This window comes from Streptomyces sp. NPDC048383, assembly GCF_040651775.1.
Lineage (GTDB): Bacteria > Actinomycetota > Actinomycetes > Streptomycetales > Streptomycetaceae > Streptomyces.
The window spans coordinates 55,610-167,259 of sequence record NZ_JBEZKS010000008.1 but is presented as its reverse complement, the minus strand read 5'-3'; the positions used below and the strand labels follow the sequence as shown (position 1 = coordinate 167,259).

Here is a 111,650-nt window from a genome sequence, read left to right as displayed (position 1 = left end):
GTTCCTCGACGACGCGCTCGTACTGACCGAACAGCTCGAAGGAGACCAGTCCGACGAGCTGCGCCCAGGCGGCGACCAGGGCGGCCGTCACCTCGGGCGGCAGGCCCTCGGCGAAGTCCGAGGTCATCCGGCCGGCTTCGCGGCGCAGGCCGGCGGGCAGCGGCGGCAGGGCGAGCCCCTGGCCCGCGTACGCGGAACGGAGGATCCCGATGAGGGAGTTGGCGACGCGGGAGGCGGGGCCGATGGTGTCCTGCGGGGCGCTGTAGCCGGGGACCGGGGAGCCGTACACGAGGGCGTACTCGTGCGGGTGCGCGAGCGCCCAGGCGCGGACCGCCTCGCAGACGGCGATCCAGCGGGCGCGGGGCGGGGCTCCGGCGGCGAGGGCGGTCCGGTCGGCGTCCTCGGCGGCGGCGCCCAGACTGTCGTAGGCGTCGATGATCAGCGCGGTGAGGAGGTCGTCGCGGCTGGGGAAGTAGCGGTAGAGCGCGGAGGAGACCATGCCGAGTTCGCGGGCGACGGCGCGCAGCGAGAGTTTGGCGGCGCCCTCGGCCGCGAGACTGCGGCGCGCCTCGTCCTTGATGGCGGCGGTGACCTCGACGCGGGCCCGTTCCCGGGCTCCTCGAACGGTACTCATGCGGTTCAGTGTGCCATGCGACCGGAGCAGTGCCCACAAAACAGAGCACCGCACCTTTTCAAGAGCAGTGCTCTTGCTTTGGTGCACCGCTCCGGCGCAGACTGGTGGCGAGCGAGAGCACCGCTCTCTCCAACTCCGCCGGAGGCCATCGTGAACGCGCCCGCCCCCTACTACGCCCAAGGCAGCCCGTTCGCCATCCGCGTCAACGCCCTCTTCGGAAAGCTCGCCCGACTCGGCATCAGCCTCGCCGGCACGGCCGAACTCTCGGTCCGCGGCCGCACCTCGGGCAAGATGCAGCGCATCCCGGTCAACCCGCACCGCTACGAGGGCTCCCAGTACCTGGTCTCCGCCCGGGGCCACTCCCAGTGGGTCCGCAACATGCGCGTCGCGGGCGGCGGGGAACTCCGCGTCGGCCGCAAGGTGCGCCCGTTCACGGTCACGGAGCTCACGGACCCCGCGGAGAAGGCGGCGGTACTGCGCGCGTACCTGGAGAAGTGGGGCTGGGAGGTCAACCGGTTCTTCCAGGGCGTCACCGCCAAGTCCTCGGACGCCACCCTCCAGGCCGCCGCCGCCGACCACCCGGTCTTCCGCATCACCGTCACGAGGTGACGAACCGCCCGCCCCGCCCTCCCTTCCAGCGGTCGTCACAACACCCCAGCTCAGGGATGCGATGGGGGTCGAAGCTCGGAAGAACCGCAGGCCGCGGGGGCGAAAGAGGCTCCGTGCTGAGCGGGAGGAATATTTCCGGCTCGTGCAACAGGGCTACGGCAGCGCAGATGCGGCCAAGCATGTAGGTGTCCACGTGCGGACCGCTCGTGGGTGGCGTAACGGCCGCCTGCTCAATGGCGGCAGGGTCGAGCCGCCCGTTCGTTCGCAGCGGGCGGCCGTCCCCGTTTCGTCCGGCCGCTACCTCGGTGCAGATGAGCGCATCCACATCGCTGACCGGCTGCGGGAGAAGATGTCCATCCGCACGATTGCCGCAGAGCTTGGCCGCAGCCCGTCGACCATCAGCCGAGAGATACGCCGCAACGGCACTCTCTGGCGCGGCACCGAGTGGGCCTACCGGCCCTACGTCGCCCAGGCCCGTCCCGATGCCCGCCGACCTCGCCCCAAGGCCGGGAACATCGGCCGGGGTCCGCAGCCGCGTGACTACATTCAAGAGCGTCTGGAACGGCGCTGGAGGGAACGGATGGCCCACCAGCTCCGCCGGGACTTCCCCGACCCGCCGGAGATGTGCGTGACGCACGAGACGATCTACCAGGCCCTCCACATCCAAGGCCGTGGAGAACTCCACCCCGAACTCACCAAGGCCTGCGGAGCGGGCGGGCCCGTCGGCGCCCCCACCGCCAGGCGAACAAGCGGCAACCCCGGTTCACCGCCCCCTGGTGATGATTGGCGACCGGCCCGCTGAAGCGGCTGACCGCGCGCCATACCTGGCCACTGGGAAGGCGACTGCATCGTCGGCGCCGGCCGCCGCTCCGCCATCGGCACACTCGTCGAGCGCACGACCCGCGTGACCAGGCTGGTGCACCTGCCCAACGGGCACCGGGCAGAGCACTTCCACCAGGAGTTCACCGCCACCATCAGCCGGCTTCCGCCCCATCTGCGACGGTCACTGACCTGGAACCAGGTCAACGCGATGGCAGGCCATCAGCTCTTCTCCGCCGCCGCGAACATGCCGGTCCACTTCTGCAAGCCGGGCAGTCCCTGGCAGCGCGGCTCGAACGAGAATACGAACGGCCTTCTCCGGCAGTACTTTGCCAAGGGAACCGGCCTGTTCCGGCATACCCGCGAGCACCTGGACGCGGTGGCTGCCGAACTCAACAACCGCGCACGTAAAACGCCCGGCTGGGAAACTCCGGCCGAGCGCCCGCAAAATCTGATGGGTACGGGATTCCTGACGACACAGGGGCCCTCCGCGCGGCGCCTTTGGCCCCAGGCCAAGCCGAGGCCGACCTCCTAGTGGCGGTGCCAGACCAGCGTGTAGCGCCAAAACAGTCGTCGGTGCAGCCGTGCACCGGGTAGCGCCTGGTGGGCGTCGCGAACGATGTCTGCAAAGGTCATGGTTGCCGGTCGGGTCGGGGCGGTCATTGAGGATGGTCGCGGCGCCTTGCGGCCCTTGTTCTTGATCCAGGCCATGGCCACGTTCGCCGGAATGGCCACGGCGTCGATCAGGTAATCGCTCCGAGACTGCGGGCGATACACGCCGACGACGACCAGCGTTCCGCCGGGCGCCAGCTCCCGCCGGAAGCAGGTGAGGGCGTCGCTGAACGGCATGTGGTGGATGCTGGCGACACAGGTGATGACGTCGTAGGGACCAGGCGGCACCTCCTTCAAGGCGTCTCCGACAGTGAAGGTCACCGGGGCGGCGGGTTGCGTGAGCTCCCGCGCGCGATCGACGATCGTGGGATCGACGTCGATACCGTGCACCGCTCCGGCCCGTGAGCACAGGAGTCTGGCGAGGTCACCGCTCCCTGATCCGACGTCCAAAGCCCCATTGAAACGGCTGGCGAGCCGGCGCAGGATCCACCGGTGGTAATGGGCGTTGTGGTCCCAGGGATGGGCGGCATGGAACTGCTCAAGTGCTCGAAGGATGCGCGGCATCAAAGTCGTCATGGCGTGAGTCCATCAGCCCCTCGGCCGCCTGCGAAACCACAACCGAGATGAACGTGAGGTGGCCGGGGCGCCCGGCCTGGAACGACCGACAGCCGCTCGGCCGGGTGGCCCGGCGGAGCGGCTGCTCGCCATCACACAACGGCGATCACGTGTTGCGACGATCCTTGCAATCCGCCCGCCCCGCCCGGGCGGGACGGGGCGGGGCATCGGCGGCCGGTGCGTCAGGTGCGGTTGCTTCGGGCCTGGCGGGCGTCCACGAGGTGCAGGGCCCTGCGGGCCAAGGGGTACGTACGCACCATGTCGGCCAGCGTCATCGAACCACGGGTGATGCGGGCGAAGGCGAGCCACGCGGGCCGCAGCCCCGTGATCGCCGCGTGGAGGAAACCCGGTCGGGTCTCGAACACGTTCAGCATGCGCTTGCCGACGCCCATCTCGACACCGAGGCCGGCCTTGATCGCGAAGGCGTAGTTCAGCGCCTGGCGCCGCGCGTCCACCGCGTCCTGGGCCTCGGAGATCTTGACGGCCCACTCCCCCGCGAGCCGGCCCGAGCGCAGGGCGAACGAGATGCCCTCCCGGGTCCACGGCTCCAGCAGTCCGGCGGCGTCTCCCGCGACGAGCACCCGACCCCGCGACAGCGGGGAGTCGGGCTTGCGGCAGCGCGTCAGGTGCCCCGAGGAAATGGTCGGCTCGAAGCCCGCCAGGCCCAGCCGGGCGATGAAGTCGTCCAGGTAGCGCTTGGTGGCGGCGCCCTCGCCCTTAGCCGAGATCACGCCCACGGTGAGGGTGTCGCCCTTGGGGAAGACCCAGCCGTAACTGCCGGGCAGCGGGCCCCAGTCGATGAGCACCCGCCCCTTCCAGTCCTCGGCCACCGTCTCCGGAACCGGGATCTCCGCCTCCAGGCCGAGGTCGACCTGGTCCATCTCCACCCCGACGTGCGCGCCGATCCGGCTCGCGCTGCCGTCGGCGCCGACCACGGCGCGGGCCAGCACGGTCTCGCCGTCGGCCAGCACCACGGCGACGGTGCGCCGGTCGGGAACCGCCGCGCCGTGCTGCTCGACCCGGGTCACGGCCGTACCCGTACGGAGGGTCGCGCCGGCCTTCTCGGCCTCCGCGACCAGGGCGGCGTCGAACTCGGGCCGGTTGATGAGTCCGAAGAGCATCCTCTTCGAGCGGCGGGTCCGCGTCAGCTTCCCGTTCATCGAGAAGGTGACCGCGTGGATCCGGTCCTTGAACGGCAGTACGAAGCCCGGCGGCAGGGCGTCGCGCGAGGGGCCGATGATGCCGCCGCCGCAGGTCTTGTACCGGGGGAGTTCGGCCTTCTCCAGCAGGAGGACGCTGCGACCGGCGGTCGCCGCGGCGTACGCCGCCGAGGCCCCGGCGGGGCCGGCGCCGACCACGATGACGTCCCAGACCTCGCCCGTCCCGGCCGCCGCGGCAGCGGGCTCCCGCACCGCCACCGCCTCGGACGCGCCGTCGGACGCGGTGTCGGACGCGGTGTCCGCGTAGACTCCCGCCTCGACGCCCGGCTCCACGCCCTCCTCCGCCCGCTCGGCGCCCCGACCCGCGTCGGCGGCCTTCGCCGCCGCGCCCGCCGCGTTCGCCCCGCCCGTCACGCCCTCCGCCCGCCCGCCGGTCGGCTCGTCCGCCGACCCGCCTGTCGGCTCGTGCGTCGTTCCTTCGCCCGCCCCCTGAGCGGCGGCCTGCCCTGCGCTTGCGCCGTGTACGTCGTCGTCGCTGCTCACGATGTGCTGCTGCTCCTGATCACGCTGTTGCTCGGATGCCGTGGAAATCCTACGGCGCGAGTCCGCCCGGCCCTTTGTGCGAGGATCGGAACTGTCTTTCGCCTTGCGTTCGCCGTACCCCGGCACTTGTCCAACGTCGCACCCACGAGGAGCGTGCCCATGTCCCAGAATCCGATCGCCGAGACCATCGCCTCGCTGATGCCCCGCGCCAAGACGGAGCTCACGGAGTTGGTGGCCTTCCAGTCGGTGGCGGACTGGGCGCAGTTCCCCCGGAGCGAGAGCGAGGCCGCCGCGAACTGGGTGGCCGACGCCCTGCGCGTCGAGGGCTTCCAGGACGTGGCCCTCCTCGACACCCCCGACGGCACCCAGTCGGTGTACGGGTACCTGCCCGGCCCCGAGGGCGCCCCGACCGTCCTGCTCTACGCGCACTACGACGTGCAGCCGCCGCTGGACGAGGCGGCCTGGGTCTCCCCCGCCTTCGAGCTCACCGAGCGCGACGGCCGCTGGTACGGGCGCGGCGCCGCGGACTGCAAGGGCGGGTTCATCATGCACCTGCTCGCGCTGCGGGCGCTGAAGGCGAACGGCGGGGTGCCGGTCGGCGTCAAGGTCATCGTCGAGGGTTCCGAGGAGCAGGGCACCGGCGGCCTCCAGCAGTACGCCGAGGCGAACCCGGAGCTGCTGGCCGCCGACACGATCGTGATCGGTGACGCGGGCAACTTCCGTACGGGCCTGCCGACGGTGACCGCCACCCTGCGCGGGATGACCCTCCTCAAGGTCAGGATCGACACCCTGGGCGGCAACCTGCACTCCGGGATGTTCGGCGGCGTCGCCCCCGACGCCCTGGCCGCACTCATCCAGACGCTGGCCTCGCTGCGCGCGGCGGACGGTTCGACGACCGTGGACGGGCTCGCCTCCGACGCGGTGTGGGAGGGCCTGCAGTACCCGGAGGCCGACTTCCGTTCCGACGCGAAGGTGCTGGACGGGGTCGAGCTGATCGGCGAGGGCACGATCGCGGACCGCCTGTGGGCCCGCCCGGCCGTCACCGTGCTCGGCATCGACTGCCCGCCGGTGATCGGCGCGACCCCCTCGGTGCACGCGAGCGCGGGCGCCCTGATCAGCCTGCGCGTGCCGCCGGGTGTGGACACCACCGAGGCCATCAAGCTGCTGGAGGCGCACCTGGTGGCGCACACGCCGTGGAGCGCCCGCCTGGAGATCGAGGTCGTCGGCCAGGGGCAGCCCTTCCAGGCCGACCCGAGCAGCCCGGCGTACGCGTCGATGGCGGCGGCCATGCGGGTGGCGTACCCCGGCCAGGAGATGCAGATCAGCGGCATGGGCGGGTCCATCCCGCTGTGCAACACGCTGACCTCCCTGTACCCGCGGGCGGAGATGCTCCTGATCGGCCTGAGCGAGCCGGAGGCGCAGATCCACGCCGTGAACGAGAGCGTCTCGCCGGAGGAGTTGGAACGCCTCTCGGTGGCGGAGGCACTGTTCCTGGTGAACTACGCCGAGTCGAAGCGCGGCTGAGCACCGGGGCGCGGGCGGGGCGTCGGGGCCGTGAGGCCGCCCGCCGACCCCGACTCCAGTACGCCCGGAGCGCAGTGCGCTGCGGGCGTACTGCGCTGCGGGCGAATTCGCGTGCCGGACGCGGCGTCCGGTCCTTACGTTCGACGCATGGATCTCGTAGAAGTGCTCCCGGCCCGGCTCCACATGCTCCGCTTCCCGATCGGCCAGGCCTACCTCTGGCAGGACGGTGAAGCCCTCACCCTGATCGACGCCGGTCACGTCGATTCGGCCTCCGCGCTCGAGGGGGCGATACGGGCCCTGGGCCTGCGGCCCGAGGGTCTGGAGCGGATCGTGCTGACCCACTGTCACCGGGACCACGTCGGCGCGGCCGGTGAACTCGCCGCCCGCTGGGGGGCTGAGGTACTGGCGCACCGGCTGGACGCCCCCGTGGTCCGCGGCGAGCAGCCGGTCCCGGAACCGGTCCTGCTGGACTGGGAGTTGCCGCTGTACGCGCACGGACTGACCGTTCCCGAGGCCCCGCCGACCCCGGTGGACCGGGAGTTGGAGGACGGCGAGGTCCTGCCCTTCGGCGGCGGGGCGGTCGTCGTCCACTCCCCCGGCCACACGCCGGGCAGCATCGGCGTCCACCTGCCCGAGTACGGGGTGCTGTTCACGGGTGATTGCGTCGCGGGGGTGGGCCAGGTGATGCTCGGCGTCTTCAACGTCGACCGGGAGCAGGCCGTCTCCTCGTTCCGGCGGTTGGCCGCGCTGGACCCGGCCGTGGCCTGCTTCGGTCACGGCGACCCCTGGCTGACGGACACGGCGGCGACGCTGCGGAGCGCCGCCGAAGCCGTGCCCGTCGCGGGCTGAAAGCCGGCGGGACACCTCTCACGGCGTCGGGCGGCCCGCCTCCAGGTACAGGGGGCGGGCGCCTTCGCGGGCCCGCAGCGCCCACCGCAGCCGCTCGTAGCGCTGCGGCGGCAGCAGCCCGGCGGCCTCCGCCTCGGTGACGAAGCGCCAGGCCCGCAGTTCGGGGCCGGGCAGGCGCAACGCCTTGATCTGCGGCGGGGTCAGCGCTCCGCCGTCGAACAGCAGCCGCATTCCCCCGTACGCCGGCCGCTGCGGCGGTTCCCAGTCGACGATTAGCAGGGGCGGGACTTCGTGGAGTTCCAGGCCGAGTTCCTCGGCGACCTCCCGGACGCCCGCGCGGCCGGGCGCCTCGCCGGCTTCGACGACTCCGCCGGGGAACTCCCAGCCCGGCTTGTACGTCGGGTCGACCAGGAGGACCCGGTCCTGGTCGTCGAAGAGCAGGACCCCGGCCGCCACGGTCTCGCGCGTCGGCTCCGGCGTCTGCACGATGTCGCAGAGACCGGCCCTGTCCGTCCGCACGGCCTCGGCGATCCGCTCGGCCGTCTCCCGTACGGTCAGCCGCCCGTTGTCGATGACGTGGGCGTCGGCCGTCAGCCAGCCCAGCGCTTCCTGGTAGGCGGGGATGTGGTCGTACGCCCACTGCCGGACCCGGACGTCCACCACCTCGGGGTCGCCCGGTTCCCGACGGGTCGCGATGCGCTCGCGCAGGATCGTTTCCTCTGGGGCGAGCAGGATGTGCCGTACCGGAATGCGCCGGGCCGCCAGGGCCCCGAAGATCTCGTCGCGGTAGTCCTGCCGGAGCAGGGTCATCGGCACCACCAGCACGCCCCCGAGCTCCGCGAGCATCGCGGCGGCCGTGTCGACGACCAGCCGCCGCCAACTGGGTAGGTCCTGGTAATCGGTCACCTCCGCGAGGCGTTCGCGCGGCAGCAGCAGCCGCAGCGCGTCACCGATGAGCTCCGGGTCGAACAGGGCGCTGTCCGGCAGCAGTCCGGCCAGTTCGCGGGCCGTGCTGGTCTTCCCGGCACTGAACGTGCCGTTGATCCAGACAATCACGTCTACCCCTCTCCCGATGGCTCGCCTCCGTAGCCCCCAGTGGCTTGCCCGCCCCACCCTGCCATGGAAACCCGCTCGTCGCCGGAGTGCTTATCCTCAAGGTCAGAGCCCTGTCAGACCGCCCCGCAACCGGAGGTTCCCCCACCGTGCCCCACACCCGTCAACCGTCCGACCTCCGCTACGGCAACCGGCCGACCATGAAGGACGTGGCGGCCCGGGCGGGCGTGGGCCTGAAGACGGTCTCACGGGTCGTCAACGGTGAGCCCGGGGTGACGCCCGACACCGAGAGGCGGGTCCAGGAGGCCATCGAGGCGCTGGGCTTTCGCCGCAACGACAGTGCGCGCGTGCTCCGCAAGGGCCGTACGGCGACCGTGGGTCTGGTTCTCGAAGACCTCGCGGACCCGTTCTACGGCCCCCTCAACCGGGCAGTCGAAGAGGTGGCCCGCACGCACGGCGCGCTGCTCATCAACGGTTCCAGTGCCGAGGACCCGGACCGGGAACGGGAGTTGGCGCTCGCGTTGTGCGCCCGCCGGGTCGACGGCCTGATCGTGATCCCGGCCGGGGACGACCACCGGTACCTGGAGCCGGAGATCCGGGCGGGCGTCGCGACCGTGTTCGTGGACCGGCCGGCCGGCCGGATCGACGCCGACGTCGTGCTGTCGGACAGCTTCGGCGGCGCCCGCGACGGCGTGGCCCACCTGATCGCGGGCGGGCACCGCCGGATCGGCTTCATCGGCGACCACCCCCGCATCCACACGGCCACGGAGCGGTTGCGCGGCTACCACGAGGCCATGGACCGGGCCGGTCTGCCGGTGCCGGCGTCCTGGGTCTCCCTGGGTTCCACCTCCCCGGAGCGGGTGTCGGCGGCGGCCGGGGCGATGCTGAGCGGCCCCGACGCGGTGACCGCCCTGTTCGCCGGGAACAACCGGGTGACCGTCACCCTGGTACGGGTCCTCGCGGCGCGGCCCGGCAAGGTGGCGCTGGTCGGCTTCGACGACTTCGAGCTGGCCGACCTGCTGGATCCCGGCGTCACGGTCGTCGCCCAGGACGCCGCCGCTCTGGGCCGGGTGGCGACGGACCGGCTGTTCCAGCGGCTTGCCGGCGCGGGCCTGGCGCCGGCCCGCATCGAGCTGCCGACCCGCCTGATCCCCCGCGGCTCGGGCGAGCTGCCCCCCGCGACCGGCTGACGCCCGGCACGCGCGGGTACGGCCCGCTCGGGGATCGCCGAGCGGGCCGTACGTCGTCGCGGGTGCGGATCAGGCGGTCGCCGTGAGCGTCGCCGATCGGCGCGGGATGGCGAAGGCGTCCAGTTCGGCGCGGGTCAGGCCGGTCAGGGCCGTGACCTCCTCGGCGCCGACGGCGCCGCAGTCGAGACCGCGGACGAGGTAGCCGGCCAGGGCCTTGGCGGTGGCGGGCTCGTCCATGACGTCGCCCTCGATCTTGGCGACGTACGCCTTCAGGCGGGCCGCGGCGGTCTCCAGGCCCTCCCGGTAGAAGGTGAACACGGCCGCGTAGCGGGTCGGCAGGTGCGCCGGGTGCATGTCCCAGCCCTGGTAGTAGGCGCGGGCCAGGGCGCGGCGGGTGAGGCCGTAGTGCAGCTTCCAGGCCTCGTGGACGTGCTCGGTGGTGCCGATGGGCAGGACGTTCGTCGAGCCGTCCGAGACGCGTACGCCGGTACCGGCGGCCGCGACCTGCATGATCGCCTTGGCGTGGTCGGCGGCCGGGTGGTCGCTGGACTGGTACGCGGCGGAGACGCCGACGCAGGCGCTGTAGTCGAAGGTGCCGTAGTGCAGGCCGGTGGCGCGGCCCTTGGCGGCCTCGATCATCCGGGCGACGGTGGCGGTGCCGTCGGAGGCGACGATCGACTGGCTGGTCTCGATCTGGATCTCGAAGCCGATCCGGCCCGGGCGCAGGCCGCGGGTGATCTCGAAGGCCTCCAGCAGCTTGACGAAGGCGCTGACCTGCTCGGCGTAGGTGACCTTGGGCAGGGTCAGGACGAGGCCCTCGGGCAGGCCGCCGTGCGCGAGCAGCCCGGACAGGAAGATGTCCGTGGTGCGGATGCCGCGGTCGCGGACGTTGGACTCCATGCACTTCATGCGGACGCCCATGTACGGGGCGTTCGTGCCGTTGGCGAAGGCTTCGGAGACGAGGCGGGCGGCGCGGGCCGCGGCCTGGTCCTCCTCCTCGTCGGAGCGGACGCCGAAGCCGTCCTCGAAGTCGACGCGGAGGTCCTCGATGGGCTCGCTCGCCAGCTTGGCGCGGACGCGGTCGTAGACCGGTACGGCCAGCTCGTCGGAGATGCCGAGCACCTTGGCGAAGGTCGCGGCGTCCGGGGCGTGCTCGTCGAGGGCGGCGAGGGCCTGGTCGCCCCAGGAGCGGATGGTGTCGGCGGCGAAGACGTCACCGGGTACGTAGACGGTGTGGATGGGCTGACGGGTGCCGGGGTCGCCCGGGTAGTGCCGCGCGAGTTCCGCGTCCACCGGCGCGAGGGAAGCGCTGATGCCCTCGCTGACCGCGCCTGCGAGGCTCGTCGCCACCTTCTCCTGCTGACCCATCGTGCACTCTCCTCTTTTCCGCTTCACGGAATCTTAGATCCGCATAGCAGAATTTAATCACGGGGTTCCGCTCCGTCAATGGTCCCTCCGCCCGGAGCGGGAAACGACTCGGGGCCGTGCGGTGACAAACACCACACGGCCCCGGAGACGACTTGCCCCGCAGGTCAGCCCTTACGGGCCTGGATCTGCTCGGTCAGCTGGGGGACGACCGCGAAGAGGTCGCCGACGACGCCGTAGTCGACGAGGTCGAAGATCGGGGCCTCGGCGTCCTTGTTGATGGCGACGATGGTCTTCGAGGTCTGCATGCCCGCGCGGTGCTGGATCGCGCCGGAGATTCCGGAGGCGATGTACAGCTGCGGCGAGACCGACTTGCCGGTCTGGCCGACCTGGTTGGTGTGCGGGTACCAGCCCGCGTCCACGGCGGCGCGCGAGGCACCGACGGCCGCACCGAGGGAGTCCGCGAGGGCCTCGATGATGCCGAAGTTCTCGGCGCCGTTGACGCCGCGACCGCCGGAGACGACGATCGCGGCCTCGGTCAGCTCGGGGCGACCGGTGGACTCGCGCGGGGTGCGCGAGGTGATCTTGGTGCCGGTGGCCAGGGCGCCGAAGGTGACGGCGAGCGCCTCGACGGCGCCGGCGGCCGGGGCGGCCTCGACCGGGGCCGAGTTCGGCTTCACGGTGATGACCGGGGTGCCCTTGGACACGCGGGACTTGGTGGTGAACGACGCGGCGAAGGCGGCCTGCGTCGCGACCGGACCCTCGTCACCGGCCTCAAGGTCGACGGCGTCGGTGATGATGCCGGAGCCGATGCGCACGGCGAGGCGCGCGGCGATCTCCTTGCCCTCGGCGGAGGACGGGATGAGCACGGCGGCCAGGGAGCCCGCGGCGGACACCGACTCGTAGGCGGCCTGCAGCGCGTCCACCTTCGGCACCACGAGGTACTCGGTGAACTCGGGGGCGTCGGCGGTGAGGACCTTGACGGCGCCGTGCTCGGCGAGCACCGCGGCGGTGTCGGCGGCGCCGGCACCCAGCGCGACGGCGACGGGCTCGCCGATGCGGCGGGCCAGCGTCAGCAGCTCGAGGGTGGGCTTGCGGACGGCACCGTCCGCGTGGTCGACGAAGACGAGAACTTCAGCCATGGGACTGCTCTCCTGCGATTGCGAAGTGTCTGGGGGCTAAGAGGGGATGGCCGGAGTTCTTAGATGAACTTCTGGCCGGCCAGGAACTCGGCCAGCTGCTTGCCGCCCTCGCCCTCGTCCTTGACGACCGTGCCGGCGGTGCGGGCGGGACGCTGGGTCGCGGAGTCGACCGCGGTCCAGGCGCCTTCCAGACCGACCTCTTCGGCCTCCAGGTCCAGGTCCGACAGGTCCCAGGACTCCACCGGCTTCTTCTTGGCGGCCATGATGCCCTTGAAGGACGGGTAGCGGGCCTCGCCCGACTGGTCCGTCACCGAGACGAGCGCGGGGAGGGAGGCCTCCAGCTGCTCGCTCGCGGAGTCACCGTCGCGACGGCCGGTCACGACACCGTCCGCGACCTTGACCTCGGAGAGCAGGGTGACCTGCGGGATGCCCAGGCGCTCGGCCAGGATGGCCGGCAGGACACCCATGACGCCGTCGGTCGAGGCCATGCCCGTGATGACCAGGTCGTAGCCGGCCTTCTCGACGGCCTTGGCCAGCACGAGCGAGGTGCCCATGATGTCGGAGCCGTGCAGGTCGTCGTCCTCGACGTGGATCGCCTTGTCGGCGCCCATCGACAGCGCCTTGCGCAGCGCGTCCTTGGCGTCCTCGGGACCCACGGTCAGAACGGTGATCTCCGCGTCGTCCGCCTCGTCGGCGATCTGCAGCGCCTGCTCGACGGCGTACTCGTCGAGCTCCGACAGCAGGCCGTCGACGTCGTCACGGTTGACGGTCAGGTCCTCGGTGAACTGCCGGTCGCCGGTGGCGTCGGGCACGTACTTCACACAGACAACGATCCTCAGGCTCACGCCGGCTCTCCTACCGCATCGTCATTTTTGGTACCGCCTTGTGCAGGCAGCATAGGCGCCATGTCGGGCGGATCCCGGTCGGGGCGGCCCGCGCTCCGATGGGGATGTTACTCGTCAGTACACCCCGGGTCCCGGCCAGGTGCAAGGCCACCGAACTGTGACCTTGACAACGCCGTCCCGACCCGCCCCAACAGGGACGATTCAGTCCCGCAACGCGTTGAAGCTTCCCTGGTGGTAAAGCAGTGGACGGCCCTCCCCGGCCGGATCCCCGGCCACCGCTTCCGCGATGATCACACGGTGGGCGCCCGCGGGCACCCTCGCCACCACCCGGCACACCAGCCAGGCCAGCACCCCGTCCAGCAACGGGACCCCGTGCGGGCCCTCGACCCAGCCGGTGCCCAGGCCGAAGCGGTCGGCGCCGCTCGTCGCGAAGAGGCCGGCCAACTCCCGCTGGTGCTCGCCGAGTATGTGCACACCGAGGTGGTCGGAGTCCCGTACGGCGGGCCAGCTGGAGGAGCCGGTGCCGATCGTGAAGGAGAGCAGCGGCGGATCGGCGGACACCGAGTTGAGGGAGGTGGCGGTGAATCCGGCGGGCCGGCCGTCGAGGTCCGCGGTGATCACCGCGACACCGGCGGCATGGCGGCGGAAGACGGAACGCAGCAGTTCGGGCGAGCCGGGCAGGCCGGAGCGGTCGGGGCCGAGGGGCGCGGACGAGGACACGTGAGCCGTCGGGGCGGTCGGGGCCGTCATCGGAATACTTCCTTCTGCCGCGGGAATCGCGGGCGCAGTCGGGGATCGGGGGGCCGGAGTCGTCAGTGATCCCAACAGCGCGCGCTCGCGTGGCGGACGAGGTCCACGTGGACCCGCCCGTAAAGCAGGAGTTCATACCGCATGTCGTCAGCCTGACGATCTCACGTGTACACAGTCAAGCCGGATCGGTCAGATGTCAGGCGCGTCACGCTCCGTACGGGCGCACGCACCGGCGCACCCGTCAGACCGCCGCACCGAGGGCGGCGATCACGTCGGCCTTGCGGGGCATCCCCTCGGCGCGGCGGACCACGCGCCCGGATGCGTCCAGCACGAGTACGGTCGGGGTCTTCACGATGCCGAGGGCGCGGACCAGGTCCAGGTTCCGCTCGGCGTCGATCTCGATGTGGGCGACCCCCGGAACCAGGGCGGCGACCTCGGCGAGGATCCGCCGGGTGGCCCGGCAGGGCTGGCAGAACGCGGTGGAGAACTGGACCAGGCTGGCCCGCTCCCCCGGTTGCCGGCCCAGTTCGGCCACGCCCAGGGGTCCTCCCGGCCCCCGACCGGCGGGCGGCCGTCCGTCGCCGTCCCGGTCGTCCACTCCGTGCCCGTGCACGCGTACTCCTGTCCACCCTGTCCGTATGTTCGTACCGCCCGGCCGGAGCCGGGCGAATCCCTTGTCCCAGCACCCGGCCCGCATGCGGCATTCCCCGCGTGACGAGAATCTCTCCGGGCGGGGCCGTCTGGGCTGGCCAGCGGGCCGCGTTTCGGGCACGATCCCCCCAAGGTCGCGTACCTACGCTTCCGTAACTTCCGGCCGGGAGCACCTCCCCAGGCAGAAAGCGGGGTCTCCCCACCATGGCTGAGCTCGTCTATCCCCCAGTGATCGGCGCCGCGCACACCCTCTTCCGTGCGCTGGACATCCGCATCGACATGAAGGGCACCGAGAACATCCCGCGCCAGGGCGGGGCGGTCCTGGTGTCGAACCACATCGGCTACCTCGACTTCATCTTCGCGGGCCTCACGGCGCGGCCGCAGAAGCGCCTGGTGCGGTTCATGGCCAAGGAGTCGGTGTTCCGGCACAAGGTGTCCGGTCCGCTGATGCGCGCCATGAAGCACATCCCGGTGGACCGCTCCCAGGGTGAGTCCGCGTACCAGCACGCCCTGGACTCCCTGCGGGCCGGCGAGATCATCGGGGTGTTCCCGGAGGCGACGATCTCCCAGTCGTTCACGCTCAAGAGCTTCAAGTCGGGTGCGGCGCGGATGGCCCAGGAGGCCGGCGTCCCGCTGATCCCGGTGGCGCTGTGGGGCACGCAGCGGCTGTGGACCAAGGGCCGCCCGAAGAACCTCAAGCGCAGCCACATCCCGGTGACGATGCGGATCGGCGAGCCCATCGAGGCCCCGGCCGACCAGTACGCCGGGGCGATCACGCGCCGGGTGCGCGAGCGGGTGCAGGAGCTGCTGGACGCCGCGCAGCGCGCCTACCCGGCCAAGCCGGCCGGTACCGAGGACTCCTGGTGGCTGCCGGCCCACCTGGGCGGCACCGCCCCGACGGCGGCGCAGGTGAAGGAAGCCGGCTGAGCCTGTCCCCGCTCGGGAGGTCGGACCCGCCCCGAGGTTCTCGGGCGTGGCCCTCCCCGGCCGCGTGCCGCCCTTGATCGCCGATGAGCGGGCAGATATTTGACCTCAAGGTCAACAACCCTGCTACGGTCATGCCATGGGCAGGCCGAAGCAGTTCGATCCGGACGTGGCGGTGGAGCGCGCGATGGACGTGTTCTGGCGCAAGGGGTACGCGGCGACGACGCCGCAGGACCTCGTGGACGAGATCGGCATCGGCAAGGGCAGTCTCTACCACGCCTTCGGAAGCAAGCAGGCCCTGTTCGAGCGGGCCCTGACCCGCTACCGGGACGCGCAGGCCGCGTGGCTGACGGAGCTCCTCGACCACCCGGGTCCGGCGAAGGACCGCCTGCGGGGCGCGCTGGAGGCGTTGGTCGCGCTCGATCTGGGCGACCCCGACCGGCGCGGCTGCATGGCGGTCAACACCGCTGCCGAGTCGACCCCCTCGGACCCCTGGACGACCGACACGGTGCGCGGGATGTTCGCCCGCACCGAGGGCGCCTTCCGGGCGACCGTCGAGGAGGGTCAGCGCGCGGGCGAGATCGACGCCGGTCGCGACGCCGCCGCGGTGGCCTCCTGGCTGCTCGCGACGGTGATCGGCATGCGCGTGCTGGCGAAGACCGCGCAGGACGCCTCGCAGCTGACCCGGGTCGTGGACGCGGCGGTGGCCGCCCTGTAGGACGCTCGGCAAGGGGCTGCCCCCGGGAGCCCCGTTTTTTATGACCTTGTTCTGTACCTGTAGTTCAAGAATCCTGAAGGAGTCCGTCGTGGAACTCGCTCTCGCGGGGAAGACCGCCGTCGTCACCGGGGCCGGCCGGGGCGTCGGCCTCGCCATTACTCGGCGACTGGTCGCCGAAGGGGTCCGGGTGGTCGGCGCGGCCCGTACCATCACCGCCGAGCTGAAGGAGACCGGCACCCATCCCGTCTCGGTCGACCTGAGCACGCCGGACGGCGCGCGGGAGTTGGGAGCGCGGGCCCTCACGGAGCTCGGCGGCGTGGACATCCTGATCAACAATCTGGGTGGCGGTGACCGCTTCAACCTCGACGGGTTCCTCGCGACCGACGACGCCCTGTGGGCGCACAGCTTCGAGGTCAACCTGTTCGGCACGGTCCGGGTCACCCGGGAGCTGCTGCCGAGCCTCCTTGAGCGGCGCGGGTCGATCGTGAACATCTCGTCGATGTGCGCGCGCCTGCCCGCCACCGGACCGATCGAGTACGGCGCGGCGAAGGCCGGCCTCAACGCGTTCACGAAGTCGCTGTCCGAGGAGTTCGGCCCCCGGGGCGTCCGCGTGAACACCGTCTCCCCCGGTCCGACGCGCACCGCCATCTGGGAGGGCGCGGACGGCTTCGGCGCCCTCCTCGCCGAGTCGAACGGGGTCGAGCACGGCGCGTTCCTGAGGGGGGTGCCCGCCGCGATGGGCATGACCACCGGCCGCATGGTCGAGCCCGACGAGGTCGCGTCCGTCGTCGTCTTCCTCGCCTCGGACCGCGCGGGCAGCGTGACGGGCGCCGACTACGTCGTCGAGGGCGGCGGCATCAAGACGGTGTGAGGCGCGCACGGCGGGGTGCGCCGGGCTCCCTCAGCCCGCGCTCTCCGCCCGCCTGCGGCGCCGGTGCGCCGCGACCCGGGCGCGGGTGGAGCAGGTGGTGGAGCAGTAGCGGCGGACGCTGCCGGGGCCGGCGCCGAGGAAGAGCCGCCCGCAGCCCGTGGCGGCGCAGGCGCCCCAGACGACGCGGCCGTGTTCGGTGAGCAGTTGGGCGAGGGCGAGGGCTCCGGAGGCCAGGAACCAGTCGCCCCAGTGGGCCCCGGCGCCCCGATCGACGTGGAGGTGCCACGGGTGGCCGTCGTGCCGGATCAGCCGGGGCCGGGTGCCGCACTCGTCCAGCAGGGCGTTGATCGCCTCCGCGGCACGGTCCTCGTCGGTCTCGGCGAGGACGGCGGCCATCCGGTGCGCGGCGGCCCGCAGTTCGGCCGCGTCCGCCGCGCCGAAGGCCTCCGGAGTGAGGTCGGCCGGGTGCTCCCCGTGCCGGGCGAGCAGGGCGGCGAGGTCGTCGCGCGACAGGGCGGGGGCCGCGCGGACCGCTTCGGCGCAGTCGATCAGCCGTCGGGCCGCCGAGAAGCCCTCGCCCGCCGGACCGCCCCCGTTCCGTGCGCCCGCCATCGCCGGATCCTTTCGCCGTACACCCACGTGACGTAACGTCTTGCTGCGGCAACACGTTACACGCGGCGCGGTTCGGTACGGGGGGGGTCCGGGATCATGGGCGGGTTCGGCAGGTACCTGGGGGCGGCGCTGGCTGCGCGGTTCGCCTCGGAGGGCATGGGCATGGCGGTGGTGCTGCTGGCCCTGGAACGTACGGGGAGCGCGGCGCACGGGGCGTTCGTCCTGACCGCCTGGTTGGCCCCGCACGTACTGGCGGCTCCCCTCGCGGGCGCCGCCGCCGCGCGGACCCGGCGGCCTCGGCTGTTCCACGCGGGCGCGCTGGCCGGGTTCACCGTCGCGACGGCCGCGCTCGCCGCGCTGCTGGGGCGGGCCCCCTGGCCGGCGGTGCTGGCCGTCGCGGTGCTCGGGGGAACCTGCGGGCCGATGGTGACGGGCGGGCTCTCCAGCCTGGTCGCGGGGCTGGTGGCGGAGGGGCCGGGGCGCGATCGGGCGTACGCCTGGGACGCGTCCACGTACAACGCGGCGGCGGTCACGGCCCCCGCCGCCGTCGGCACGATCACGGCGCTGGCCTCGGCCGGGCCCGCGATGGCCCTGTTGACCACCTCCGGCGCCCTCGCGGTGGTGCTGGCCGCGACCCTGCCGTACGAGGACTCCGGCGCGGCCCGGCCGCAGGCCGGCCCCCGGGCCGGGCTCGGCGCGGGCCTCTCCGCACTGTGGCGGGTCCGGGAGCTGCGCGCCGTCACCTCGGCGACGACCCTGGCCTTCGTCGGCATCGGCGCGCTGACCACGGGCTCGGTGCTGCTGGCCACCGAACTCGGCAGCCCGGGCGCGGGCGGGGTCCTGATGACGGCCTTCGCGGTGGGGGCGCTGACCGGTTCGCTGACGCTGGGCCGGATCACCTCCGTGGCGCCGGGCCGGTTGGCCCGCTGGGCGATGGCGGGGACCGGGGCGGCCCTGACGGCGGCCGCGTTCAGCCCGTCGGTGGCGGTGACGGCCGCCCTGTTCGCGGTGGCCGGGGTGTGCGACGGACCGCTGCTGACGGCGACGCTGCGGATCCGTGCGCGGTACGCCCCGGACGGGGTGCGGGCGCAGGTGTTCACCCTGGGTGCGGGGTTGAAGCTGACGGCGGCCTCGGCGGGCGCCGCCCTCGTGGGGCTCGCGGCCGCCGCGCCGGCCTGGACGCTGCTACTGGGGATCGCGGCGCTCCAGCTCGTGGCCGCCGCCCTCCACCTGCTGGTGGCGGCTCGGGGACCCGTACCGGAATGCGCTACAGGGCAGTGGGCAGGTTCCGCCACAGCTGCGTCCGGTCGGCGGACTCCCGGAGCGCCTTGAGGGCGGCGGGGTGGGGGGCGGCGTACAGCTCGGGGTGGTCGATCTCGCCGAGTTCGGGGCGCACGGGGAAGGCGAGCCGCTCCCGCTCCAGGTCGAAGCGGGCGTCGACGCCGGGCTTGTTGCCGCGGGCGTCGAGCCGGGACCACCGGGCGCTGCCGGGCAGCCGCAGGGCGATCAGGCCGTGGACCACGTGCGCGGAGCCGTCGTCGGTGAGGAGGCACTGGTAGCACAGGGCGGCCGGGATGCCCCGGGCGCGCAGGAGCGCGGCGAGGGCGTGGGACTTGGCCAGGCAGATGCCGTTGCGCGTGCGCAAGGTGTCGGAGGCCCGCCAGGTGACGCGCTGGTCACCGGTGTCGGCGGAATGCCCGACGGTGTCGCGGACGAACCCGAAGGCCACTTCGGCATAGGTCCGGTCGTCACCGGTGGCCGTCCAGAGGGCGTCGGCGGTCTCCCGGACGAAGGGGTGGTCGTGGTCTACGGCCTCGTCGGCCGCCAGGTAGGCGTCGAGGTCGGAGTGCTCCTGGATCATTTCCATGATCCAGGAGCATACCTATGCGCTTTTTCGCATGCCTATCGATTTATCGGCCGGGGCCGGTTCAGCGCGCGAGCTCTTCCTTCAGCGCCTGGAGGAAGCCGTCCACGTCCTCTTCCTGGGTGTCGAAACCGCACATCCAGCGGACGTCGCCGGCGGCCTCGTCCCAGAAGTAGAAGCGGTAGCGCTCCTGGAGCCGCCGGGTGACCTCGTGCGGAAGCCGGGCGAACACCGCGTTCGCCTGCACCGGGTAGAGGATCTCCACCCCGTCGGTCTCCCGCACACCGGCCGCGAGCCGCTGCGCCATGGCGTTGCCGTGGCGGGCGTTGCGCAGCCACAGGTCCTTGGCCAGCAACGCCTCCAGCTGAACGGAGACGAAGCGCATCTTCGACGCCAGCTGCATCGACATCTTGCGGATGTGCTTCATCTTGCGGACGGAGTCCGGGTTCAGCACGACCACGGCCTCGCCGAACATCATGCCGTTCTTGGTGCCGCCGTACGACAGCACGTCCACGCCGACCGTGTTCGTGAAGGTGCGCATCGGGACGTCGAGCGAGGCCGCGGCGTTGGCTATCCGGGCGCCGTCGAGGTGCACCTTCATGCCCAGGCCGTGGGCGTGGTCGCAGATCGCCTTGATCTCGTCCGGCGTGTAGACCGTGCCGAGCTCGGTGTTCTGGGTGATCGAGACGACCTGGGGCATGGCCCGGTGCTCGTCGTCGAAGCCCCAGGCCTCCTGGTCGATCAGCTCGGGGGTGAGCTTGCCGTCGGGCGTGGGGACGGCCAGCAGCTTGAGGCCGGCCATGCGCTCCGGGGCGCCGCCCTCGTCCACGTTGATGTGGGCGGACTTGGCGCAGATCACGGCGCCCCACCGGTCGGTCATGGCCTGGAGGGCGACGACGTTGGCGCCCGTGCCGTTGAAGACCGGGAAGGTCTCCGCGTACGGCCCGAAGTGGCTGCGGAAGATCTTCTGCAGGTTCTCGGTGTACTCGTCCTCGCCGTACGAGACCTGGTGGCCGCCGTTGGCGAGGGCGAGGGCCGCGAGGACCTCCGGGTGCACCCCGGCGTAGTTGTCGCTCGCGAACCCGCGCACCGCGGGGTCGTGGTGGCGCCGCGCATCGGTCTTCACGCCGTCGGTCCTCACGGCATCGGTCCTCACGGTTGCGGAGTGAGCCACAGACGCTGTCCGTTCACCTCGGAGGCGGGCCGTTCCCACACGCCGGCGATGGCCTCGGCCAGCTCCGCGACGTCGGTGAAGCCCGCGAACTTCGCATTGGGGCGCTCCGCGCGCATCGCGTCGTGCACCAGTGCCTTGATGACCAGGATCGCAGCCGCGGCCTGCGGGCCGTCCTCGCCCCCCGCCTTGCGGAAGGAGTCCGCCATGGCGAGGGTCCAGGCCTCGGCGGCCGCCTTGCCGGCGTTGTAGGCGGCGTTGTTGGCGACCGGCTTGTGCGCGCCGGACTGGCTGATCAGCACGTAGCGCCCGAGGGCGCTGCGCAGCAGGCCGTCGTGGAAGGCGAGCGAGGTGTGCTGGACGGTGCGGATGAGGAGCTTCTCCAGGAAGTCCCAGTCGGCGAGGTCCACATCGGTGAACGTCTTGCTGCCGCGCCAGCCGCCGACCAGGTGGACGACGCCGTCGAGGCGGCCGAACTCCTTCTCGGTGTGCTCGGCCCACGCCTTGGTGGCGGCCAGGTCCAGCAGGTCGACGGTGTCACCGGTGATGGTGGCGCCGCCGTGGGCGTAGCGGGCCGCGTCGACGGCCTCGGCGAGGCGCGCCGGGTCGGCGTCGGAGGCGACGACCACGGCGCCGGCCTCGGCCAGGCGCATCAGCGTGGCGCGTCCGGCGGGGCCGCCGGCTCCCGCCACCGCGATCACCGCTCCGTGGAGCGTGCCGTTGCCGTTCACGGAGCCGTTCATCTGTGCAGCCTCCTGCGGGGCGGTGCTCATGCGGCGGCCCGGTCGGCCGTCTCGGCGTTCAGGGCGGTGATGCCCTTGGTCGAGGCGATCACGCCCTTGAGCTTCTTGGCGAGGGCCTCGTAGAACATGCTGAGCGGAAACTCGTCCGGCAGCACGTCGTCCACGAGCTTGCGCGGCGGCTGCGTCGTGTCCAGGGCGTCGGGGCCCTTGGCCCACTTGGATCCCGGGTGCGGGGCCAGGTAGGTGGAGACGAGCTCGTACGCCTTGAACCAGTGGACGAGCTTCGGGCGGTCGATGCCGGCCCGGTAGAGGTCCTCGATCTCGGCGCACAGCTGGTTGGTGACCTGCGGGGCGCGCATCCAGTCGATCTTCAGCTTGTTGTCCGTCCAGCGCACGACGTCGTGCTTGTGGAGGTACGCGAAGAGCAGCTGGCCGCCGAGACCGTCGTAGTTGCGGTTGCGGTCGCCGGACACCGGGAAGCGGAACATCCGGTCGAAGAGGACGGCGTACTGCACGTCACGGCCGTGCTCGTTGCCCTCGGACTCCAGCTTCACGGCCTCCTTGAAGGCGGTGAGGTCGCAGCGCAGCTCTTCCAGGCCGTACATCCAGAACGGCTGGCGCTGCTTGATCATGAAGGGGTCGAACGGCAGGTCGCCATGGCTGTGGGTGCGGTCGTGGACCATGTCCCACAGCACGAAGGCCTTCTCGCAGCGCTCCTGGTCCTCGACCATCGCGGCGATGTCCTCGGGCAGCTCGATGCCGAGGATGTCCACGGCGGCGGCGGTCACCTTGCGGTAGCGCGCGGCCTCGCGGTCACAGAAGATGCCGCCCCAGGTGAAGCGCTCGGGGGCCTCGCGGACGGCGATGGTCTCCGGGAAGAGGACGGCGGAGTTGGTGTCGTAACCCGGGGTGAAGTCCTCGAAGGTGATGCCGAGGAAGAGCGGGTTGTCGTAGCGCGTGCGCTCCAGCTCGGCGAGCCACTCGGGCCACACCATCTTGAGCGCGACGGCCTCCAGGTTGCGGTCCGGGTTGCCGTTCTGCGTGTACATCGGGAAGACGACGAGGTGCTGGAGCCCGTCGGCGCGCTCGGCGGCCGGCTGGAAGGCCAGCAGGGAGTCGAGGAAGTCCGGCACGCGGAAGTCGTCGGCGGCCCACTTGCGCAGGTCGGCCACGAGGGCCTCGTGGTACGCGGTGGCGTGCGGGAGCAGCGGCGACAGCGTCTCGACGGCGGTGATCACGCGCTCGACGGCGGCCAGGACGGTGGCGCGGGCGTGCGCGCCCTCCGCCTCGAAGTCGATGGAGCCGTCCGCGCTCTGCCACGGGCGGATCTCCTCCACGGCGGCCTTGAGCTCGGGCCACGCCGGGTGGTCGACCACCCGCGCGCCAGCGGTTATCACGGCACCGCCGGCACCCGGCACAAGAGTTTCCGTCATGTCACTTCCTCCACAGGAGAACCTCACGTCGGCACAGGGTAGGCATGGGAGGCTCTCTCGCTCAAGAGGAATCTCAGGAAATTATCCTGCGCCACCCCCTTACCTACCGGAAGTCTTCCCGTCTCTGGCCATGGAGGCCATCACTCCGCATCCTCCGAACCCGATTCGGTCAGCGGTGCGTGCACCTCCGTTCGCGCTCCGCGACCGGAGAAGTGCGGAATAACCCTTTCGCCCCACTATCGGAGGGTTCACAGGCAGGCTTCCTTCGGCACGGCGCCCATCCGGATGAGACACATCACCTCGTCGGCGCCGGCCACCACCGCCTCGTCCGGGACGCGGGCGCCGCCGGGTCGAGTCGACCGCCGGACGGCTGGTCGAGCATGGCCGCCCGTTCGGCGACCCGGACCGGGTGGTTGAAGTTGAACGGCATGCACACGACACCGTGCCCGATGCGTATGGTGTGCGTCCGGGCCGCGACCCACGTCAATGAAGATGTTTGGTGCGCCTATGTGCGCGTACCACTTCAAGGAGTGGTGCTCGACGGCCCGGATCCGGTCGAACCCCATGCGTTCGGCCAGTACTGCCTGCTCGACGCAGTCGCGGATGACCTGGCGCTCCCGCTCCACGGTCGGGTCGGCCAGTTGAGCTTCGAAGATCACGGAGAATTTCACGATGCCTCCAGGGTTGCGTCCCGTGCCCGGTCTCACTTCGATTCGGAATATGACTAGTAGTCAAGAACCGAGGAAGCAAGACCTTCCGCCCACCGCCTGGGCCGTGCTCGGCCTCCTGTCGTTCCCCGGCGAGCGCACCGGGTACGAACTGAAGAAGTGGGCCGACTCCTCCCTCCGCTTCTTCTACTGGTCGCCCGCGATCAGCCAGATCTACGCGGAACTGCGGCGGCTGGAGGAACTGGGGTACGCGGTCTCCGTCCGCTCGGGGCCCGAGGAGGCGCGCGCCAAGCGCCGGTACGCGATCACCGACACGGGCCGCGAGGCGCTCACCGGATGGGCCGGCGACGCCGCGCAGGCCGGCCCCCCGGTCCTCAAGCACGGACTGCTGCTGCGGATCTGGCTGGGACACCTGGCCGACCCCGAGCGGCTGCGCGCCATGGTGACCGAGCACATGGACCGGACCCGGGCCGAGCTGGCCGCCGTACGGGAGGCCATGGAGCACGCGGCGGAGGTGCGGGAGTGGGCCTTCCCCACGCTGGTGCTGCGCTGGAGCGAACGGCAGCACCTGGCCGAGCTGGAGCTGGCCGCGGCCCTGCTCGCCGACCTCGCGCGGGCGGCGCCGCAGGAAGCACCGGCGGCGCGGGAAGCGCAGGATCCGCAGGACACGCCCTAGGCACCCCGGGGCGACGGCGAGGCGCGTGGCCCCCGTACGGCGTCCGTCAAGCCGGTGGGGACGCGCCCACGCCCGGGTGACGCGGTGGCCGCCCGGCCGTCCGCCCCGGCGCGCACGACCCCGGCGGGAAGCGGCCGGACGGCCGATCCGGGCCCCCGCACGCCCGGTCCCTTCGCGGGCGCGGCGCACTAGCATGCGCCTCACCGCGCGCGGCCGGTCGGGACACCGCGACCGCGCGGGGAGCCGCCGTCGACGGAAGCGAGAGAACCTTGACTTTCCTCACCATCGGTCACCGCGGGGTCATGGGTGTCGAACCGGAGAACACCCTTCGGTCGTTCGTCCGCGCGGAACGCTGCGGGATGGACGTCATCGCGCTGGACCTGCGCCTCAGCAAGGACGGCGCCCTCGTCGTCCTGCACGACGCCGAAGTGGACCGCACCACCGACGGCTCGGGCGCCGCCGCCGACCTGACCCTGGCCGAGCTGCGCGCCCTGGACGCCGGTCGGGGCGAGCGCCCGCCCCTGCCCGAGGAGGTGCTGGACGCCGTCGCCGTCCCGCTACGGGTGTCGGTGCCCGACCAGCGGACCGGGGCCGCGCTCGCGGAACTCCTCGTGCGCCGGGACCTGACCGCGCGGGTGGAGGTGGCCTCGCGCGACGGCGCCGTGCTCACCACCGTGGCCCATCTCGCGCCGGGCGTGCGGACGGTGCTGCACGCGGAGCGGCACGGGGCGGACATCGTCGAGCGGGCCAGGGCCGCGGGGGCGCGCACGCTCGACCTCGACCTCCGCCGCATCACCTTGGAGACGGTCGACGCGGCGCACGCGGCCGGACTGCGGGTGACGGGCTGGACGGTCGACACGCTGGACCAACTCCGTTTGGCCCGGGCCCTCCAGCTCGACGGCGCCGTCACCGGCCTCCCGGAGATCCGCAGCACGGGCCGTTTCACCGCCTGAGCGAACGGCCTTGACGACGGGGCGAGTTGTCCCGTGAGCGTACCGCCTCGGGGCGCAGCGGCCCCGGGGCGGCTTGCCTCAGAGCGACTTGACGAGCAGCTCGAAGGCCAGGTCGTCGCGGCGCGGCTCGCCGAAGCGCGCGTCGCCGTAGGGGAAGGGGCTCAGCTCGCCGGTGCGCGCGTACCCGCGGCGCACGTAGTAGGCGATGAGATCCTCCCGCACGTTGATCACCGCCATCCGCATCTCCTTGGCCCCCCACGTCTCGCGGGCGCGGCGCTCCGCCTCGGCCAGGATCTCCTTGCCGAGGCCGGCGCCCTGGAGACCCGGGCGGACCGCGAACATGCCGAAGTAGACGTAGTCACCGCGGTGTTCGAGCTGGCAGCAGGCGACGATCGCGCCCGCGCGCTCGACGACGAGCAACACGCCGTCCTCGTTCGTGATGACCGAGCGGACCCCGTCCGGGTCGGTGCGCTGTCCGTCCAGGTAGTCGGCCTCGGTGGTCCAGCCCGCCCGGCTGGCGTCCCCGCGGTAGGCGGATTCGACGAGTACCACCAATTCCGGTACGTCCGTCTCCACGGCGGCACGGAAGCTGAGGGCGGCGGGCTGGGCGGTGGACATCGGGCGCTCCGTTCGATGCGGTGGCATATGACATGCCTGGTGCGGCAGGGAGAGCGTAACGCGGGGCGGCGTGAGCGCGGTGGCGGGCGGGCATTCCTTCCCGTGACGCCGACGAACCGGGAGGTTCCGCCGTGCACGGTCCCGCCATGCCGTTCTCCTCCGCCTCCGCCGTGCCCGCCTGGCTGCTCGTGCTGCTGTGCGCGGTGAGCGGTGCGTACTGTCTGGCGCGGGCGCGCAGAGCGGGCCGCCCCGAGCGGGGGGCGGCGGCGGGCGAGGCCGTGATGGGCTTCGGGATGGCGGCGATGGCCGTGCCCTCGGGGACCGGCCCGTGGGGGCCGGGGATCCTCCTGGCGGTGTTCTGCGGGGCGGCGGTGCACGCGCTGTGGCTGCTGCGCGGCGGAGCCCACCACGCGCACCACCTGGTCGGCTCGCTGGCGATGGCGTACATGGCGCTGTCGATGACCGCCGGGCACGGGCACGGTCGGGCCGGGCTGCCGGTGGTGACGGGCGCGCTGCTCCTCTACTACGCGGGCTACGTGCTGCTCGGCGGGGCCCGGCTGCTGACGACGGCCGGCGGGGGCGCCGTCGGGGGGCTGGGGCTGCGGGCCGCCGGGCCGGTGGGCGGCGGCCCCGGGGACCTGATCCGCGCGTGCCGACTCGCCATGGGGACGGGGATGTTGGCGATGCTGCTGACGATGTGAGGGCCGCGCCGCGGCGGGGCCGGGGGCGGCGGGGTCCGGCCGGGTCGCGGGACGTGTCCTGCGTCACCAATGCCCCAGGACCGTACCGGTGGGCCGGGGTGCGCTCATAGGCTGGCGACCATGATGGTCCCCGCCGTTCTCCTCCTGCTCGGCGCACTGACCGCGGTGCTCGCCCCCCGTCTCCTGGCCCGGGCCCAGTGGCCCGATCGCGAACCCGTCGTCGCCCTGTGGGCGTGGCAGTGCGTGGTGGGCGCGACGCTCCTGTGCCTGGCGCTGTCGATGCTGCTGAGCGCGGCCGCCGCCTGGCAGGCGGTCCGGGGCGGGCTCTTCGCGGCGGCCCCGCACGGCGTGGTCGACGCGTACGCGCTGGGGGCGGCGGGCGGCCCGTGGGCCACCGGTACCGCGCTGGCGCTGGCCGGCGGCGGTCTGTGGACCGGCGCGATGCTGACGCGGGAGGTGCTGCGGGCGCGGGCCCGGCGGCGCACCCGGGACGCCGAACTGCTGGTCCGCGCGCCGCTGCTGCCCGGCGAGGAGCCCCAGGCCGGACGGCTCGTCGTACTGGAGGGGCCGCGGCCGGAAGCCTGGTGGCAGCCGGGGGCGGTCCCGCAACTGGTGGTGACCACGGCGGCGCTCGGCCGGCTCAAGGGCAGCCAGCTGGACGCGGTACTCGCGCACGAGCAGGGGCACGCGGCCGCCCGGCACGACTGGCTGCTGCACTGCTCGCGGGCGCTGTCGCGGGGATTCCCGCAGGTGCCGGTGTTCGCCGCGTTCGAGGCGGAGATGCACCGGCTGGTCGAGCTGGCCGCCGACGACGTGGCCTCCCGCCGCTACGGGCGCCTGACGATCGCCCTGGCCCTGGTCGGGCTGAACGAGGACCGCGGGGTCTTCGGCCCCTCCCCCACCGCGCAGGCCCACGTGCCGCAGCGGGTGCGGCGGCTGCTGTCGGCCTCGCCCCGGCTCTCCCCGAGCCGCCGGCTGCGGCTGACGGCGCTGGCCACCCTGGTGCCGGCGGTGCCGCTGCTGGTCGCCTTCGTACCGGGACTCAGCGCGCTGCGATGACGGACGCGTTCCGCTTGCTGCGAGGATCGGGGCATGCGGAACAACCAGCTGATGACAGCGGGGTCGGCCTGCGCGGCCGCCGCGGCCGCACTGACCGTCCTGGTGGTGGTCCGGTGGCAGCCGCTCATCGGCTTCGACGAACGGGTCGCGGGGACGCTGCACCCGTACGCCGTCTCCCACCCCGCGGTCACCCACCTGATGCGGGTGCTGAGCGACTGGGTCTGGGACCCCTGGACGATGCGCGCGCTGGCCGCGGCGGCCTGCGGCCTGCTCTGGTGGCGCGGGGACCGCGTCCGCGCCGCCTGGGTGGCGGCGGCGACGCTGACGGCCTCGGCGGTGCAGCAGGGGTTGAAGGCCGCCGTCGGTCGGGAGCGCCCGCAGTGGCCGGATCCCGTCGACTCCGCGCACTACGCGGCCTATCCGTCGGGGCACGCGATGACGGCCACGGTGGTGTGCGGACTGCTGCTGTGGTTGATGCCGCCGACGGTGCCGCGGCGCCTGGCGTACGGCGCGTGGACGGTGGCCGCGGTGTCGGTGCTCGGGGTCGGCTTCACCCGGCTCCACCTCGGCGTCCATTGGTTCTCGGACGTTCTCGCGGGCTGGCTCCTGGGGGCCGGCCTGGTGTCCTTGGTGGCGCTCGCGGCGTGCCGGTGTGCCTGCCCGGGGCGATCCCCCGCGTCGCCCCGAACAGACGACACCGTGCGCTGAGTATATTGGCCCGGAGCCAGTCAACGCAGGAGTAAGCATGTCCCCGCGCAGCGCATCGGTCAATGAAGAATTGCGCAGACGTTCCCGGGAGCGGCTGCTGGAGGCCACGGTCGAGCTGGTGTCCGAACGCGGCTTCGAGGCCACGACCCTGGGCGACATCGCCGACCGGGCGGGCGCGGCCCGCGGCCTGGTGTCGTACTACTTCCCCGGCAAGCGCCAGCTCCTGCAGTCCGCCGTGCACCGGCTGATGCACCTGACCCTGGAAGCGGCGCTGGAACGGGAGCCGCGGAGCGCGGACGGCCGCGAGCGGCTGGCCCGGGCGATCGACGCGGTCCTCGGGCTGGCCCGGGACCGGCCGCGGCTGATGCGCACGCACATGGCGGGCATCCTCGCGAACGAGGGCTTCATCCAGTGCCCGGAGCAGCAGCGCCTGGCGGAGCTACTCCGGGACACCGTCGTCCGGTACGGCTCGGCCGACCCGGACACCGACTATCCGCTGCTGCGCGCCCTGCTGATGGGCGCGGTGGTGGCGGTCCTGCTGCCGGGGGCCCCGATGCCCGGACCCCGGCTGCGCGCCGAGCTCTTCCAGCGGTACGGGCTGGACTGGGCGCTCGGTGTCCCGCCGGACGGCGGACCGCCCGGCGGGAGCTTCGCGTGACGGGGCCCCGCCCGGGGCCCGCGCGCCGGCGTCAGCGGTAGTCGGGCTGGGTCTGCACGTTGAGCCGGTCCATCCGCACCCACTTGGCGCTGTCGGTGCGCCAGTCGTCGAGCCGCAGCACGTCGAGGCCCTTGACGATGTCGTTCGAGTAGATGTGCCCGTTGTAGTAGTACGCCGACCAGGAGCCGCCGAGGCCGAGCGCGTCGGTGGTCAGCGGGCCGCGTTCGAAGTAGCCGATCTCCTTGGGACGGGTGGAGTCGGTGAAGTCCCAGACGGAGACGCCGCCCTGGTACCAGGCCTGGACCATGATGTCGCGGCCGCCGCCGACCGGGACGAGCGAGCCGTTGTGGGCGACGCAGTTCTCGGTGTCGGCCTGGTGGCGCGGGATCTTGAAGTAGCTCTTGAAGACGAGCTTGCGCTGGTCGCCGCGGCCGGTGATGTCGTAGATGCCGTCGGCGCCGCGGTTCGGGCCGGTCGCCTCGTTGCAGGTGGCGCCGCCCCCGCCGCCGAGCTCGTCGGTGAACACCACCTTGTTCGCGCGCTCGTTGAAGGTGGCCGAGTGCCAGAACGCGAAGTTCACGTTGTCCTGGACCCGATCGATGACCCTCGGCTGTTCGGGCCTGGTGATGTCGAAGAGGATGCCGTCGCCCATGCAGGCGCCGGCGGCCAGGTTCTTGGAGGGCAGCACCGTGATGTCGTGGCAGCCGGTGGTCTTGGAGACACCGGGATTGGCGGGTGCGCCCGGGTTGCCGCCGTCCGGGAAGAGGACGGGGAAGCCGACGACGGCGGCCTTGGTCGGGGCCTTCTTGGGCACCTTCACCACGGAGATGCCGTCGTGCGGCGGCTTGCAGTCCGGGAAGGCCTCGTTCGGGGAGTACGAGGCGACGTAGAGGTAGAGGTCACGGCCGCCCGGCACCAGCGTGTGGGTGTGGGAGCCGCAGGCCGTCTCGACGGACTTGATGTACTTCGGGTTCTTCTTGTCCTTGATGTCGAAGATCTTGATGCCCTCCCAGGAGGACTTCTCCGTCGCCGGCTGCGAGACGCTGTTGCAGGAGTCGTCGCTGCGCGAGGAGTCCGTGGACAGGAAGAGCAGGTCGCCGGAGACCGAGATGTCGTTCTGGCCGCCCGGGCACAGGACCTGGCTGACCACCTTCGGGGACTTGGGATTGCCGATGTCGTAGACGGTGAAGCCGTCGTAGTTGCCCGCGTAGGCGTACCGACCCTCGAAGGCCAGGTCGGTGTTGATGCCGTTGGGGTTGGCACTGGGGATGTTGGCCAGCGGCTTGATGTTGCGGCTGTGGACGATCTCGTCCCGGCCGGGTATCTCGCCCGGGGCGAGTTCGCGGTCCGGGACGGAGGCGGCGCTCCCTCCGGAGCCGACGCCCGGCCGTAAGTCGCCGGGGTCGGGGGTGGCGGCCGCCGGTCCGGCGGTGGCCAGGAGCGTGGTGAGGAGTCCGGCGGCGGCCAAGGCCACCCCCAGGCTCCGGTGGCGCGCTCTGACGGTGTGCAGCGAGGTCACTGTGCCTCCTGTGGGGGCCCGAACGTCCCGTTTCCTCGGGGGAACGGAACCTGGACCCCGGCAGTATCGTCGTTTCCATGGACATGGCAAATGCATCGGTCGGCCGATTCCTGGGGACGGCGCTGGCCGCCGCGCTCCTCCTCCTTCTCACCGGTTGCGAGGACGACGGCGCCGCGGACGCGGCCGAGGGCGGGGCGACGGTGGTGGTCGCGCCCGGCAGACCGGGCGAGAAGGCCCGCACCCTCACCCCCGAACAGGCGGCGAGGGAACGACCCGACGACAGTCCCAACGCGGCGGACCACGCCTACGTGCGGAACATGACCGAACACCACCGCCAGGCCCTCGCGATGAGCGCGCTGGCCCCGGACCGGGCCGCCGCCGACGGGGTGAAGCGGGTCGCCGAGCGGATCGCCGCCGCGCAGGCCCCCGAGATCGGCGCCATGGACAAGTGGCTCACCCGCCATCCGGCGCCCGCGCCCGCCCCCGGCAGTCACGACCACGCGGCCATGCCCGGGATGGCGACGCCCCAGCAGTTGGAGGAGTTGCGCGGCGCCGAGGGCGTCGACTTCGACCGGCTGTTCCTGAAGCTGATGACCGCCCACCACGAGGGTGCGCTGAAGATGGCGGGCGAGGCCCTCGCGCAGGGCAACAACGTGGCCGTCGAGGAAATGGCGACCGAGGTGGTGGCCACCCAGAGCGCCGAGATCCACCGGATGCGCGCGATGGGCTGACGGGTCCGGGCGTCGGTGCCATGCTGGGAGCACTTGCGGGAGGAGCTCCGCCGTGCTTCGTGTCGCCGTCGTCGGTTCGGGCCCGAGCGGGGTCTACGCCGCCCAGGCACTGGTCCAACAGCGTGAGGTGCCCGGCGTGCGGGTCGACGTGTTGGACCGGCTGCCGGCCCCGTACGGCCTCGTGCGGTACGGGGTGGCCCCCGACCACGAGAAGATCAAATCGCTGACCGGAAGCCTGCGCACCGTCCTCGAAGAGGACCGGGTCCGCTTCCTCGGGAACGTGGAGGTCGGCTCCGGCCCGCTCTCCACGGCCCGGCTGCTGGAGCTCTACCACGCCGTCGTCTACTGCGTCGGCGCCGCCCGCGACCGGCTCCTGGGCATCCCCGGCGAGGAGCTGCCCGGCGTGCGCTCCGCGACGGCCTTCGTGTCCTGGTACAGCGGCCATCCGGACGCCGGGGCCTTCGACCTGAGCGGGGTCCGCTCGGCCGTGGTCGTGGGTGCCGGGAACGTCGCGGTGGACGTGGCCCGGATCCTGGCCCGGGGCGCGGCGGACCTGACGCCGACCGACATGCCCCAGCCGGCGCTCGGCGCGCTCGCCGGCAGCGGCGTCCGCGAGGTGTCCATGGTGGCCCGGCGCGGACCCTCGCAGGGCCGGTTCACCACCAAGGAACTCCGCGAACTGGGCACGCTGGCGGGCGTCGGGGTCCGGGTGGACGCCGCGGAGGCTGCTCTGGACCCGGCGTACGCGGACCCCGACGCGGCGGCGGCCCTGCCCGCGGTCGCCCGGCGCAACGTCGAGGTGCTGCGCGGTTGGTCCGGGCCGGGTGCGGGCGCCGGGCAGCCGCGCCTGCTGACCCTGCGCTTCCACCTGCGGCCCGTGGAGGTACTGGGCGGCCCGGACGGCCGGGTACGGGCACTGCGCTGCGAGCGGACCGCCCCCGACGGCCGGGGCGGCGTCACGGGCACCGGCGCGTACGAGGACCTCCCCGCCGAACTGGTGCTGCGTTCGGTGGGGTACCTGGGGGTGCCGCTGCCCGGGCTGCCGTTCGACGCCGCGCGGGGCACCGTGCCGCACGCGGCGGGTCGGGTGCTGCGCGCGGGGCGTGCCTCGGTCGGCGAGTACGTGGCGGGCTGGATCAAGCGCGGGCCGACCGGGGTGATCGGCACGAACCGGCCGTGCGCCAAGGAGACGGTGTCCTCACTCCTCCAGGACGCGGGGGCACTCGCCCGTCGCGCACTGCCCCGCGATCCGCTGGACGCGTTGCGCGCGGCGGGGCTGCGGCCGGTCGAGTGGCCGGGCTGGCTGGCCATCGAGACGGCCGAGGCGGAACTCGGCCGCTCCCTGGGACGCCGCTCGGTGAAGATCCCCGACTGGGCCGGCCTCCGGGGCGCGGCGGGCCTCACGTAGGGTCGCCGAAACCTTTACCGATCAGGGGAGTTGGCGATGGGGCGCGTCCTACGGCGGAGTACGTACGCGGCACTGACGGCGCTGGCGGGAGCCGCGCTGCTGGCGGGCTGCACGGAGGAGCCCCGAGGACAGGCCATGCCCGGCCCGACGTCCACGACGACGGCCGTTCCCCAGGAGGCGGCGGCCCTGGCCGAGCGCTACCGGGCGGCCGGCGGTGACCCGGACGTGTACGGGATCCAGATCGAGGACGGTTCGCAGGGCGTGCCCCGGGTGGTCGTGCGGACGCGCAACAGCGACAACAGCGACACCCTCTTCGACCTGCAGTCGGCCTCCGTCACCCGCCACCTGACGACGAAGGAGGGAGCCACCTTCGAGAACGGCTACTTCATGGACGTCTTCGGCCCCGACGGCGAGATCATGCACCGCATGGACGCCCGGCCCTAGGTCGTCCGGAGGCCCGCCCCGGCCAGGCGGGAGGCCTCGGCGGCGGCCGCCGCGAGGACGCTGTCCAACAGCCCCGGGAAGAGGGTCTGGAGTTCGGCGCGGCGCAGGCCGTTCATCTTTGCGGTGCCGCGGTAGGTCTGGCGCACGACCCCGCTCTCGCGCAGGACGCGGAAGTGGTGGGTGGTCGTCGACTTGGTGACGGGCAGGTCGAAGTACGAGCAGGCCAATTCGGCGTCCGAGGACGCGAGGTCCCGGACGATGGACAGGCGCAGCGGGTCGGAGAGCGCGTGCAGGACCCCGTCGAGCCGGATCGCGGCCGGCTCGGGGTGGGCGAGGACACGGGCCGCGTCACGTTCCGTCATGTCCTGCTCCGCTCGTTCGGTCGGTGGGGTGGGCCGGGGGCACCGGACCCTCCGCGGGCCCATCGTACGAGAACCTTCGGAGGACGGGTCGGGGTGCGGCGCGGGGCGCGGGGCCGCCGCGCCGCACCGGCTCACCAGGCGCGGTGGTACGGATCCGGCGTGGGGATCTCCGCGCCGAGTTCGGCGGCGGCCCGACGGGCCCAGTACGGGTCACGGAGCAGTTCCCGGCCGAGCAGCACGGCGTCCGCCTCTCCGTTGGCCAGGATCTTCTCGGCGTGCTCGGGTTCGGTGATCAGGCCGACCGCGGCGACCGGCAGGCTCGTCTCCGCCTTGACCCGGGCGGCGAACGGCACCTGGTAGCCGGGGCCGAGCGGGATCGTCACGCCGGGGGCGAGGCCGCCGGTGGACACGTCGAGCAGGTCGACTCCGCGTTCCTGGAGGAGTCCGGCCAGTCGGACGGTGTCGTCGGCGGTCCAGCCGTCGCGCTCCAGCCAGTCGGTGGCGGAGATGCGGAAGAACAGCGGGAGTTCCTCGGGCCATTCGGCGCGGACGGCCTCGACGACTTCGAGGGCGAAGCGGGTGCGGTTCTCGAAGGAGCCGCCGTAGGAGTCGGTGCGGCGGTTGCTGTGCGGGGAGAGGAACTCCCCGATGAGGTAGCCGTGGGCGCCGTGGATCTCGACGACCTCGTAGCCCGCGGCGAGGGCGCGGCGGGTGGCGGCCACGAACTCGCCGGTGATCGCCCGGATCTCGTCGGGGGTGAGTTCGTGCGGCACCGGGTGGCCCTCGGCGAAGGGGACCGCGCTGGGTGCGTCGGGCTGCCAGCCGTGCCCCTCGGGGCCCAGGGGTCGGCCGCCCTTCCAGGGGCGTTCGGTGGAGGCCTTTCGCCCGGCGTGCGCGATCTGGATGCCGGGGACCGTCCCGCGGGCCTTGAGGAAGGTGGTGATCCGGCGCAGCGCCTCGACCTGGGTGTCGTTCCAGATGCCGAGGTCCCAGGGGCTGATCCGACCCTCGGGGGAGACGGCCGTGGCCTCCTGGATGATCAGGCCGGTTCCGCCGGTGGCGCGGGCCGCGTAGTGCGTGAAGTGCCAGTCGTCGGCGACGCCCGCGTCCGGGCCCGTGGGCTCGGCGCTGTACTGGCACATCGCCGCCATCCAGACCCGGTTCGGGACGGTCACCGAACGGATCTTGTAGGGCTGGAACAGGGCGGTGAAGGCGGCGGGTGCAGCACTCATGGGGCTCTCCAGATGTCACCGGACGCGCACCGGGGATCGGCGCTAAGTACGAGAACCACCGTACTACGAAATCTCTCGTAGTACGAGATCCCCCGTACAACCGGGTCCGGCCGGCGCGCGTGCCGCGCGGCCACTGTCGGTGGGCGGGTGCAGACTGGCTTGAATGCTGCCGTGAAGGACAAGGACGTCCGGAGGTGTCGGCCATGACCGACGTGCTACTGCTCGCGGGTACCCGCAAGGGGCTCTTCATCGGACGGCGCGCGGGCGCCGGGGCCTGGGAGTTCGACGGGCCCCATTTCAACGCCCAGGCCGTGTCCGCCGTCGCCATCGACCGCCGGGGTCCCACCCCTCGGCTGCTGGTCGGCGGCGACAGCTCCCACTGGGGTCCGTCCGTCTTCAGTTCCGACGACCTCGGGGCGACCTGGCGCGAACCCGCCGCCCCCGCCGTGAAGTTCCCGCAGGACACGGGCGCCTCCCTGGAGCGCGTGTGGCAACTGCACCCGGCCGGTCCGGAGGCCCCGGACGTGGTCTACGCGGGGACCGAACCGGCCGCCCTGTTCCGTTCCGCCGACCGCGGCGAGTCCTTCGAGCTGGTGCGGCCCCTGTGGGAGCACCCCAGCCGTTCGGCCTGGGAGCCGGGGGGCGGCGGCGAGGGGCTGCACACCGTGATCACCGACCCCGCTGATCCCCAGGCGGTGACCGTCGCCGTGTCCACCGCCGGGGTGTTCCGCACCCTCGACGGCGGGGCGAGCTGGTTCCCGTCCAACCAGGGGGTCTCCGCGGTGTTCCTGCCCGACCCCGATCCCGAGTTCGGCCAGTGCGTCCACAAGATCGCCCAGGACGCCGGGAACACGGACCGGTTGTACCTCCAGAACCACTGGGGCGTGTACCGCAGCGACGACGCGGGCACGCGGTGGACCGACATCGGCGCCGGGCTGCCCTCCGACTTCGGCTTCGCCGTGGCCGCGCACCCGCACCACCCGGACACCGCCTACGTCTTCCCGTTGAACGCCGACTCCGACCGGGTCCCGGCCGAGCACCGCTGCCGGGTCTTCCGCACCCGGGACGCGGGCGCCACGTGGGAGCCGCTCTCCAAGGGCCTGCCGACCGGCGACCACTACGGCACGGTGCTGCGCGACGCGCTGTGCACGGACGACGCCGACCCGGCGGGCATCTACTTCGGCAACCGCAACGGCGAGCTGTACGCCGGCCACGACGACGGCGACAGCTGGCAGTTGCTCGCCCAACACCTGCCGGACGTGCTGTGCGTGCGGGCCGCCGCGCTCGGTTGAGGCGGAGTCGCGTTGAGCCACTAGAGTGATCGACCGTGGCAGCGAGACCCTTGAACGAGATCGTCGAGCCGGGCTGGGCCCGGGCTCTGGAGCCGGTGGCGGCGCAGGTCGCCGCGATGGGCGACTTCCTGCGCGCCGAGATCGCGGCGGGCAGAACCTACCTGCCCTCCGGGGCGAACGTGCTGCGCGCGTTCCAGCAGCCCTTCGACGAGGTGCGGGTGCTCATCGTCGGCCAGGACCCGTACCCCACCCCGGGGCACGCGATGGGTCTGTCCTTCTCGGTGGCGCCCGACGTCCAGCCGGTTCCGCCCAGCCTGGACAACATCTTCCGGGAACTACACACGGACCTCGGCGTGCCCCGCCCGGCCAACGGCGACCTGACGCCGTGGACCCGGCAGGGCGTGCTGCTCCTGAACCGCGCCCTCACCACGGCCCCGCGCAAGACCGGCGGACACCGCGGCAAGGGCTGGGAGGCGGTCACCGAACAGGCGATCCGGGCCCTCGCCGCGCGCGGCAAGCCCCTGGTGTCGGTGCTGTGGGGGCGCGACGCCCGCAACCTGCGGCCACTGCTGGGCGAACTGCCGGCCGTGGAATCCGTCCACCCCTCCCCCATGTCCGCGACCAACGGGTTCTTCGGCTCGCGGCCCTTCAGCAGGACCAATGACCTGCTGGTTCGTCAGGGGGCACAGTCCGTCGACTGGCGCTTGCCCACAGTCAGTTGAACCTTATATGACATTCAACGGATAAATACGGACAGATGCCGCCCGCCCGGCCCCTGCCCGAACACCCCGTTCCGATAAACCAGTAGCATGCGGCGCCATGAGCTCCCCCACTGGGCCCGCAAATGGCCTGCCCGTACGAATGCCGCGACCCCGCCAGACCGGACGGCACCGCCGGCCCGAGCCCGCGGTGGCGCCCGAGGGCGCGCCCGCGCTGGTGCTCGCCGTGCCCGGTGCCCCCTCGGCCGCCTCGCGGGGCCTCGCGGAAGAGATCATCAGCATCGGCCGCTCCGAGCTGCCCGGTCTGGACGCCCGGATCGGCTACCTGGAGGGCATCGACGGCGAGGACGCCGCCCGTGTGGAGTTCCCCTCGCTGTCCGGTGTGCTGACCGCCGTCGCGAACGAGCGTGCCGCGCGCGCCGAGTTCGCCCGCGCCGCAGGTCACGACGTGCCCGCGCCGACCGGCCCGGACGCCGTGGTCGTGCCCCTGTTGGCCGGTCCCGACGGCGGTCTGCTGCGCCGGGTGCGCCAGGCGCTGATGGACTCCTCGGCCGCCGCCGAGCTGGCCGACGTACTCGGTCCGCACCCGCTGCTCGCCGAAGCCCTGCACGTGCGCCTCTCGGAGGCCGGCCTCGCCCGCGCCGACCGGGCGCGACTGTTCACCGTGGCCACCGCCGCGGACGGCATCATCCTGGCCACCACCGGCGGCGAGGAGGCCGTCCAGGCCGCCGGGATCACCGGAATGCTGCTGGCCGCCCGACTCGCGGTGCCCGTCATGGCCGCGGCCCTGGACCAGGAGGGTTCGGTGGGGGCCGTCGCTGCCGAGCTGCGCGGCTCCGGTTCGGCGCAGCTCGCGCTGGCCCCGTACCTGATCGGCCCCGAGGCCGCCGAGGGCCTGCTCGACTCGGCCTGCAAGGAGGCCGACTGCGCGACCGCCGAGGTGCTCGGCGCCTACCCGGCCCTCGGCAAGCTCGCCGTCGCCCAGTACAGCGCCGCGCTCGGGATCAGCCTGGGCGCCGTTTCCCAGTAGGCGCCGCACACACGAAGGGCCCGTCTCCGGGAAGGCTCCGGGGCGGGCCCTCGCGCGTGCCCCGGAGTCTTTCCGGAGCGGCCCCGGCGTCAGTCGAAGGCCACGCAGGTGGCAGCCGGGACCGGGAGGGAGCCGGCCCGGCGGGGCCGGCCGGTCAGCGGGTCCACGTCGAACCAGGTGACGTCCCCGGACCGCTCGTTGGCCGCGTACAGGCGACGTCCCGAGGGGTCCGCGGCCAGGTCGCGCGGCCAGTGGCCGCCGCATCCGACGGTACCCGTGAGCTGCGGCTTCTCGGGGCCGTCGGCCAGCGAGAACGTGACGATGACGTCGGCGCCCCGCACCGCCGCCCACAGGAAACGTCCGTCCGGGGAGGCGACGACCGCCGACGGGTAGGGCCGCACGGCCCCTGAGGCGCCCCTGGAGGCCACCGGAACCTCGGAGACCGGTTCCAGCCGCCCGGACGCGGGGTTCCATCGGCAGATGGTCAGCTGTGGCTCCAGCTCGTGCAGGACGTAGACCACCGGCTCGGTCGGGTGCGGGACGAGGTGCCGCGGCCCGCTCCCGGCGCGCAGCACGGTCTCGGAGTGCACGCGGAGCGCGCCGGTGGCCGCGTCGAGCGCGCAGATGCGCACCGAGTCGGTGCCGAGGTCCACGCTGAGCACCCAGCGTCCGGACGGGTCGGGCAGGACCTGGTGCGCGTGCGCCTCCCGCCGGCTCCCGTCGGGCCCCGTGGTGCGGTGGGTGAGGACCGAGGCCGGTCCGGAGAGGCTGCCGTCGGCGGCCACCGACAGGCTGCTGACGCTTCCCGAGGCGTAGTTGGCGGTGAGCAACCGACCCCCGGCGAGGCCGAGGTGGGTGGGGCCGGAGCCGCCCACGCGGACCGCGGGCCCCGCCGGGACGAGTCCCTCAGCGGTGGGCCGGAAGGCGCCCGCCGCGCCCTGCTCGGTCTCGCTCACCGCGTAGACGACGCCGGTGGACCGCGAGACCGTCAGGTACGAGGGGTCCGGGAGGGACCGGGTGACCGAGAGCGGGGTCAGCGCTCCGGTCGACGGATCCACGGCCGCGACGGTGATGCCGCGGCCGCCCCCCGAGGTGAACGAGCCGATGTAGGCCCGGTGCCCGTCGCCGTGGTCCGTACTGTCCGCGCCGTTCACTGGTGCCCCTCTCCGCCGCTCCGGATCCGTTCCGAGCCGACGGTAACAGAAGGTCTAGACCAAGTCCCGTCCCCTGGCCCGGTCCTGGGCGCCGCGATGGTGGACGTAGGCCGTGGTGCTGGGTCGATCCTCGAACGTGCGGTGGAAGACGGGGGTGGCGGAGCCGGAGATCGGCGGGACGATCCAGGACCAGTCGGCGCCCACGGGCCGCCCCTTGCGCTCCTCCCGCTCCAGGTGGGAGAGGAACCGGCGGGATTCGGTGTGGTGGTCGGCGATCGTGACCCCGGCGCGGTCGAAGGAGTCCAGTACCGCGCGGTTGAGTTCCACCAGCGCCCGGTCCTTCCAGAGCGAGCGGTCGGTGGAGGTGTCCAGACCGAGTCGGCGGGCGACTGCCGGGAGCAGGTTGTACCGGTCGGTGTCGGCGAGGTTGCGGGCGCCGATCTCGGTGCCCATGTACCAGCCGTTGAAGGGGGCCGCCGGGTAGTGGATGCCGCCGATCTCCAGGCACATGTTGGAGATGGCCGGTACGGCGTGCCAGCGCAGGGCCCAGTCGGACCAGTCGTCGCGCCCGTCGGGGTGGCGGATCGGCACCTCCAGCACGGCGTCGGCGGGGGTGTCGTACCAGCGGGGCTTGTCGTCGACGCCCTGGACCACCAGGGGCAGCAGGTCGAACGGGGTGCCCGGGCCGCCGGGCCAGCCGAGCCCCAACAGGACTTCGGTGAGGGGGGCGTTGCGGGCGTCGCCGACCGTGACGGACGGGTGGTCGCCGTATCCGGCGTACCGCACCAGTTGCTCGCTCCAGATCACCGGGCCGGGCCGGTCGGGGGCGTCCGGGGCGAAGACCGTGATGGTGGGCCGGACCCGGCCGCGGTTGGTCGCCTCCCGCAGGTGCTCGAAGCACTCGTCCGCTATGTCCTTGGACTCCGTCAACCCCCGCCGGTCGCGCACCCGCAGGGAGTTCCAGTAGAGCCTGCCTATGCAGCGGTTGCTGTTGCGCCAGGCCACCCGCGCCCCGTGGACCAGCTCCTGCGGGGTGTGCCGGTAGGTCCCGGTCTCCGCCAGCTCGGCCCGTACCGCCGCGAGCCGGACGCGCGGGTCACCGGCCTCCGGATCCTCCCGGTGGAAGAGCCGGATGAACTCCTCGGCTTCCTCCCACACCTGAGCGGTGCTCGACCCCTGCCGCAGTATTTCCATTCCGGCTGGTTACCCCCTGTACGACCGAATGCATCCCGTACGTGCCGGACGAGCGCGCGAACACCACTCACCGTTTGTACAGGCCGCAGGTCAGCGAAGTGCCCCGGGGACGCCCGGAACACTCCTCCGAGTGAGCTTCGAGCATGTGCCTGCGGAGGCGGGCCGTACGGGCGTATCATCCCGCCCGAATCCGGGAGTTGTGGACCACGGCGCGCACGCGGACGCCGCGCGCACGACGGCGCCTCAGGCCGCCGGTACGTCGTCGGCGGGCGTCCCGGAGGCCCTCCGGTGCAGGGCCCGCGTGAGGGCGCCACCGACCACGATCAGGCCCACGCCCAGCCACCACAGGTCCCCGTCGAAGATCAGCACGGCGATGCCCGCCGGTACGAGGACCCCCGCGACCGGCACGAACAGGGCGGCCGGGGACAGCGGGCCGCGCTCGCGGCCCCGGGCGCGGGCGCGCACCACGTTCGGGTACCAGAGGGTGAAGCGGACCGCCGCGACGATGGCGGCGATCTGGATGATCCAGCCCGTCCAGAGGTTGTTCGGGTTGCGCAGCACCAGGTCGCCGTAGGCGCCGGCGAGGGCGGACACCAGGAAGGCGAGGCCCCACACCCCGGTGATCACGTAGTTGGCGCGCAGGAACTCCGGGGCGTTCCAGTGCGCCGGGTCGACCTGTTCGCGGGCGTACTGGAGGGTGAAGGGCATTTGCACGGCCATCGAGCCGAAGGCGACGACGACGAGGGCGATATTGGACACCTCGCCGGCGTACGTCTCCAGCCAGCGGCGGGTGCCGTCGCTCGCCATCAGGCCGATCAGCGCGAGGGCCCCGAAGAAGACCACGTCGGCGAGTTCGAGGAGCTTCCAGGAACTGCCCCGGCGCACGACGCGGCCGCCGATCACCAGCGCGAGGGCGACGCACAGGGAGATCGTCACGGCGATCTCGAACCGGCCCGGGCCCACCAGGAGCGAGAAGACGATCCAGGGGGACATCCCGATCAGCGGGTTGTCCAGGAGTCCGCCGGCCGCGGCCCGGCCCGGTTCGCTCGTTCCCGTGTCCACCGGCCGTCCTCCATCCGTATCGCGGCCCCCTACCAGCCTGAACCCGGCCCCGCGGGCGCGCGAGACGGCGGGGTCCCCGGGCATCGCCGTCGTGATCTTGTCGTGCGAGACTTCGGCGGTACTCGGGGAGGAAGTGGCGGATGCGGGTGGGACCGGCGGCGATCGCCGTGATGGTGACCGTGGTGACGGCGACGACGGTGAGCGGGTGCGTGAAACCCCTGGCGGACCTCGGCCCGATCGAGGAACGCTACTCCGGCCCGCCGATCTCGGCGGAGACGGCCGTCGCCGACCTGACGGCCGCCCTGGCCGAGGCGGGGATCCAGGTGCGACGGATGCCGCAGGAGTACATCGCGATCGGGTGTCACGAGTACCTGAGCGCCGAGCACGAATCGGCCACCGCCGACGCCGCCGTGCGGGACGCGTTCGCGAAGGCGGGCCCCCGGGGCTGGCGGACCGTCCCGCCCGCCATCACCGGCGGGCAGAGCCTGCGCAAGGCGAACTGGACCGCGCACACCGGGTGGGTCGCCCCGGTGGAGGGCGAGCCCACGACGTCGGTCGCCGTCAGCCTCCAGTGCGACGGGGGCACCTCGAAGAAGCCGCCGGGTACGGAGCCGTCCGGCCCGGCGTCCCCCTCCCCCCGCCCCTGAGGCGGGCGGCGCCGGTCACAGCACTAGTGCTGTGACCGGCAAGGTTTGCCGGGTCGCGGTGTTCGGTGCGGTGCATCGCAAGGCGGAGGACCGCGGTTCGTACCGGACGTACTTCCGCGGTCCGACAACGCGGCGAGGTGCCGTGCCGGGCGCCGCGACCCGGTGGACCTTTCCGGTCACAGCACTAGGCGGTGACGAGCGGGGCCCGCGGGTCGGTGCGCAGCGGAGTGGCCAGGGCCGTCAGGGCCTGCTCCAGTCCGTGCAGGTGGGCCAGGGCCGGTTCGGCGGCGGCGGGCCGAGCCGGCTCGGCCGGGGTCGCGGGGCCCGTGGCGCCCTGCGGGGCGGTGAGCGCCTCGACGGCCGCCTCGACCCGCCAGCAGGCGGTGGCCAGCCGGGCGTCGTGCGAGGCCTGCGGGTCGGCGGCCACCACGACCAGGCCGCGCACCTCGCGGGCGCAGTCGTCGAGGAGGGCGAGGACCTGTCGGGCGCGGGCCTTGCGGGCGCGCAGCGGGCTCAGCGGGTGCACGAGGGGCGCGAGGGCCATCCGTACGCGGGCGAGCAGCAGTTCCAGTTCGGCGGCGTGCGGGGCGGGGTCGGCGGCCGGGTCCCCGGCGAGGCGGTCCAGGGCGGCGGCGGTGGCGGCCCGTACGCAGTGCAGGGCGCGCTGGATCCAGGCGTCGTTGGCGCCGTGGGTGGTCACCGGGAGGATCAGGACGACGGCCAGGGCCGCGCCGAGGGCGCCGACGGCGGTCTCCTCGAAGCGCAGCAGGAGCAGCCCGGGGTGCAGTACGCCGAGCAGGCCGTAGAGGAGTCCGGCCATGACGGTGACGAAGAACATCATCCAGGAGTACGAGGGCGCCGCCGTGTAGAAGATGCCGAAGACGCAGACGGCGACGAGGGCCGCGGTCGGCGCGGGCGCCCCGTGCAGCGGTACGGCGATGAGCAGACCGGCGGCGATGCCGAGCACGGTGCCGAGGACGCGGCGGAAGCCGCGGACGAGGGTCTCGCCGCGCGAGGCGGTGTTGACGAAGATCCACCAGGCGGTGCCGACGGCCCAGTACCAGCGGTCCTCGGACAGCACCTGGCCGATGGCGAGGGCGAAGGCACACGCGGCGGTGGCCTGGAAGGCCTGTCGGGTGGTCGGGCGGGCCAGGCCGGTGCCCGGCAGTCCGGGCGGGGCGGCGGCGGGCGGGGTGCGGCGCTCGATGGGCCACAGCAGGAACCGTACGGCGCCCGCGGCGAGCAGCGCCAGCGTGACGGCGGCGAAGAGTTCGGGCAGTTGCGCGGGAACGGCGTGCAGGAACTGGGTGACGAAGAACATCATGAAGCCGAAGATGCCGAGGGCGTGGCCGCGCGGCCCCCAGCGGCGGGCGTACACCCCGGTGAAGACGACGGCCAGGAAGGCGGCGTCGCGAGCGGTCGGTACGCCGTGCAGGGTGGTGGCCAGCGCCAGCACCGGAAAGCCGGCCACCGGCAGCAGGGCGGTGGTCACGCGCTGGGCCCGCACGTTCGCGTCGAGGACGGTGAACAGGGCGAGCAGGGCCGCGAGTCCGCCCGTGATGGAGGCGGTCAGGGAGAGGCCGGCGAGTTCGGCCACGGTGACGGCGAGTGCGACGCCGACGACCGCCCGGGTCGAGTTCCTGAGTCTGGTACGCCCCGGATCCGGAGCCACGAACATCCTCTTCACGGCGGTGTGCCGCCCCCCTCGCGATGAAGCACGCCGACCCGCCTGCCGCCCGGGGGTGGTGGGCGGCGTGCAGGCACGGCGAAGGCGCCACGGTCCGGACCGGCCTCGTTGCCGTCCGGCGCTGCGTGGCGCCGTAAGTACATGGATACGCCACAGATAACCATCCGGAGGGGCAATGGCTCAAGTGGGGCCGTGATCGATGGGCCATTGGCCCCCTCCGGAGCGGTGGTTCTCGGCCGGGGGCGGGCCATCGGACCCCCGCCGAACCGTTCCTCCCTGCGGTGGCCGGTGGGCGGCCCTCCGCAGATCATGGAGGGATGAACCCTCACGGGACGGACGTACTGGTCGTCGGCGCGGGACCGGTGGGACTGACCGCCGCGGCGGAACTGCGCCGGCGGGGGGTGGCCTGCCGGATCGTGGACCGGCTGTCGACGCGCCTGCCGTACGCGAAGGCCGTGGGCATCCAGCCCCGCACCCTGGAGGTCTGGGACCGGATGGGGCTGGTGCGCGACGTGCTCGACGCGGCCGTCCCGATGCGGGGGCAGCTGATCTGGGTCGACGGCGAGGAGCAGGAGCGGATCGACCTGTTCCTGCCGCCCGAGGTGCCCTACGGCTTCGCGGCGCTCCCGCAGTACGAGACCGAGCGGATCCTGGAGGAACACCTGGCCCGCTTCGGGACCGGGATCGAACGGAGCACCGAGCTGGTGTCCTTCACCCAGGACGCCGAGGGGGTGACGACCCGGCTGACCGGCCCGGACGGCGAGGAGGAGCTGCGCGTCCGGTACCTGGTGGGCTGCGACGGGGCGCACAGCACCGTCCGCAAGGGGTTGGGGTTGGCCTTCGAGGGCGGGGCCTTCCCTGAGGAGTACATGCTGGCCGACGTCGAGGTCGGCTGGGACCTGCCGTACGGGTACGGGGTGCGGTCGATGCACCGGGACGCCGCGGGCCGGGTGGACGACGTACTCGTGTGCATCCCGCTGCCCGGACCGGGCCGCTACCGCATGTCCATGGTCGTACCGCCCGAGCTCGCCGCCGGGGCCGTGCGGCAGGGCGGCGACGCGGGTGGGGACGGGGTGGTGCACGGGCTGGGGGGCGGGCGCGCTCCCGAACTCCACCACATCCAGGCGGTCCTGGACCGGCTGTCGCCGCGGCCGGTGACCGCCACGCACATGCGCTGGTCCTCGGTGTTCCGGATCAGCCACCGCATCGTGGACCGCTACGGCGACGGACGGGTCTTCGTCGCCGGGGACGCCGCCCACATCCATCCGCCGACCGGGGCGCAGGGCATGAACACCGGCATCCAGGACGCCTGGAACCTGGCGTGGAAACTCGCCCCGACCGTCGCGGGCCGGGCCCGGCCCGGGCTGACGGACACCTACGACGCCGAGCGCCGACCGGTGGGCGAGGAGGTGGTCGGGCGCACCGTCCGGCACGCCGCCGAGGGCGTCCAGGCCGACCCGGAGGCCCCCTCGACGCTGATGATGCGGGAGGCCCAGCTCCTCGTCGGCTACCGCGGCGGCCCGCTCGCGGCGGAGCCCCCCGCGGACGGCGACGGGCTCGCGGCCGGCGACCGGGCGCCCGACTGCGGCGGGCTGCTCGGCGAGATCGCCACCCAACCCCTGCGGTTGTTCGACCTGCTGCGGGAGCGCGAGCACGTGCTCCTGCTGTTCGCCGACGACGCGCGGGCTCCCTACGTCCCCGAGCTCGCCGAGTTGATCGGCGGTCTGCCCGAGGGACGGCTTGCGGCGTACGCGGTCCTCTCCGAGGGCGGGACCGCGCCCGCCGGGGCCGCCGCCCTGCCGGTGTACCGGGACGGGCGGGGCGAGTTCGGCCGGCTCTACGGGGTCGGGAAGCCGACGGCGTTCGTGGTGCGCCCCGACGGCTACCTCGGGGCACGGATCCAGCCTCCGACGGCCGGGGCGGTGGCCGCCTACCTGGCCGCGATCTACCGGGACTGACCGGAGCACGGACGGACCACGACCCCGGCCGGAGCGGCCGTACCCGGTACCGCCGACGGCCCGGCCGGGACCGTGCTGCACAATCGGGGCCACACACGACGATCACGGGGGCGGCAGCGGCATGCGCGGAGCGGGGAACGGCGGAAGAGGCGGCATGCGAAGGGTACGGGCGGTGGCGGCGGGCGCCGCGCTGCTGGCGGCCACGGCCGGTTGCGGGGGCGGCTCCGCGGCGGCGGGGAGCGACGGCAGGGCCTCCGCGAGCCCCTCCCCCACCGCCACGACGGCGACGGCGAGCGCGACTCCGGCGCCGGTCGGTCCGCCCGGGCCGGACGCCGCCGCGCTGAAGGCCCTCGTCCTGACGGCGGGCGCGAAGGCGGGACGGTACGAGGCCGACGAACCGTTCCTCGATGAACCGTTCAGCGAGATCTACGAGGCCGAGCCGGCGGTGTGCCTGCCGCTGACCACGCTCGCCACGGCGGGCCACACGGCCCAGGCGTACGCGACCGTGGGCGTGCCCGGCAAGCCCCTGGACGTCGACACGGCGGTCCTGTTGCGGTCCTACCGCGACGCGAACGCCGCCGGGGCGGCCCTGAAGTCGCTCGCCGAGGCCGGGAAGCGGTGCGCGGGCGGCTATACGGAGGAACGCGCGGTGATCGACGCGAAGGTGCTGCGGGTGGAGCCAGTCGCGGCGCCCGCGATCGGCGACGAGGCGCTGGCCTACCGGATCGTGACGCGGGACGTGAAGGACGAGGGCGCCTCCCTCCACCAGTACCTGACCGTGGTGCGCTCCGGCCCGGTGACACTGTCCTTCTCCTCGGACATCGTCGACACGACGGACTTCGGCGGGGTGCCGCAGGAGATCGTCACAGCACAGTGGGAGAAGTTCTCCCGGGGGAACGCCCCGAGCTAGGCCGGTCGCGGGGGTCGTGGGGGTTGCGGCGTACGACGACGGCCAGGGCGGCGGCGCCCAGCACCGACAGCAGGGCGGCCGCGCGCAGGACGGATTCGATGGCGGGGCCGTCGGAGGCGGCGCGGGCCGCGGAGCCGCTGAGGGCCTCCAGCACCGTCGAGGCCACGGCGACGGCGACGGCCCCGAGCAGCACCAGCGAGGTCAGGACGAGCCCGGACGCGGCGGCGAGCCGACCGGCGTCGACGTAGGACTGGGTGGCCACGTTCGTCAGGGCCCAGCCGAGGCCCACGCCGATCCCGACGACGGCGAAGACGGCGGAGTAGGCGACGAGCGAGGTGACCTGGGTCAGTACGAACAGGCTGACTCCGCTGAGCAGCATGCCGCCGGCCATCAGGGTCTCGGGGCGCACGCGCAGGGCGAGATGTCCCGACCAGTAGCCGGCGGCGCCGACCCCGACGGACAGGGCCAGGAAGATCAGCCCGGAGTCGAGCGGTGAGAGTCCGCGCGCCTGTTGCAGGTAGAGCGCCGAGAAGACGGCGACCAGGCAGTACACGATGTTGGACAGGGATCCGGCGAGGGTCACGCTGACGAAGGGCCCGTTGCGCAGGAGGGCCAGGTCCAGCAGGGGTTCGCGGGACCGCCGCTCGATGACGGCGAACACCGCCAGCAGGACGGCTCCGGAGATGAGGAAGGCCAGGGTCGGCGGGGCGGCCCAGCCCCAGTTCCCGCCCTGGTCGACCCCGATCATGACCGCGCTGAGGCCACCGGCCAGGGTGAGCACGCCCGGGACGTCCAGCCCGTGGCCGGCGTCCTCGTCGCGGGTCTCGGGGACGTGCCGCAGCAGGAGCAGGGCGGCGGCCGCGGCGAACGGCACGTTCAGCAGGAACACGGCGCGCCAGCTGAGGTGTTCGGCGAAGACACCGCCGACGAACGGGCCGAGGGCGGTGCCGACGGCGCTGAAGGCGAGCACCGTGCCGACGGCGCGGCCCTGCCGGTCGTCGCGGAAGTAGGCAGTGACCACGGCGACGGACACGGGCAGGACGAGCGCGGCGGTGCAGCCCTGGACGGCGCGCGCGGCGGTGAGCCAGGCGGTGTTCTGGGCGGTGGCGCACACGACGGAGACGACGGCGAAGCCCGTCAGGCCCGTGACCAGGACGCGGCGGCGGCCCAGCAGGTCCGCGGCCCGCCCGCCGGTGATCATCAGGGCGCCGAGGGTGAGCATGTAGCCGCTGACCAGCCACTGGAGGTCGGTGGACGGGGTGTGGAAGTCCCGGCCGATGGCGGGGAGCATGAGGTTCAGGGCGAACCAGTCCATCTGCACCAACAGCATGGAGATGGACGCCGCGGCGATCACCGCGCGGTCCCGGGGCGAGAAGAGGCCGCGTCGCGCGGCGGCGGCCGACCGGCCGGCCATCAGGGCAGGGCCTCCGTCGGCACGCACAGCACCGGGATCGGCGAGAGGTGCAGGAGTTTGTGCGGGGTGGAGCCGAGGAGGGCGCCGCGCATGGGGCTGTCGCCCCAGCTCCCGACGATGATGACCCGAGCCCGGTGGCGTTCGGCCGCGGCGAGCAGGGCCTGGGCCGGTCTGTCGTCGACGATCTCCACGGTCGAGGGGACGCCCGCCTCGTCGGCGGCCGTGACGGCCCGGGCCAGCGCGTTGCGGCCGGCCTGGCGGACGGCTGCCCGGTGGGCGCGGTACTCCTCGCCGGTGGCGCCGGGGGCGTTGGCCCCGTAGACCAGGACCAGGGGTTCGCCGAAGGCGGTGGCGACTTCCAGGGCCACGTGCAGGGCCCGTTCCGCACCGGGCGACTCGTCGTATCCGAGGACCACGGACATCGGGGATCCCTCCTGCTTTCCGTGCGGGCGGCCGGGGCGGTGACGGACGGGGCGGTGACGGACGGGCGGTGACGGACGGGGTTGCCGCCTGCGGGATCTTGGCGTGCTGGGCTTTGGCGTGCTGGGTTCTGGCGTGCTGGGGCGGCGGGCTATTTCGGGGCGTCCGGTTTACCCGCGTGGACGAGGGCCGGGTCGGCGACGCCGCGCCGTTCCAGCCAGAACGTGCCGTCCCGAAGCCGCCAGAAGCACATGACGAGCACGCCGACGACGGCGATGGCGATCCCGATGACCAGCGGCGGCCCGAGTCCGAACCAGGACACCCCGCCGGCGGAGTTCTCCGGGTTGGACATGTCGCCGATGGATTTCACCAGCAGCCAGGCCAGCAGTGCGGCGCCGACGATCGGGCCGAGGCCGATGAGCAGGAAGTTGTGCAGGTTCTCCAGCAGGTGCCGGCGGTAGTAGATGGCGCAGGCCAGACCGGTGAGGGCGTAGTAGAAGGCGATGAGCAGGGAGAGCGCGGTCAACGAGTCCAGGAGCGCGTTCTCGCTGATCCGGTTGACGACGACGTACCAGCCGATGGCGATGCCGGCGACCCACCAGGTGCTCACGTCCGGGGTGCGGAAGCGGTGGTGGATGTGGGCGAGCCGGTGCGGCAGCGCGTGTCGGCGGGCCATGGACAGCGCGGTGCGGGAGGCGGGAATGATCGTGGTCTGGGTGGAGGCGAGCGCGGAGGTGCAGACGGCGAGGAGCACCAGCCAGTCCCAGCCGCCGAGCACCTCGTGGGCGAGGACGGCGAAGACGGCCTCCTCCTCGCCGGCGTTCTCGGCGAGGAACCGGGTGCCCGCGTAGCCGACGACGGCGAAGCCGACGGACAGGTAGGTGACCAGCAGCACCACGGTCGACCAGATGCCGGCCTTGCCGGGGGCGGTCGCGGAGTCCTCCACCTCCTCCGTGAGGTTGACGGCGGACTCCCAGCCCCAGTAGATGAAGACGCCGAGCAGCAGGCCGCCGGTCAGGGCTGCGCCGCCCGCGCCGAAGGGGTTGAGCCAGGCGAGGGAGGGTCGGGTGCCGTCGAGGGTGCTGGTGCCGGCGTAGACGCGGTAGAGCGCGACGACCGCGAAGACCAGGAGGAAGAAGACCTGGGCGAGGATCAGCACGTTCTGCAGCTTGGCGGACATCTCCGTGCCGATCACGCAGATGGCGGTCATGGCCAGGATCACCAGCACGGCGAGGGACTGGCGGATGAACTCGTTGGCCGCCCAGTTGTCGAGGCCGGCGGCGAGCAGGCCGAAGTGGACGGCCACGTCGGCGAGCGAGCCGATGACGAGGACACCGGTCATGGCGATGGCCCAACCGCCCAGCCAGCCAGCCCAGGGGCCCATGGCACGGGTCACCCAGGAGAAGGTGGTCCCGCAGTCCTGGTCGACCTTGTTGAGGTAGTAGAAGGCGGCGGCGATCAGCAGCATCGGGACGAAGGACGCCAGCATCACGCCCGGCGCGTAGATCCCGGCCAGCGCCACGATCGGGCCGATGACGGCGGCCAGCGAGTAGGCGGGCGAGGTGGAGTTCAGGCCGATGACGAGTGCGTCGAGGAACCCGATCGCGTTGGCCTTGAGCCTCTCGTCGGGACCCGTGTCCTGGATCGCCCCGCCCGGTCCACCGCCGTCACCATCACCCATACACGCATGGTCGGGCACGCGGCCCCGGCGCGCGAGGCGGACCGGGGCCGGGGGCGGGCGCGCGAGCCGGCGGACTACTCGGTTCCGGGGGTCTTGCGGGTGCTGACGTTCATCCGGTTCCAGACGTTCACGGTGCAGATCAGGGCGATCAGCTGGGCGAGCTGTTCCTCGCCGAAGTGGCGGGCGGCCTCGTCCCAGACGGCGTCGGAGACGCCCGCCGGCAGGAGGGTGATCTCCTCGGTCAGGGCGAGCGCGGCCCGCTCGGCGACGGTGAACAGGCTCGACTCGTGCCAGGCGCCGAGCGCGTGGATCCGCGCCTCGGACTCGCCGCCCTTGCGGGCGTCGACGGTGTGGTAGTCGATGCAGTAGGCGCAGCGGTTGATCTGCGAGGCGCGGATCTGGACGAGTTCCAGCAGGACCGGGTCCAGCCCGCGGCGGGCGGCCGTGTCGAGTGCCAGAACGGCCTTGAACACCTTGGGGGCGACGGCGGTGAAGTTCATGCGCTCAGGAACCTGAAAAGTGGTCATGTGAAGAACCTAGAAGGGGAATCGACCCCCGGTAGGGTTCACTTCCATGCGGAGATCTTGGGTCAATTACCCGGAGGGCCCGGCCGAGGCGCCCGCCGCGACCGGACCGGGCACCGGCAGCGACCTGCACCTCGAACTGACCGGCGCGGGCAGCGTGCGGGTGCGGCTCATGAACGCCCTGCGCGAAGCGATCCGCTCGGGTCGCCTCGCACCCGACACCGGACTGCCGCCGTACCGGGCCCTCGCCGCCGATCTCGGCATCGCCCGCAACACCGTCGCCGGCGCCTACGCCGAACTCGTCGAGGAGGGCTGGCTGGCCGCGCGCCAGGGTTCCGGCACCCGGGTGGCCCGGCGGGCCCACCCGCTGCGGCCGGCCGGGCCGGGCGGGCCGGCCCGGCCGTCGCGCCGGCGCACCGTCCACGACCTGCTGCCCACCTCCCCCGACGCGTCCGCGTTCCCCCGTACGGCCTGGCTCGGCGCCACCCGGCGGGCGTTGGCCGTCGCACCGCACGACGCGTTCGGGGTCGGCGACCCGCGCGGCCGGCCCGAACTGCGCCGCACGCTCGCCGAGTACCTCGCCCGGGTGCGGGGCGTACGGACCTCACCCGAGCGGATCGTCGTCTGCTCGGGGTTCGCGCACGGGCTGGAGCTGCTGGGTCGGGTGCTGGGCGGGCCCGTCGCCGTCGAGTCGTACGGGTTGCCGTTCCACCGGGACGTACTGGCGGGGGCGGGGCTGACGACGCTCCCGCTCACCGTGGACGGTGGCGGCGCCCGCGTCGGCGAACTTCCCGGGACGGCCGCGCGGGCCGTCCTGCTCACCCCCGCCCACCAGTTCCCGACCGGGGGCCCGTTGCACCCGGGCCGGCGGGCGGAGGTGGTGGACTGGGCCCGGGCGGTCGGCGGGCTCGTCATCGAGGACGACTACGACGGGGAGTTCCGCTACGACCGTCGGCCCGTCGGGGCCGTGCAGGGCCTGGACCCCGAGCGGGTCGCCTACGTCGGCTCGGCCGGCAAGAGCCTGTCCCCGGCGCTGCGGCTGGGCTGGATGGTGCTGCCCGGACACCTGGTGGACGAGGTGCTGGCCGTCAAGGGGCCCCGCGAGATGTGGTCGGGGGTGACGGACCAGCTCGTCCTGGCCGAGTTCATCGCCTCGGGCGCCTACGACCGCCACCTGCGCCGGATGCGGCAGGTCTACCGGCGCCGCCGCGACGTGCTCGCGGCCCGGATCGCGGCCGAGGCCCCGCACGTGCGGGTCGGCGGGATCGCCGCCGGGCTGCACGCCGTCCTGGAACTGCCGCCGGACACCGAGGAGGCGACCCTGCGCGCGGCCCGCCGGCAGGGTCTGGCGCTGGAGGGGTTGCGTTCGTACCGGCATCCCGACAGCGCCATGCCGCCGCGCGACGGGCTGGTGCTGGGCTACGGGACCCCGACCGAGCAGGCCTTCCCCGCGGCCCTGGACGCGCTGCTGCTGGCGCTGCCGGAACCGGCGGCGACGCGGGCACCCTGACCGGCGGCGGCCGGGGTCGGGGCGTCAGGGCGTCAGGGCGTCGGGGCGTCAGGCCCGGGTGTTCCAGCCCGCCACGACCGGCAGGCCGTGTTCCGTGGACAGGGTGCTGACCGTGCCCGTGCGCAGCAGGAAGAGCCGGCCGTCCGTCGGGGGCAGCCCGAGGTAGCGGGCGGTCAGCACGCGCAGGAAGTGCCCGTGGGCGACCAGCACGACGTTGCCCCGGTCCTCGCGCAGCACCTTGGCGGCCCGGGCCAGCACCCGGTCCGCGCGGGCGCCGACCTGGGCGGCGTTCTCCCCCGGGTGGTGGGCGTCGCCCGCCGGGACGCCGTCGGTCCACAGCGACCAGTGGGGCCGGGTCCGTTGGATCTCGACGGTGGTGATGCCCTCGTAGCCGCCGTAGTCCCACTCGTGGAGGTCCGGCTCGGGAACGCCGTCGCTCAGTCCGGCGAGTTGGGCGGTGGCCACGGCCCGGCTCAGCGGGCTGGTCAGGACCAGGGCAGGGGTCCGGCCGAGGAAGAACGGGGCCAGGGAGATGGCCTCCTCGACCCCGCGCGCCGTCAGCGGTACGTCCGTCAGCCCCGTGTGCCGTCCGTCGGCGCTCCAGGCCGTCTCCCCGTGCCTCACCAGCAGCAGATCACTCATGTGCCGGACCTTACGGCCGCGGGTCGGTGCCGGTCGCGCCGGGGTCGGCGTGTCACCCCCGGCAGTCGTGAACACGGGTGTGCGACCGGCCGACCCCGCTCGGCCTCCCGTCATCGTGCGCCCGGCGGGCCGGCGCGGGATTCGATGCGAAAACGATGCAAGTTGGCCGCGGGGGCCGATGTGGCGAGGCTCGGGCCATGGACGACCACGACCCGAAGGACCTCGGCCGGCGGAACGGCTCCGGGAGCGACGCGCCGACGGGGACCCTCGCGACCCGGCCCCCGACCGGAGCGACGGGCACGCCGGACGGGCGCGCCGACCAGGTCACGGACGCCGACGCCGCCATCGCCGTAGCCGCCGGTTTCGCCGCGGGCGACGAACGTTCCATGGAGGAGGTCTACCGGCGCTGGCGGCCCCTGGTGAACTCCCTCGCGCGGCGTTCGCTCGGCGACGAGCGCGAGGCGGAGGACGTCACCCAGCAGGTCTTCCTCGCCGCCTGGCGCGGCCGGGGCGGCTACCGCCCCGGGCCCGGCGGGCTCGGGGCCTGGCTCACCGGCATCACCCGTCACAAGATCGCCGACGCGCTGGAGGCCCGGACCCGGCGGGCCCGGGCCGTGGCCGCCGCCGCGGGCGCCGCCCACGAGCCGGCCCCGTACCCCGGCGCCCCCGGGCGGCCGGAGCCCGAGCAGGTGCTGGACCGGGTGCTGATCCTGAGCGAGCTGGCCCGGCTGCCCTCGGCGCAGCGACGCGTGCTGTGCCTGGCGTTCTACGCCGACCTGAGCCAGACCCAGATCGCCGCCCGTACGGGGCTTCCGCTGGGCACCGTCAAGAGCCACATGCGGCGGGCGCTGCACCTGTTGCGCCGGTCGCTGGATCCGGGCCCGCTGCCAGCGCCGAGATGACCTCCAGGCCCGACCGCAGGCCGAACAGCCGCTCGCCGCGCGGAGTCGGCGTACCGGCCCAGCCGGGTCCCGCCAGGAGCAGCGTCGAGCGGCCGCGCGCGCCGCGCAGCCCCCATTCGATGCCGGCCACCGAGCGGGCCAGGCTCCGGTCGGCGGTGGCGCGGGACTGCGCCCAGAGCACGGCCGCGCGGGGGCCCGTGCGCCGCACCGCGTCGTGCAACGCTTCGGCGGGCAGGGCCGCGCCGAACATCCGTACCGGAACGCCCCGTTCGCCGAGGGCGGCGGCGAGCGCCTCGATGGGCAGGCTGTGCAGTTCGTCGGGGGTGCACGCGAGCAGCACCGGCGCGGCCCCCGGTCGGCCGGGGGCGGGCCGGATCCGGTGCAGCGCGGCGGTGACGTGCCAGGACAGCAGGTGCTCGACCTCGATGTAACGCTCCCCCGCCGAGGCCCACTTGCGGCCGACGGCGTGCAGGGTCGGGGCGATGATGTCTTCCCAGGCGGTGACGAGGCCGTGCTCGGCCAGGGCGGCGTCGAGCTGTTCGGCCACGGCCGGCGCGTCGAGCCGTACGGCGGCCCGCCCGAGCCCCCGACCCTCCGGCCTCACCTCCCCGAGGGGGAGGGCGCCGCGCCCGCCCGGCGTGGCGGCCCTGGCCGGGGTCCCGCCGGAGGCGTCGGGGGCTTCGCCGAGCGCGGCCCGGGCCGCCTCGGACGGGGGCACGCCCCGCGCGGTGAGGCGGCACATCAGGTCGAGGCGGGCGATGTCCTCGGCGGTCCAGCGGCGGTGGCGGCCGTCCTCCCGCCGGGCGGGACCGATGGCGTACCGGCGCTCCCACGAGCGGAGCGTGGTCGGGGAGACCCCGAGGCGGCGGGCGACGGCGCCGGTGCTGAGGGCCGCGGCGGGGAGGTCCTGCGGGGGCTCGGGGGGCGGCGACAGGGGGTCCACCGGCTCACGGTACGACGCGGGGCCGGCGCGGGGCGTCGTGCTCATTCCCCGCCCCGTCCGCGCCGGAAGCGGTCGAGGCCGTCGGCGAGCTCCACCACCGGGTCCGGGTAGTCGTACCGGGCGCGTTCGACGCCGGTCAGTCGCCACGGCTCGTGGACGCGGGGTGCGGCGAGGCCGGCGAGTTCGGGCACCCAGCGGTGGACGTAGCGGCCTTCGGGGTCGTAACGCAGGCCTTGGCGGACGGGGTTGAGGACCCGGTTGGGTCGGGTGTCGGTGCCCGTGCCGGCCACCCACTGCCAGTTGAGCTGGTTGTTGGCGAGGTCCCCGTCGACGAGCAGCTCCAGGAAGTGTCGGGCTCCGGTGCGCCAGTCCACGTACAGGGTCTTGGCGAGGAAGCTGGCGGCCAGCAGCCGGCCGCGGTTGTGCATCCAGCCCTCGTGGGCCAGTTGGCGCATGGCCGCGTCGACGACGGGATAGCCGGTGCGGCCCTCCTTCCAGGCCTGGACCTCTTCCTCGGCGGCGGCTCCGGTGCGCCAGCGGTCGTGCCGGGGCCGGTAGTCCCGGGCGGCGGCGGTGGGGCGGGCGGCGAGGACCTGGTAGTGGAAGTCGCGCCAGCACAGCTGCCGTACGAAGGCCTCGGCGCTGGCTCCACCGGCGCCGCGGGAGCGGTGGACGGCCTCGACGGCCGACAGGGTGCCGAAGTGCAGGTGCGGGGAGAGGCGGGAGGTGGCGTCGCCCGCGAGGTCGTCGTGGACGTCCTCGTACCGGGTGATGCCGGCGCGCAGCCAGTGCGCGAGCAGCCTGCGGGCCTCGCGTTCGCCGCCGCGGGCCAGGCCCGGGGAGGTGCCGGCGACGTCGGCGCGGGCCGGAAGGGGTTCGGAGCCGATGTCCGGCGGGACGGGCACGGCGCGGGGGGCGGCGGCGGGGGCCCGCGGCGGGAGGTCCGACCAGCGGCGCAGGTACGGGGTGAAGACGGCGAAGTGGTCGGAGCCGGCCGGGAGGACGGCGCCGGGCGCGACGGCGGTGATCACGGTGTCGTGGACGTAGAGCCGCCGGCCCTGGGCTTCGAGGGCGGTGCGCAGCCGTTCCTCGCGGGCGTGGGCGTAGGCGCTCACCCCGGCCGCCATGTGCACCTCGTCGACGTCGGCCTCCTGGACGAGGGCGCAGACTTCGGCCACGACGTCCCCGGAGCGGATCACCAGCCGGCCCCCGCGTTCGCGCAGTCCCGCGTCGAGGTCGGCGAGGCAGTCGGCGAGGAAGGCCTGCCGGTTGGGGGCGGGGAAGCCGGAGGCCTCGATGGCCCGGTCGCGGACGAAGAGGGGGACGACGCGGTCGCAGGAGGAGAGGGCGGCCCGCAGCGGCGGATGGTCGTGCAGGCGCAGGTCGGAGGTGTAGAGGACCGCAGCGATGTTCATGGGTCTCGGCTCCGCGTCGGGCTGGGGGGCAGGTCTGTCGTGCGGTGCTTCGGCGGCCGGGGGTTTCCCGGATGCACGGGCCGGTGGCGCGATGCCGGTTTCGCGGGTCGGTCCCCGGCCGTGCGGGTCGGGCGCCGGCTTCTCGGGTCGGGCGCCGTCCTCTCGGGTCAGTCCTGGTCGAGGCGTTCGGCGGCGCGGGCGATGTTGCGGGCCATGCCGCCGAAGACGATCGCGTGGAAGGGGGAGACGCTCCACCAGTACATGTGTCCGAGGAGGCCGTGCGGGTGGAACAGGGCCCGTTGCCGGTAGAGCGTGCGTCGGCCGGGTCCGGTCGCCGCGTCGGTCCGCCGGTCGGTCTCCTCATCGGGGGCCGGGTCCGCGTACATCTCCAGCCAGGCCAGGCCCGGCAGCCGCATCTCCGCGCGCAGCCGCAGCAGGCGGCCCGGTTCGATCTCCTCGACCCGCCAGAAGTCGAGGGAGTCGCCGACCCGCAGCCGGGCCGCGTCGCGCCGGCCGCGCCGGATGCCGACGCCGCCGACGAGCCGGTCCAGCCAGCCCCGTACGGCCCAGGCCGGCGGGAAGGAGTACCAGCCGTTGTCCCCGCCGATGCCCTCCACCACCTTCCACAGGGCGGTGGGCGAGGCCTCGACGGCGATCTCGCGCCGGTCGCTGTAGAGACTGCCGCCCGCCCAGTCGGGGTCGGTGGGCAGCGGGTCGCTGGGGGCGCCGGGCAGGGACGCCGAGGACCAGCGGGTGGTGACGTCGGCCTCCCGGACCTTCTTCAGGGCCAGGTCGAGGGCTTCGTCGAAGCCGATGGGGGTGCCGGGCGGGTCGGGGACCCACTCGGCGATGTCGTGCTCGTCGCAGACCACCTCGTGGCGCAGTGATTCGGCCAGCGGCCGGGCCAGCGCCCTCGGTACCGGGGTGACCAGGCCGATCCAGTGGCTGGAGAGCCGCGGGGTGAGCATCGGGACGCGCAGGATGAGCCGTTTGGGGAGTTCGGCGACGGTGGCGTAGCGGCGCATCATCTCCTCGTACGTCACCACGTCGGGACCGCCGATGTCGAAGGCGCGACTGACCTCGGGCGGCATCGAGGCGCTCCCGACGAGGTAGCGCAGGACGTCGCGCACCGCGATGGGCTGCACGCGGGTGCCGACCCAGCTGGGGGTGACCATGACGGGCAGTCGTTCGGTGAGGTAGCGCAGCATCTCGAAGGAGGCCGAGCCGGAGCCGATGATCACGGCGGCGCGCAGGACGGTGGTGGGCACCCCGGAGGCGAGGAGGATCTCGCCGACCTCGGCGCGGGAGCGCAGGTGCGGGGAGAGGTCGCGGGCCGGGATGCCGGTGGGGGTGAGCCCGCCGAGGTAGACGATGCGGCGGACCCCGGCGGCGCGGGCCTGTTCGGCGAAGATCCGGGCGGCTTCCCGGTCGCGGCCCTCGAAGTCGCGGCCGGCGCCGAGGGCGTGGACGAGGTAGTAGGCGACGTCGATGCCCTGGAGCGCCGAGGCGACCGACGCGGCGTCGGTGACGTCTCCGCGCACGATGTCGGCGCGCCCGGCCCAGGGGTGGTCCCGCAGCCGTTCCGGGGAGCGGGCCAGGCAGCGGACGCGGTGTCCGGAGTCGAGGAGTTCGGGCACCAGGCGTCCGCCGATGTAGCCGGTGGCTCCGGTGACCAGGCAGTGCGGTCCGGTCATGGTCGTCTTCCCTCCGTCGTGGCCGGTTCATCGTCGCCGGTCCGGGGCCGCCGCGCCCGTCGTGCCGCGGCGCACGGCCGCCCGGCGCCCGCGCCTTCCGTACGGGATTCGGGCGCGTACGGCCCGCCGGATGCGCGGCGCGGGACTCGGCACGGGTCGGCCGGTCGGGTGCGCGTCGGGGCCGGCTCCGCGAGGTCCCGGCGCCGGGAACATCCGGGACGTTTCGCCCGGGACACATCCGGGGCCCCCTGCGGCTCCGAAGTACCGATCGAAGGCGAAGGAGGGAGCGGGATGACCGAACGAGGACGACCGCGCACGGCCGTGATCGGCGGGGGCGTGTCGGGGCTGACGGCGGCGTACGTACTGGCCAGGAGCCACGAGGTGACGCTCTACGAGGCCGACGACCGGCTGGGCGGGCACGCCCACACCCACGAGGTGAAGGGGCCCGACGGGCTGATCCGGTCCGTGGACTCGGGTTTCATCGTGCACAACGACCGGACGTACCCGCACCTGCTGCGGCTCTTCCGCGAGCTGGGCGTGGCCACCCGGCCGACGACGATGAGCCTGTCGGTGCACTGCGAGGGCTGCGGGCTGGAGTACGCGGGCGCCCGCGGCCCGCGCGGGCTGTTCGCCCGGCCGGGGGGTGCCCTGCGGCCCGCCCACCTGCGGATGCTGGCGCAGGTGCCGGTGTTCCACCGGCAGGCCCGGCGGCTGCTGACCGCGCCCGAGGGGCCACGCGAGCCCACCCTGGGCGAGTTCCTGGAGCGGGGGGGCTTCGGCCCGTACTTCACCGGCCACTTCGCGATTCCGCTCGTCGCCTCCGTGTGGTCCTGTCCCCCGGGCACCGCGCTGCGCTACCCGGCCCGCTACCTGTTCCGCTTCCTCGCCCACCACGGGCTGTTGTCGGTCGGCGGCTCGCCGAGCTGGCGCACGGTCGAGGGCGGCTCGGCGCGGTACGTGGAGCGGGTGCGGGAGGAGCTGGGCGCGGGCGCCGTCCGGGTGTCGAGCGCGGTGCGGGAGCTGACCCGGACCCCGGACGGGGTGCTGGTCGTCACCGCCGACGGGACGCGGACCCCGTACGACTCGGTGGTCATCGCCGTCCACGCCGACCAGGCGCTGCGGATGCTGGCCGATCCGACGGACGCCGAACGCGCGGTGCTCGGCGCCTTCGGCTACTCCCGCAACCGGACCGTCCTGCACACCGACGCCTCGGTGCTGCCGCGCGCGGCGAGCGCCCGGGGCTGCTGGAACTACCGGCTGTCGGCGTGCCGGCCGGACGAGACGGTACCGGTGCAGGTGAGCTACGACATGAACCGGCTCCAGGGCTTGGACGCGCCGGAGCCGTACGTGGTCACGCTGGGGGCCGACGAGCGGGTGCGGCCCGATCTGGTACTGGCAGAGATGGTCTACGAGCACCCGGTCTACACCCGGGAGTCGGTCGCGGCGCAGCGCCTGCTGCCCGGACTGTCGGGGCCGGTGACGGCCTTCGCCGGGGCGTACCACGGGTGGGGGTTCCACGAGGACGGTTGCCGTTCGGGCGTCGAGGCGGCGGCCGCGCTGGGTGTGGGCTGGTGAGGGCCGCACTGTACGAGGCGGACATCCGGCACGTGCGGGCCGGCCGCCCGGCGTACGGGATGCGGCACCGCACCTACCTGTGGCTGGTGGACCTGGCGGAGCCGCCCCGGCTGCCGTGGCCGGTGCGCGTGCTGGCCGGATTCGACGCCCGCGACCACTTCGGCGGCTCGGATCCCAGCATCCGCGCGGGGCTGGACCGTTTCCTGGCCGCGCGCGGGATCGCGCTGCCGCCGGGGACGCGGGTGTCGATGCTGGCGCACGCCCGGGTGCTCGGCTTCGTCTTCAACCCGCTGTCGGTGTACTGGTGCCGCGCCCCGGACGGCGCGCTCCTGCACGTGGTCGCGGAGGTGCACAACACGTACGGTGACCGGCACTGCTACCTGCTGGGTCCGGAGGCGGCGCGGGAGACGGGCCCGGTCCCCAAGGAGTTCCACGTCTCCCCCTTCCTCGGGATGGACGGCGACTACCGGATGCGGCTGCCCGAGCCGGGCGCGGAACTCGCGCTGAGCGTGCGGCTGGCGGGCGGCGGGGACGGGGCGGGCCTGACGGCGACCGTGCGCGGCAGCCGCCGGCCCGCGGGTGTGCGGGGCGTGCTGCGCGCCGTGCTGCGTCACCCCTGGTCGACGGCGGCCGTCGCGGTGGGCATCCGCTTCCACGGGATCCGCCTGCTGCTGCGCGGGGCGGCCGTACGGCCCGGGCCCCCGCACGTCCCGCAGGCGGGGATGTCGCTGGGCGGGGCGGGAGGAGCGCGATGAACTGGGGCGCTTTCGGGGTCAATCTGGCCGTATCGGCGGGCGCGGCGCTCGCCGTGATGCTCGTCGCGTTCGCGGTGGGCGTGCGCAAGAGGATGCACCGGGGGGTCGACGTGGCGTGGGGCGCGGCCTTCGCGGCCGTCGCGCTCGTCACGTACGGGATGTCGGGCGGTGGCGTCGGGCGCGGGTTGCTGCTGACGGTGCTCACCGTGGTCTGGGGCCTGCGGCTGGCGGCGCACATCGCGTGGCGGGGCCGGGGGCACGGCGAGGACCCCCGGTACGAGCGGATGTTGGCCCGGGCCCCGGGAAACCGGAGCCTGTACGCGCTGCGCAAGGTCTACCTGCTCCAGGGGGCGCTGGTCTGGCTGATCTCGCTGCCGGTGCAGGCCGGCTCGTACGCGATCGGCGCCGCGGACGGGCGCGTGCTCGCCCTCGCCGTCGTGGGGACGGCGCTGTGGGCGACCGGTGTCGCCTTCGAGGCGGTCGGCGACCATCAGCTGGCCCGTTTCAGGGCCGATCCGGCCAACCGGGGCAGGATCATGGACCGCGGTCTGTGGGCGTGGACCCGGCATCCGAACTACTTCGGTGACTTCTGCGTGTGGTGGGGCATCTTCCTGGTGGCCGCCGGGTCGACACAGGCGGCGGCCGTGTCCGTCGTCGCGCCGCTGATGATGTCGTACCTGCTGATCGGCGGCAGCGGGAAACGCCTGCTGGAGCGGCACATGGAGGGGCGACCGGGATACGCCGAGTACGTGGCCCGGACCAGCGGTTTCCTGCCCATGCCGCCGGCCCGGACCGACGGCCGATAATCCGGAGGAACCGGGCCATTGGTACAGTCGCGGCATGGCCGTGGACGAGCTCGACACCCGGATCCTGCGCCTGCTGATCGAGCAGCCGCGCACCAGCGTCCGGGAGTACGCCCGGATCCTCGGGGTGGCCCGGGGAACGCTCCAGGCCCGGCTGGAGCGGCTGGAGCGGACCGGCGTGATCACCGGCACCGGTCCGGCGCTCTCCCCGGCCGCGCTCGGACACCCCGTACTGGCCTTCGTGCACATCGAGGTGACCCAGGGGCACCTGGACGAGGTCGGCGAGGCCCTGGCCGCCGTGCCGGAGATCATCGAGGCCTTCTCCATCACGGGCGGCGGCGACCTGTTGACCCGCGTCGCGGCCCGGGACAACGCACACCTGGAGGACGTGATCCAGCGGCTGATCCGACTCCCGGGCGTGGTCCGCACCCGGACGGAGGTGGCGCTGCGCGAACGGGTGCCGCACCGCATGCTGCCGCTGGTCGAAGCCGTGGGCAGAGCGGCACGCAAACCCTGACAGGATGGCGTGGACAGGCACACGACCGGCAGGACGGGCACAGCGGATGATTTCCGTCATATTCGATCTCGACGGCACCCTCGTGGACAGCGAGCCGAACTACTACGAATCCGGGCGGCTCACCCTGGAGCGGCACGGCGTCCCCGATTTCACGTGGGAGCAGCACTCCCGCTTCATCGGGATCGGCACCCTGGAAACGCTGGAGATCCTCAAGGAGCGCTACGCCCTGCCGGCGCCCGTCGACCAGCTCCTCGCGGAGCAGAACGCCGCCTATCTGGAGCTGGCCCGCACCCGGACCGAGGTGTTCCCCGAGATGCGCCGGTTCGTGGAGCGGCTGCACGCGCGGGGCGTGGCGATGGCCGTCGCCTCGGGCTCCTCCCGCGAGGCCATCGACGCCGTCCTCGTCGGCACCGGGCTGGACGCGCTACTGACGGTGGTGGTCTCCGCGGAGGAGGTCGCGCACGGCAAGCCCGCCCCCGACGTGTTCCTGGAGGCGGCCCGTCGGCTCGGGGTCGAGCCCGCCGACTGCGTGGTGATCGAGGACGCGGCGCCGGGCGCCGCGGCGGCCCGGGCGGCCGGCATGGCCTGCGTGGCCGTCCCGTACGTGGTGGACATGGCCGCCGACCCAGCCTTCGCGGCGTCGTTCCTGCTCTTCGCGGGCGGGCAGGCCGAGTTCAACGCGGACGCGGCCCTCGCCTGGCTGACCGCACACGCGGCCGACCGCGACGCGGTGTGAGGGCCCGTACCGCCTGAAGCGGGCCGGCCGGCGTGAGGACGGTCCGGGCGGGGTGCCGGCTCGCCCCGCGGGCCCGGCCGGCGGCGGGGAACTGCCCCGGCAACTGCCCCTCCGGACCGAGATCCGCTCCTAGTCTCGGGCCTCGGCGGCGGGACAGCGCGCCGCCCCGGACCAGGAAAGGGCTCGATGGAGATGAAGAAGAACAAACTGGCGGCCGGCGGCGCCGCGGTCGTGATGGCCGCGGGGATCGCGATCACGGCGGTCGGCGCGGCGAACGCGGCCGGCGGCACCTCGTCCGGCAGCGCGCGGATCACGTCCGTGGAGCAGCTGCACGAGAACCTCGCGCAGGCGGTGGCGCACGAGCAGGCCCTCGGGCTCCAGGGCACCATCGGCGGCCCCGTCGGCCGTGAGGCGCTCGCGTCCTACGACGCGGTCGAAGGCTGACGCGGCGGTGAGCACCGTGGGTAGCGAGCAGACCTCGGCCACCGCGCCGACCTGGTGTCCGAGCGGCGAGGCCGGGGCTCCCGAGTCCGTCGTCCTCGGCGTCCGTTCGGCGGCCGACGGCCGGGTGGTGTACCTCGCCGATCCGGTCCCGGCGCCGGAAGTCCTCTCGACCCTCCCGGACGGGATCGAGCCGACCCGGGTCCTGCGCTTCGCCTCGCACTGCGTGTCCGCCTGCGTCAACCGACGGGGCGACGACTGTGCGCTGGTGGAGCGCGTCCTGGCCCTGCCCGCGGCCGACGCGGACCCCCGTACGGTCCCACGGTGCCACCTTCGAAACCGGTGCCAGTGGTGGCAGCAGACGGGCGTGGACGCGTGCCACCGCTGCCCGGCCGTCACCACGGCCACCTTCCGGGAGGACGAGCTCGCCACGCTGGTGGCGGACCCGTCGACCACCCCGGAGCAACTGGCGGCCTGGATCAGGGATTCCGCCTGACCCCGCACCGCCACCGACGGCCGGTCCCTCCCGACGGCCCGTCGGACGTTCACCCTCGCCGCGGGCGGGGCGGGCCGGGTGCCCCGCCCCGCCCGCGGTCCGTTCCGGCCGCGGGCCCGTACCGGCGGGAAGATCCGGCGTCCACCCGGAGTTGGTAGAACCGTGAACGAAACGGCGGGGTACGCGCAGGCACCGGCAGAGGTGGACGTCGTGGTCGTCGGCGCCGGTCAGGCGGGCCTGTCGGGCGCCTACCACCTGGCCCGGGCCGGCATCGGGCACGTGGTGCTGGACCACGCGCCGCGACCCGGTGGGGCCTGGCAGTTCCGCTGGCCGTCGCTGACCTACGGCACGGTGCACGGGATGCACTCCCTGCCCGGCATGGAACTGACCGGCGCCGATCCGCTGCGGCCCTCCTCCGAGGTGATCGGCGCCTACTTCGCCGCCTACGAGGAGCGCTTCGACCTGCGCGTACGCCGCCCCGTGGACGTCTCGGCGGTGCGCGAGGGCGCGTCGGGGCGGCTCCTGGTGGAGTCCTCGGCGGGTACGTGGTCGGCGCGGGCGCTGATCAACGCCACCGGCACCTGGGACCGGCCGTTCTGGCCGCGCCACGCCGGCCAGGAACTGTTCCGGGGGCGGCAGTTGCACACCGCGAACTACCCGGGACCGCAGGAGTTCGCCGGGGCCCGGGTGGTGGTCGTCGGCGGGGGCACCTCCGCGGTGCAGCACCTGCTGGAGATGTCCGCCGCGGGGGCGGAGACCACCTGGGTGACGCGGCGGCCGCCCGTCTTCCGGGACGGGGCGTTCGGCGAGGCCGAGGGCCGGGAGGCGGTGGCGCGCGTCGCGGACCGGGTCCGCCGGGGGCTGCCGCCGCAGAGCGTGGTCGGCGTGACCGGGCTGGCGCTGACCGATGCCGTACGGGCCGGGCTGGCCTCCGGGGTGCTGGAGCGGCTGCCGGTGTTCGACCGGATCACCGACTCCGGCGTCGCCTGGGGCGACGGCCGGCGCGTGGACGCCGACGTGATCCTGTGGGCCACCGGCTTCCGGGCGGCCGTCGACCACCTGGCGCCGCTGCGGCTGCGCGAGCCGGGCGGCGGCATCCGGTTGGAGGGCACGCGGGCGGCTCGCGACGAACGGATCCACCTGGTCGGCTACGGCCCCTCCGCCTCCACGCTCGGGGCCAACCGCGCCGGTGGCGCCGCCGTCCGCGAGATCCGCCGGCTGCTGACCCGCACCCCGGCGCCGGCCGCGACCGGCGGGTAGCGGACCGGGATCGGCGGTCGGGCTCAGCTGCCGCGGGTCGGCGGGGCCGAGGCGCCGCGGGCGGTCGGGGTCGGCGTCGTGCTGGGCCGGGCCGCCGGGGGGCCCGCCGCGGCCCGCAGCCGGTTGAAGTCCGCGACGTGCTTCCTGTGCTCCTCGTAGGTCGCCGAGAAGCGGGTGTCCCCCGGCTTCACCGTGACGAAGAACAGCCAGTCCCCCGGGGTGGGCGCGACCGCCGCCGCCATGGCCCGCAGGCCGGGGCTGTCGATCGGGGTGGGGGGCAGGCCCTGGCGTTCGTAGGTGTTGAAGGGGTGGTCGATGCGGGTGTCGCTGAGCTTGGTGTCCACGGTGGTGCGGTTCAGCGCGTAGTTGATGGTGGAGTCCATCTGGAGCGGCATCGACTTCGCGAGCCGGTTGTGCACCACGCGCGCGACCTTCCCCATGTCGGCGGGGGTGTCGGCCTCCGCCTCGATGATGCTGGCGAGGGTGGCCGTCTGGTAGGCGGTCATGCCGTGCGCCTTGCCGCCGTCGGCGACGGCCTTCGTCGCGAGCTTCTGGTTGGCCGTCCGCACCATGTACGCGAGGAGCTCGCCCGGGGCGGTCTTCGAGGTCACCGGGTACGTCGCCGGGAACAGGTAGCCCTCGGGGTTGCCCTTGGCCTCCGGGGGCAGCCCCAGCCCGGCCGTGGCGACGGCCGCCTTCGTGGAGCCGGCGGGGAGTCCCAGTCCGCGGTCGACCGCGGTGTAGACCTGCGGGGCCCGCCATCCTTCGGGGATGACCAACTGACGCGGCTTCTCGGGCGCCTGACCCCGGGGGAACAGCGGGAGCATGACCGCGACCCCCAGCGCGATCAGCGTGCCGAGGAAGAAGGCGAGACGGCCCCGGCGAGTGAGCCGGGGGCGGCGCTGTGGCTGCCGGTACTCAAGACGCATGCGGGCACGCTAACCGCCCGAGTGCGCCATTCCCGGCATTTCACCCCAGCACCGGTCAGATGATCACACGTTCACCGGAGTCGGCGCCTGCTCCTCGGCGGGACCCCGACCGGCCCGACCCGCTTCCGCGATCGCGACCAGGGCGGGGGTGAGGGCCGCGTCCCGGTCCCGCCGGACCAGCGCGGCGTAGCGGCCGTCGGCCCCGATCAGTTCCTCGTGCGTTCCGCGTTCGGCGATGCGGCCGTCGTCCAGGACCACGATCTGGTCGGCGTCCCTGACGGTGGAGAGGCGGTGCGCGATGGTGATGGTGGTGCGGCCGCGGGAGAGGTGCTCGATGGCCTGCTGCACGGCGTGCTCCGTACGGGTGTCGAGGGCGCTGGTGGCCTCGTCGAGGATGAGCACCGGCGGATCGCGCAGGATGGTCCGGGCGATGGCCAGGCGCTGCTTCTCGCCTCCGGAGAACCGGTAGCCGCGTTCGCCGACGAGCGTCTCGTACCCGTCGGGCAGGGACTCGATGTGATCGTGGATCTGGGCGGCGCGGGCCGCCTCGACGATCTCCTCGTCGGTGGCGTCCGGCTTGGCGAAGCGCAGGTTGTCGGCGACGGAGGCGTGGAAGAGGTAGGTCTCCTGGGAGACCACGCCGATGGAGCGGGCCAGCGAGTCGAAGTCGAGGTCGCGCACGTCCACCCCGTCGAGGGCGATCCGGCCGCCGGTGACGTCGTACAGCCGCGGCACCAGGTAGCTCAGGGTGCTCTTGCCGGAGCCGGTCGGGCCGACGACGGCGAGGGAGCCGCCCGCGGGGATCGTGATGTCGATCGCCGTGAGCGTCGGGCCGCTCTCGGCCTCGTACGCGAAGTGCACGTCCTCCAGGCGGACCTCGCCCCTCGCCCGCTCCAGCCGGACCGGGTCCGCCTTCTCGGTGATGTCCACCGGCAGGTCGAGGTACTCGAAGATGCGGGCGAACAGGGCGAGGGAGGTCTGGATCTGCACGCCGGTCGACAGCAGGCTCACAGCGGGCCGGAACAGGCCCTGCTGGAGGGTGACGAAGGCGACGAGGGTGCCGACGGAGAGCGAGGGGGCGCCCGTCTGCAGGGCGATGCCGGCCGCCCAGTAGATGAGGGCGGGCATGGCGGCCATGACGATGCCGATCGTGGACATCCGCCACCGCCCGGCCATGCTGGAGCGCACTTCGAGCCCGACCAGCTTCTCGGACTCCTCGGAGAAGGCGGCGGTGAGGGACTCCGAGCGGCCCATGGTGCGGCCGAGCAGGATCCCGCTCACGGAGAGGGACTCGGTGACGGTGGCCGCCATCGCGGCCATCTGCTTCTGCCGTTGCGTCGTGATCCGCTTGCGTTCGTGACCGACCCGGCGGCTGATCCACACGAAGACCGGCAACAGGAGCAGGGACACGACGGTGAGCCGCCAGTCGAGCGCGAGCATCGCGACGACGGAGGCGATCACCGCGGTCAGGTTCGACACCAGGGAGGTCGCCGTGGAGGTCACCGTCGCCTGCATGCCGCCGATGTCGTTGGCGATGCGGGACTGCACCTCACCGGTGCGGGTGCGGGTGAAGAAGGCCAGCGGCATCCGCTGGAGCTGGGCGTAGACGGCGGTGCGCAGGTCGTGCATCACGCGCTGGCCGACGGTCGTGGAGATGTACGTCTGGAGCACACCGAACACGCTGGTGACGACCGCGGTCAGGATCATGCCGAGGGCGAGCAGGCTCAGCAGACCGGTGCGGCCCTCGGGTATCGCGACGTCGAGTATCTCCTTGAGCAGGAACGGCGAGGCGACGCCGACCAGCGAGGAGGCGGCCACCAGGGAGCCCACGACGGCGAGCCGGCCGCGGTAGGGCCGGAACAGGCCGACGATCCGGCGCAGCTCGCGGGGCCGCTCGGCGGGACCGGGGCGGGTGGGGTCGAGGGCTTCGTTCGATGGTGTCCACTTCGGTTCTTCGGGGCGCATGGGCCTCCTTCTGACGAGACTCCGATGAGCTTAGCTCATTGTTACCTATGCTCACAATGAATCCGGTCCTGGTACTGTTCCCAGTATGAGCACCGGTTCCGAGAGCGATACCACGGGCGGCGTCCTCGCCGAGCAGCTGCTGCGTCTGACGCGGCGGCTCCACCGCATACAGAAACACCACATGGAACCACTCGGGATCACCCCGGCCCAGGGCCGGCTGCTGCGCCTCGTCGCCCACCACGGCGGCGAGCGACCGCCCCGGATGGCCGATCTGGCCGCACGTCTGGAGGTCGTGCCGCGCGCCGTCACCACCCTGGTGGACGCCCTGGAGGCGGCCGACTGCGTGCGCCGGGCGCCCGACCCGGCGAACCGCCGCGTCATCCGGATCGAGCTCACCGAAACCGGCCGCGCCACGCTGCGCCGTCTGCGCAACGCGCGAACCGACGCGGCAGAGGAGATCCTGGCTCCATTGACCGCCGAACAGCGCGAGGTGCTCGGCGGGCTGCTGAACGCGCTGGCGGACGTCCCGGCGGAGCGCCCCTGCTGATCCGGGCTCCGGCGCCGGGCCGGTGGTCCGCGGGCGCCGCCGAGACGGACGAGGGGTCGCGAGATGCCGCTGTGGGAACCGAAGCCCGGCGCACTGCGCCCGCACGGCGCGGGCGCCCCCGCCCCCGACCGGGTGCCGGACCGACTGGCCGCCGGCACCCCGTACGCCCTGCGCACGGAGCTGACCGGGCTACTGGGCCCGGAAAAGGTGCTGTGGAAGGTCTCCGACCTGGTCCGCTACGCCACCGACGCCTCGCCGTACCGGTTCGTGCCGCAGGTCGTGGTGGTCGCCGAGGACATCGACGACATCTCCGCCGTCCTGTCGTACGCCCACGGCAAGCAGCGCGACGTGGTCTTTCGGGCGGCCGGGACCTCCCTCAACGGGCAGGCCCAGGGCGAGGACATCCTGGTCGACGTACGCCGCCACTGGACGGGCGTGGAGGTCCTCGACGGCGGGCGCCGCGCCCGCATCGGACCGGGCACCACCGTCCTGCGGGCCAACGCCGCGCTCGCCCGGCACGGCCGGATCCTGGGGCCCGACCCCGCCAGCGCCATCGCCTGCACGGTCGGCGGCGTCGTCGCGAACAACGCCTCGGGCATGACGGCGGGGACCACCCGCAACTCGTACCGCACCCTCTCCTCCCTCACCGTGGTCCTGCCGAGCGGCACCGTCGTGGACACCGCCGACCCGCTCGCGGAGGAGGAACTGGCCCGCGCCGAACCGGCCCTGTGCCACGGCCTGATGGCGATCAAGGCGGAGATCGAGACCGATCCGGCGCTCGTGGCCCGGATCCGCGCCAAGTACGAGATCAAGAACACCACCGGGTACCGGCTGGACGCCTACCTGGACGGCGCCACGCCCGTCGAGATCCTGCGCGGCCTGATGGTCGGCTCCGAGGGCACGCTCGGCTTCATCTCCGAGGTCGTCTTCGACACCGTCCCGCTCGACCGCGAGCTGACGAGCGCCCTGCTCTTCTTCCCCTCGCTGCCCGCCGCGGCGGCCGCCGTCCCGCTGTTCACCGCGGCCGGCGCCCTCGCCGTCGAGCTGATGGACGGCAACACGCTGCGCGCGTCCGTCAGCGTCGCCGGGGTGCCCGCCGACTGGGCGCGGCTGCCCAAGGAAACGGCCGCCCTGCTCGTGGAGTTCCGGGCTCCGGACGCGGCGGAGCGTGCCGTCCTGGAACGGCGCGCGGCCGCGGTGCTGCCGGCGCTGGAACTCGTGGCGCCCGTCCCCTCGGTGACGAACGCCTTCACCAGCGACCCGAGGACGATCTCCGGCTACTGGAAGGCCCGCAAGGCCTTCGTCACCGCGGTCGGGGGCGCCCGGCCCCCGGGCACCACCTTGATCACCGAGGACTTCGCCGTGCCGCCGTCCCGGCTCGCCGAGGCCTGCGAAGCGCTCCTGGCCCTACAGGAGGAGCACGGGTTCGACGCGGCCGTCGCCGGTCACGCGGCGCACGGCAACCTGCACTTCCTGCTCGCCTTCGACGCCGCGGAACCCGCCGACGTCGACCGGTACGCGGCCTTCATGGAGGCGTTCTGCCGGCTCACCGTGGAGCGGTTCGACGGCTCCCTGAAGGCCGAGCACTCCACCGGCCGCAACATGGCCCCCTTCCTGGAGCTGGAGTGGGGTCCCGAGGCCACCGCGTTGATGTGGCGCACCAAGCGGATCGTCGACCCGGACGGTGTCCTCGCCCCGCGCGTGCTGCTCGACCGGGACCCCCGGGCCCACCTGCGCGGCCTGAAGACGATCCCGCGGGTGGAGGCGGTCGCCGACCCCTGCATCGAGTGCGGGTTCTGCGAACCGACCTGCCCCAGCGAGGACCTGACGACCACGCCGCGCCAGCGGATCGCGCTGCGGCGCGAGATGGTGCGCCAGGAACCCGGGTCCGCCGTGCTCGACGGGCTCCTCGGGTCCTACGGCTACGACGCCGTCGACACCTGCGCCGGCGACTCCACCTGCCGGATCGCCTGCCCCGTCGGCATCGACACCGGGGCGCTGATGAAGGACTTCCGCCACCGCCGGCACAGCCCGCGCGAGGAGCGGGTCGCGGCGCTGGCGGCCCGGCGGTTCCGTACGGTGGAGGCCGCCGCCCGCCTTGCCGTGGCCGCCGCCGGCGCACTCCCGGACGCGGTCTCGGACCGGGTGCTCGGCGCCGTGACGGCGACCGCCCGCAAGGTTGTACGTCCGGACCTGGTGCCCGCCTGGCTGCCGCAGATCCCGGGGCCCGCCGCCCGCCGGCTGCCCGCGACCGACCGGCTCACCGCGACCGCCGTGTACTACCCGGCCTGCGTCAACCGGATCTTCGGCGGCCCGGACGGGCGGCCCGGCCCGGCCCTGTCCGAGGCCGTGGTGGCCGTGTCGGAGCGGGCCGGGAGGCCCGTGTGGATCCCGGACGACGTCACGGGCACCTGCTGCGCGACGATCTGGCACTCCAAGGGCTACGAGGCCGGCAACCGGGTGATGGCCAACCGGATCGTCGAGGCCGCCTGGGGCTGGACGGCCGGGGGCCTGCTGCCGCTGGTGGTCGACGCGTCCTCCTGCACGCTGGGCATCGCCCACGAGGTGGTGCCGTACCTGACGGATGACAACCGCGAACTCCACGCCGCCCTGCGGGTCGTCGACTCGGTCGTCTGGGCGGCGGAGGAGCTGCTGCCGCGCCTGGAGGTCCGCCGGACCGTGGGCTCGGCCGTCCTGCACCCCACCTGCTCGATGCGGCACCTCGACGACGAGGCGCAGCTGCGCGCGGTCGCCGAGGCCTGCGCCGAGGAGGTGGTGGTGCCGGACGACGCGGGCTGCTGCGCGTTCGCGGGCGATCGCGGCATGCTCCATCCGGAGCTGACCGCCTCCGCCACGGCCTCGGAGGCCCGGGAGGTGACGGCGCGTTCCTTCGACGCGCACCTGTCGGCGAACCGGATGTGCGAGGTGGGCATGGACCGGGCCACCGGACGGAGCTACCACTCGGTCCTGCTCGAACTGGAACGTGCCTCCCGCCCCTGAGTCGAACAGGGGTGACACGCGCCCCGCGGGTGCGCCGGAGTGCGCGCTCCGGAGCGGGAGGGCTCTTCCCGGAGCCCCGTCCGGGCCGGAAAATCGATTGCCCGGGCCTGGTCCGAAAGGCGAACCTTGCGTGGCTTGAACCACTCGACCAGTCATGGGGCGTCATGCAGATCAGCGATCTTCCGTATCCGGACCCCGGGGTACCCGACGCCCGTTCCGGCCCCCGCTTCCTGCTGTGGCTGGGCAGGGGGCAACTCGGCGGACAGGCCAAGAGCCTCGCCTGGGGCCTCCTGCACCACTGCGGCATCGCCGGCCTGCCGTTCGCGGTGGGTTTCGGCGTCGAGGCGGTCGTCAAGGGCGACGGCCGGCGGTTGCTGCTCGTCGGCGCCCTGATCGTGCTGCTCGGCATCGCCATCTCGGTGGGCGACGCGATGCTGCACCGCACGGCCGTCACCAACTGGATCACCGCCGCCGCGCGGGTGCAGCAACTGCTCGCCCGCCGGACGGCCGAGCTCGGCGCGGCGCTGACCCGACGGGTGGCGGCCGGTGAGGTGGTCGCCGTCTCCACCGGTGACGTGGAGAAGATCGGCTGGTTCGTGGAGGCCGTCTCCCGGTTCCTGGCGGCCGCCCTCGCCATCGTGATCGTCTGCGTGGGTCTCGTCGTCTACGCGCCGGCGCTCGGCGTGGTCGTGGCCGTGGGCATGCCCGTGCTGGCGCTCGCCTCACTGCCGCTGCTCCCCCGGGCCACCCGGCGCGCCGACTTCCAGCGCGAGAAGGCCGGCCGGGCCACCGAGCTCGCCTCCGACACCGTCGCGGGCCTGCGGGTGCTGCGGGGCATCGGCGGCGAGGAACTCTTCCTCGGCCGCTACCGCGAGGCCTCCCAGCAGGTCCGGTCCGCAGCCGTGCGCAGCGCCCGGATGTGGGCGCTGATCTCGGCCATCCAGGTGTTCCTGCCGGGTCTGCTGCTGATCACGGTGGTCTGGTACGGCTCCTCACTCGTGCTCGCCGGTCGGCTGGACATCGGCGAACTCGTCGCCGTGTTCAGCGCGGTGTCCCTGATGCTGTACCCGCTCAGGAACGTGGAGGAGATCGCCATGGCCTACTCCTTCTCGCGCCCCTCCGCCCAGCGGGCGGCCCGGGTGCTGTCGCTGACGCGTACGGACGCCGAGGCGGAAGGCGCGGCGGAGCCGGGCACGGGAAGCGGCATCGGCATCGGCATCGGCCGGGATCCCGTTGTTCCGGACGCGCCCGCGCCGGGCGGGGACCTGTACGACCCCGAAACCGGACTGTTGGTTCCGGCGGGCCGGCTCACGGCCGTCGTGTGCGGGGACCCGGACGTGGCGGGCCGGCTCGCCGAGCGCCTCGGCGGGCAACCCGTACCGACCGGCGGCGGTACGGCCGAGGAGCCGTCGGTGCTGCTCGGCGGGGTCGCGCTGGACGACCTCGCGCTGGACACGGCGCGCACGCTGGTCCTCGTACAGGACAAGGATCCGGTGCTGCTGTCCGGGACGCTGCGCGAACTGTTCGACGTACCGGCCTCGGGCGGCGTGGAGCCCGCGGCGGCGCTGGCGGCGGCCCAGTGCGCCGACGTCCTGGAGGCCCTGTTGCAGTCGGCGCCCGACGGGGTCACCGACCCGATGGACGCGCGGATCACCGAACGCGGGCGGTCCCTCTCGGGCGGGCAGTGCCAACGCCTCGCGCTGGCCAGGTCGCTGGTCACCGACCCGGAGGTGTTGGTGCTGGACGAGCCGACCTCGGCCGTCGACTCGCACACCGAGGCGCGGATCGCCGACGGGATCAGGGCCCTGCGCACGGGCCGGACCACGGTGGTGCTGGCGTCCTCGCCGCTGCTCCTGGACCGGGCCGACCGGGTGGTGCTCGTCCATGAGGGCCGGGCCCTGCCCCCGGGCACGCACCGCGAACTGCTGCGGGACGAACCGCGCTACCGGGCCGTCGTCACCCGCGAACCGGACCGACCCGACCGGGTCGGCCGCCCCGACCGGGTCGGCCGCCCCGACCCGTCCGGAACCGGGATGGACCGGCTGGAAGAGGAACTCACAGAGATCGAGGAATCCGCATGATCGGCGTAGCGCCTCCGGAGTACGATCCGGCGGCCCCCGAGACGGCCGCGACGCTGCCCGTGGGTTCGTCGGCGACCGTGCGGGGCTATGTGCGCGGCCTGTTCCTCCGCCACCGGGGGGCATTGCTGATCCTGGTGACCGTCAACGCCGTCGCGGTGATCGCCTCCATGGTCGGCCCGTACCTGCTGGGCCGGGTCGTGGACGAACTCGCGGCGGGGGCGCGCGACCTCCGACTGGAGCGCGTGGGGCTGCTGTTCGCGCTGGCCCTGGTCGTCCAGACCGGCTTCGTCCGGCTGGTGCGGCTGCGCGGGGCGATGCTCGGCGAGGAGATGCTGGCCGACCTGCGCGAGGACTTCCTGGTGCGCTCGGTCGGCCTGCCGCCGGGCGTCCTGGAACGGGCCGGCACCGGTGACCTGCTGTCCCGCATCACCACCGACATCGACCGGTTGGCCAACGCGATGCGCGAGGCCGTGCCGCAGCTCGCCATCGGCGTGGTGTGGGCCGGACTGCTCTTCGGGGCACTCGCCGTGACCGCGCCGCCGCTGGCCCTGGCAGCGCTGGTGGCGTTGCCGGTGCTGGTGATCGGCTGCCGCTGGTACTTCAAGCGGGCGCCGTCGGCGTACCGCTCGGAGGCGGCCGGGTACGCGGCGGTCGCGGCGGTCCTCACCGAGACCGTCGACGCCGGGCGCACCGTCGAGGCACACCGTCTGGGCCGGCGCCGGATCGCTCTGTCGGAGCAGCGGATCAAGGAGTGGACGGCCTGGGAGCGGTACACCCTGTACCTGCGGACGGTGCTCTTCCCCGTCATCAACGTCACCTACGTGACGATCCTCGGCTCGGTGCTGATGATCGGCGGCTACTGCGTCCTCCAGGGCTGGATGACGGTCGGGCAGCTGACCACCGGCGCCCTGTTGGCGCAGATGATGGTCGACCCGATCGGCCTGATCCTGCGCTGGTACGACGAACTGCAGATCGCCCAGGTGTCGCTGGCCCGGCTGGTGGGCGTCCACGAGATCGAGCCGGCGGCCGGTGACGGCGCGCTCTCCCCGCAGGGCCGCGAAGTCCGGGCCGACGAGGTCCACTTCGGCTACCGGGAGGGTGTGGACGTCCTGCACCGGGTGTCCATGGCCGTGCCTCCGGGCACCCGCATGGCGCTGGTCGGGCCCTCGGGCGCGGGCAAGTCGACGCTGGGCCGGCTGCTGGCGGGCATCTACGCGCCCCGGACCGGCGAGGTGACCCTGGGCGGCGCCCGGCTGTCGGGCATGCCGGCGGAACGGGTGCGCGAGCACGTGGCCCTGGTCAACCAGGAGCACCACGTGTTCGTGGGCTCGCTGCGGGACAACCTGCGTCTGGCCCGGTCGGGCGCGGACGACTCCGAACTGTGGGCGGCGCTGGGCGCGGTGGACGCGGACGGATGGGCCCGGTCCCTGGAGTCCGGGCTGGACACCGAGGTCGGCTCGGGCGGCAGCGCGCTGACCCCGGCGCAGGCGCAGCAGGTCGCGCTGGCCCGGCTGGTGCTGGCCGACCCGCACACGTTGGTGCTGGACGAGGCGACCTCGCTGCTGGACCCGCGTGCGGCCCGGCACCTGGAGCGGTCGCTGGCCCGGGTGCTGGACGGCCGTACGGTCATCGCGATCGCCCACCGCCTGCACACCGCGCACGACGCGGACGTGATCGCGGTGGTCGAGGCGGGCCGCATCAGCGAACTGGGCTCGCACGACGAGCTGGTGGCGGCCGACGGGGCGTACGCGGCCCTGTGGCGCTCCTGGCACGGCTGACCGGGGCCGACCGGTTGGGGCGGCGGCGTCACCGGCCCGTGGGGGGCCGCGGTGGTCCCAGGTGGTCGGCGACTCCGTCCGTTCGGCTGGTCATGTCCGGCGGCGGGGCCGGCGCCTCCGTACGCCCGGGCGGTAGCTCGTGCGCCGGGGCCGTCCCTTCCGGATCCTGTCCGGCCCGCGTCGTTCAGTACCGCGCCGCCCGCCCCGGATCCACGGGACCGAACGACGCGGGCCGACCGGCACGACCCGGCAAGGACGAGCGAGCCGGCCGTCGTCGCCTGCGGGCGGCCGGTAGGGCCGCCGCCACTGGTTCGTACGCCTGCCGACCCGCGCAGGTCCACACGACGGGCCGGGCCACGTTCCCGGCGCCCCACGCGACCCCGCCGACCCGGTCGTCGTCGCCGACGGCGTACGCGGCGGTGTGGCCCGTGGCGCTCAGCCCGCGGAGGGCCGCATCGGGCCGCTGCCGGTCCAGTACTGGGCCCGGACGACCGTGTCCGCGGGCGGGTCGTAGGTGGTGGCGAGAGACCGACCGAGACCCCCGTCCGGGGGCTGATGTCCCCCTGCCCGGGAGCAGTCCGACCGCCCGGGCGCCCACCCGGTGGGCGAAGGCCCTGCGGCCGGCGGGGGTGGTGGGCGTGCCGACCATGAGGCCGTGCCGGTTGACGGCTTCGAGGCTGCCCCCGCCGGCCCGGCCGGCAGCGGTACGGCGTGCACGGCGGCGCCGAGCCAGTAGGCGGCCTTCTCCCGGGAGACCCCGACGGACAGATCGGCCGCTCCGACGCCGTTCCTCTGGTCGGTGTACACCCGGGGATTGCCCCGTCCGGCCCCGGCAGCGACTCCAGTACGCGCAGCGCCGGCCTGCACAGCGTCCCCGACGCGGCGGCCGTGCCGGTCGCCCCCGCATCCGCGTGGGCGGGTGGGGCGAGGCGAGCGCCGCGAGGACCATCACCGCCGCGCCCGCGGCGAGCGTTCTGCCGCCGCCGGCCATGAGTCCCCCCGGACGTCGCGCGAGCCGGCGGCTCCCACGGCTCGTCGGAGCAGATGATGTCCGCCCGGAACACGCCTGACCAGACGGCCTCACGGTGGCCGGCCCTCGGCCGGTGGGTGCCGCGGCGCCGCAGCGCCTCGGCGCCCTAGAAGAGGTTCAGGGCGGCCGCGCCGCCCACCCCGCCGAGCACCATGAACACGGGCATCAGGACCTTCAGCTCGACCCAGCTGCCGGCGCGGAAGCGCATCATCTTGGGCGGGCCGATCGGGTACCAACGCTTCCCGGCGATCGGCAGCGGCCACAGGATGGGGCAGCCCGACACGGTCAGGGCGTCGCCGACGTCGTGGACCAGGGCGCCGAGCAGGATGGGAAGGCCCAACCACAGGTACTCCTGGCCCGGCTCGGTGAACAGCCAGCCCGCGCCGTTGCCCGGCTGGTCGAGGACCCCGGCCAGGATCCACGCACTTGTCGCGCCGAGCAGCCAGACCAGGACGTCGCTCGACATCCGGGCCGCCCGCCACAGCAACCCCTCGACGGCCAGCACGAGGTGGACGAAGAGCAGGACGAGGACACCCCAGCGGTCGGTGGTGACCGCGAGGGCGGAGGATCCCCCGCCGATGAGGACGGCCCAGAGCCAGGTGTGGGTCAGGGTGCGGTGACCGCCGGTGCGGCGGGCGTCGCGCGGGGAGCGGGTCGCCTTGTAGACGGCGTACGAGATCTTGTCGACGATCTCGCACAGGACCCGGGAGAGGGGTCCGAAGGCGCGGGAGATCGTCGCCGACTTGTGGTCGAGGTCGGGGGCGAGGGCGGCTCCCGCGCAGATGAGCGCGCCGACGACGAGGACCGGCCACGGCATCGGCTGCCCGTAGGCGGCCGCGGCGGCGCCCACTCCCAACCAGGCCGCTGCTCCCGACAGTGAGTGCGCCGGACCCATCATGCTCGTTCCCCGCCCAGGTAACTCGGTGTGGGCGCCCTGTGGAAAGTGTCGATCGGGCCGCCCGGACGGCTCAGCGTACCGGCGGTGATCTTCCTCTGGTCCGCCGGTTCCCGGATCCGGGGGGAAGCCAGGCAAGATGGGGGGTGTGACCCTCATTGATCAGATCCCGCCGAACGCCGACCCCGATGCCCTCTTCGAGGCTTTCTCCTCGTGGGCGGAGGACCAGGGCATCACCCTGTACCCGGCGCAGGAGGAGGCACTGATCGAGGTCGTCTCCGGAGCGAACGTGGTCCTCTCCACGCCGACCGGCTCCGGCAAGAGCCTGGTCGCGGCGGGCGCCCACTTCACCGCGCTGGCCCAGGACAAGGTCACCTTCTACACCGCTCCGATCAAGGCGCTGGTCTCGGAGAAGTTCTTCGACCTGTGCAAGATGTTCGGCACCGAGAACGTCGGCATGCTGACCGGTGACGCCTCCGTGAACGCCGACGCCCCGGTGATCTGCTGCACGGCCGAGGTGCTCGCCTCCATCGCCCTGCGCGACGGCAAGTACGCCGACATCGGCCAGGTCGTCATGGACGAGTTCCACTTCTATGCCGAGGCGGACCGCGGCTGGGCCTGGCAGATCCCGCTGCTGGAGCTCCCGCAGGCCCAGTTCATCCTGATGTCGGCGACCCTCGGCGACATGAAGCGGTTCGAGGAGGACCTGACCCGGCGCACCGGCCGGCCCACCTCGGTGGTCCGCTCGGCGACCCGGCCCGTGCCGCTGTCGTACGAGTACGTGACCACGCCGATCACCGACACCATCACCGAGCTGTTGGAGACCCGACAGTCCCCGGTGTACATCGTGCACTTCACCCAGGCCCAGGCGGTCGAGCGGGCGCAGTCGCTGATGAGCATCAACATGTGCACCCGCGAGGAGAAGGACAAGATCGCGGAGCTGATCGGCAACTTCCGCTTCACCACGAAGTTCGGCCAGAACCTCTCCCGCTACGTCCGCCACGGCATCGGCGTGCACCACGCCGGCATGCTGCCCAAGTACCGGCGTCTCGTCGAGAAGCTGGCGCAGGCCGGTCTGCTGAAGGTCATCTGCGGCACCGACACCCTGGGCGTCGGCGTGAACGTACCGATCCGCACGGTGCTGTTCACCGCCCTCACCAAGTACGACGGCAACCGGGTCCGCACGCTGCGCGCCCGCGAGTTCCACCAGATCGCCGGCCGGGCCGGCCGGGCGGGCTTCGACACGGCCGGGTTCGTGGTCGCGCAGGCGCCCGAGCACGTCATCGAGAACGAGAAGGCCCTGGCGAAGGCCGGCGACGACCCGAAGAAGCGCCGCAAGGTGGTCCGCAAGAAGGCCCCCGAGGGCTTCGTGGCCTGGTCGGACACCACCTTCGAGAAGCTGATCGGCGCCGATCCGGAACCGCTGACCTCGCGCTTCAAGGTCACCAACATCATGCTGCTGTCGGTCATCGCCCGACCGGGCGACGCCTTCAAGGCGATGCGCCACCTGCTGGAGGACAACCACGAGCCGCGCAAGGCGCAGCTGCGGCACATCCGCCGGGCAATCGCGATCTACCGTTCGCTGCTGGACGGCGGGGTCGTCGAGAAGCTCGACACCCCGGACGCCGAGGGCCGCACCATCCGGCTCACCGTCGACCTCCAGCAGGACTTCGCGCTGAACCAGCCGCTGTCGACCTTCGCGCTGGCCTCCTTCGACCTGCTGGACCCCGAGTCCCCGTCCTACGCCCTGGACATGGTCTCCGTCGTCGAGTCGACCCTGGACGACCCGCGCCAGATCCTGGCCGCGCAGCAGAACAAGGAACGCGGCACGGCGATCGGCGCCATGAAGGCCGACGGGATCGAGTACGAGGAGCGGATGGAGCGGCTCCAGGAGGTCACCTACCCCAAGCCGCTCGAAGAGCTGCTGCTCCACGCCTACGACGTGTACAGCAAGAGCCACCCGTGGGTCCGGGACCACCCCGTCTCCCCGAAGTCGATCGTCCGCGACATGTACGAGCGGGCGATGACCTTCACCGAGTTCACCTCCCACTACGAGCTGGCCCGCACCGAGGGCATCGTGCTGCGCTACCTGGCCGGCGCGTACAAGGCGCTGGACCACACCATCCCGGACGACCTGAAGTCCGAGGACCTCCAGGACCTCATCGCCTGGCTGGGCGAGCTGGTCCGGCAGGTCGATTCCAGCCTGCTGGACGAGTGGGAGCAGTTGGCGAACCCGGAGGTGGAGACGGCGGAGCAGGCCCAGGAGAAGGCCGACCAGGTCAAGCCGGTCACGGCGAACTCCCGCGCGTTCCGCGTGCTGGTCCGCAACGCCATGTTCCGCCGGGTCGAGCTGGCGGCCCTGGACCACGTCAACGTGTTGGGCGAGCTGGACGCCGAGTCCGGTTGGGACGCCGACGCCTGGGGCGAGGCCATGGACGGCTACTGGGACGAGTACGACGACCTCGGTACGGGTCCCGACGCCCGCGGCCCCAAGCTCCTGCAGATCGAGGAGGATCCGGCGCACGGGCTGTGGCGCGTCCGCCAGACCTTCGCCGACCCGAACGGTGACCATGGCTGGGGCATCAGTGCCGAGGTCGACCTCGCGGCGTCCGACGAGGAGGGTCGGGCCGTGCTCCGGGTCACCTCGGTCGGCGAGCTCGGCCAACTCTGACCCGCCCCCGTAGGCGGCCGTCCCGCCCGACGGACCGCTCACACCCGACGGCCCCCCAGCCGCCGACAAGCCCTCCGTACCCGACGAACCCTCCGTACCCGACGCGGCCCCGGCATCCGAGGGACCCGCCGTTCCCGCCGGACCCGACAGTGGAGAACCTCTGATGACGAACCCCGCCGAGAGACTCGTCGACCTGCTCGACCTGGAGCAGATCGAGGTCAACATCTTCCGGGGCGCCAGCCCGCAGGAATCCCTCCAACGCGTCTTCGGCGGGCAGGTGGCCGGCCAGGCCCTGGTCGCGGCGGGCCGCACCACCGAGAGCGACCGTCCGGTCCACTCCCTCCACGCGTACTTCCTGCGTCCGGGCATCCCCGGCGTGCCGATCGTGTACCAGGTGGAGCGGGTGCGCGACGGGCGTTCCTTCACCACGCGCCGGGTCACCGCGGTCCAACAGGGCAAGACCATCTTCAATCTGACCGCTTCCTTCCATCACCCCGAAGAGGGCGGCATCGAGCACCAACTGCCCCCTCGCCTCGACTTCCCGCACCCGGACGACCTCCCGAAGGTCGCGGACGAGATCCGCGAGCACCTGGGCGCGCTGCCCGAGGCGCTGGAGCGGATGGCCCGCCGCCAGCCCTTCGACATCCGTTACGTGGACCGGCTGCGCTGGACCCCGGAGGACCTCAAGGACGCCGACCCTCGCAGCGCGGTGTGGATGCGGGCGGTCGGCCCGCTGGGCGACGACCCGCTCGTGCACACCTGCGCCCTCACCTACGCCAGTGACATGACCCTCCTCGACGCCGTGCGCATCCCGGTCGAACCCCTGTGGGGCATGCGCGGTTTCGACATGGCCTCCCTGGACCACGCCATGTGGTTCCACCGGCCCTTCCGGGCGGACGAGTGGTTCCTGTACGACCAGGAGTCGCCCATCGCCCACGGCGGTCGCGGGCTGGCCCGGGGCCGGATCTACGACGTCGAGGGCAGGCTGCTGGTCTCCGTGGTCCAGGAGGGCCTGTTCCGCCCGTACGCGTCCGACGCGGCCAAGCCGGCCGTGTCGCCCCAGTAACCGCCGGCGAGCCACCCGTCACGTCAGTGGTCACCGCCGCCGCGGCGGGCGTCCGCCGCGGTGGCTGCCGTCCGCCCTCCTCACCGGAAGAACCGAGCACACCCATGCCCACCCCGGCCCTCCCCTGTCCTTGCGGGCTGCCCACCGCCTATCCGGCGTGCTGCGGTCGCTTCCTCGCGGGCGGCCAGGCGCCCACCGCCGAGCTGTTGATGCGTTCGCGCTTCAGCGCCTTCGCGCTCGGCGACACCGCCTACCTGATGCGCTCCTGGCACTCCTCGACCCGCCCGCGCCGGCTCGACCTGGATCCCGAACAGCGCTGGGAGCGCCTGGAGATCCTCGCCACCGCGCGGGGCGGCATGTTCGAGACGGAGGGCTCCGTGGAGTTCCGCGCGCACTACCGCGAAGGCGGTCATACGGGCTCCCTGCACGAGCACAGCGCCTTCTCCCGCGAGGACGGCGCCTGGGTCTACGTCGGCCCCCTGTCCCCCGTCACGTTCGACTGACCTCGGGCACTGACCAGAGCGAGGTCCAGGCCGACGCGGTACCGCTCGATCTCGTCGGGTGGCTGCGCCCGCAGGAGCCGCCGTGCCACCGCCGCGGCCGCCGGCACCTGCGGGTGGCCGTAGGGCGGGGGCGGGGCGAGCGCGGCCAGCACGATCCGCTCGGCCGGATCAGGTACCGCGCTCCGGACCTGCTCCTCGGGGAGGATGGAGGCCAGCACGGCCGCCCGCTCCCACGGATCGGAGGTCCGTCTCAGCAGCAGGCCCACGTGCCGGTCGCGCCATCGGACGGGCCGCAGGTCCGCCCGGGCGCCGATCAGCTCCCGGTCCGCCTCGGACGCGGCCCCGCGCAGCACCCCCGGCCGCTCGGCGGCGAACTCCCTCAGTTCCGCGCCCAGATAGAGCCATACGACGACGCGGTAGCGGTTGACCCGGTACCCGACCGGGGTGAGGTGTCCGCAGCGCGCGAGACGGGTGAAGCGGCTCGGCCCGATCCCCAGCAACCTCGCTCCGGCATCGGCCCCGGCCACCGTCTCGACCCGGGCGCGCAACGCGTCCGGGAAGCCCTCGGCCGCCTTGACCCGGTCCAGTTCCGCCCGGGTGAAGCGGGCCGCGCCGCCCACCCGCGGGCCGGCCCGTACCAGCCCCAGTTGCACGGCGCGCGCGAACTCCGCCCGTCCCAATCCCAGTTCCCTCGCCGCCCGGACCCCACCGAGCAAGGCGTCCGGCCTCGGTTCCCCCCGAGGGTCCGCCTCCACGAACACGACCCGCGCGGCCGTCGCGGCCGCCGCCGGTCGCACGCACGCCTCGGTGGCCGATACCGCGTCCGCGTTCGAGTCCGCTACCGCTTCCGCCTGCGCTGGTGCTGGTGCTGGTGCTGGTGCTTGCACTGGCTTCAGGCTGTCCATCGCGGTCGTCGTCACGGCATTCGCCGCAGCACTCATCACCACGGTGTTCAACACTGCCTTCAACACTGTCTTCATCACGGCCCTCCCCCACGAGTGGCGATCACTCTGTGTGAAGACAGTAACCCAACGTGACGAAAGCCCGCCGGCCCTGTGGATAACCCGGACCGACCCCCGACCCCCGACCCCCGACCCCCGACCCTCAGCCTCCGGTGATCCGTCGCTCCGCGACGCCCAAGTGCTCACCCACCCGGTTGACCAGCAGCGTCATCTCGTACGCGACCTGGACGATGTCCGCCTCAGCGGCACTGAGCGCGCACAGGCAACTGCCCGAGCCCGCCGCCACCACGAAGAGGAACCCCTCGTCGTACTCCACCATCGTCTGACGCACCTCACCCGCCCGGAAGTGCCGTCCGGAGCCCTTCGCGAGGCTCTGCAGGCCGGCCGCCACGGCCGCCAGGTGCTCCGCGTCCTCCCTCGCCAGTCCCGCCGTGGCCGCCGTCACCAGGCCGTCGTTCGACAGCACCACCGCGTGCCGGACCTGCTGAACCCTGCGCGTCAAATCATCCAGCAACCAGTCCAGTTGCTTGTCCAGTGCCATTTCCAGCCCCTCCCCGTCAACGCGGCCGACATGGCCGCGCCCCACCCCGCGTAGTCGTTCCGCCAGCCTTCCCCACCAGGGGCTTTCCGGCAAGGAGGATGGGCCCATGGCACAGAAGATGACTCAAGAGGAATGGCGGGCGTTCGTCTCCCACGGCACCCGCACCGGAAAGCTGGCGACCGTCCGCGAGGACGGAAGCCCGCACATCGCTCCCATCTGGTTCGTACTCGACGGCGATTCCTTCCTGTTCAACACCGGTAAGGACACCGTCAAGGGGCGGAATCTGGCCCGTGACGGTCGCCTCTCCCTCTGTGTGGACGACGACCGACCGCCCTTCGCCTACGCGGTCCTCCAGGGCCGCGCCACGATCGCCGACTACGCCGACGCCCCGCAGGAGACCCTCCACTGGGCCACCCGGATCGCCGCGCGGTACATGGGCGAGGAACGCGGCGAGGCCTTCGGCCGGCGCAACGCCGTGCCCGGTGAACTCCTCGTCCGTGTCTCCATCGACAAGGTGATCGCGACGGCCGGTGTCGCGGACTGACCCTCCAGCAGGGCCGGTCCGTCGCGCCGGTCCGCGGGGCCGACCTACGGCCCCACCGAGTCGAGCAGCCGGGCGGTGTGCATCCGCCCGGCATACTCGACCAGCCTGATCAGCACTTCCTTGCCCGAGTCCTTGTCCCGGGCGTCGCACAGCACCACCGGCGTGCCCTGATCCAGGTCCAGTGCCCGCGCCACCTCGTTCGCCCCGAAACGCCGGGCGTTCGAGAAGCAGTTGACGGCAACGACGAACGGGATCCGCCGGTGCTCGAAGTAGTCGACCGCCGGGAAGCAGTCCTCCAACCGGCGGGTGTCGGCCAGTACGACCGCCCCCAACGCCCCTTGCGACAACTCGTCCCACAGGAACCAGAAGCGGTCCTGGCCCGGCGTGCCGAACAGGTACAGCGACAGCCCCGACCTGATGGTGATCCGGCCGAAGTCCATCGCCACGGTCGTCGTGGTCTTCTGGTCCACCCCGCCGGTGTCGTCGACCAGTTCGCCCGCCTCGCTCAGCAGTTCCTCGGTCCGCAGCGGCCGGATCTCGCTGACGGCGCCCACGAGGGTGGTCTTGCCCACCCCGAAGCCGCCGGCCACCAGGATCTTCAGCGCGAGCGCGGCCAGGTCCCCGTCCGTCCCCGAACCCGCGGCCCGCGCGGGCCCGTCGTCGTGCAGTCCCATCACAGCGCTCGCAATCCCTCGATGACTTCACGCAGAATCCGCTCGTCCGGCAGTTGCGCGGGCGGCACCGGCCGGCTCACCTTGACGTGCCCCGCCTCCAACAGGTCCCCCAGCAGCACCCGCACGACGCCCACCGGAAGATCCGCGTCCGCGGCGAGTTCCGCCACCGACTGGGTCTCGGAGCGGCACGACCCGAGCAGGGCCCGGTGTTCCGGACCGAGCAACGCCTCGTCCGCGTCCCCGGAGGCGTCCGGGTCCACCACGACCAGCGCGATCAGGTCGAAGCGGACCCCGTGCGGGCCGGGCTTGGTGCGCCCGCCCGTCATGGCGTAGGGGCGTACGAGGGGCCCCGCCTCGGCGTCGTACCAGCGACCGTCCACGTGCCGGGCCGTCGCCGTCACTCTGCGGACGGCGGTTGCGCCGCGAACCGGGCCGGTGTGTAGAGGTGTTCGCCGACCCGCTTGACCAGCCGGGCCATCTCGTAGGCGACCAGACCGATGTCGGCGCCCGCCGCGCTGAGGACGGCCAGGCAGGAACCGTCACCGGCCGCCGCGACGAAGAGGAAGCCCTCGTCCATCTCCACCATCGTCTGCCGTACGCCCCCGGCGTGGAAGTGCCGTCCCGCGCCCTTGGCGAGGCTGTGCAACCCGGAGGCGACGGCCGCCAAATGCTCGGCGTCCTCCCGGCCGAGCGCACTGGACGAGCCCACCGCCAGCCCGTCGTTGGACAGGACCACCGCGTGCCGCACCTCTCGGACCCGCGTCACCAGGTCGTCGAGCAGCCAGTCCAGTTCGCCGGACCGGCGGACGCCGTCGAGGTCGATCCCGTGGTGTTCGCTCATCACACTTCTCCTTCGCTGCGTGCGTGGGGGGAGTTCTCCCGGGTGCCGCGCGCCCAGCCGTCCCGGTAGGCGGCCATCCGGTTCCGGGCCTCTTCGGGGCTGCGCCCGGGCGGCTCCTCGGTCCGCACCGAACCCGGGGGTGCCTTCGGTTCGGGGGCCTCGCGCAACTGCGGAACCAGGCTGGCCTGACGGACCCGACGGGGCAGCTCGGTCACCGAAGCAACGGGCACCGACGGGGAAGGGGACGGGGACCCGGAGGCCGACGCGGACCCCGAACCGGAACCGGACGCCCGGACCCCGGAGGCGGCGGACCCCGGTACGGGAGCGGCGTCCGGACCCGGCGCCGATCCGGAAGGCGCGGCTGCCGGTGCCGGGTCGGTACGGGTGGCCGCGCCCCCGGGGCCGCGCGGCCGCAGCGAGGCCACCGGGGCGGGCCGTTGCCGCAGGGCCCCGGAACCGGAGGCCGGGGCGGTGGCCCGTTCCCGGGTCGGGGCGGGCAGGCCGCGCACGGGTTCCCGTACGACGCTCACGGCCGGTGTCCGTGACGGCACCCGGGCGGCTCCCGCCGGCGACTCGGCCGGTTCACGGGGCGCTTCCGCGCCGGCGGGCGGTGCGGCGATCGCGCCTTGGAGCAGGGAATTGGGCAGCAGGACCACCGCGGTGGTGCCCCCGTAGGGGGAGGTGCGCAGGTGGACCTGGATCGCGTGGCGGGTGGAAAGGCGACTGACCACGAAGAGCCCGAGGCGGTCGCTGTCGAACAGGTCGAGGTCCTCGGAGTGCTCGATCCGTCGGTTCGCCGCCGCCAGCACCTCGCGGCCCATGCCGAGGCCGCGGTCCTCGACCTCCAGGACGTATCCGGTGCCGACGGGCTCGCCGCTGACCCGGACCTTGGTGTGCGGGGGCGAGAACTGCGTCGCGTTCTCGATCAGTTCGGCGAGCAGGTGGGTGAGGTCGGCGACCGCGCCGCCGGAGACGGCGGCCTCGGCGAGCCCGCGCACCTCGACGCGCTGGTAATCCTCGATCTCGGAGACGGCCGCGCGGACCACGTTCGTCAGCGGGACCGGCATCCGCCACGCGCGCCCGGGGGCGGCGCCCGAGAGGATGATCAGGCTCTCGGCGTGCCGACGCATCCGCGTGGTGAGGTGGTCGAGGCGGAAGAGGTCGCCGAGTTCGCCCGGATCGTCCGCTCGGCGCTCCATCGAGTCGAGGAGGGTGAGCTGCTTGTGGACGAGGACCTGGCTGCGGCGGGCGAGGTTGACGAACACCCCGCTGACCCCGCCGGCGAGTTCGGCGCGTTCGACCGCGGCGCTCAGGGCGGCCCGGTGGACGGTGGACAGCGCCTCCCCGACCTGGGTGATCTCGTCGTCGGCGGACCGTCCGGGCGGGGTCTCGGCGTCTACGTCGATGGTCTGGCCGGCACGCAAGCGGTCCATGGCGTCCGGCAGTTCGCGGTGTGCGATGTACAGGGCGGTGTTGCGCAGCGAGACCAGTTCCACGACGAGGGCCCGGCCGATGCGGACGGAGATGACGAGGGAGGCGGCGACGGCGGCCAGGCCGAGCAGCACGGCGGCGCCGGCGGGGCTCAACGCCCCTTCGGTGAACGGATCCGCCCGGTCCGCGGCTTCGGCGTGGGCGGCTTCGCGGATCTCCTTCATGGAGCTGCTGATCCCCGTGTACGCCGCCTCCCATCCGGCGGGGACGCCCGCCGCCTCGCGCACCGCCGCGTTGGCGCTGCCGTTGCCGTTGCCGGTCGCCGCCGGGGCGGCCGGCGCCAGTACCCGGTCCTCGGCCCCGGTGAGGTCGGCGTACGCGCCGCTCCTGGCGGCGGCTTCCCAGGCCTGCCTCCCGGCGGCGGGCAGGTCCCCGGCTGCGGCCTCGGTCAGCGCGCGCCGGGACTCGACGGTGCCGGCCAGCCGGCGAAGCGTTTCGGCGCTCCGCGGGCCGGGCAGGGCGAGCAGGGCGTCCTCGCGGGCCAGTAGCTCCGCGGCCCGGGCGAACTCCAGCAGGACGCGGGCGTCGGAGCCGAGTTCGGGGTTCCGCCCGCCGGAGAGGGTCCCTTCGACGGCGAGGGCGGAATCGGTCAGGCGCGTGTACGTCGCGTAGGCCGCCTCCGGGGTCGCGCGGCGGTCGGTGATGTCCTTGCGGACGGATCCGAGGCCCTCGGCGGCGGTGACGAAGTCCCCGAGCCGGGTGACGACGTCTGCGCCGTAGTCCCCGGAGTCGGCGACGGTGTGGCGGTCGCCGAGGCGCAGGCTCCGTACGGCGTCGTCGGTGCGCCGGACCTGCTGGGCCAGGGCGGCTCCCCGGTCGGCGGCGGGGTCGGCGAGGAAGCGGACGGCCGCCCGGCGTTCGGCCTGGAGCTCGGCGAGGGCGGTGGCGACGGGGGTGCGTATCTCGGCATCGACCTGGCGGAGCCTGTTGATCGCGGCGACGTCCTGGGCGGTGCTCACCGTGGCGAAGGCCCAGAGGGCGAGCAGTGAGACCACCGGGACCATCAGCAGGGAGACGATCTTCGCCCGGACGGTGGCGGGCCGCAGCCGGATCCGGGGCCGCGTCCCGCCTCCGGTCGGGCCCGCGCCGGGGCCGGCGGCCCGCTCCTCCTCGGACTCCTCGGCCGGTGGCCCCGCGTGCGCCCGGCGGCCGCGCGCGGGGGGCGCGGGCGACCGCTCGGACGCTGCATCCGGTCTGCTGCGGGGTGTGCGCATGGGCTCCTCGATCCGGGCGGTGCGTACGAAGGTCGTGGGGGGGCTGGGTGGGGGGCGGCGTGGTTCAGCGGGCGGGGAGCGCGGCCTCACCGAGGGTGCGGGCGGAGGCCGAGGCGGCGCGTTCGTCGGCGGTCGGGGAGAGCGCGACGAAGGCGGCGGTGATGAAGAGGTAGGAGCCGAGGCCAACCGCGAGGGGGAAGATGAACTGCATGGCCGTGGCGCCGTGGAGCGCCGCGTCCGAGGGGGTGACGCGGACGGCGACGGCGGCCATCCCGGTGTAGTGCATGCTGCTGACGGCGGCGCCCATGACCAGCGAGGCCCCGGCCACGGCGACCGGCGATTTGATGTTGAGGGCCGCCCAGAGCGCGGCGGTGGCGGCGATCACGGCGATGGCGACGGAGAGCCCGACGGTGACCGGCCGGTAGGTGACCTGTCCGTGCAGGCGCAGCGCCGCCATTCCGAGGTAGTGCATGCTCGCGACGCCGAGCCCGGTGGTCAGGCCGCCGAGGACGAGGGCCCGGCCCCGGTTCCTGCCGTAGCCGACGGCGAAGACGCCGGCGCCGACGACGAGTACGGCGACGAGGAGGCTGAGGATGGTCAGCGGGACGTGGTAGCGGATCTCGGTGCCGGTGACGTGGAAGCCGAGCATCGCGACGAAGTGCATCGTCCAGATGCCGGTGCCGATGGCCGAGGCGGCGGTGAGCAGCCAGTTGCGGCGGGAGGCGCCCGTCGCGGCGAGCGCACGGACGGTGCAGCGCAGCCCGAGAGCGGCGCCGATCGATGCCATCACGTACGACAGTGCGGGTGTCAGCCAGCCATAGGCGGCGTGGTCCAGGTGTCCCATGGCCACGGGACGCTAGTCCGGGTGAGGGCACGAACACGGGGAGCATTTCGAAAGCCGCTGGAACTGCTGGAATATGACAGAGCTACGTTCATCTGCGATCACACCACGTGCCACCTTGCGCACGCAGCGAAGGCATGGCACTGCGCCATCCTGCGCACGCAGCGCCGGCACGGCATGCGCCACGGACATCGGAGAGGCCCGAGGGCGCCGGCCGGGACCTCGTGAGCACACCGCCGTGCGGGATCATGGGCTCATGAGCCGAGACCACACGCACGTGCAGGAGTTCTTCGGGCCGCGCGCCGGCGCCTGGGACCGGAAGTTCCCCGAGGACGGACCCGCCTTCGCGGAGGCCGTCGCCGAGTGCGGGCTGCGCCCCGGGGACCGGGTGCTCGACGCGGGCTGCGGGACCGGCCGGGCTCTGCCCCCGTTGCGCGGGGCCGTCGGAGCCGCCGGGACGGTGGTCGGCGTCGATCTCACCGAGGAGATGCTGGCCGCCGCGCGGGAGGCCGGGCGCGGGGCCGACGGCACGCTCCTGCGCGCCGACGTGGCCCGATTGCCGCTGCGCGACGGCGCCTTGGACGCGGTGTTCGCGGCCGGCCTGATCGCCCACCTGCCCGATCCGGAGGCCAACCTGCGCGAGCTGGCCCGCGTGGTCCGCCCCGGCGGCCGGCTCGCGCTGTTCCATCCGATCGGCCGCGCCGCGCTCGCCGCACGCCACGGCCGGGAGCTCACCCCCGACGACCTGCGGGCCGAGCACAACCTCGGCGCGTTGCTGTCCCGCTCGGGCTGGGAGATGGCCCGCTACGCCGACGAGGACCACCGTTTCCTGGTCCTGGCCGATCGCCGCGGCTGAACCCCGGGGGCCCGCTCGGGCCGGAGGGTCTCCCCCGGCCGGTCGGATCGCGCGCCGATATCCCGTTCCGTGGCGGGTGTCCGACCGTACGTACAGGTGGGGGCTGGGAAATCGGCCTCCTCCTGCTCTCGACGTGTGTGTTACCCGCTGGTTAAGGTGCGCCGACGAGAGAGCGATCGGGAGGCCACGTGTCCGACGAGGAGGACGGGGGCTCGCTGTACGTGCTGACCGCCGTGCTGCTGACCCCCACGCAGTTCCCTGCCGTCCTGGGCGACGACTTCCCGCAGGCCTGCGCCCTGCTGGGCGTCCGCCCGGACCCGGACGGGTACGGGCTGGTGCTCGGGCAGGACGAGGAGGGGGCGCGCTGGACGGTCGTCGTGGACGACGTCTCGCTCGTGGCCGCCGCCATCGCCTCCTGGGACTGCGGCATGGAGTACGACCTGTCGCCCGACGAGCGGACCATCGTGGTCTCGCTGGCGGGCTGGCCGCTGGAACTGACGGTGTCCGCGCCGGGCGTCGCGGAACCGCACGATCCGGACCAGGGTGCGGACGGCACCGGTCGGGTGCCGTTGACCCCGCCTTCGGCGGACGTCTGGGGGCCGGTGCAGCGGCGGATGGGCGCCGACCAGATCGCCCGTGAGTGGGCGGACTGGCGCGAGCGCGTGGCGACGGACGGCGGCGCGGCGGCCGCCGCGCACCCCGGGCTGGCGCGGGCCCTGCGGGAGGCGACGGAGTACACCCGCGTGGCGCCGCCCGCGGGCCGGGTGCGCTCGTCCTTCGCGGCCGAGGGCGCGCGGACCGTACGGGCGGACGGCCCCGGCTGGTCGCTGGTGGCGCGGACCGACGACTCGGCGTTCGTCCTGCTCGATGACGAGCCGGGCGAGGTGCTGGCCGTCCCCCGCGAGGGGGATTTCGACCTGCGGGAGCTGCTGGCGGCCCTGGACCGGATGGCCGTGCGACCCGCCTGAGCAGGAGGGGGGAATCATGACGGAACGGCCGGGAACGGCAGGAGAACGGGTGGAGCAGGGCGCACCGGTGCCGGTCGGCGGGGTCGTCGAGTTCGTCGGGTTCGATCCGTGCACCAAAACCCGCCAACCGCGGTGGGCCACGGCCCGCGAGAAGGACTCCTACCGACCCTGCCCGACCCGGCGCGGGGCCGGGGCGGGCGCCGGGGCGGGCGCCGAGCGGGTCAGACCCGTTCGAGCGGGACGTGCGGGAGCGCCGGCAGGGTGACCGTGATCGCGTCGCCGGGGTGGATCGTGCCGCCCCGGTGGACCACGCCCATGATTCCCGCCTTGCGGACCAGCCGACCCGCCTCGTCCCGGCCGACGACCTGCTTGAGCAGTCCCCTGCGGAAGTTGTCGATCTGCAGGCACGGGTTGCGCAGACCCGTCACCTCCACGACCGCTTCCGCGCCGAGTCCCAGCAGCGTTCCGGTCGGGAGCGCGAGCAGGTCGATGCCCTCCGTGGTCACGTTCTCCCCGAGCTCGCCCGGCGCGACGTCGAATCCCCGGTCGGCGACCTCGTCGAGCAGCTCGCGGTGGATCAGGTGCACCTGTCGGAGGTTCGGCTGCGTCGGGTCCTGCGCCACCCGCGAGCGGTGCTTGACCGTGACGCCGGCGTGCACGTCCCCCTCCACGCCGAGACCGGCGAGCAGGGTGATGCTCTCCCGGTTCGGCTTGGTGAACGAGTACACGCCGTTGCTACTGACCGCCGAAACCCGTGCCTTGTTCATGAAGTGCGTCCCCCTTGCCCTTGCCGCTCTCAGCGGCCGAGCTGCTTCCTGGATGTGCCCCGCAGTCGACGACGCTGGGAGGGGTCCAACAGGAGGTACGCGACGGCCGGTACCGCGACCAGGGCCACGAGACCCCAGACACCGAACACCCAGAACAACACGAGCGCTGCCGCGACTGCGGCCACCGCGACCTTTCCGCTCCTCGACATCTGCGGACACCTCCTCCTGCGTCGGCTACTGCCCTCTCAACGCTCCGCCCCGACCGTGCGTTCCCCCGCGCAGTACCGTGGTTCCGGCATGACCCGGGTCGCCGCGTCGCGGCCGTCCCCGGGGCCCGCGCATGAGGTACTCTCGGCCGCCCCGTACCCAGTAGTCAAGTTTGAGGAATGCGTGCTCTCCGAGATCTCCGGCCTCATCCGCTGCTCCGCCGTCTTCCTGCCCGCCGACCCGCCGCGCGACGGCCGCGTCGCCTTCTGGCCGGCCGACCCCGAGAGCGCCCCGCCCACCGCGGACGAGGCCCCCGGTACGGGATCCCCCGCGCGAGCCGTGACCGCTGCCGGGGCCCTCCTTGCGGGCCCCGGGCCCCTGGGCGGTGTCGTCGAGGAACTCACCGTGATCACCCCGGCACTGCGGCCGACCACCGTCCCGGCCCTCGTGCTGCCCGTCGGCGCCGCCCTGCCGCTGCTCACCCGGGTCCGGACCGCCCCCGGGGCGAGCGCCCCGGCGGCGTTCTGGGGGGCGGCGACGTTGCTCGCCCTCGGGTTCGCCGCCCGCGGGCTGTTGCTGCCCGGGCTGAGCCCCGCCGGTCACGACGCCTGGCGGACCGGCCCGCTGGAGCCCGCCGACCTCGAAGCGGTGCGCGAGCTGGCGGCCGCCATGCCGCCCGAGGCCCACTGCGTCCCTCTGGAGGCTGAGGGGCCGCCCCTGCTGCCCGCCCCCGAACCGCTGCTGCGGGCCTTTCTCGACGCGGTCGCCGACACCCTGCCCCGTTCCCCCGCCGCGGCCGCCGCCGCGGGCGGCCCCGCCTTCGCGGCGCCCTCCGGGCCCGTCCGACCGCTGCACGCCCTGCGCGCGTGGGCCGACGAGGTCGCCGCCGGTCACGACGCGGGCGTACGGATCTCCCTGCGCGTCGAGTTCCGCGCCCCGGACGGCAACGGCCCGCAGGCCGGCGGCGCGAGCGCGGACGCCCCGGGCGCCGGCGCCGACGGCCATCCCGGCGCCGCCGCCACCCGCGCCCCCGACGCCCCGCCCGCCCTGCGCGCCGTGCTCCGGCTGCACAGCCTCGCCGACGCCGGCCTCGCCGCCGACGCCGTCGACGTCTGGGCCGCCCCGGGGGGTGCGGCCGGCCCCGCCCCGGCCGCCTTCCCGCCCCGTGCCCGGCTCGACGCCCTGCGCGCACTGCGCCGCGCGGCCCGGCTGTGGCCGGCGCTGACCCCGCTGCTCGGGGCCGCCGTACCGGACGCGGTCGACCTCGCCGACGAGGACGTCGCCGAGTTGCTCGGCGGCGCCGCCGAGGCGCTCGCGGCCGACGGAGTCCAGGTGCGGTGGCCTCCCGGCCTCGCCCGTACCCTCACCTCGCGCGCCGTCATCGACTCCCCCGCCGTCCACACCGTCCACGCCGCCGGCTCCGCGCCCGCGGGTCCGCTCTCCGCCGGCGCCCCGCTCTCCTTCGACTGGCGGCACTCCCTCGATGGCCGGACCCCGGACCTGACCCCGGCCGAACTCGACCGGCTGGCCGAGGCGAACCGCCCCCTGGTCCGGCTGCGCGACCAGTGGGTCCTCGTCGACCCGGCCGCGGTGCGCCGCGCCCGCGCCCGCGTCGAACGGCCCGTCACGGTCTCCGCCGCCGACGCGCTGGCCGCCGTACTCACCGGATCGACGGAGATCGACGGCCAACGCGTCGAGGTGACGGCCGCCGGAGCCCTCGCCGACCTGCGGTCGCGCCTCACCGCCGATCCCGCGCGGGCCGCCCTCCCCCCTGCGCCGAAGGGGCTCAAGGCGACCCTGCGGGACTACCAACTGCGCGGGCTGGCCTGGCTGGACCTGATGACCTCGCTCGGTCTCGGCGCCTGCCTCGCCGACGACATGGGCCTCGGCAAAACGGTCACCCTCATCGCCCTGCACCTGCACCGGGACCACCCCGAGCCCACCCTCGTCGTCTGCCCGGCCTCCCTCCTCGGCAACTGGCAGCGCGAGATCGAGCGGTTCGCGCCGGGCACGCCCGTACGCCGCTTCCACGGTGGCGGCCGCACCCTCGACGGCGTCGACGGCGGTTTCGTCCTCACCACGTACGCCACCATGCGCCTCGACGCGGCCGAACTCGCCGCCCGGCCCTGGGGCATGGTCGTCGCCGACGAGGCCCAGCACGTCAAGAACCCCCGCTCCTCGACCGCCAAGGCGCTGCGCACCATCCCCGCCCCGGCCCGCGTCGCCCTCACCGGCACCCCGGTGGAGAACGACCTGTCCGAGCTGTGGGCCCTGCTCGACTGGACCACCCCCGGCCTCCTCGGCCGGCTCGGCACCTTCCGCACCCGCTGGGCCGAGCCCGTCGAGAGCGGCCGCGACCCGGGGGCCGCGGCCCGGTTGGCCGCGCTGGTGCGGCCGTTCCTGCTGCGGCGCAAGAAGTCCGACCCCGGCATCGCGCCTGAGCTGCCGCCGAAGACCGAGACCGACCACCCGGTGTCCCTCACCCGCGAACAGGCCGGACTGTACGAGGCGGTCGTGCGCGAGACCCTCGCCGCGATCGCCGCCGCCGACGGGATGGAACGCCGCGGACTGGTCGTCAAGCTGCTGACCTCCCTCAAGCAGATCTGCAACCACCCCGCGCAGTACCTGAAGGAGCCCGCTCCCGGCCCGGCCGGCCCGCAGGACGGCGCCCGCTCCGGGAAGCTGGAGCTGCTCGACGAACTCCTCGACACGATCCTCGCCGAGGGCGCTTCGGTGCTGGTGTTCACCCAGTACGTGGCCATGGCCCGGATCCTGGAGCGGCACCTGGCGTCGCGCGGCGTCTCCCACCAGTTCCTGCACGGCGGGACGCCCGTCCCTCGCCGCGAGGAACTCGTCGACCGGTTCCAGTCCGGTGAGGTGCCCGTCTTCCTGCTGTCGCTGAAGGCGGCCGGTACCGGCCTGAACCTGACCCGCGCCGGGCACGTCGTGCACTTCGACCGCTGGTGGAACCCGGCCGTCGAGGAACAGGCCACCGACCGCGCCTACCGCATCGGCCAGACCCAACCCGTCCAGGTGCACCGGATCATCGCCGAGGGCACCGTCGAGGACCGCATCGCCGAACTCCTCGAAGCCAAACGAGCCCTCGCCGACGCCGTCCTCGGCTCCGGCGAATCTGCCCTGACCGAACTGACCGACGCCGAACTGGCCGAACTGGTGGCCCTGCGCCCGGCTCCGGGGAGCGACCGATGAGCAGCGCGCACGACCCGTACGAGAAAACCTTCCCGGCCCTGCCGCCGCACAACGGCCGGACCTTCGCCACCACTTGGTGGGGCCACGCCTGGCTGCGGTCCCTGGAGGACGGCGCGCTCGACGGGGAGCAGGTCCGCCAGGGCCGCCGGTACGCGCGCACCGGCGCGGTCGGCGCCGTGTCGGTGCGTCCGGGCGGACTGACGGCGGTGGTGCGCGACCCGGACGGGACGGCGCACCGGACGGACGTACTGGTCCAGGAGTTCACCGGAGCGGAATGGGACCGGCTGCTGGACCTGGCGGTGTCGGAGTCGGGTCACATCGCCGCCCTGTTGGACCGCGAGGTGCCGCCGGAGCTGGCCGAGGACGCGGCGGCGGCCGGGGTGGACCTGCTGCCCGGCATCGGTGAACTCGACCCGCGCTGCGACTGCGGCGAATGGGACCACTGCCCGCACACGGCGGCGCTCTGCTACCGGATGGCGCGGCTGCTGGACCAGGACCCGTTCCTGTTGCTGCTGTTGCGCGGGCGCCCGGAACGGGACCTGCTGATCCAGCTGGAGGACCGCAGCGCCGGAACGGAACCGGAACCGGAGGCCCCGCCCGGTATCGCCGGCGTCCCGGCGGCAGAGGTGTTCGCGGCCCGGGCACTGCCGCGCCCGCTGCCCGCGCCGCCGCGGCTGCCATCGGCTCCGGGGCAGCCGCCGACGCTGGACACCGAGGCGCAGCCGGAGGGGCTGGACGTGGACGCCGTGGAGTTCCTCGCGCAGGCGGCCGCGTCCGAGGCGTACCGGCTGCTGGCGCGGGCGCTGGCCGCGGACGGCGTCGAGCAGGCGCCGCCGGTGCCGCCGACGGCCGCGGAGGACGCCGTACGACTCACCGCCGAGGCCCGCCACTTCCGGCTCCGTTACCGCTTGGCGGCGGCTTCCGGCCGCGACGGGCCGGCAATGGACCTGGCCGTACGGGCCTGGGGCTTCGGCGGGGCGCCGGGCCTCGCGGCGTTGGAGGACGACTGGTCGCCGGATCGGGCGGCCCTGGCCCGGGCCCGCTCCGCCCTGGCGGCGGCCTGGCCGGACGAGGACGCTCCGGAGCTGCGCCGGGTGCGCGCCCGCTGGACGGCACCGGGCGCCCGACACCAGCTGCGCCTGGGTCGGGACGGCCGTTGGTGGCCGCTGCGCCGCGAAGGGGTCCGCTGGAGCCTCGCCGGCCCGGCCGCCCCGGATCCGGCGTCGGCGCTGGCCCGCCTGGAAGCGGAGTCCGACGCGTCCGACGGCCCGGCCTGAGCGCGGCGGTCTCCGGAGGGGGCCGCGGGAGGGTTTACCTGCCCGCTCCTAGCCTCCTCCCCGAGCGCTGCGCGTGCGGCGGCCGTGTGAAAAAATCATCCTCCCCGGCCGCTGGATGTGGTGTGTGCCGGGGCTCGGCATTCTCGGTGGCGCGTCCATCCGCTGCCGTGCGGAAGCTTTCGACGGACAGCGGTGAGGGTGCCATGAGCGAACTGACGAAGCCCGAGGTCGACGTACCGGAGGGGGACGCTCCTACCGAGCTGACCATCCGGGACCTGGTCGTCGGGGACGGGGCCGAAGTGAAGTCGGGCATGGCGGTCAAGGTCCACTACGTCGGGGTGACCTTCGCGTCCGGGAAGGAGTTCGACGCCTCCTGGGACCGGGGGGAGCCGTACAAGTTCACCCTGGGCAGCGGCAAGGTCATCAAGGGCTGGGACCGGGGGGTGCGGGGGATGAGGGTCGGCGGTCGGCGCGAGATCATCGTTCCGCCGCGTCTCGGTTACGGCAATCAGTCGCCCTCGTCCTTGATTCCGGCGGGCTCGACCCTGGTCTTCGTGGTGGACCTGCTCGACTCGTACTCCCGCACGGCCGGGTGGAGCACCACCACCCGGTGATCGGCGACGGCATAGCCGGCCGGCTGCGGGACCCCTCGGCCGGCCGTGTGCCGAGCCCCGGCCCCTGTCCGTCGGGGCCCGTCGGGGCGCTGTCGAGTACGGCGCGCTCCGGTCCGGCAGGCGGCCGCGGTGTCAGTGCGCTGACGTATCCTTCCGGCCACCGCACACCGACTCGAAGGACCGATAGCATTGACCGGCCTGTCTGCCTTCCCGCTGCCCTTCCACACCTCCCGATCCATAGCGTTCGCCCCACCCCGGACGCTGCGGGAAGTGGAGATGATGCGGTGCAGCTCACACATTCGGGCGAAGGCGGGGTGGTTCGACAAGATGAACGATGCCGACATCGTCGCCAGATGGACGCGCGAAGCACTCGACCAGGGCCTCACCGAAGCGCAGGTCCGCTACGTACTGGCCGAACTCGCGCACTACGCCGCACTGCGGGACGCGCGCACCGGCATCGAGGTGTCCGCCGTCGACGGGGTGTGGCAGTCGGACGGCCTGATCGACGAGGAACTTCGCAGCCGGCTGCGTGAGGCGGTGCGGGTTCTGGAGCAGGTCCCGGAAGCGGAGAAGGACTGGCATCCCGGATCCGACCACCAGGTACTGGACCTGGTCCATCCCTCATTGTTCTGCCTGGTGCGAGAGGTGAGCGGCGCGCCCGAGCAGGCTTGGCAGAACCCGACGAACCGCCATGCGAAGTACGAGTTCTCGGAGAGGTTCCAGTGGCTGCCCACGGAGGTCGACGTCAGTGACGACGGCGACGTCTCCTTCCGTTCGTACGTCAACAACGTCCACCCCGTGAAGCATCACGAACTGGCGGCCGTGCTACCGGACTTGTTGGCGCGGATGCGCCCGCTCCTGGAAAATGTGCTCACCGATCTGCGTCACCCGCGGCCCCTGCGGATCGAGGCCGATCCCTACGGGTGGTACGACTCGGAGCCGGTCCGTCCGGACAAGGCCTCCTACAGCGACGACGAGGCCTTCGCGGAAGCCCTCGGTACGTGGGAACAGGCCCAGGACGACTGGTGGGAGAACCGCCTCCCCGTTGTCCCGGACGCCCCGGTCTTCACCCCGCCCGAGCTGCCCGACGCATCCGCACGGGTCGACCTGCGCGGCCGACGTCTGCAGGTCATCGTCAAGCTCGCCACCCTTCACCTCACCCCGGAGAAGCCCGAGTATCCGGGCGGGTCCTGGCACGTCGAGGGGATGCTGAACGAGCGGATCGTCTCGACCGGCATCTACTACTGGGACAGCGAGAACATCACCGAAAGCCGGCTGAGTTTCCGGGCGGCGCTCGACGACCCGAACTACGAGCAGAACGACGACAACGGTCTGCGCGAGGTCTACGGCCTAGAGGATGAGGACGCGCTGAACCAGCTGTTGGGATCGGCGGAGACTCCCGCCGGCCGCGTCCTGGCGTTCCCGAACGTCCTGCAGCACCGCGTCAGCCCGTTCCGTCTGACGGACGCCACCCGCCCGGGACACCGGAAGATCCTCGCGTTCTTCCTGGTCGACCCGTCGGAAAGGATCACCTCGACCGGTGATGTGCCACCGCAACAGCCCTGGTCCGACACCTCGACCATGACGCTCGAACAGGCACAGGACTACCGCGATGAACTGATGCGGGAACGCAAGTTCTTCGTCGCCGAACACAACGAACAGCTCTACGAGCGGGAATTCTCGCTCTGCGAGCACTGACCCCGAGCGGCCCCACCCCCTCCAGTCACCTGGCCGGAGGCGCCTGAACTGGGCTTATGCCCGTCAGGCGGCTTCGGCTCGGCTCGCTCGACCCCGCTAGACGCGAAGAGCCGGGATGCGCCTTCGCACCGCCCGCCCCATAGTGGAGATCGGCTGGCCGGCCAGGACCGGACTCACCGCAGGGTGGAGGGATCGCCGCCATGGACGAACGGTGCATCGGCTTCGTCGAGTGGTACGACAGGTCCACCGGCACGGGTTGGATCGTCCCCGTGGGACGCGAGGCACCCGTGCGCGTGTACCGCGACGACATCGAGGGTGACTGCCGCAGCCTGTCGGTGGACCAGCAGGTGTCCTTCAGCATCGAGCTCGGCGAGGGACGGTTCGTGGCACGTCGCGTACGCCCTTGAGTCGAGGCGCGCCGTGCGACGCATGACTCCGCATGACTCTGTGGGGCGCGGCGCGGCGCCTCGCCCCCGTCACCCGTCACCCGTCACGAACCACGCGGGTGACGCGGGCCTGCAATGCGTCGGCGCCCGTGTTCAGGTGCAGTTGGAGCAGGCGGTGCGGGAAGAAGAACCCGCTGTCCGTACGGAAGAGCAGCACCCGTCCCTCCGCACCCTGCAGGAACCGTCGGTAGCGGTACGGGGTGCGGCCCCGCCGGGCGAGGGTCGCGCGGATCGTCCAGTGCCGCAGGACGGCCAAGCCACCGAAGCGAAATCCCCGCACCACCGCGAACAGGACGCCCAGCAGGGCGGCGACGAATCCGGCCCGTCGCAGGTCGTGGTCCGGCGTGGCCAGGCCGATCAACGTCATCAGACCCACGACGGCCACGGCCAGACCCGCGAAGCCGTGGCCGACGGAGAAGCGGACCGTGCGGCGCATCCCCTCGTTCGGGCGGGGTCTGCGGTCCTGGAGCGAGGGCTCGAACTGGTTGCCGACGATGTGGACGAGGCCGAGCAGAGCGGCCGCGGCCGGGCCGATCCACCAGGGGTCGGGGCACAGCAGGTGGACGACGTAGCCGAGCAGCGCCTCGATCGTGACCCACACGATCAAGCTGAACGCGCCGCGCACGAGGTGGAACTTGGTCTTCGAGTAGGGGCTCCGTTCACGAAGCCGCCAGGTCCAGCGCATCTGCTCCACCGGCTGGAAGACGTCCGTGAAGGAGCCTTCCATCTGGGTGGCCGCGACCCAGGAGTACGCGAGCGACACCACCAGCGGTCCCGGAGCCGTCATGGTCGACGTGCGCCACGTCGACCATGACGACCACCATGAAGAACATCAGTGGGCCGGTGGCGGCGACGGGCCCGAGTACGGCTCCCCGGTGGGGAGGGCGGTTCCTGCCCCCGTCGCGGCCAGGCCTCTCGTCGGCCGCGGCGGCGCTGCTCCGCCGCTCGGCTTCCTCGGTCCTGAGGAAGCGGGTCTCCGAGTGGTAGGACGTCACCGCGCACGTGGTGGCCATGACGCCGGCCAGGATCGCGGCGCCGGTGACGCTCGCCTCCAGCACGCCGGCGTGCACCGCCGCGGCCACCCACAGGACGGGCAGTCCCAGCGCGCACAGCGACATGACCAGGTTCGGAACGATCCTCGGAAGCAGCTGCTCGGCGCGGGGCAACCAGCCGAGGTCGAGCCGGTCCAGGTAGAGCACGTGCTCCTGCCGCTCGGTGAGGGTGCGTGCGAGCCAGGTGAGCCAGGTCAGCGTCCGCTCCGGGGACTCGTCCGGGCCGGGGCGTTCGCGCAGCAGGCACTCACGCAGGTACGCGTCGAAGATCCGGCCGCGGCGCTCGACCGGGCCGCCCGGGCGGCGTAGGTCGTCGGCAGATCGGTTGCGGTACGTGACGCGGATGAAGGCGAGCATCATCGGGGACCGGAGCAGCTCCCAGAGGTCGGGATCCTCCTCCAGGGCGACGTGGACGTCCGCGAGGGCGTGCCGGTCGGCGGTGAGGAACTCCTGCACGTCCTGCCGGCTCGGCGGCTGGATCTCCACGTAGCGCAGGGCCCTCAGGTCGAAGGCGAGGCGGCGCAGATCGGCCTCGTCCGTACGACAGCCCACGGCCATGCCGGGGCAGACCCGGCGCAGGCGCCGCAGCTCCGCGACGCACGCGGAACGGTCCGCCTCCGGGACCTCGTCCAGACCGTCCAGCACGGGAAGCAGCCGGTGCTCGCTGAGCCAGGTCCGCACCAGGACCCCGGAAATCCCCGTGTACTGCCGTCCCATCGCGGTGACCAGCCATTCCTCGAAGGGTTCGCCGCGGTACGTGTCCAGCCGCAGGTAGACGGGGACGTGGAGGGGCTCCGCGTCTGCGGGCCCGTCCAGCGCCTCGACGGCAAGTCGGTGGGCGAGCCGGGCCAGTTGGGTGGTCTTCCCCATGCCGGGACGGCCGAGCAGCACCAGGTCGTCGGTGTCCTCGAAGAGCGTGCGGATGTTCGTGACCGGGGTCGGAGCCGCCACCGGCTCGGCCCGACGGGCCCTCCTCCCCCTGCGGCCGCGGGCGTGCCCGGCGTCCCGGACCGCGGTGAGGATCGTGAATCTCGGCTGGAGGTACAGGTGGTCCTCGGCGCGTCCCCACTCGACGGCGGTACGGTCCCGGACCTGCTTGACCAGTCGGTGGCGCAGGCGCATCGCGGCGCTGTCCCGCCGGGCCCGGCGGGGCCAGGTGAACGCGAGGACGACCCAGGCGAGGAGGGCCCGCACGAACCGGCGCACCGGGTAACGGCGCAGGCTCGCGTCGACGTCCCGCAGGCGTGCGGGCCCCGCCGCGTCGATCTCCGGGAGCGGCGTCTGCCGTACGGGGTCCCCCTCCGCGCCCCCGCTCTGGTGCCGGCGCGGGCCCGCGGGCTCGTCCGTGGGCGCGGCGTCGACGCCGGGCAGCGGAGGAACCGGCTCCGGCGGCTCCCCGGTGGCGACCGCCTCCTGCTCGTCCGCGGCCCGGTGCCAACGGGGTTCCCACGCGGCCGGGTCCCCGCGCAGCGCCGTGACCATGGACAGGAACGGGACCAGCTGCGGTCGGCGCTTGCCCGAGAAGGCCTCCGAGACGTACGACCGGCTGAGGTGGGCCGCGTCGGCGAGCGCCGTCACGGTGGGCCGGTCGGCCGGGTCGAGCCCCTCGTACAGCTCGTCGTGGACCCGGCCCATGAGCGTCGCCCACGGCCGCAACTCCGGTGGAGCCGCTGCCGGATCCGGACGCTGGGGGCCGCGGGGCCGAAACCCGGCAGACGATGTCATCCGTTCTCCTCGTTCGCGGGCCGTTCCCTCGTTCGCGGGCCGTTCACCGGCGTTCACTCGTTCACGGCTGTCCAACGTCCCTGGTCGGACGGGGTGCGGCGGGCGTAGAACCGTACTCGTCGGTGCTGCCGGCCCCGTACGCCGCAGTCGGCGCCGGGGCCCGGCCGGCCGGTCCCGCAGCATTCATCTTGGCCATCGGGACGCCGCGCGTACGGCCAACCGCCGGGTTCGAAGCATTTGTTGGCGGATCAGCCGAACCCGCGCGTTCGTGGGCCATCATCCGCGCCCTGTCGCAGGAGGAGTTCTCCATGACGTCCGCCTCAAGCCTTCTCGTCCCCTTCGGCGCCCTGTTGACGACGACCCTGGGCGTACTGGCCCGCGCCCCCTGGTGGGTGGTCGCCGGCCTGGCGTTCGTCGGCCTGCTGGTCCTGCGGGCCGAGGCGCTCGTGAACGCGCGCAACGAGGCCCGCCGCGGTCACCACGAGCACCGCCTCCTGGGCCAGGTACCCCGCGGGCAGGCCCTCGCGTACTTGCGGGAGGTCAGGCTCGATCGTGCCGCGGCGGATCCGCGGCCGGCGTCGGATACCGGGACGGACGCGGACGGGGGCGGGGATCCGGACGGCAGGTGACGGTCCGGTCCCGGTCCGGTCCGGTCCGGTCCCGTCCGCCGGGCCGGAAATGCGTTGCCGATCGTGCGGCCGGTGCGAAGAATGCTGACGCATGGGACATGTTGAGGCGGCACACCTGCAGTACTACCTGCCGGACGGACGGGTGTTGCTCGGCGACGTGTCCTTCCGCGTCGGGGAGGGCGCCGTGGTCGCCCTGGTCGGCGCCAACGGCGCCGGCAAGACGACGCTGCTGCGGTTGATCTCCGGCGAACTCCAGCCGCACGGTGGCACGGTCGTCGTCAGCGGTGGGCTCGGCGTGATGCAGCAGTTCGTCGGATCCGTACGGGACGAGCGGACCGTGCGCGACCTGCTCGTCTCCGTCGCGCAGCCGCGGATCAGGGCCGCGGCGGCCGGTGTGGACGCGGCCGAGCACCTGATCATGACGGTCGACGACGAGAACGCCCAGATGCGGTACGCGCAGGCGCTCAGCGACTGGGCGGAGGCGCGCGGCTACGAGGCGGAGACCGTCTGGGACATGTGCACCACGGCGGCGCTCGGCGTGCCGTACGAGAAGGCACAGTTCCGGCAGGTGCGGACCCTGTCCGGCGGGGAGCAGAAGCGGCTGGTCCTGGAGGCGCTGCTGCGCGGCCCCGACGAGGTCCTGTTGCTCGACGAGCCGGACAACTACCTCGATGTGCCGGGCAAGCGCTGGCTGGAGGAGAAGCTCAAGGAGACCCGCAAGACCGTCCTGTTCGTCTCGCACGACCGGGAGTTGCTGGCCCGCCTCGCGCAGAAGATCGTCGCGGTGGAGCCGGGCCCCGCGGGCTCGGACGTGTGGGTGCACGGTGGCGGCTTCGTCACCTTCCACGAGGGGCGCCGCGAACGCTTCGCCCGCTTCGAGGAGTTGAGGCGCCGCTGGGACGAGAAGCACGCACAGCTGAAGAAGCTCGTGGCGGACATGCAGCAGTACGCGGCGCGCAGCGACGTCATGGCCTCCCGCTATCACGCGGCCCAGACCCGGCTGCGGAAGTTCGAGGAGGCCGGCCCGCCGCCCGAGCCACCGCGCGAGCAGGAGATCACGATGCGCCTGCGCGGCGGACGTACCGGCGTACGGGCGGTGACCTGCGAGGAGGTCGAGCTGACCGGGTTGATGAAGTCGTTCTCGTTGGAAGTCTTCTACGGCGAAAGGGTCGCCGTCCTCGGATCGAACGGTTCCGGCAAGTCCCACTTCCTGCGGCTGCTCGCCGGGGACCCGTCGGTGGCGCACTCCGGACGGTGGAAGCTGGGCGCGAGGGTCGTGCCGGGCCACTTCGCGCAGACCCACGCCCACCCCGAGCTGCTCGGACGCACCCTCGTCGACATCCTGTGGACGGAGCACGCCAGGGACCGGGGCGGCGCCATGTCCGTACTGCGCCGGTACGAGCTGGAACGTCAGGGCGACCAGCCCTTCGAGCGGCTGTCCGGCGGCCAACAGGCGCGCTTCCAGATCCTGCTCCTGGAGTTGGCCGGGACGACGGCCCTCCTGTTGGACGAGCCGACCGACAACCTCGACCTGGAGTCGGCGGAGGCGCTCCAGGACGGCCTGGACGCCTACGAGGGCACGGTCCTCGCCGTCACCCACGACCGCTGGTTCGCGCGGAGCTTCGACCGCTACCTGGTCTTCGGCTCGGACGGCGTGGTCCGGGAGACCGCGGAACCGGTGTGGGACGAACGCCGCGTGGCCCGAACCCGCTGAGCCGGGCCCGGGCCGGTGCGACCTATCGGGGTGCACGGCATCACCGGGGCGGATGACCCGGTGATGCCGACGCCCCACCGGGCGGCCCGTTTCGGGGATGGGCCGCCCGTCAGCCGTGTCAGTGGCCCTTGGAGCTCAGCCAGCTGACGATCGGCGATACGGCCTCGTGGGCGACCTCGGAAACCTTGGCAACGAGATGGCTGCCCTTCGAGACCCCCTTCGCGGCGATGCCGATCACTCCGGACGCACCGATCGTGAGGGCACCGAGCGCGGCGATTCCGGCCTGCTTCTTGAACTCGTTGCTCGTCCAGCCGTAGCCGATCCCGTAGAAGACCGCGCTGGCCGCGTCGAGCATGGCGCCGCCGATGCCGATACCGAGACCCGCGGCCATGATCAGCGCACCGGCCGGAGGGAAGAGGATCCCCACACCGATTCCGACGATTCCGACGCCCACCCCCACGAAGCCGGCGATCATGCCGGCCTTGTGCAGGTAGTCGGCCCACCACTTCGCGTCCCCTACGGTGGAGCCGCCGCCCTTGACGGTGTCGTAGGCGGTGGAGTCGCACTGGTTGGCACCGGCCACCTTGGCGGCCTGGGCTTCCTCGGCCGCCTTCTGGACCTCCGGTCCTGAGGAGCGTCGCGGTGGCCACCGCGTCGTCCTCCTCCAGCGCCTTCTGGAAGCCGGCGCTGAGGAACTCGTACAGGGAGTCGGCCGTCCCGGCGTCCAGCGCCGCGTTCGCCGCCTTCTTCACCCCGGGGCCGGGGTTCTCGTTCAGTACGCGGGCGACCGCGACGCGATTGTCCGTCGCGGCGGCCTGTACGGCGCCCGTGCCCAGGAACTTGGCGGCCGCGACGGCTTTGCCGACCGCTTCGGTGGCGGTGTTCGGCGCCTTGGTGGCCTCACCGATGAGATCCTCACCGCGCGGCCCGGCACCACGGTCGTGGTGTGGATCTGACGGCCAACGAAGCCCTTCTGGACGGCCTCGCCCTCCTTACGCACTTGGGCAGGGCGGGTACCGAGTTCGGTGGGACCGGCCCGCTGCGTCGGGCGGACCGGAACGGGCGCGACGGTAATGCCATATTCCGCCCCGTGCGGCCACGCAACAGTACCCAACCGCAAAGTGGGGAAACGTCACAGGTCGACACAGAGAAATGGACGAGCCGGTCAAACGTGCTCGCAAATAACCGAGTTTAAGACGTATGCGGCCTGTTCCGATCGGCCCGGAAATGGGGGACGCATACCCGCGGGAGCGGGGCGGCGCGTTCTCGCCTGCGGAGACCTCCGAGACCGCATCCCCGCCGTCGCACGGCGGGGCGCCCGTGGCCCTTTCATGGCGGTCGGCGCACGGTCCATGGCCGGGTCGCACCTCGGGGCGCCGTGGCGCATGACACGCATTGCCTCGATGTCATCGCGTGTTCGCTCAGCAGACCCTCAGATCCGGATAACGATCGCGTGACCGCTCCCGGGTCTTTCGGCCTGATCGCAGCCCTATGGGCGTTATGCCCGTGATGTACACCACGGTTTTCGGCCGAGCACCGTGGTACATCTTCACGACCGTCTGCCGGACCACCCACGTCCGCGCAGAGGCGCTGGAGCCGGCCGACCGCCGGTAGCAACTCCATCACCATCCGGGGGATCGGAATCCGATCCGCGGCCGAGGACGGCGCGGTTCGGCATGGAGCGGAAAGGCGCACCACAGCATGACCTCGACGCAGGTTGAACAGCACCGCGGAGACGACGACGCGACCGCGGGCAGTACGCCCGAGGAGGGCTACGAGCGCGGGCTCGGCAGTCGCCAGGTCCAGATGATCGCCATCGGTGGCGCCATCGGCGTCGGTCTCTTCCTCGGAGCCGGCGCGAACATCGCGAAGGCCGGCCCCAGCCTCATCCTCATGTACGCCCTCGCCGGTGTGATCGTCTTCTTCATCATGAGGGCGCTCGGCGAACTGCTCCTGTACCGGCCCGTCTCGGGCTCGTTCGCGGAGTACGCCCGTGAGTTCCTCAGCCCGTTCTTCGGGTTCGTGACCGGCTGGACGTACTGGCTCATGTGGGTGGTCACCGGCATGGCCGAGCTGACGGCCGCGGCGATATACGTGCACTACTGGTTCCCGGACGTCCCGCAATGGGTGACGGCCCTGGTCTTCCTGGTGGTCCTGTACATCGCCAACCTGATCTCGGTGAAGATCTTCGGCGAGATCGAGTTCTGGTTCTCGATGGTCAAGGTCACCGCCCTGATCGGCATGATCGTGATCGGCATCGGCGTCGTGACCTTCGGGTTCAGCGCGGCCGGTGACACCGCCGCCGTGTCCAACCTCTGGGCGTTCGACGGCATCTTCCCCAAGGGCGTCGGCTCCAGCCTGATGACCCTGCAGGGCGTCATGTTCGCCTACCTGGCCGTCGAGCTCGTCGGCGTCACCGCGGGCGAGTCCGAGAACCCGGAAAAGACCCTCCCCAAGGCGATCAACACCCTGCCGTGGCGCATCATCGTCTTCTACGTCGGCGCGCTCAGCGTGATCCTGATGGTCGTCAAGTGGACCGAGTTCGAGCCGGGGGTCAGCCCCTTCGTGGCGGCCTTCGCGAAGATCGGCATTCCCGCCGGTGCGGCGATCGTCAACTTCGTGGTCCTGACCGCGGCCCTGTCGTCCTGCAACTCCGGCATGTACTCCACCGGCCGCATGCTGCGCGACCTCGCCGCCAACTCCGAGGCCCCCAAGCTGCTCGGCCGGTTGAGCTCCACCAAGACCCCGGCCGTCGCGATCACCCTCTCCGCCGCCCTGATGGGCATCGGCGTGGTGCTGAACTACGTGGTCCCGGAGAAGGCGTTCGGGTACGTGATGTCGGTCGCGACCGCGGCCGGCATCTGGACCTGGATGATGATCCTGATCAGCCACATCCGCTACCGCCGCGAGGTGGTCGCCGGCCGACTGCCCGCCTCCTCCTTCCCCGCGCCGGGCGGCACCCTGTGCAGCTGGATCGCCGTGGCCTTCCTGCTGATGGTCACCGTGCTGATCGCCATCGACCCGGACAGCCGCGTGTCCCTGTACGTGGGCGCCGGCTGGGCGGTCTGCCTGTCCATCGGCTGGGCGGTGCTCAAGTCCCGCAACCCGCAGGTCGCGGCGCGGGCCAACGTCCCGGCCCAGCGTGACGCGGAGCGCACCCGCTCCTGACCCCGCGCACGGCGACGGGTGCGTACGGGCCTCCCCGGCCGGTACGCACCCGTTTCGCCTCCCCGGGGCGTGCCCGGCGCCTACTCCCAGTCGTCCCAGGGCGGGTCGATCTCCTCGGGGTCGAAGGGCGGCTCGTCGGGGTACGGAGCCGGGGGCTCCTCCGCCGCGAGCAACGCGGCGGGAGCCGCGGCGCCCGCCACCCCAGCGGCGGCCGGGGCCTGAGCCGGGGCCTTGCCGCCGGCCACCGGGGCCGCACCGCCACCACCTTCACCGCCACCACTACCACCACCGGCGGCGACCTCCGCCAAGGTGTCGAGGACGCCCTGGGCGTACTTGGTCAGCTTGGCCTCGCCGACGCCGCCGATGGTGCCGAGTTCCTCCACCGTGCCGGGGAGCCGCGTCGCGATCTCCCGCAGCGTCGCGTCGTGGAAGACGACGTACGCCGGTACGCCCTGCTCGCGGGCCGTCTCGGCCCGCCAGGCGCGCAGGGCGAGGAAGACCGGCTCGGCTTCGGCCGGCAGGTCGACCGGCACCCGGGCGCCCTTGCCCGAGCGCGAGCCGGACTGCTTGCGGGCCGCTGGGGCGGGCGCCTTCTCCTTGCGCATCGAGACGCTGCGGCGGCCGCCGAGGACCTCGCCGCTCTCGTCGGTCAGCACGAGCGTGCCGTAGTCGCCCTCCACCGCGAGCAACCGCTGCGCCAGCAGTTGACGGACGACGCCCCGCCACTCCGCGGTGCCCAGGTCGGAGCCGACGCCGAAGACGGACAGCCCGTCGTGGTCGAACTGGATGACCTTGGCCGTCTTCTTGCCCTGCAGGATGTCGATGATCTGGCCGGCCCCGAACTTCTGGCGGCGTTCCTTCGCCAGCCGCCACACCGTGGACAGCAGTTTCTGCGCGGCCACCGTCCCGTCCCAGGACTCGGCCGGAGTCAGGCACGTGTCGCAGTTGCCGCACGCCTCGCCCGACTGCCCGAAGTAGGCGAGCAGCCGCGTCCGACGGCAGTCGACGGTCTCGCACAGCGCGAGCATCGCGTCGAGGTGCATGCCCAGCGACCGGCGGTGCGCCTCGTCGCCCTCGGAGCCCTCGATGAGCTTGCGCTGCTGGACCACGTCCTGGAGCCCGTACGCCAGCCACGCCGTCGCCGGCTCGCCGTCGCGACCCGCGCGGCCCGTCTCCTGGTAGTAACCCTCGACCGACTTCGGCAGGTCCAGGTGGGCGACGAAGCGTACGTCCGGCTTGTCGATGCCCATGCCGAAGGCGATGGTGGCGACCACCACGACGCCATCGTCCCGCAGGAAGCGCGCCTGGTTCTCCGCACGCGTGCGGGAGTCCATGCCCGCGTGGTACGCCACGGCGTCGATGCCCTGCTCCACCAGGAAGGCGGCGGTCTTCTCGACCGAGGCCCGGGAGAGGCAGTAGACGACCCCGGCGTCCCCCTCGTGCTCGGTCCGGATCAGTTCCAGCAGCTGCTTGTGCGGGTTGTCCTTGCCGACGATCCGGTACTGGATGTTCGGCCGGTCGAAGCTGGCGACGAAGTGCCGGGCTTCCTCCAGCCCGAGCCGCGCCACGATCTCGGCGTGGGTGGCCTCGGTGGCCGTCGCGGTCAGCGCGATCCGCGGCACCTTGGGCCAGCGGGCGTGCAGCATGGACAGCGCGAGGTAGTCGGGCCGGAAGTCATGGCCCCACTGGGCCACGCAGTGGGCCTCGTCGATCGCGAAGAGCGACACCTTGCCCCGGTCGAGGAGCCGCTGCGTACCCTCGGAGCGCAGCCGTTCCGGAGCCAGGTAGAGCAGGTCGAGTTCGTCGGCGAGGAAGGCCCGCTCGACGGCCTGCCGCTCGTACGCATCCTGCGTGGAGTTCAGGAAGCCGGCCCGGACCCCGAGGGCGGTGAGCGCGTTCACCTGGTCCTGCATCAGCGCGATGAGCGGCGAGATCACGACGCCCGTACCGTCTCTGACCAGCGCGGGGATCTGGTAGCACAGCGACTTGCCGCCGCCGGTCGGCATCAGCACGAGGGCGTCGCCGCCGCTGACGACCTGCTCGATGATCTCCTGCTGTTCGCCGCGGAAGGAGCTGTATCCGAAGACGCGGTGCAGTACCTGCAGGGCGTCCGAGGTCTCGGGGGAAGGGTCCGAAGGGGCCATCCGAGAAGCCTATCGGCACCCGCCGACACCCCGGTCCACGTCCCCCGGGGCCTGTGGAAAACCCCGCTCCGCCGGATCGGGGTCCGACGGATGTGAAACCCGGCCTTCATACGTCCGGGTGAGGTCGGCGCCCTTCAGCGGCAACGGGCGGCGGGAGTCCCTACGCTGGGCCGCGGGTGGTGGGCAGCCGTCCGACCAGCACGTCTCACGCTCCGGGAGTCCGCGTGACGCAGCAGCACACGACGTCACTGCGCCGGTGGTTCCGGTACCGGTTCGACAATCTGGTCGCGGGGGGCACGGCCCGGCTCACCGGCTGGTTCGCCGTGGCCTGTCTCGCCGTCGTGGTCCCGGCCAGCGCGGTCCTCGTCTGGTCCGACCGCACTCCCCCGGACGCCCTGTCCGACCGGCTCACGGCGGTGTGGGTCAGCGTCGGGCAGACGCTGAAGATCGGCGGCGCCGTCGGCTCCCCGGTGTACGTGCTGGCGTCCGTCACGCTCGCGCTGGTCGCGCTGCTCTTCGTGTCGACCCTGGTCAGCCTGATCACCACGGGCATCAACGAGCGGCTGCTGGCGCTGCGCCGGGGCCACTCCACCGTGCTGGAACACGGGCACACCGTCCTGCTGGGCTGGTCGGACCAGGTGTTCCCGGTGATCGAGGAGTTGGTGACGGCCAACGCCAACCAGCGCCGCTCCGCCGTCGCGCTCCTCGCCCCGAAGGACAAGGTGGAGATGGAGGACGAGATCATCACCCGGGTCCCGCAGCGCGGCCGGACCCGGATCATCTGCCGCAACGGCAGCACCACGGACCCCACGGAGTTGTGCCGCGTGAGTCCGGGGACGGCGAAGGCCGTGCTGGTGCTGCCCGCCGGTGGGGAGGAGGGCGACTCGCACGTGGTGAAGACGCTCCTCGCGCTGGGGGCCGCCGTCCCCGATCCGGGCGGCGCGGTGGTCGTCGCCGCGGTGCGCGACACCCGCAACCACCTGACGGCCGGACTGGCGGCGGGCCCCGGCGCGCACGTGCTGTGCGTCGACGACATCGTCGCCCGGCTCCTCGTCCAGACCGCGCGCCAGCCCGGGTTGTCCCTCGTCTACCAGGAGCTCCTCGACTTCGCGGGCGACGAGTTCTACACCGTCCCCGCCGGGAACTTCGTCGGGCGCCCCTTCGGCGAGGTCCTGCTGGGGTTCGCGACGTCCTCCGTGGTCGGTCTGCTGCGCGCGGACGGACGGGTGCTGCTCAATCCGCAGTGCGGGAGGCCGGTCAAACCGGGCGACCTGATCATCGTCGTCACGGGGGACGACGACACGGCGGTGGAGTCGGACGTGTCCGCGTGCGTCGACGAGGAGGCCGTCGTCCTGGCGCGGCGCGCCCCGCAGGCCACCGAGCGGCTGCTCCTGCTCGGCTGGAACCGCCGGGCGGCCCTCGTCGTGGACCAGCTCGACCAGTACGTGACCGCCGGGACGACCTTGGACGTCGTGGCCCTCGGCGAGGACCCCACGGCGGTCGGCGCGCTCGGTGTGACGGCGCTCCGTCGGCGCCTCGACGTCACCTTCCACAGCGGGGACATCACCGATCCGTTGGTGCTGGCCAAGTTGGACGTCACCGCGTACGACAGCGTGATCGTCGTCGGCGAGATGGGGGTGGCGGGTCCCGGCGGGTCCTCGCACGCGGCGGAGGGGCCGGCCGGCGCCGATGCCCGTACGGACGACCGGACGCTGGTCACGCTGCTGCACCTGCGGGCCATCGCCGAGGCCTCGGGCCGGGAGCTCGCGCTGACCACCGAGATGTCCGACGACGGGAACCGGCTGTTGGCACCGGCGCGGGACGGCGCCGACTTCATCGTGAGCGGCCGGCTGATCAGCCTGTTGATGACGCAGATCTCGGAGAACCGTCATCTCGCGGGGGTCTTCGAGGAGTTGTTCGAGGCCGAGGGGAACGAGCTGTACCTGAAGCCGGTGGCGGACTACGTCCGGACCGGCCGCGAGGTCGCCTTCGCCACCGTCGTCGAGGCGGCCCGGCGTCGGGGCGAGTGCGCGATCGGCTACCGGCTGCGGGCGCGGGCGGCGACCGCCCCCGACCACGGGGTGCGGATCAACCCCGACAAGCGGGAGTCGGTCCGGTTCGCGGAGGGGGACTGGGTCATCGTGCTCGCCGAGAGCTGACGGACCGGGCCGCGCGGGGACGGGCCGGCCTGCCCCGTGCGGGGGCGGGCCGGCTCCGGGCGGTGGGGTCCGAGCGCCCGGTCAGGGGGTCGAGTGGACCTCCAGGGCGGTCCGTACGGCCGATTCGAGGGCGCCCTCGATCCACGCAGGCTTGACGGAGGTGTGGCAGCCGGCGAAGTGGAGGCTGCCCTCCGCGCTGCGGACGTGCGGGAAGAGCTCGGTGTGCTGGCCGGGCAGCAGGACGGACGCCTCGCCGTACGCGTACGGGTCGCGCATCCAGGACTGGGTGCGGCCGACGCCGGTGTAGAACACCTCGATCCGCTGCCCGAAGACCTCCTGGACGCCGGCGAGTGCACGCGGGTAGCGCTCCGCGTCGTCCAGGGAGTCCCACTTCAGGGCGTCGTCCGACCAGCTGTAGGAGGCGAGGATCACTCCGCCGGGGCTGCCCTCGACGGGGTAGGACGGCTGGAACATGAACCGGTTCGGGTGGTCCGTGGCCGAGCCGCCGCCGATCACGCCGGCCGCCTCGGGCTGGTCGCGGCCGGTGGCGCGGCAGGCGGCGTAGTGGGCGCGCTGGGCGTCGGAGATGTGGCCCTTGGGCACCGAGGGGTGGGCTCCGAGCAGGGCGCCGTCCTCGGGCGTCCGGGCGATCTGGTAGTTCCGGTACAGGCCCGGCCTGATGGCCTCCAGTTCGCGCTTCCAGTCCGCTTCGTCGAACTCCCACCAGCGGCGGCTGAATTCGAGGAGCACCTTGGTGGCGGCGTCGTAGTGCAGTTCGGTGACCGCGCGCCGCTTGCCGTACGAGAGGGCGGGGGCGACGGCGATGTGCCGCAGCCCGGAGAAGGGAACGGTGATGATCGCGGTGTCGCCGGTGAAGGTCTCGCGCCGTACCGGACCGTCGCGGCCCTCGGACACGGTGTCGACGCTCACCTCGCGCTCGCCGTGCCGGATCCGGGTGGCGCGGCGGTCGAGCCGGACGAGGTCCTTGACCCGGCCGTACAGCGCGTCGACCAACGTGGCGCTCCCGCCGGGCAGTTCGAAGAAGGCGGTGTCGGGGCTGATGAGGGAGGCGCCGATGAAGCTGTGCACGAAGGCGAGGTGCAGCCGGGAGGTGAGGTTCTCGACGGTGCCGATGAGGTCGATGGTCCGCTCGTCGAGCTTCGCCTCCTCGGTCAGGTAGCGGTACATCGACATGTGGCCGTAGCGCTGGAAGACGCGGGCCCAGCCCTCGACGAGGGCCTTGTCCTGCTTGCCCTCGATCTCCTTGCGCACGGGCGCGAACGCGGCCCGGACGATCTGGGCGGCGGGCTGCGACTCGTGGGCGGCGGGCACCCCGAAGGAGCGGTTGAGCGTCTGCGGGGCGCGCGCGTAGTCCGCCCGGCGGACGCGGATGCCGTTGACGTGGATCCAGGTGCGGTGGGCGGGGCGGCCCGATCCGTCGACGTCGACGAGGTGGAAGCGGCGGCGCTTCAGCCCGAGGCTGTCGATGAGTCCGGTGACCAGCGGGTGGCTGTCGGGGATGCGCATCGCGCCGGCTTCGGCGTACTGCTTCGGATCGGCGAACGGGGCGGGCGCGCTCTCGTGCCCGCCGGTGCGGAAGGTCTTGATCCGGCCGCCCACCCGGTTCC

At 73.1% G+C, this 111,650-nt stretch carries 99 protein-coding genes and 2 pseudogenes (2 of these 101 running past the window's edge); 53 read left to right on the top strand and 48 right to left on the bottom strand.

Annotated features, from left to right (window positions below; translation table 11 throughout):
- A protein-coding gene (locus AB0D46_RS08825; protein ID WP_362876588.1) for a TetR/AcrR family transcriptional regulator crosses the window boundary here: on the bottom strand, window positions 1-634 show its 5' portion. 65 nt of this gene lie to the left of the window's left edge; the window shows 634 of its 699 coding nt (coding positions 1-634); the start codon lies at window positions 632-634; the stop codon falls past the left edge of the window.
- Between the two features lie 150 nt (window positions 635-784).
- On the opposite strand from AB0D46_RS08825, the gene AB0D46_RS08820 reads away from it, so the two are divergent.
- The gene (locus AB0D46_RS08820) at window positions 785-1,243 is read left to right on the top strand and encodes a nitroreductase/quinone reductase family protein (RefSeq protein ID WP_362876587.1); all 459 of its coding nucleotides are present in this window, start codon (window positions 785-787) and stop codon (window positions 1,241-1,243) included.
- A 61-nt stretch (window positions 1,244-1,304) separates the two neighbouring features.
- A pseudogene (locus AB0D46_RS08815) lies at window positions 1,305-2,597 on the top strand (IS30 family transposase).
- On the opposite strand, the gene AB0D46_RS08810 reads toward AB0D46_RS08815, so the two are convergent.
- On the bottom strand, window positions 2,594-3,250 hold the full coding sequence (locus tag AB0D46_RS08810; protein WP_362876586.1) for a class I SAM-dependent methyltransferase: 657 nt from the start codon (window positions 3,248-3,250) through the stop codon (window positions 2,594-2,596). The pseudogene AB0D46_RS08815 and the gene AB0D46_RS08810 overlap by 4 nt on opposite strands.
- A 221-nt stretch (window positions 3,251-3,471) precedes the next feature.
- Entirely contained in the window at window positions 3,472-4,707 is a 1,236-nt protein-coding gene (locus AB0D46_RS08805) for a geranylgeranyl reductase family protein (protein ID WP_362876609.1), read from the bottom strand.
- Between the two features lie 444 nt (window positions 4,708-5,151).
- On the opposite strand from AB0D46_RS08805, the gene AB0D46_RS08800 reads away from it, so the two are divergent.
- Both AB0D46_RS08800 and AB0D46_RS08795 read left to right on the top strand, forming a co-directional pair.
- Entirely contained in the window at window positions 5,152-6,516 is a 1,365-nt protein-coding gene (locus tag AB0D46_RS08800) for a dipeptidase (RefSeq protein WP_362876585.1), read from the top strand.
- A gap of 147 nt (window positions 6,517-6,663) precedes the next feature.
- Complete coding sequence (locus AB0D46_RS08795; protein ID WP_362876584.1) at window positions 6,664-7,365, top strand: MBL fold metallo-hydrolase; 702 nt, start codon at window positions 6,664-6,666, stop codon at window positions 7,363-7,365.
- A gap of 18 nt (window positions 7,366-7,383) precedes the next feature.
- Here the strand turns inward: AB0D46_RS08795 and AB0D46_RS08790 are convergent, their stop codons facing one another.
- The gene (locus tag AB0D46_RS08790) at window positions 7,384-8,421 is read right to left on the bottom strand and encodes an NUDIX domain-containing protein (protein ID WP_362876583.1); all 1,038 of its coding nucleotides are present in this window, start codon (window positions 8,419-8,421) and stop codon (window positions 7,384-7,386) included.
- 197 nt (window positions 8,422-8,618) lie between these two features.
- On the opposite strand from AB0D46_RS08790, the gene AB0D46_RS08785 reads away from it, so the two are divergent.
- Window positions 8,619-9,608, top strand: coding sequence for a LacI family DNA-binding transcriptional regulator (locus AB0D46_RS08785; RefSeq protein ID WP_362876608.1), 990 nt, complete (start codon window positions 8,619-8,621; stop codon window positions 9,606-9,608).
- Between the two features lie 69 nt (window positions 9,609-9,677).
- Here the strand turns inward: AB0D46_RS08785 and AB0D46_RS08780 are convergent, their stop codons facing one another.
- The 5 genes from AB0D46_RS08780 to AB0D46_RS08760 all read right to left on the bottom strand — a co-directional run bounded on the left by AB0D46_RS08780 (window position 9,678) and on the right by AB0D46_RS08760 (window position 14,251).
- Complete coding sequence (locus AB0D46_RS08780; RefSeq protein WP_362876582.1) at window positions 9,678-10,976, bottom strand: aldolase; 1,299 nt, start codon at window positions 10,974-10,976, stop codon at window positions 9,678-9,680.
- Between the two features lie 164 nt (window positions 10,977-11,140).
- Window positions 11,141-12,115: an electron transfer flavoprotein subunit alpha/FixB family protein gene (locus AB0D46_RS08775; protein ID WP_362876581.1), complete on the bottom strand. Its 975-nt coding sequence runs from the start codon at window positions 12,113-12,115 to the stop codon at window positions 11,141-11,143.
- A 59-nt stretch (window positions 12,116-12,174) separates the two neighbouring features.
- Window positions 12,175-12,960 (bottom strand): electron transfer flavoprotein subunit beta/FixA family protein, encoded by a 786-nt coding sequence (locus AB0D46_RS08770; protein ID WP_362876580.1) that lies wholly within the window; start codon window positions 12,958-12,960, stop codon window positions 12,175-12,177.
- Between the two features lie 201 nt (window positions 12,961-13,161).
- Entirely contained in the window at window positions 13,162-13,680 is a 519-nt protein-coding gene (locus AB0D46_RS08765; RefSeq protein ID WP_362876607.1) for a flavin reductase family protein, read from the bottom strand.
- Window positions 13,681-13,951: 271 nt separating this feature from the next.
- Complete coding sequence (locus AB0D46_RS08760) at window positions 13,952-14,251, bottom strand: thioredoxin family protein (protein WP_362876605.1); 300 nt, start codon at window positions 14,249-14,251, stop codon at window positions 13,952-13,954.
- A 314-nt stretch (window positions 14,252-14,565) separates the two neighbouring features.
- On the opposite strand from AB0D46_RS08760, the gene AB0D46_RS08755 reads away from it, so the two are divergent.
- From AB0D46_RS08755 to AB0D46_RS08745, 3 genes are all read left to right on the top strand, one after another.
- Window positions 14,566-15,288 carry a lysophospholipid acyltransferase family protein gene (locus AB0D46_RS08755; RefSeq protein WP_362876579.1) on the top strand — a complete coding sequence of 241 codons (723 nt, stop codon included), beginning with the start codon at window positions 14,566-14,568 and terminating at the stop codon, window positions 15,286-15,288.
- A gap of 136 nt (window positions 15,289-15,424) precedes the next feature.
- On the top strand, window positions 15,425-16,003 hold the full coding sequence (locus AB0D46_RS08750; RefSeq protein WP_362876578.1) for a TetR/AcrR family transcriptional regulator: 579 nt from the start codon (window positions 15,425-15,427) through the stop codon (window positions 16,001-16,003).
- 88 nt (window positions 16,004-16,091) lie between these two features.
- Window positions 16,092-16,874, top strand: a complete 783-nt coding sequence (locus AB0D46_RS08745) for an oxidoreductase (RefSeq protein ID WP_362876577.1) — start codon at window positions 16,092-16,094, stop codon at window positions 16,872-16,874.
- A 30-nt stretch (window positions 16,875-16,904) separates the two neighbouring features.
- On the opposite strand, the gene AB0D46_RS08740 is transcribed toward AB0D46_RS08745, so the two are convergent.
- Window positions 16,905-17,486: a CGNR zinc finger domain-containing protein gene (locus AB0D46_RS08740; RefSeq protein WP_362876576.1), complete on the bottom strand. Its 582-nt coding sequence runs from the start codon at window positions 17,484-17,486 to the stop codon at window positions 16,905-16,907.
- Between the two features lie 96 nt (window positions 17,487-17,582).
- On the opposite strand from AB0D46_RS08740, the gene AB0D46_RS08735 reads away from it, so the two are divergent.
- A complete protein-coding gene (locus tag AB0D46_RS08735; RefSeq protein ID WP_362876575.1) occupies window positions 17,583-18,818 on the top strand; it encodes an MFS transporter in 1,236 nt (411 codons plus the stop codon).
- On the opposite strand, the gene AB0D46_RS08730 is transcribed toward AB0D46_RS08735, so the two are convergent.
- The 5 genes and pseudogenes from AB0D46_RS08730 to AB0D46_RS08710 form a co-directional block, all read right to left on the bottom strand.
- Entirely contained in the window at window positions 18,754-19,353 is a 600-nt protein-coding gene (locus tag AB0D46_RS08730; RefSeq protein WP_362876574.1) for a transglutaminase family protein, read from the bottom strand. The genes AB0D46_RS08735 and AB0D46_RS08730 overlap by 65 nt on opposite strands.
- A 61-nt stretch (window positions 19,354-19,414) precedes the next feature.
- The gene (locus tag AB0D46_RS08725) at window positions 19,415-20,476 is read right to left on the bottom strand and encodes a low specificity L-threonine aldolase (RefSeq protein ID WP_362876573.1); all 1,062 of its coding nucleotides are present in this window, start codon (window positions 20,474-20,476) and stop codon (window positions 19,415-19,417) included.
- 26 nt (window positions 20,477-20,502) lie between these two features.
- Window positions 20,503-21,264 (bottom strand): SDR family NAD(P)-dependent oxidoreductase, encoded by a 762-nt coding sequence (locus AB0D46_RS08720; RefSeq protein ID WP_362876572.1) that lies wholly within the window; start codon window positions 21,262-21,264, stop codon window positions 20,503-20,505.
- 26 nt (window positions 21,265-21,290) lie between these two features.
- Window positions 21,291-22,697, bottom strand: coding sequence for a DUF6421 family protein (locus AB0D46_RS08715; protein ID WP_362876571.1), 1,407 nt, complete (start codon window positions 22,695-22,697; stop codon window positions 21,291-21,293).
- A 349-nt stretch (window positions 22,698-23,046) separates the two neighbouring features.
- Window positions 23,047-23,368 (bottom strand): annotated as a pseudogene (locus AB0D46_RS08710) (LLM class flavin-dependent oxidoreductase); the annotation flags it as partial.
- A gap of 49 nt (window positions 23,369-23,417) precedes the next feature.
- Between AB0D46_RS08710 and AB0D46_RS08705 the strand changes: the two are divergent.
- Together AB0D46_RS08705 and AB0D46_RS08700 are read left to right on the top strand one after the other, a co-directional pair.
- Window positions 23,418-24,041: a PadR family transcriptional regulator gene (locus AB0D46_RS08705; protein ID WP_362876570.1), complete on the top strand. Its 624-nt coding sequence runs from the start codon at window positions 23,418-23,420 to the stop codon at window positions 24,039-24,041.
- A gap of 269 nt (window positions 24,042-24,310) precedes the next feature.
- Entirely contained in the window at window positions 24,311-24,994 is a 684-nt protein-coding gene (locus AB0D46_RS08700) for a glycerophosphodiester phosphodiesterase family protein (RefSeq protein WP_362876569.1), read from the top strand.
- Window positions 24,995-25,072: 78 nt separating this feature from the next.
- Here AB0D46_RS08700 and AB0D46_RS08695 read toward each other — a convergent pair whose 3' ends face one another.
- Window positions 25,073-25,612, bottom strand: a complete 540-nt coding sequence (locus AB0D46_RS08695; RefSeq protein ID WP_362876568.1) for a GNAT family N-acetyltransferase — start codon at window positions 25,610-25,612, stop codon at window positions 25,073-25,075.
- A 146-nt stretch (window positions 25,613-25,758) separates the two neighbouring features.
- On the opposite strand from AB0D46_RS08695, the gene AB0D46_RS08690 reads away from it, so the two are divergent.
- From AB0D46_RS08690 to AB0D46_RS08675, 4 genes are all read left to right on the top strand, one after another.
- The gene (locus AB0D46_RS08690; RefSeq protein WP_362876567.1) at window positions 25,759-26,313 is read left to right on the top strand and encodes a DUF5134 domain-containing protein; all 555 of its coding nucleotides are present in this window, start codon (window positions 25,759-25,761) and stop codon (window positions 26,311-26,313) included.
- 120 nt (window positions 26,314-26,433) lie between these two features.
- Window positions 26,434-27,372 carry a M56 family metallopeptidase gene (locus tag AB0D46_RS08685; RefSeq protein WP_362876566.1) on the top strand — a complete coding sequence of 313 codons (939 nt, stop codon included), beginning with the start codon at window positions 26,434-26,436 and terminating at the stop codon, window positions 27,370-27,372.
- Window positions 27,373-27,405: 33 nt separating this feature from the next.
- Window positions 27,406-28,080 (top strand): phosphatase PAP2 family protein, encoded by a 675-nt coding sequence (locus AB0D46_RS08680; protein WP_362876565.1) that lies wholly within the window; start codon window positions 27,406-27,408, stop codon window positions 28,078-28,080.
- Between the two features lie 37 nt (window positions 28,081-28,117).
- Window positions 28,118-28,738, top strand: coding sequence for a helix-turn-helix domain-containing protein (locus AB0D46_RS08675; protein ID WP_362876564.1), 621 nt, complete (start codon window positions 28,118-28,120; stop codon window positions 28,736-28,738).
- 31 nt (window positions 28,739-28,769) lie between these two features.
- Here AB0D46_RS08675 and AB0D46_RS08670 read toward each other — a convergent pair whose 3' ends face one another.
- Complete coding sequence (locus tag AB0D46_RS08670) at window positions 28,770-30,257, bottom strand: hypothetical protein (RefSeq protein ID WP_362876563.1); 1,488 nt, start codon at window positions 30,255-30,257, stop codon at window positions 28,770-28,772.
- A 77-nt stretch (window positions 30,258-30,334) separates the two neighbouring features.
- On the opposite strand from AB0D46_RS08670, the gene AB0D46_RS08665 reads away from it, so the two are divergent.
- Genes AB0D46_RS08665 through AB0D46_RS08655 form a run of 3 tightly spaced genes read left to right on the top strand, consistent with a single transcriptional unit; the run spans window position 30,335 to window position 32,840 of the window.
- Window positions 30,335-30,988: a DUF305 domain-containing protein gene (locus AB0D46_RS08665; protein WP_362876562.1), complete on the top strand. Its 654-nt coding sequence runs from the start codon at window positions 30,335-30,337 to the stop codon at window positions 30,986-30,988.
- Window positions 30,989-31,040: 52 nt separating this feature from the next.
- Window positions 31,041-32,396: an FAD-dependent oxidoreductase gene (locus tag AB0D46_RS08660; RefSeq protein ID WP_362876561.1), complete on the top strand. Its 1,356-nt coding sequence runs from the start codon at window positions 31,041-31,043 to the stop codon at window positions 32,394-32,396.
- Window positions 32,397-32,432: 36 nt separating this feature from the next.
- Complete coding sequence (locus tag AB0D46_RS08655) at window positions 32,433-32,840, top strand: hypothetical protein (RefSeq protein WP_362876560.1); 408 nt, start codon at window positions 32,433-32,435, stop codon at window positions 32,838-32,840.
- On the opposite strand, the gene AB0D46_RS08650 is transcribed toward AB0D46_RS08655, so the two are convergent.
- Both AB0D46_RS08650 and AB0D46_RS08645 read right to left on the bottom strand, forming a co-directional pair.
- Window positions 32,837-33,202 carry a helix-turn-helix transcriptional regulator gene (locus AB0D46_RS08650; RefSeq protein ID WP_362876559.1) on the bottom strand — a complete coding sequence of 122 codons (366 nt, stop codon included), beginning with the start codon at window positions 33,200-33,202 and terminating at the stop codon, window positions 32,837-32,839. The genes AB0D46_RS08655 and AB0D46_RS08650 overlap by 4 nt on opposite strands.
- Window positions 33,203-33,333: 131 nt before the next feature.
- Complete coding sequence (locus AB0D46_RS08645) at window positions 33,334-34,434, bottom strand: NADH:flavin oxidoreductase/NADH oxidase (protein WP_362876558.1); 1,101 nt, start codon at window positions 34,432-34,434, stop codon at window positions 33,334-33,336.
- A gap of 203 nt (window positions 34,435-34,637) precedes the next feature.
- Between AB0D46_RS08645 and AB0D46_RS08640 the strand changes: the two genes are divergently transcribed.
- From AB0D46_RS08640 to AB0D46_RS08630, 3 genes are all read left to right on the top strand, one after another.
- Entirely contained in the window at window positions 34,638-35,726 is a 1,089-nt protein-coding gene (locus AB0D46_RS08640) for an exo-alpha-sialidase (RefSeq protein WP_362876557.1), read from the top strand.
- 35 nt (window positions 35,727-35,761) lie between these two features.
- The gene (locus AB0D46_RS08635) at window positions 35,762-36,448 is read left to right on the top strand and encodes a uracil-DNA glycosylase (protein ID WP_362876556.1); all 687 of its coding nucleotides are present in this window, start codon (window positions 35,762-35,764) and stop codon (window positions 36,446-36,448) included.
- 97 nt (window positions 36,449-36,545) lie between these two features.
- Window positions 36,546-37,475 carry a hypothetical protein gene (locus AB0D46_RS08630; protein WP_362876555.1) on the top strand — a complete coding sequence of 310 codons (930 nt, stop codon included), beginning with the start codon at window positions 36,546-36,548 and terminating at the stop codon, window positions 37,473-37,475.
- Between the two features lie 89 nt (window positions 37,476-37,564).
- On the opposite strand, the gene AB0D46_RS08625 is transcribed toward AB0D46_RS08630, so the two are convergent.
- The 3 genes from AB0D46_RS08625 to AB0D46_RS08615 all read right to left on the bottom strand — a co-directional run bounded on the left by AB0D46_RS08625 (window position 37,565) and on the right by AB0D46_RS08615 (window position 40,885).
- Window positions 37,565-38,629: a lactonase family protein gene (locus AB0D46_RS08625; RefSeq protein WP_362876554.1), complete on the bottom strand. Its 1,065-nt coding sequence runs from the start codon at window positions 38,627-38,629 to the stop codon at window positions 37,565-37,567.
- 54 nt (window positions 38,630-38,683) lie between these two features.
- Window positions 38,684-39,823 (bottom strand): nitric oxide synthase oxygenase, encoded by a 1,140-nt coding sequence (locus AB0D46_RS08620; protein WP_362876553.1) that lies wholly within the window; start codon window positions 39,821-39,823, stop codon window positions 38,684-38,686.
- 243 nt (window positions 39,824-40,066) lie between these two features.
- A complete protein-coding gene (locus AB0D46_RS08615; protein ID WP_362876552.1) occupies window positions 40,067-40,885 on the bottom strand; it encodes a hypothetical protein in 819 nt (272 codons plus the stop codon).
- A 140-nt stretch (window positions 40,886-41,025) separates the two neighbouring features.
- On the opposite strand from AB0D46_RS08615, the gene AB0D46_RS08610 reads away from it, so the two are divergent.
- Complete coding sequence (locus AB0D46_RS08610; protein WP_362876551.1) at window positions 41,026-41,532, top strand: hypothetical protein; 507 nt, start codon at window positions 41,026-41,028, stop codon at window positions 41,530-41,532.
- Window positions 41,533-41,716: 184 nt separating this feature from the next.
- Here the strand turns inward: AB0D46_RS08610 and AB0D46_RS08605 are convergent, their stop codons facing one another.
- The gene (locus AB0D46_RS08605; protein WP_362876603.1) at window positions 41,717-43,210 is read right to left on the bottom strand and encodes an FUSC family protein; all 1,494 of its coding nucleotides are present in this window, start codon (window positions 43,208-43,210) and stop codon (window positions 41,717-41,719) included.
- 326 nt (window positions 43,211-43,536) lie between these two features.
- Here AB0D46_RS08605 and AB0D46_RS08600 point away from each other — a divergent pair, with 326 nt between their 5' ends.
- On the top strand, window positions 43,537-45,177 hold the full coding sequence (locus AB0D46_RS08600; protein ID WP_362876550.1) for an FAD-dependent monooxygenase: 1,641 nt from the start codon (window positions 43,537-43,539) through the stop codon (window positions 45,175-45,177).
- Between the two features lie 154 nt (window positions 45,178-45,331).
- Window positions 45,332-46,087, top strand: a complete 756-nt coding sequence (locus AB0D46_RS08595) for a hypothetical protein (RefSeq protein ID WP_362876549.1) — start codon at window positions 45,332-45,334, stop codon at window positions 46,085-46,087.
- Here AB0D46_RS08595 and AB0D46_RS08590 read toward each other — a convergent pair.
- From AB0D46_RS08590 to AB0D46_RS08575, 4 genes are all read right to left on the bottom strand, one after another.
- Complete coding sequence (locus tag AB0D46_RS08590; RefSeq protein WP_362876548.1) at window positions 46,041-47,501, bottom strand: MFS transporter; 1,461 nt, start codon at window positions 47,499-47,501, stop codon at window positions 46,041-46,043. The genes AB0D46_RS08595 and AB0D46_RS08590 overlap by 47 nt on opposite strands.
- Window positions 47,501-47,923 (bottom strand): universal stress protein, encoded by a 423-nt coding sequence (locus AB0D46_RS08585; RefSeq protein ID WP_362876547.1) that lies wholly within the window; start codon window positions 47,921-47,923, stop codon window positions 47,501-47,503. Before AB0D46_RS08585 ends, AB0D46_RS08590 begins: the two co-directional genes overlap by 1 nt.
- A gap of 149 nt (window positions 47,924-48,072) precedes the next feature.
- Window positions 48,073-49,602 (bottom strand): APC family permease, encoded by a 1,530-nt coding sequence (locus AB0D46_RS08580; RefSeq protein ID WP_362876546.1) that lies wholly within the window; start codon window positions 49,600-49,602, stop codon window positions 48,073-48,075.
- Window positions 49,603-49,676: 74 nt separating this feature from the next.
- Entirely contained in the window at window positions 49,677-50,129 is a 453-nt protein-coding gene (locus tag AB0D46_RS08575; protein WP_362876545.1) for a carboxymuconolactone decarboxylase family protein, read from the bottom strand.
- 46 nt (window positions 50,130-50,175) lie between these two features.
- Here AB0D46_RS08575 and AB0D46_RS08570 point away from each other — a divergent pair, with 46 nt between their 5' ends.
- Window positions 50,176-51,636, top strand: coding sequence for a PLP-dependent aminotransferase family protein (locus tag AB0D46_RS08570; RefSeq protein WP_362876544.1), 1,461 nt, complete (start codon window positions 50,176-50,178; stop codon window positions 51,634-51,636).
- 48 nt (window positions 51,637-51,684) lie between these two features.
- Here AB0D46_RS08570 and AB0D46_RS08565 read toward each other — a convergent pair whose 3' ends face one another.
- A complete protein-coding gene (locus AB0D46_RS08565; protein ID WP_362876543.1) occupies window positions 51,685-52,278 on the bottom strand; it encodes a histidine phosphatase family protein in 594 nt (197 codons plus the stop codon).
- Between the two features lie 197 nt (window positions 52,279-52,475).
- Between AB0D46_RS08565 and AB0D46_RS08560 the strand changes: the two genes are divergently transcribed.
- Window positions 52,476-53,180 (top strand): RNA polymerase sigma factor, encoded by a 705-nt coding sequence (locus tag AB0D46_RS08560; protein ID WP_362876542.1) that lies wholly within the window; start codon window positions 52,476-52,478, stop codon window positions 53,178-53,180.
- Here the strand turns inward: AB0D46_RS08560 and AB0D46_RS08555 are convergent.
- The 3 genes from AB0D46_RS08555 to AB0D46_RS08545 form a co-directional block, all read right to left on the bottom strand.
- Entirely contained in the window at window positions 53,104-54,168 is a 1,065-nt protein-coding gene (locus AB0D46_RS08555) for a MerR family transcriptional regulator (RefSeq protein ID WP_362876541.1), read from the bottom strand. The genes AB0D46_RS08560 and AB0D46_RS08555 overlap by 77 nt on opposite strands.
- On the bottom strand, window positions 54,165-55,538 hold the full coding sequence (locus AB0D46_RS08550) for a deoxyribodipyrimidine photo-lyase (RefSeq protein WP_362876540.1): 1,374 nt from the start codon (window positions 55,536-55,538) through the stop codon (window positions 54,165-54,167). The genes AB0D46_RS08555 and AB0D46_RS08550 overlap by 4 nt, the downstream gene beginning before the upstream one ends.
- 167 nt (window positions 55,539-55,705) lie before the next feature.
- Entirely contained in the window at window positions 55,706-57,232 is a 1,527-nt protein-coding gene (locus tag AB0D46_RS08545; RefSeq protein ID WP_362876539.1) for an SDR family oxidoreductase, read from the bottom strand.
- 291 nt (window positions 57,233-57,523) lie between these two features.
- Between AB0D46_RS08545 and AB0D46_RS08540 the strand changes: the two genes are divergently transcribed.
- The 8 genes from AB0D46_RS08540 (at window position 57,524) to AB0D46_RS08505 (ending at window position 63,815) form a co-directional block, all read left to right on the top strand.
- Complete coding sequence (locus AB0D46_RS08540; RefSeq protein ID WP_362876538.1) at window positions 57,524-58,807, top strand: FAD-dependent oxidoreductase; 1,284 nt, start codon at window positions 57,524-57,526, stop codon at window positions 58,805-58,807.
- 8 nt (window positions 58,808-58,815) lie between these two features.
- The gene (locus AB0D46_RS08535; protein ID WP_362876602.1) at window positions 58,816-59,562 is read left to right on the top strand and encodes a DUF1365 domain-containing protein; all 747 of its coding nucleotides are present in this window, start codon (window positions 58,816-58,818) and stop codon (window positions 59,560-59,562) included.
- The gene (locus tag AB0D46_RS08530; protein WP_362876537.1) at window positions 59,559-60,368 is read left to right on the top strand and encodes a DUF1295 domain-containing protein; all 810 of its coding nucleotides are present in this window, start codon (window positions 59,559-59,561) and stop codon (window positions 60,366-60,368) included. Before AB0D46_RS08535 ends, AB0D46_RS08530 begins: the two co-directional genes overlap by 4 nt.
- A gap of 34 nt (window positions 60,369-60,402) precedes the next feature.
- The gene (locus AB0D46_RS08525; protein ID WP_362876536.1) at window positions 60,403-60,882 is read left to right on the top strand and encodes an Lrp/AsnC family transcriptional regulator; all 480 of its coding nucleotides are present in this window, start codon (window positions 60,403-60,405) and stop codon (window positions 60,880-60,882) included.
- A gap of 46 nt (window positions 60,883-60,928) precedes the next feature.
- A complete protein-coding gene (locus tag AB0D46_RS08520) occupies window positions 60,929-61,618 on the top strand; it encodes an HAD-IA family hydrolase (protein ID WP_362876535.1) in 690 nt (229 codons plus the stop codon).
- A gap of 186 nt (window positions 61,619-61,804) precedes the next feature.
- A complete protein-coding gene (locus AB0D46_RS08515; protein WP_362876534.1) occupies window positions 61,805-62,062 on the top strand; it encodes a hypothetical protein in 258 nt (85 codons plus the stop codon).
- 7 nt (window positions 62,063-62,069) lie between these two features.
- Window positions 62,070-62,555 carry a hypothetical protein gene (locus AB0D46_RS08510; protein ID WP_362876533.1) on the top strand — a complete coding sequence of 162 codons (486 nt, stop codon included), beginning with the start codon at window positions 62,070-62,072 and terminating at the stop codon, window positions 62,553-62,555.
- Between the two features lie 162 nt (window positions 62,556-62,717).
- Window positions 62,718-63,815: an NAD(P)-binding domain-containing protein gene (locus AB0D46_RS08505; protein ID WP_362876532.1), complete on the top strand. Its 1,098-nt coding sequence runs from the start codon at window positions 62,718-62,720 to the stop codon at window positions 63,813-63,815.
- 23 nt (window positions 63,816-63,838) lie between these two features.
- Here AB0D46_RS08505 and mltG read toward each other — a convergent pair whose 3' ends face one another.
- Window positions 63,839-64,744, bottom strand: coding sequence for an endolytic transglycosylase MltG (mltG, locus tag AB0D46_RS08500; RefSeq protein WP_362876531.1), 906 nt, complete (start codon window positions 64,742-64,744; stop codon window positions 63,839-63,841).
- 63 nt (window positions 64,745-64,807) lie between these two features.
- Window positions 64,808-66,709, bottom strand: coding sequence for an ABC transporter ATP-binding protein (locus AB0D46_RS08495; protein WP_362876530.1), 1,902 nt, complete (start codon window positions 66,707-66,709; stop codon window positions 64,808-64,810).
- 85 nt (window positions 66,710-66,794) lie between these two features.
- Between AB0D46_RS08495 and AB0D46_RS08490 the strand changes: the two genes are divergently transcribed.
- From AB0D46_RS08490 to AB0D46_RS08475, 4 genes are all read left to right on the top strand, one after another.
- On the top strand, window positions 66,795-67,256 hold the full coding sequence (locus AB0D46_RS08490) for a MarR family transcriptional regulator (RefSeq protein ID WP_362876529.1): 462 nt from the start codon (window positions 66,795-66,797) through the stop codon (window positions 67,254-67,256).
- 63 nt (window positions 67,257-67,319) lie between these two features.
- Window positions 67,320-70,256: an FAD-binding and (Fe-S)-binding domain-containing protein gene (locus tag AB0D46_RS08485; protein ID WP_362876528.1), complete on the top strand. Its 2,937-nt coding sequence runs from the start codon at window positions 67,320-67,322 to the stop codon at window positions 70,254-70,256.
- A 164-nt stretch (window positions 70,257-70,420) separates the two neighbouring features.
- Complete coding sequence (locus AB0D46_RS08480) at window positions 70,421-72,337, top strand: ABC transporter ATP-binding protein (RefSeq protein ID WP_362876527.1); 1,917 nt, start codon at window positions 70,421-70,423, stop codon at window positions 72,335-72,337.
- Window positions 72,334-74,115, top strand: a complete 1,782-nt coding sequence (locus AB0D46_RS08475; RefSeq protein ID WP_362876526.1) for an ABC transporter ATP-binding protein — start codon at window positions 72,334-72,336, stop codon at window positions 74,113-74,115. The genes AB0D46_RS08480 and AB0D46_RS08475 overlap by 4 nt, the downstream gene beginning before the upstream one ends.
- A 1,136-nt stretch (window positions 74,116-75,251) precedes the next feature.
- Here AB0D46_RS08475 and AB0D46_RS08470 read toward each other — a convergent pair.
- The gene (locus tag AB0D46_RS08470; RefSeq protein WP_362876525.1) at window positions 75,252-76,043 is read right to left on the bottom strand and encodes a metal-dependent hydrolase; all 792 of its coding nucleotides are present in this window, start codon (window positions 76,041-76,043) and stop codon (window positions 75,252-75,254) included.
- A 145-nt stretch (window positions 76,044-76,188) separates the two neighbouring features.
- On the opposite strand from AB0D46_RS08470, the gene AB0D46_RS08465 reads away from it, so the two are divergent.
- The 3 genes from AB0D46_RS08465 to AB0D46_RS08455 all read left to right on the top strand — a co-directional run bounded on the left by AB0D46_RS08465 (window position 76,189) and on the right by AB0D46_RS08455 (window position 80,280).
- A complete protein-coding gene (locus tag AB0D46_RS08465) occupies window positions 76,189-78,711 on the top strand; it encodes a DUF3516 domain-containing protein (RefSeq protein ID WP_362876524.1) in 2,523 nt (840 codons plus the stop codon).
- Between the two features lie 163 nt (window positions 78,712-78,874).
- The gene (locus tag AB0D46_RS08460) at window positions 78,875-79,777 is read left to right on the top strand and encodes an acyl-CoA thioesterase II (protein WP_362876523.1); all 903 of its coding nucleotides are present in this window, start codon (window positions 78,875-78,877) and stop codon (window positions 79,775-79,777) included.
- Window positions 79,778-79,881: 104 nt separating this feature from the next.
- Window positions 79,882-80,280 carry a YchJ family metal-binding protein gene (locus tag AB0D46_RS08455; protein WP_362876522.1) on the top strand — a complete coding sequence of 133 codons (399 nt, stop codon included), beginning with the start codon at window positions 79,882-79,884 and terminating at the stop codon, window positions 80,278-80,280.
- Here AB0D46_RS08455 and AB0D46_RS08450 read toward each other — a convergent pair.
- Together AB0D46_RS08450 and AB0D46_RS08445 are read right to left on the bottom strand one after the other, a co-directional pair.
- On the bottom strand, window positions 80,244-80,960 hold the full coding sequence (locus tag AB0D46_RS08450) for a DUF6397 family protein (protein WP_362876521.1): 717 nt from the start codon (window positions 80,958-80,960) through the stop codon (window positions 80,244-80,246). The two genes, AB0D46_RS08455 and AB0D46_RS08450, sit on opposite strands and share 37 nt — an antisense overlap.
- A gap of 424 nt (window positions 80,961-81,384) precedes the next feature.
- Complete coding sequence (locus AB0D46_RS08445) at window positions 81,385-81,783, bottom strand: roadblock/LC7 domain-containing protein (protein ID WP_281209658.1); 399 nt, start codon at window positions 81,781-81,783, stop codon at window positions 81,385-81,387.
- Between the two features lie 106 nt (window positions 81,784-81,889).
- On the opposite strand from AB0D46_RS08445, the gene AB0D46_RS08440 reads away from it, so the two are divergent.
- On the top strand, window positions 81,890-82,327 hold the full coding sequence (locus tag AB0D46_RS08440; protein ID WP_362876520.1) for a PPOX class F420-dependent oxidoreductase: 438 nt from the start codon (window positions 81,890-81,892) through the stop codon (window positions 82,325-82,327).
- Window positions 82,328-82,371: 44 nt separating this feature from the next.
- Here the strand turns inward: AB0D46_RS08440 and AB0D46_RS08435 are convergent, their stop codons facing one another.
- From AB0D46_RS08435 to AB0D46_RS08415, 5 genes are all read right to left on the bottom strand, one after another.
- Window positions 82,372-83,001: an ATP/GTP-binding protein gene (locus AB0D46_RS08435; RefSeq protein ID WP_362876601.1), complete on the bottom strand. Its 630-nt coding sequence runs from the start codon at window positions 82,999-83,001 to the stop codon at window positions 82,372-82,374.
- Window positions 83,001-83,402: a DUF742 domain-containing protein gene (locus AB0D46_RS08430; RefSeq protein ID WP_362876519.1), complete on the bottom strand. Its 402-nt coding sequence runs from the start codon at window positions 83,400-83,402 to the stop codon at window positions 83,001-83,003. The genes AB0D46_RS08435 and AB0D46_RS08430 overlap by 1 nt, the downstream gene beginning before the upstream one ends.
- The gene (locus tag AB0D46_RS08425) at window positions 83,399-83,842 is read right to left on the bottom strand and encodes a roadblock/LC7 domain-containing protein (RefSeq protein ID WP_362876518.1); all 444 of its coding nucleotides are present in this window, start codon (window positions 83,840-83,842) and stop codon (window positions 83,399-83,401) included. Before AB0D46_RS08425 ends, AB0D46_RS08430 begins: the two co-directional genes overlap by 4 nt.
- Window positions 83,842-86,547 (bottom strand): nitrate- and nitrite sensing domain-containing protein, encoded by a 2,706-nt coding sequence (locus AB0D46_RS08420; RefSeq protein ID WP_362876517.1) that lies wholly within the window; start codon window positions 86,545-86,547, stop codon window positions 83,842-83,844. Before AB0D46_RS08420 ends, AB0D46_RS08425 begins: the two co-directional genes overlap by 1 nt.
- Window positions 86,548-86,611: 64 nt before the next feature.
- Window positions 86,612-87,391, bottom strand: a complete 780-nt coding sequence (locus AB0D46_RS08415; RefSeq protein ID WP_362876516.1) for an MHYT domain-containing protein — start codon at window positions 87,389-87,391, stop codon at window positions 86,612-86,614.
- 253 nt (window positions 87,392-87,644) lie between these two features.
- Between AB0D46_RS08415 and AB0D46_RS08410 the strand changes: the two genes are divergently transcribed.
- Both AB0D46_RS08410 and AB0D46_RS08405 read left to right on the top strand, forming a co-directional pair.
- Complete coding sequence (locus AB0D46_RS08410) at window positions 87,645-88,244, top strand: methyltransferase domain-containing protein (RefSeq protein ID WP_362876515.1); 600 nt, start codon at window positions 87,645-87,647, stop codon at window positions 88,242-88,244.
- Window positions 88,245-88,432: 188 nt separating this feature from the next.
- Window positions 88,433-89,212, top strand: a complete 780-nt coding sequence (locus AB0D46_RS08405) for a hypothetical protein (protein ID WP_362876514.1) — start codon at window positions 88,433-88,435, stop codon at window positions 89,210-89,212.
- 221 nt (window positions 89,213-89,433) lie between these two features.
- Here the strand turns inward: AB0D46_RS08405 and AB0D46_RS08400 are convergent, their stop codons facing one another.
- Window positions 89,434-89,979 carry an MOSC domain-containing protein gene (locus tag AB0D46_RS08400; RefSeq protein ID WP_362876513.1) on the bottom strand — a complete coding sequence of 182 codons (546 nt, stop codon included), beginning with the start codon at window positions 89,977-89,979 and terminating at the stop codon, window positions 89,434-89,436.
- Window positions 89,980-90,008: 29 nt separating this feature from the next.
- Window positions 90,009-90,188 carry a hypothetical protein gene (locus tag AB0D46_RS08395; protein WP_362876512.1) on the bottom strand — a complete coding sequence of 60 codons (180 nt, stop codon included), beginning with the start codon at window positions 90,186-90,188 and terminating at the stop codon, window positions 90,009-90,011.
- Between the two features lie 88 nt (window positions 90,189-90,276).
- Between AB0D46_RS08395 and AB0D46_RS08390 the strand changes: the two genes are divergently transcribed.
- The 5 genes from AB0D46_RS08390 (at window position 90,277) to AB0D46_RS08370 (ending at window position 97,392) form a co-directional block, all read left to right on the top strand.
- Window positions 90,277-93,396, top strand: a complete 3,120-nt coding sequence (locus AB0D46_RS08390) for an SNF2-related protein (RefSeq protein ID WP_362876511.1) — start codon at window positions 90,277-90,279, stop codon at window positions 93,394-93,396.
- Window positions 93,393-94,673, top strand: coding sequence for an SWF or SNF family helicase (locus tag AB0D46_RS08385; protein WP_362876510.1), 1,281 nt, complete (start codon window positions 93,393-93,395; stop codon window positions 94,671-94,673). Before AB0D46_RS08390 ends, AB0D46_RS08385 begins: the two co-directional genes overlap by 4 nt.
- 203 nt (window positions 94,674-94,876) lie before the next feature.
- Window positions 94,877-95,287 carry an FKBP-type peptidyl-prolyl cis-trans isomerase gene (locus tag AB0D46_RS08380; RefSeq protein ID WP_362876509.1) on the top strand — a complete coding sequence of 137 codons (411 nt, stop codon included), beginning with the start codon at window positions 94,877-94,879 and terminating at the stop codon, window positions 95,285-95,287.
- A 189-nt stretch (window positions 95,288-95,476) separates the two neighbouring features.
- Window positions 95,477-96,985 carry a DUF4246 domain-containing protein gene (locus AB0D46_RS08375; RefSeq protein ID WP_362876508.1) on the top strand — a complete coding sequence of 503 codons (1,509 nt, stop codon included), beginning with the start codon at window positions 95,477-95,479 and terminating at the stop codon, window positions 96,983-96,985.
- 200 nt (window positions 96,986-97,185) lie between these two features.
- Window positions 97,186-97,392 carry a cold shock domain-containing protein gene (locus AB0D46_RS08370; RefSeq protein ID WP_362876507.1) on the top strand — a complete coding sequence of 69 codons (207 nt, stop codon included), beginning with the start codon at window positions 97,186-97,188 and terminating at the stop codon, window positions 97,390-97,392.
- Window positions 97,393-97,468: 76 nt separating this feature from the next.
- Here the strand turns inward: AB0D46_RS08370 and AB0D46_RS08365 are convergent, their stop codons facing one another.
- Together AB0D46_RS08365 and AB0D46_RS08360 are read right to left on the bottom strand one after the other, a co-directional pair.
- Window positions 97,469-98,158, bottom strand: coding sequence for a hypothetical protein (locus tag AB0D46_RS08365; protein ID WP_362876506.1), 690 nt, complete (start codon window positions 98,156-98,158; stop codon window positions 97,469-97,471).
- Complete coding sequence (locus tag AB0D46_RS08360) at window positions 98,091-100,208, bottom strand: NACHT domain-containing protein (RefSeq protein WP_362876505.1); 2,118 nt, start codon at window positions 100,206-100,208, stop codon at window positions 98,091-98,093. The genes AB0D46_RS08365 and AB0D46_RS08360 overlap by 68 nt, the downstream gene beginning before the upstream one ends.
- Window positions 100,209-100,516: 308 nt before the next feature.
- On the opposite strand from AB0D46_RS08360, the gene AB0D46_RS08355 reads away from it, so the two are divergent.
- A complete protein-coding gene (locus tag AB0D46_RS08355; protein WP_362876504.1) occupies window positions 100,517-100,837 on the top strand; it encodes a hypothetical protein in 321 nt (106 codons plus the stop codon).
- Between the two features lie 91 nt (window positions 100,838-100,928).
- Complete coding sequence (locus AB0D46_RS08350; protein ID WP_362876503.1) at window positions 100,929-102,551, top strand: ATP-binding cassette domain-containing protein; 1,623 nt, start codon at window positions 100,929-100,931, stop codon at window positions 102,549-102,551.
- A gap of 118 nt (window positions 102,552-102,669) precedes the next feature.
- Here AB0D46_RS08350 and AB0D46_RS08345 read toward each other — a convergent pair whose 3' ends face one another.
- Entirely contained in the window at window positions 102,670-103,134 is a 465-nt protein-coding gene (locus tag AB0D46_RS08345) for a hypothetical protein (RefSeq protein WP_362876502.1), read from the bottom strand.
- A 1,118-nt stretch (window positions 103,135-104,252) separates the two neighbouring features.
- Between AB0D46_RS08345 and AB0D46_RS08340 the strand changes: the two genes are divergently transcribed.
- Window positions 104,253-105,719, top strand: coding sequence for an amino acid permease (locus AB0D46_RS08340; RefSeq protein ID WP_362876501.1), 1,467 nt, complete (start codon window positions 104,253-104,255; stop codon window positions 105,717-105,719).
- An 80-nt stretch (window positions 105,720-105,799) separates the two neighbouring features.
- Here AB0D46_RS08340 and recQ read toward each other — a convergent pair whose 3' ends face one another.
- Window positions 105,800-107,863 (bottom strand): DNA helicase RecQ, encoded by a 2,064-nt coding sequence (gene recQ / locus AB0D46_RS08335; RefSeq protein ID WP_362876500.1) that lies wholly within the window; start codon window positions 107,861-107,863, stop codon window positions 105,800-105,802.
- A 224-nt stretch (window positions 107,864-108,087) separates the two neighbouring features.
- Here recQ and AB0D46_RS08330 point away from each other — a divergent pair, with 224 nt between their 5' ends.
- A complete protein-coding gene (locus tag AB0D46_RS08330) occupies window positions 108,088-110,022 on the top strand; it encodes an NAD-binding lipoprotein (RefSeq protein WP_362876499.1) in 1,935 nt (644 codons plus the stop codon).
- Between the two features lie 81 nt (window positions 110,023-110,103).
- Here AB0D46_RS08330 and AB0D46_RS08325 read toward each other — a convergent pair whose 3' ends face one another.
- Window positions 110,104-111,650, bottom strand: partial view of an FAD-dependent oxidoreductase gene (locus tag AB0D46_RS08325; RefSeq protein WP_362876498.1) — the 3' portion only. 409 nt of this gene lie beyond the right edge of the window; 1,547 of the gene's 1,956 nt are visible here — the last part of the coding sequence; its start codon lies off the right edge, out of view; its stop codon occupies window positions 110,104-110,106.

Excerpts from the sequence above, each read along its gene's own strand:
- AB0D46_RS08810 (WP_362876586.1), bottom strand. The coding sequence starts at position 3,250 with ATGACGACTTTGATGCCGCGCATCCTTCGAGCACTTGAGCAGTTCCAT.
- AB0D46_RS08800 (WP_362876585.1), top strand. The coding sequence starts at position 5,152 with ATGTCCCAGAATCCGATCGCCGAGACCATCGCCTCGCTGATGCCCCGC.
- AB0D46_RS08795 (WP_362876584.1), top strand. The coding sequence starts at position 6,664 with ATGGATCTCGTAGAAGTGCTCCCGGCCCGGCTCCACATGCTCCGCTTC.
- AB0D46_RS08785 (WP_362876608.1), top strand. The coding sequence starts at position 8,619 with ATGAAGGACGTGGCGGCCCGGGCGGGCGTGGGCCTGAAGACGGTCTCA.
- AB0D46_RS08780 (WP_362876582.1), bottom strand. The coding sequence starts at position 10,976 with ATGGGTCAGCAGGAGAAGGTGGCGACGAGCCTCGCAGGCGCGGTCAGC.
- AB0D46_RS08775 (WP_362876581.1), bottom strand. The coding sequence starts at position 12,115 with ATGGCTGAAGTTCTCGTCTTCGTCGACCACGCGGACGGTGCCGTCCGC.
- AB0D46_RS08755 (WP_362876579.1), top strand. The coding sequence starts at position 14,566 with ATGGCTGAGCTCGTCTATCCCCCAGTGATCGGCGCCGCGCACACCCTC.
- AB0D46_RS08750 (WP_362876578.1), top strand. The coding sequence starts at position 15,425 with ATGGGCAGGCCGAAGCAGTTCGATCCGGACGTGGCGGTGGAGCGCGCG.
- AB0D46_RS08740 (WP_362876576.1), bottom strand. The coding sequence starts at position 17,486 with ATGGCGGGCGCACGGAACGGGGGCGGTCCGGCGGGCGAGGGCTTCTCG.
- AB0D46_RS08735 (WP_362876575.1), top strand. The coding sequence starts at position 17,583 with ATGGGCGGGTTCGGCAGGTACCTGGGGGCGGCGCTGGCTGCGCGGTTC.
- AB0D46_RS08730 (WP_362876574.1), bottom strand. The coding sequence starts at position 19,353 with ATGGAAATGATCCAGGAGCACTCCGACCTCGACGCCTACCTGGCGGCC.
- AB0D46_RS08720 (WP_362876572.1), bottom strand. The coding sequence starts at position 21,264 with ATGAACGGCTCCGTGAACGGCAACGGCACGCTCCACGGAGCGGTGATC.
- AB0D46_RS08715 (WP_362876571.1), bottom strand. The coding sequence starts at position 22,697 with ATGACGGAAACTCTTGTGCCGGGTGCCGGCGGTGCCGTGATAACCGCT.
- AB0D46_RS08705 (WP_362876570.1), top strand. The coding sequence starts at position 23,418 with ATGACTAGTAGTCAAGAACCGAGGAAGCAAGACCTTCCGCCCACCGCC.
- AB0D46_RS08695 (WP_362876568.1), bottom strand. The coding sequence starts at position 25,612 with ATGTCCACCGCCCAGCCCGCCGCCCTCAGCTTCCGTGCCGCCGTGGAG.
- AB0D46_RS08690 (WP_362876567.1), top strand. The coding sequence starts at position 25,759 with ATGCCGTTCTCCTCCGCCTCCGCCGTGCCCGCCTGGCTGCTCGTGCTG.
- AB0D46_RS08685 (WP_362876566.1), top strand. The coding sequence starts at position 26,434 with ATGATGGTCCCCGCCGTTCTCCTCCTGCTCGGCGCACTGACCGCGGTG.
- AB0D46_RS08680 (WP_362876565.1), top strand. The coding sequence starts at position 27,406 with ATGCGGAACAACCAGCTGATGACAGCGGGGTCGGCCTGCGCGGCCGCC.
- AB0D46_RS08675 (WP_362876564.1), top strand. The coding sequence starts at position 28,118 with ATGTCCCCGCGCAGCGCATCGGTCAATGAAGAATTGCGCAGACGTTCC.
- AB0D46_RS08665 (WP_362876562.1), top strand. The coding sequence starts at position 30,335 with ATGGACATGGCAAATGCATCGGTCGGCCGATTCCTGGGGACGGCGCTG.
- AB0D46_RS08655 (WP_362876560.1), top strand. The coding sequence starts at position 32,433 with ATGGGGCGCGTCCTACGGCGGAGTACGTACGCGGCACTGACGGCGCTG.
- AB0D46_RS08650 (WP_362876559.1), bottom strand. The coding sequence starts at position 33,202 with ATGACGGAACGTGACGCGGCCCGTGTCCTCGCCCACCCCGAGCCGGCC.
- AB0D46_RS08645 (WP_362876558.1), bottom strand. The coding sequence starts at position 34,434 with ATGAGTGCTGCACCCGCCGCCTTCACCGCCCTGTTCCAGCCCTACAAG.
- AB0D46_RS08640 (WP_362876557.1), top strand. The coding sequence starts at position 34,638 with ATGACCGACGTGCTACTGCTCGCGGGTACCCGCAAGGGGCTCTTCATC.
- AB0D46_RS08630 (WP_362876555.1), top strand. The coding sequence starts at position 36,546 with ATGAGCTCCCCCACTGGGCCCGCAAATGGCCTGCCCGTACGAATGCCG.
- AB0D46_RS08620 (WP_362876553.1), bottom strand. The coding sequence starts at position 39,823 with ATGGAAATACTGCGGCAGGGGTCGAGCACCGCTCAGGTGTGGGAGGAA.
- AB0D46_RS08610 (WP_362876551.1), top strand. The coding sequence starts at position 41,026 with ATGCGGGTGGGACCGGCGGCGATCGCCGTGATGGTGACCGTGGTGACG.
- AB0D46_RS08605 (WP_362876603.1), bottom strand. The coding sequence starts at position 43,210 with ATGTTCGTGGCTCCGGATCCGGGGCGTACCAGACTCAGGAACTCGACC.
- AB0D46_RS08600 (WP_362876550.1), top strand. The coding sequence starts at position 43,537 with ATGAACCCTCACGGGACGGACGTACTGGTCGTCGGCGCGGGACCGGTG.
- AB0D46_RS08595 (WP_362876549.1), top strand. The coding sequence starts at position 45,332 with ATGCGAAGGGTACGGGCGGTGGCGGCGGGCGCCGCGCTGCTGGCGGCC.
- AB0D46_RS08590 (WP_362876548.1), bottom strand. The coding sequence starts at position 47,501 with ATGGCCGGCCGGTCGGCCGCCGCCGCGCGACGCGGCCTCTTCTCGCCC.
- AB0D46_RS08585 (WP_362876547.1), bottom strand. The coding sequence starts at position 47,923 with ATGTCCGTGGTCCTCGGATACGACGAGTCGCCCGGTGCGGAACGGGCC.
- AB0D46_RS08580 (WP_362876546.1), bottom strand. The coding sequence starts at position 49,602 with ATGGGTGATGGTGACGGCGGTGGACCGGGCGGGGCGATCCAGGACACG.
- AB0D46_RS08575 (WP_362876545.1), bottom strand. The coding sequence starts at position 50,129 with ATGACCACTTTTCAGGTTCCTGAGCGCATGAACTTCACCGCCGTCGCC.
- AB0D46_RS08570 (WP_362876544.1), top strand. The coding sequence starts at position 50,176 with ATGCGGAGATCTTGGGTCAATTACCCGGAGGGCCCGGCCGAGGCGCCC.
- AB0D46_RS08565 (WP_362876543.1), bottom strand. The coding sequence starts at position 52,278 with ATGAGTGATCTGCTGCTGGTGAGGCACGGGGAGACGGCCTGGAGCGCC.
- AB0D46_RS08560 (WP_362876542.1), top strand. The coding sequence starts at position 52,476 with ATGGACGACCACGACCCGAAGGACCTCGGCCGGCGGAACGGCTCCGGG.
- AB0D46_RS08555 (WP_362876541.1), bottom strand. The coding sequence starts at position 54,168 with ATGAGCACGACGCCCCGCGCCGGCCCCGCGTCGTACCGTGAGCCGGTG.
- AB0D46_RS08550 (WP_362876540.1), bottom strand. The coding sequence starts at position 55,538 with ATGAACATCGCTGCGGTCCTCTACACCTCCGACCTGCGCCTGCACGAC.
- AB0D46_RS08545 (WP_362876539.1), bottom strand. The coding sequence starts at position 57,232 with ATGACCGGACCGCACTGCCTGGTCACCGGAGCCACCGGCTACATCGGC.
- AB0D46_RS08540 (WP_362876538.1), top strand. The coding sequence starts at position 57,524 with ATGACCGAACGAGGACGACCGCGCACGGCCGTGATCGGCGGGGGCGTG.
- AB0D46_RS08530 (WP_362876537.1), top strand. The coding sequence starts at position 59,559 with ATGAACTGGGGCGCTTTCGGGGTCAATCTGGCCGTATCGGCGGGCGCG.
- AB0D46_RS08525 (WP_362876536.1), top strand. The coding sequence starts at position 60,403 with ATGGCCGTGGACGAGCTCGACACCCGGATCCTGCGCCTGCTGATCGAG.
- AB0D46_RS08520 (WP_362876535.1), top strand. The coding sequence starts at position 60,929 with ATGATTTCCGTCATATTCGATCTCGACGGCACCCTCGTGGACAGCGAG.
- AB0D46_RS08515 (WP_362876534.1), top strand. The coding sequence starts at position 61,805 with ATGGAGATGAAGAAGAACAAACTGGCGGCCGGCGGCGCCGCGGTCGTG.
- mltG (WP_362876531.1), bottom strand. The coding sequence starts at position 64,744 with ATGCGTCTTGAGTACCGGCAGCCACAGCGCCGCCCCCGGCTCACTCGC.
- AB0D46_RS08495 (WP_362876530.1), bottom strand. The coding sequence starts at position 66,709 with ATGCGCCCCGAAGAACCGAAGTGGACACCATCGAACGAAGCCCTCGAC.
- AB0D46_RS08490 (WP_362876529.1), top strand. The coding sequence starts at position 66,795 with ATGAGCACCGGTTCCGAGAGCGATACCACGGGCGGCGTCCTCGCCGAG.
- AB0D46_RS08485 (WP_362876528.1), top strand. The coding sequence starts at position 67,320 with ATGCCGCTGTGGGAACCGAAGCCCGGCGCACTGCGCCCGCACGGCGCG.
- AB0D46_RS08480 (WP_362876527.1), top strand. The coding sequence starts at position 70,421 with ATGCAGATCAGCGATCTTCCGTATCCGGACCCCGGGGTACCCGACGCC.
- AB0D46_RS08475 (WP_362876526.1), top strand. The coding sequence starts at position 72,334 with ATGATCGGCGTAGCGCCTCCGGAGTACGATCCGGCGGCCCCCGAGACG.
- AB0D46_RS08470 (WP_362876525.1), bottom strand. The coding sequence starts at position 76,043 with ATGATGGGTCCGGCGCACTCACTGTCGGGAGCAGCGGCCTGGTTGGGA.
- AB0D46_RS08460 (WP_362876523.1), top strand. The coding sequence starts at position 78,875 with ATGACGAACCCCGCCGAGAGACTCGTCGACCTGCTCGACCTGGAGCAG.
- AB0D46_RS08455 (WP_362876522.1), top strand. The coding sequence starts at position 79,882 with ATGCCCACCCCGGCCCTCCCCTGTCCTTGCGGGCTGCCCACCGCCTAT.
- AB0D46_RS08445 (WP_281209658.1), bottom strand. The coding sequence starts at position 81,783 with ATGGCACTGGACAAGCAACTGGACTGGTTGCTGGATGATTTGACGCGC.
- AB0D46_RS08440 (WP_362876520.1), top strand. The coding sequence starts at position 81,890 with ATGGCACAGAAGATGACTCAAGAGGAATGGCGGGCGTTCGTCTCCCAC.
- AB0D46_RS08435 (WP_362876601.1), bottom strand. The coding sequence starts at position 83,001 with ATGGGACTGCACGACGACGGGCCCGCGCGGGCCGCGGGTTCGGGGACG.
- AB0D46_RS08425 (WP_362876518.1), bottom strand. The coding sequence starts at position 83,842 with ATGAGCGAACACCACGGGATCGACCTCGACGGCGTCCGCCGGTCCGGC.
- AB0D46_RS08420 (WP_362876517.1), bottom strand. The coding sequence starts at position 86,547 with ATGCGCACACCCCGCAGCAGACCGGATGCAGCGTCCGAGCGGTCGCCC.
- AB0D46_RS08415 (WP_362876516.1), bottom strand. The coding sequence starts at position 87,391 with ATGGGACACCTGGACCACGCCGCCTATGGCTGGCTGACACCCGCACTG.
- AB0D46_RS08410 (WP_362876515.1), top strand. The coding sequence starts at position 87,645 with ATGAGCCGAGACCACACGCACGTGCAGGAGTTCTTCGGGCCGCGCGCC.
- AB0D46_RS08400 (WP_362876513.1), bottom strand. The coding sequence starts at position 89,979 with ATGAACAAGGCACGGGTTTCGGCGGTCAGTAGCAACGGCGTGTACTCG.
- AB0D46_RS08395 (WP_362876512.1), bottom strand. The coding sequence starts at position 90,188 with ATGTCGAGGAGCGGAAAGGTCGCGGTGGCCGCAGTCGCGGCAGCGCTC.
- AB0D46_RS08390 (WP_362876511.1), top strand. The coding sequence starts at position 90,277 with ATGACCCGGGTCGCCGCGTCGCGGCCGTCCCCGGGGCCCGCGCATGAG.
- AB0D46_RS08385 (WP_362876510.1), top strand. The coding sequence starts at position 93,393 with ATGAGCAGCGCGCACGACCCGTACGAGAAAACCTTCCCGGCCCTGCCG.
- AB0D46_RS08380 (WP_362876509.1), top strand. The coding sequence starts at position 94,877 with ATGAGCGAACTGACGAAGCCCGAGGTCGACGTACCGGAGGGGGACGCT.
- AB0D46_RS08370 (WP_362876507.1), top strand. The coding sequence starts at position 97,186 with ATGGACGAACGGTGCATCGGCTTCGTCGAGTGGTACGACAGGTCCACC.
- AB0D46_RS08365 (WP_362876506.1), bottom strand. The coding sequence starts at position 98,158 with ATGGAAGGCTCCTTCACGGACGTCTTCCAGCCGGTGGAGCAGATGCGC.
- AB0D46_RS08360 (WP_362876505.1), bottom strand. The coding sequence starts at position 100,208 with ATGACATCGTCTGCCGGGTTTCGGCCCCGCGGCCCCCAGCGTCCGGAT.
- AB0D46_RS08355 (WP_362876504.1), top strand. The coding sequence starts at position 100,517 with ATGACGTCCGCCTCAAGCCTTCTCGTCCCCTTCGGCGCCCTGTTGACG.
- AB0D46_RS08350 (WP_362876503.1), top strand. The coding sequence starts at position 100,929 with ATGGGACATGTTGAGGCGGCACACCTGCAGTACTACCTGCCGGACGGA.
- AB0D46_RS08340 (WP_362876501.1), top strand. The coding sequence starts at position 104,253 with ATGACCTCGACGCAGGTTGAACAGCACCGCGGAGACGACGACGCGACC.
- recQ (WP_362876500.1), bottom strand. The coding sequence starts at position 107,863 with ATGGCCCCTTCGGACCCTTCCCCCGAGACCTCGGACGCCCTGCAGGTA.